General features: G+C 68.6%; 98 protein-coding genes, 1 tRNA gene and 1 pseudogene. 49 read left to right on the plus strand and 51 right to left on the minus strand.

The genetic code is table 11. The features are described 5' to 3' along the window. The first annotated feature begins 421 nt into the window (after positions 1 to 421). Positions 422 to 2509 (plus strand): M23 family metallopeptidase, encoded by a 2088-nt coding sequence (locus tag MFF24_RS19525; protein WP_238226588.1) that lies wholly within the window; start codon positions 422 to 424, stop codon positions 2507 to 2509. A gap of 167 nt (positions 2510 to 2676) precedes the next feature. Here MFF24_RS19525 and gluQRS read toward each other — a convergent pair whose 3' ends face one another. Continuing rightward, positions 2677 to 3555 (minus strand): tRNA glutamyl-Q(34) synthetase GluQRS, encoded by an 879-nt coding sequence (gluQRS, locus tag MFF24_RS19530; RefSeq protein WP_238226589.1) that lies wholly within the window; start codon positions 3553 to 3555, stop codon positions 2677 to 2679. Between the two features lie 42 nt (positions 3556 to 3597). After that, positions 3598 to 3891, minus strand: coding sequence for a hypothetical protein (locus tag MFF24_RS19535; RefSeq protein ID WP_238226591.1), 294 nt, complete (start codon positions 3889 to 3891; stop codon positions 3598 to 3600). A 258-nt stretch (positions 3892 to 4149) separates the two neighbouring features. On the opposite strand from MFF24_RS19535, the gene MFF24_RS19540 reads away from it, so the two are divergent. After that, positions 4150 to 4368, plus strand: a complete 219-nt coding sequence (locus MFF24_RS19540) for a hypothetical protein (RefSeq protein ID WP_017486666.1) — start codon at positions 4150 to 4152, stop codon at positions 4366 to 4368. A gap of 133 nt (positions 4369 to 4501) precedes the next feature. Here the strand turns inward: MFF24_RS19540 and htpG are convergent, their stop codons facing one another. Then, entirely contained in the window at positions 4502 to 6376 is a 1875-nt protein-coding gene (htpG, locus tag MFF24_RS19545) for a molecular chaperone HtpG (RefSeq protein ID WP_133091318.1), read from the minus strand. Positions 6377 to 6528: 152 nt separating this feature from the next. Beyond that, positions 6529 to 6960: a hypothetical protein gene (locus MFF24_RS19550; RefSeq protein WP_238226593.1), complete on the minus strand. Its 432-nt coding sequence runs from the start codon at positions 6958 to 6960 to the stop codon at positions 6529 to 6531. A 203-nt stretch (positions 6961 to 7163) separates the two neighbouring features. Between MFF24_RS19550 and MFF24_RS19555 the strand changes: the two genes are divergently transcribed. The 6 genes from MFF24_RS19555 to MFF24_RS19580 all read left to right on the plus strand — a co-directional run bounded on the left by MFF24_RS19555 (position 7164) and on the right by MFF24_RS19580 (position 14632). Next, complete coding sequence (locus MFF24_RS19555) at positions 7164 to 8759, plus strand: gamma-glutamyltransferase family protein (protein WP_238226595.1); 1596 nt, start codon at positions 7164 to 7166, stop codon at positions 8757 to 8759. An 87-nt stretch (positions 8760 to 8846) separates the two neighbouring features. Beyond that, positions 8847 to 10484, plus strand: a complete 1638-nt coding sequence (locus MFF24_RS19560; protein WP_238226709.1) for a dihydroxyacetone kinase subunit DhaK — start codon at positions 8847 to 8849, stop codon at positions 10482 to 10484. A 179-nt stretch (positions 10485 to 10663) separates the two neighbouring features. Continuing rightward, entirely contained in the window at positions 10664 to 11509 is an 846-nt protein-coding gene (locus MFF24_RS19565; RefSeq protein WP_238226597.1) for a class I SAM-dependent methyltransferase, read from the plus strand. Positions 11510 to 11563: 54 nt separating this feature from the next. After that, positions 11564 to 12853, plus strand: coding sequence for an oxalate/formate MFS antiporter (gene oxlT / locus MFF24_RS19570; RefSeq protein ID WP_238226600.1), 1290 nt, complete (start codon positions 11564 to 11566; stop codon positions 12851 to 12853). A 127-nt stretch (positions 12854 to 12980) separates the two neighbouring features. Further along, complete coding sequence (cbiE, locus tag MFF24_RS19575) at positions 12981 to 14216, plus strand: precorrin-6y C5,15-methyltransferase (decarboxylating) subunit CbiE (protein WP_238226602.1); 1236 nt, start codon at positions 12981 to 12983, stop codon at positions 14214 to 14216. Then, a complete protein-coding gene (locus MFF24_RS19580) occupies positions 14195 to 14632 on the plus strand; it encodes a cobalamin biosynthesis protein (protein ID WP_238226604.1) in 438 nt (145 codons plus the stop codon). The genes cbiE and MFF24_RS19580 overlap by 22 nt, the downstream gene beginning before the upstream one ends. Here the strand turns inward: MFF24_RS19580 and MFF24_RS19585 are convergent. Further along, on the minus strand, positions 14618 to 15517 hold the full coding sequence (locus tag MFF24_RS19585) for a LysR family transcriptional regulator (RefSeq protein WP_108938967.1): 900 nt from the start codon (positions 15515 to 15517) through the stop codon (positions 14618 to 14620). The genes MFF24_RS19580 and MFF24_RS19585 overlap by 15 nt on opposite strands. 96 nt (positions 15518 to 15613) lie before the next feature. On the opposite strand from MFF24_RS19585, the gene MFF24_RS19590 reads away from it, so the two are divergent. The 3 genes from MFF24_RS19590 to MFF24_RS19600 all read left to right on the plus strand — a co-directional run bounded on the left by MFF24_RS19590 (position 15614) and on the right by MFF24_RS19600 (position 18251). Further along, on the plus strand, positions 15614 to 16054 hold the full coding sequence (locus MFF24_RS19590; RefSeq protein WP_166058617.1) for a PACE efflux transporter: 441 nt from the start codon (positions 15614 to 15616) through the stop codon (positions 16052 to 16054). 65 nt (positions 16055 to 16119) lie between these two features. Beyond that, positions 16120 to 16929 (plus strand): precorrin-4 C(11)-methyltransferase, encoded by an 810-nt coding sequence (gene cobM / locus MFF24_RS19595; RefSeq protein WP_238226605.1) that lies wholly within the window; start codon positions 16120 to 16122, stop codon positions 16927 to 16929. Next, positions 16926 to 18251, plus strand: a complete 1326-nt coding sequence (locus MFF24_RS19600; RefSeq protein ID WP_238226607.1) for a cobyrinic acid a,c-diamide synthase CobB — start codon at positions 16926 to 16928, stop codon at positions 18249 to 18251. Before cobM ends, MFF24_RS19600 begins: the two co-directional genes overlap by 4 nt. Before the next feature lie 203 nt (positions 18252 to 18454). Here MFF24_RS19600 and MFF24_RS19605 read toward each other — a convergent pair whose 3' ends face one another. Beyond that, positions 18455 to 18862, minus strand: a complete 408-nt coding sequence (locus MFF24_RS19605) for a helix-turn-helix domain-containing protein (protein WP_108938971.1) — start codon at positions 18860 to 18862, stop codon at positions 18455 to 18457. 449 nt (positions 18863 to 19311) lie between these two features. Between MFF24_RS19605 and hmuQ the strand changes: the two genes are divergently transcribed. Next, the gene (gene hmuQ, locus MFF24_RS19610; protein WP_108938972.1) at positions 19312 to 19647 is read left to right on the plus strand and encodes a heme-degrading protein HmuQ; all 336 of its coding nucleotides are present in this window, start codon (positions 19312 to 19314) and stop codon (positions 19645 to 19647) included. 299 nt (positions 19648 to 19946) lie between these two features. On the opposite strand, the gene MFF24_RS19615 is transcribed toward hmuQ, so the two are convergent. Continuing rightward, positions 19947 to 20135 (minus strand): hypothetical protein, encoded by a 189-nt coding sequence (locus tag MFF24_RS19615; protein WP_238226609.1) that lies wholly within the window; start codon positions 20133 to 20135, stop codon positions 19947 to 19949. A 352-nt stretch (positions 20136 to 20487) separates the two neighbouring features. On the opposite strand from MFF24_RS19615, the gene MFF24_RS19620 reads away from it, so the two are divergent. Then, complete coding sequence (locus MFF24_RS19620) at positions 20488 to 21993, plus strand: sugar transferase (protein WP_238226611.1); 1506 nt, start codon at positions 20488 to 20490, stop codon at positions 21991 to 21993. Positions 21994 to 22078: 85 nt separating this feature from the next. Here MFF24_RS19620 and MFF24_RS19625 read toward each other — a convergent pair whose 3' ends face one another. Next, positions 22079 to 22534, minus strand: a complete 456-nt coding sequence (locus MFF24_RS19625) for a Fur family transcriptional regulator (protein ID WP_238226613.1) — start codon at positions 22532 to 22534, stop codon at positions 22079 to 22081. Further along, positions 22531 to 22653: a hypothetical protein gene (locus MFF24_RS28860; protein WP_283214522.1), complete on the minus strand. Its 123-nt coding sequence runs from the start codon at positions 22651 to 22653 to the stop codon at positions 22531 to 22533. The genes MFF24_RS19625 and MFF24_RS28860 overlap by 4 nt, the downstream gene beginning before the upstream one ends. Before the next feature lie 275 nt (positions 22654 to 22928). Here MFF24_RS28860 and MFF24_RS28865 point away from each other — a divergent pair, with 275 nt between their 5' ends. Genes MFF24_RS28865 through MFF24_RS19635 form a run of 3 tightly spaced genes read left to right on the plus strand, consistent with a single transcriptional unit; the run spans position 22929 to position 24834 of the window. Continuing rightward, positions 22929 to 23060 carry a hypothetical protein gene (locus tag MFF24_RS28865; RefSeq protein ID WP_283214523.1) on the plus strand — a complete coding sequence of 44 codons (132 nt, stop codon included), beginning with the start codon at positions 22929 to 22931 and terminating at the stop codon, positions 23058 to 23060. After that, positions 23057 to 23950, plus strand: a complete 894-nt coding sequence (gene aztA / locus MFF24_RS19630; protein ID WP_238226615.1) for a zinc ABC transporter ATP-binding protein AztA — start codon at positions 23057 to 23059, stop codon at positions 23948 to 23950. Before MFF24_RS28865 ends, aztA begins: the two co-directional genes overlap by 4 nt. After that, entirely contained in the window at positions 23947 to 24834 is an 888-nt protein-coding gene (locus tag MFF24_RS19635; protein ID WP_133091305.1) for a metal ABC transporter permease, read from the plus strand. The genes aztA and MFF24_RS19635 overlap by 4 nt, the downstream gene beginning before the upstream one ends. A gap of 240 nt (positions 24835 to 25074) precedes the next feature. Here MFF24_RS19635 and MFF24_RS19640 read toward each other — a convergent pair whose 3' ends face one another. Further along, positions 25075 to 25671 (minus strand): exopolysaccharide biosynthesis protein, encoded by a 597-nt coding sequence (locus tag MFF24_RS19640; RefSeq protein ID WP_108938978.1) that lies wholly within the window; start codon positions 25669 to 25671, stop codon positions 25075 to 25077. A gap of 287 nt (positions 25672 to 25958) precedes the next feature. On the opposite strand from MFF24_RS19640, the gene bcsS reads away from it, so the two are divergent. After that, positions 25959 to 26720 (plus strand): cellulose biosynthesis protein BcsS, encoded by a 762-nt coding sequence (gene bcsS, locus MFF24_RS19645; protein ID WP_238226617.1) that lies wholly within the window; start codon positions 25959 to 25961, stop codon positions 26718 to 26720. A 6-nt stretch (positions 26721 to 26726) separates the two neighbouring features. Here the strand turns inward: bcsS and MFF24_RS19650 are convergent, their stop codons facing one another. Beyond that, a complete protein-coding gene (locus MFF24_RS19650; protein WP_238226619.1) occupies positions 26727 to 27461 on the minus strand; it encodes an SDR family NAD(P)-dependent oxidoreductase in 735 nt (244 codons plus the stop codon). Positions 27462 to 27626: 165 nt separating this feature from the next. On the opposite strand from MFF24_RS19650, the gene MFF24_RS19655 reads away from it, so the two are divergent. Beyond that, on the plus strand, positions 27627 to 28493 hold the full coding sequence (locus MFF24_RS19655) for a methionyl-tRNA formyltransferase (protein WP_238226621.1): 867 nt from the start codon (positions 27627 to 27629) through the stop codon (positions 28491 to 28493). A gap of 103 nt (positions 28494 to 28596) precedes the next feature. Then, a complete protein-coding gene (locus MFF24_RS19660) occupies positions 28597 to 28758 on the plus strand; it encodes a DUF2256 domain-containing protein (protein ID WP_197711605.1) in 162 nt (53 codons plus the stop codon). Between the two features lie 6 nt (positions 28759 to 28764). On the opposite strand, the gene MFF24_RS19665 is transcribed toward MFF24_RS19660, so the two are convergent. The 4 genes from MFF24_RS19665 to MFF24_RS19680 form a co-directional block, all read right to left on the minus strand. Further along, entirely contained in the window at positions 28765 to 29358 is a 594-nt protein-coding gene (locus MFF24_RS19665; RefSeq protein WP_238226623.1) for a nucleotidyltransferase family protein, read from the minus strand. Further along, positions 29345 to 30355 carry a molybdopterin-binding protein gene (locus MFF24_RS19670; RefSeq protein ID WP_238226625.1) on the minus strand — a complete coding sequence of 337 codons (1011 nt, stop codon included), beginning with the start codon at positions 30353 to 30355 and terminating at the stop codon, positions 29345 to 29347. Before MFF24_RS19670 ends, MFF24_RS19665 begins: the two co-directional genes overlap by 14 nt. A gap of 4 nt (positions 30356 to 30359) precedes the next feature. Further along, positions 30360 to 31073 (minus strand): XdhC family protein, encoded by a 714-nt coding sequence (locus MFF24_RS19675; RefSeq protein ID WP_238226627.1) that lies wholly within the window; start codon positions 31071 to 31073, stop codon positions 30360 to 30362. A 64-nt stretch (positions 31074 to 31137) separates the two neighbouring features. Further along, entirely contained in the window at positions 31138 to 31461 is a 324-nt protein-coding gene (locus MFF24_RS19680) for an XdhC family protein (protein ID WP_108938985.1), read from the minus strand. Positions 31462 to 31630: 169 nt separating this feature from the next. Here MFF24_RS19680 and MFF24_RS19685 point away from each other — a divergent pair, with 169 nt between their 5' ends. Then, positions 31631 to 32743 (plus strand): branched-chain amino acid ABC transporter substrate-binding protein, encoded by a 1113-nt coding sequence (locus tag MFF24_RS19685; protein WP_308445608.1) that lies wholly within the window; start codon positions 31631 to 31633, stop codon positions 32741 to 32743. Between the two features lie 324 nt (positions 32744 to 33067). Then, positions 33068 to 33343 carry a translation initiation factor IF-1 gene (infA, locus tag MFF24_RS19690; RefSeq protein WP_003600463.1) on the plus strand — a complete coding sequence of 92 codons (276 nt, stop codon included), beginning with the start codon at positions 33068 to 33070 and terminating at the stop codon, positions 33341 to 33343. A gap of 77 nt (positions 33344 to 33420) precedes the next feature. Here infA and parC read toward each other — a convergent pair whose 3' ends face one another. Beyond that, complete coding sequence (gene parC, locus MFF24_RS19695) at positions 33421 to 35667, minus strand: DNA topoisomerase IV subunit A (RefSeq protein WP_238226631.1); 2247 nt, start codon at positions 35665 to 35667, stop codon at positions 33421 to 33423. A 117-nt stretch (positions 35668 to 35784) separates the two neighbouring features. Further along, positions 35785 to 36528, minus strand: coding sequence for a DNA repair protein RecO (recO, locus tag MFF24_RS19700; RefSeq protein ID WP_238226633.1), 744 nt, complete (start codon positions 36526 to 36528; stop codon positions 35785 to 35787). 127 nt (positions 36529 to 36655) lie between these two features. Between recO and MFF24_RS19705 the strand changes: the two genes are divergently transcribed. Beyond that, the gene (locus MFF24_RS19705) at positions 36656 to 37048 is read left to right on the plus strand and encodes a hypothetical protein (protein ID WP_238226635.1); all 393 of its coding nucleotides are present in this window, start codon (positions 36656 to 36658) and stop codon (positions 37046 to 37048) included. Between the two features lie 44 nt (positions 37049 to 37092). After that, on the plus strand, positions 37093 to 37788 hold the full coding sequence (locus MFF24_RS19710; RefSeq protein WP_238226636.1) for a gamma-glutamylcyclotransferase: 696 nt from the start codon (positions 37093 to 37095) through the stop codon (positions 37786 to 37788). A 106-nt stretch (positions 37789 to 37894) separates the two neighbouring features. Here the strand turns inward: MFF24_RS19710 and MFF24_RS19715 are convergent, their stop codons facing one another. The 23 genes from MFF24_RS19715 to MFF24_RS19825 all read right to left on the minus strand — a co-directional run bounded on the left by MFF24_RS19715 (position 37895) and on the right by MFF24_RS19825 (position 65928). Then, positions 37895 to 38680, minus strand: coding sequence for a lytic murein transglycosylase (locus tag MFF24_RS19715; protein ID WP_133091291.1), 786 nt, complete (start codon positions 38678 to 38680; stop codon positions 37895 to 37897). Positions 38681 to 38917: 237 nt separating this feature from the next. Further along, the gene (gene dnaE / locus MFF24_RS19720; protein WP_238226638.1) at positions 38918 to 42436 is read right to left on the minus strand and encodes a DNA polymerase III subunit alpha; all 3519 of its coding nucleotides are present in this window, start codon (positions 42434 to 42436) and stop codon (positions 38918 to 38920) included. 614 nt (positions 42437 to 43050) lie between these two features. After that, entirely contained in the window at positions 43051 to 43761 is a 711-nt protein-coding gene (locus tag MFF24_RS19725; protein WP_166058638.1) for an ABC transporter ATP-binding protein, read from the minus strand. Between the two features lie 14 nt (positions 43762 to 43775). Continuing rightward, on the minus strand, positions 43776 to 45095 hold the full coding sequence (locus MFF24_RS19730) for a lipoprotein-releasing ABC transporter permease subunit (protein ID WP_133091289.1): 1320 nt from the start codon (positions 45093 to 45095) through the stop codon (positions 43776 to 43778). Between the two features lie 12 nt (positions 45096 to 45107). Beyond that, on the minus strand, positions 45108 to 46433 hold the full coding sequence (proS, locus tag MFF24_RS19735) for a proline--tRNA ligase (RefSeq protein WP_238226711.1): 1326 nt from the start codon (positions 46431 to 46433) through the stop codon (positions 45108 to 45110). 474 nt (positions 46434 to 46907) lie between these two features. Then, entirely contained in the window at positions 46908 to 47246 is a 339-nt protein-coding gene (locus tag MFF24_RS19740; RefSeq protein WP_238226640.1) for a DUF1467 family protein, read from the minus strand. A 68-nt stretch (positions 47247 to 47314) separates the two neighbouring features. Further along, the gene (gene mce, locus MFF24_RS19745) at positions 47315 to 47719 is read right to left on the minus strand and encodes a methylmalonyl-CoA epimerase (protein WP_017486707.1); all 405 of its coding nucleotides are present in this window, start codon (positions 47717 to 47719) and stop codon (positions 47315 to 47317) included. Positions 47720 to 47855: 136 nt separating this feature from the next. Continuing rightward, positions 47856 to 49529 (minus strand): ribonuclease J, encoded by a 1674-nt coding sequence (locus tag MFF24_RS19750; protein WP_238226642.1) that lies wholly within the window; start codon positions 49527 to 49529, stop codon positions 47856 to 47858. Between the two features lie 19 nt (positions 49530 to 49548). Next, positions 49549 to 50442: a biotin--[acetyl-CoA-carboxylase] ligase gene (locus MFF24_RS19755; RefSeq protein ID WP_238226643.1), complete on the minus strand. Its 894-nt coding sequence runs from the start codon at positions 50440 to 50442 to the stop codon at positions 49549 to 49551. A gap of 5 nt (positions 50443 to 50447) precedes the next feature. Then, on the minus strand, positions 50448 to 51887 hold the full coding sequence (gene nuoN / locus MFF24_RS19760) for an NADH-quinone oxidoreductase subunit NuoN (protein ID WP_238226645.1): 1440 nt from the start codon (positions 51885 to 51887) through the stop codon (positions 50448 to 50450). After that, positions 51884 to 53467, minus strand: a complete 1584-nt coding sequence (locus MFF24_RS19765) for an NADH-quinone oxidoreductase subunit M (protein WP_238226647.1) — start codon at positions 53465 to 53467, stop codon at positions 51884 to 51886. Before MFF24_RS19765 ends, nuoN begins: the two co-directional genes overlap by 4 nt. Continuing rightward, complete coding sequence (gene nuoL / locus MFF24_RS19770; protein ID WP_108939000.1) at positions 53467 to 55572, minus strand: NADH-quinone oxidoreductase subunit L; 2106 nt, start codon at positions 55570 to 55572, stop codon at positions 53467 to 53469. Before nuoL ends, MFF24_RS19765 begins: the two co-directional genes overlap by 1 nt. 62 nt (positions 55573 to 55634) lie before the next feature. After that, positions 55635 to 55940, minus strand: a complete 306-nt coding sequence (nuoK, locus tag MFF24_RS19775) for an NADH-quinone oxidoreductase subunit NuoK (protein WP_003598182.1) — start codon at positions 55938 to 55940, stop codon at positions 55635 to 55637. A 5-nt stretch (positions 55941 to 55945) separates the two neighbouring features. Next, positions 55946 to 56566, minus strand: coding sequence for an NADH-quinone oxidoreductase subunit J (locus tag MFF24_RS19780; RefSeq protein ID WP_238226650.1), 621 nt, complete (start codon positions 56564 to 56566; stop codon positions 55946 to 55948). Positions 56567 to 56767: 201 nt separating this feature from the next. Further along, the gene (gene nuoI / locus MFF24_RS19785) at positions 56768 to 57256 is read right to left on the minus strand and encodes an NADH-quinone oxidoreductase subunit NuoI (protein ID WP_108939002.1); all 489 of its coding nucleotides are present in this window, start codon (positions 57254 to 57256) and stop codon (positions 56768 to 56770) included. 87 nt (positions 57257 to 57343) lie between these two features. Next, positions 57344 to 58366 carry an NADH-quinone oxidoreductase subunit NuoH gene (gene nuoH / locus MFF24_RS19790; protein WP_238226652.1) on the minus strand — a complete coding sequence of 341 codons (1023 nt, stop codon included), beginning with the start codon at positions 58364 to 58366 and terminating at the stop codon, positions 57344 to 57346. 12 nt (positions 58367 to 58378) lie between these two features. Beyond that, positions 58379 to 60445: an NADH-quinone oxidoreductase subunit NuoG gene (nuoG, locus tag MFF24_RS19795; RefSeq protein WP_238226655.1), complete on the minus strand. Its 2067-nt coding sequence runs from the start codon at positions 60443 to 60445 to the stop codon at positions 58379 to 58381. 34 nt (positions 60446 to 60479) lie between these two features. After that, positions 60480 to 61781: an NADH-quinone oxidoreductase subunit NuoF gene (gene nuoF / locus MFF24_RS19800; protein ID WP_238226656.1), complete on the minus strand. Its 1302-nt coding sequence runs from the start codon at positions 61779 to 61781 to the stop codon at positions 60480 to 60482. Positions 61782 to 61791: 10 nt separating this feature from the next. Next, positions 61792 to 63030, minus strand: coding sequence for an NADH-quinone oxidoreductase subunit NuoE (gene nuoE / locus MFF24_RS19805; protein WP_238226658.1), 1239 nt, complete (start codon positions 63028 to 63030; stop codon positions 61792 to 61794). A gap of 19 nt (positions 63031 to 63049) precedes the next feature. Beyond that, entirely contained in the window at positions 63050 to 64240 is a 1191-nt protein-coding gene (locus MFF24_RS19810; protein ID WP_108939007.1) for an NADH-quinone oxidoreductase subunit D, read from the minus strand. A gap of 11 nt (positions 64241 to 64251) precedes the next feature. Beyond that, positions 64252 to 64911 (minus strand): NADH-quinone oxidoreductase subunit C, encoded by a 660-nt coding sequence (locus MFF24_RS19815; RefSeq protein WP_133091323.1) that lies wholly within the window; start codon positions 64909 to 64911, stop codon positions 64252 to 64254. A gap of 11 nt (positions 64912 to 64922) precedes the next feature. After that, positions 64923 to 65510, minus strand: coding sequence for a NuoB/complex I 20 kDa subunit family protein (locus MFF24_RS19820; protein WP_108939009.1), 588 nt, complete (start codon positions 65508 to 65510; stop codon positions 64923 to 64925). A 52-nt stretch (positions 65511 to 65562) separates the two neighbouring features. Continuing rightward, positions 65563 to 65928, minus strand: a complete 366-nt coding sequence (locus tag MFF24_RS19825) for an NADH-quinone oxidoreductase subunit A (protein ID WP_108939010.1) — start codon at positions 65926 to 65928, stop codon at positions 65563 to 65565. 541 nt (positions 65929 to 66469) lie between these two features. Here MFF24_RS19825 and MFF24_RS19830 point away from each other — a divergent pair. Then, a tRNA-Asp gene (locus tag MFF24_RS19830) sits at positions 66470 to 66546 on the plus strand. Between the two features lie 213 nt (positions 66547 to 66759). Then, complete coding sequence (locus MFF24_RS19835; protein ID WP_133091322.1) at positions 66760 to 67248, plus strand: CAP domain-containing protein; 489 nt, start codon at positions 66760 to 66762, stop codon at positions 67246 to 67248. 39 nt (positions 67249 to 67287) lie between these two features. On the opposite strand, the gene MFF24_RS19840 is transcribed toward MFF24_RS19835, so the two are convergent. Then, positions 67288 to 67719 carry a pseudoazurin gene (locus MFF24_RS19840; RefSeq protein ID WP_231345766.1) on the minus strand — a complete coding sequence of 144 codons (432 nt, stop codon included), beginning with the start codon at positions 67717 to 67719 and terminating at the stop codon, positions 67288 to 67290. A gap of 298 nt (positions 67720 to 68017) precedes the next feature. On the opposite strand from MFF24_RS19840, the gene carB reads away from it, so the two are divergent. The 6 genes from carB (at position 68018) to MFF24_RS19870 (ending at position 76179) form a co-directional block, all read left to right on the plus strand. After that, positions 68018 to 71491 carry a carbamoyl-phosphate synthase large subunit gene (gene carB / locus MFF24_RS19845; RefSeq protein WP_238226661.1) on the plus strand — a complete coding sequence of 1158 codons (3474 nt, stop codon included), beginning with the start codon at positions 68018 to 68020 and terminating at the stop codon, positions 71489 to 71491. 136 nt (positions 71492 to 71627) lie between these two features. Then, positions 71628 to 72104 carry a transcription elongation factor GreA gene (gene greA, locus MFF24_RS19850; protein ID WP_197711636.1) on the plus strand — a complete coding sequence of 159 codons (477 nt, stop codon included), beginning with the start codon at positions 71628 to 71630 and terminating at the stop codon, positions 72102 to 72104. A 5-nt stretch (positions 72105 to 72109) separates the two neighbouring features. Next, positions 72110 to 72613, plus strand: a complete 504-nt coding sequence (locus MFF24_RS19855) for a hypothetical protein (protein WP_238226663.1) — start codon at positions 72110 to 72112, stop codon at positions 72611 to 72613. Between the two features lie 33 nt (positions 72614 to 72646). Beyond that, positions 72647 to 73720, plus strand: coding sequence for a mitochondrial fission ELM1 family protein (locus tag MFF24_RS19860; protein ID WP_238226664.1), 1074 nt, complete (start codon positions 72647 to 72649; stop codon positions 73718 to 73720). Between the two features lie 157 nt (positions 73721 to 73877). After that, the gene (gene trxB, locus MFF24_RS19865; RefSeq protein ID WP_238226667.1) at positions 73878 to 74852 is read left to right on the plus strand and encodes a thioredoxin-disulfide reductase; all 975 of its coding nucleotides are present in this window, start codon (positions 73878 to 73880) and stop codon (positions 74850 to 74852) included. Positions 74853 to 75288: 436 nt separating this feature from the next. Next, a complete protein-coding gene (locus MFF24_RS19870; RefSeq protein ID WP_060772152.1) occupies positions 75289 to 76179 on the plus strand; it encodes a LysR family transcriptional regulator in 891 nt (296 codons plus the stop codon). Between the two features lie 18 nt (positions 76180 to 76197). Here the strand turns inward: MFF24_RS19870 and MFF24_RS19875 are convergent, their stop codons facing one another. Continuing rightward, positions 76198 to 76647 (minus strand): hypothetical protein, encoded by a 450-nt coding sequence (locus MFF24_RS19875; protein ID WP_238226668.1) that lies wholly within the window; start codon positions 76645 to 76647, stop codon positions 76198 to 76200. A 186-nt stretch (positions 76648 to 76833) separates the two neighbouring features. Between MFF24_RS19875 and aroQ the strand changes: the two genes are divergently transcribed. The 4 genes from aroQ to aat all read left to right on the plus strand — a co-directional run bounded on the left by aroQ (position 76834) and on the right by aat (position 80032). After that, positions 76834 to 77289, plus strand: coding sequence for a type II 3-dehydroquinate dehydratase (gene aroQ, locus MFF24_RS19880; RefSeq protein WP_238226670.1), 456 nt, complete (start codon positions 76834 to 76836; stop codon positions 77287 to 77289). A 16-nt stretch (positions 77290 to 77305) separates the two neighbouring features. Continuing rightward, positions 77306 to 77779: an acetyl-CoA carboxylase biotin carboxyl carrier protein gene (gene accB, locus MFF24_RS19885; protein ID WP_108939016.1), complete on the plus strand. Its 474-nt coding sequence runs from the start codon at positions 77306 to 77308 to the stop codon at positions 77777 to 77779. Positions 77780 to 77789: 10 nt separating this feature from the next. Next, positions 77790 to 79157 carry an acetyl-CoA carboxylase biotin carboxylase subunit gene (gene accC / locus MFF24_RS19890; RefSeq protein ID WP_238226673.1) on the plus strand — a complete coding sequence of 456 codons (1368 nt, stop codon included), beginning with the start codon at positions 77790 to 77792 and terminating at the stop codon, positions 79155 to 79157. Positions 79158 to 79357: 200 nt separating this feature from the next. Further along, on the plus strand, positions 79358 to 80032 hold the full coding sequence (gene aat / locus MFF24_RS19895) for a leucyl/phenylalanyl-tRNA--protein transferase (RefSeq protein ID WP_108939018.1): 675 nt from the start codon (positions 79358 to 79360) through the stop codon (positions 80030 to 80032). Positions 80033 to 80157: 125 nt separating this feature from the next. On the opposite strand, the gene MFF24_RS19900 is transcribed toward aat, so the two are convergent. After that, on the minus strand, positions 80158 to 80778 hold the full coding sequence (locus MFF24_RS19900; RefSeq protein WP_373322723.1) for a TetR/AcrR family transcriptional regulator: 621 nt from the start codon (positions 80776 to 80778) through the stop codon (positions 80158 to 80160). 46 nt (positions 80779 to 80824) lie between these two features. On the opposite strand from MFF24_RS19900, the gene MFF24_RS19905 reads away from it, so the two are divergent. Continuing rightward, positions 80825 to 81304: a phenylacetaldoxime dehydratase family protein gene (locus MFF24_RS19905; RefSeq protein WP_238226677.1), complete on the plus strand. Its 480-nt coding sequence runs from the start codon at positions 80825 to 80827 to the stop codon at positions 81302 to 81304. A gap of 10 nt (positions 81305 to 81314) precedes the next feature. Here the strand turns inward: MFF24_RS19905 and MFF24_RS19910 are convergent, their stop codons facing one another. The 3 genes from MFF24_RS19910 to MFF24_RS19920 all read right to left on the minus strand — a co-directional run bounded on the left by MFF24_RS19910 (position 81315) and on the right by MFF24_RS19920 (position 83709). Continuing rightward, a complete protein-coding gene (locus MFF24_RS19910; RefSeq protein WP_108939020.1) occupies positions 81315 to 81974 on the minus strand; it encodes a DUF2155 domain-containing protein in 660 nt (219 codons plus the stop codon). 119 nt (positions 81975 to 82093) lie between these two features. Next, positions 82094 to 83191, minus strand: coding sequence for an SMP-30/gluconolactonase/LRE family protein (locus MFF24_RS19915; protein ID WP_238226679.1), 1098 nt, complete (start codon positions 83189 to 83191; stop codon positions 82094 to 82096). 101 nt (positions 83192 to 83292) lie between these two features. Then, positions 83293 to 83709: an NADH:ubiquinone oxidoreductase subunit NDUFA12 gene (locus tag MFF24_RS19920; protein ID WP_133091271.1), complete on the minus strand. Its 417-nt coding sequence runs from the start codon at positions 83707 to 83709 to the stop codon at positions 83293 to 83295. A gap of 518 nt (positions 83710 to 84227) precedes the next feature. On the opposite strand from MFF24_RS19920, the gene MFF24_RS19925 reads away from it, so the two are divergent. The 12 genes and pseudogenes from MFF24_RS19925 to cynS all read left to right on the plus strand — a co-directional run bounded on the left by MFF24_RS19925 (position 84228) and on the right by cynS (position 99332). Beyond that, positions 84228 to 87959, plus strand: a complete 3732-nt coding sequence (locus MFF24_RS19925; RefSeq protein ID WP_238226681.1) for a vitamin B12-dependent ribonucleotide reductase — start codon at positions 84228 to 84230, stop codon at positions 87957 to 87959. A 401-nt stretch (positions 87960 to 88360) separates the two neighbouring features. Further along, a complete protein-coding gene (locus tag MFF24_RS29070) occupies positions 88361 to 88822 on the plus strand; it encodes a DEAD/DEAH box helicase family protein (protein WP_373322724.1) in 462 nt (153 codons plus the stop codon). Beyond that, positions 88716 to 90329 carry a sigma 54-interacting transcriptional regulator gene (locus MFF24_RS19930; protein ID WP_238226683.1) on the plus strand — a complete coding sequence of 538 codons (1614 nt, stop codon included), beginning with the start codon at positions 88716 to 88718 and terminating at the stop codon, positions 90327 to 90329. The genes MFF24_RS29070 and MFF24_RS19930 overlap by 107 nt, the downstream gene beginning before the upstream one ends. Before the next feature lie 210 nt (positions 90330 to 90539). Beyond that, positions 90540 to 91091 carry an OsmC family protein gene (locus MFF24_RS19935; protein WP_238226685.1) on the plus strand — a complete coding sequence of 184 codons (552 nt, stop codon included), beginning with the start codon at positions 90540 to 90542 and terminating at the stop codon, positions 91089 to 91091. A gap of 59 nt (positions 91092 to 91150) precedes the next feature. Next, positions 91151 to 92341: an acyl-CoA dehydrogenase family protein gene (locus tag MFF24_RS19940; RefSeq protein ID WP_238226687.1), complete on the plus strand. Its 1191-nt coding sequence runs from the start codon at positions 91151 to 91153 to the stop codon at positions 92339 to 92341. Beyond that, positions 92338 to 93672: an FAD-dependent oxidoreductase gene (locus MFF24_RS19945; RefSeq protein WP_238226688.1), complete on the plus strand. Its 1335-nt coding sequence runs from the start codon at positions 92338 to 92340 to the stop codon at positions 93670 to 93672. The genes MFF24_RS19940 and MFF24_RS19945 overlap by 4 nt, the downstream gene beginning before the upstream one ends. Positions 93673 to 93682: 10 nt before the next feature. Continuing rightward, positions 93683 to 94630, plus strand: coding sequence for an MBL fold metallo-hydrolase (locus MFF24_RS19950; RefSeq protein WP_238226690.1), 948 nt, complete (start codon positions 93683 to 93685; stop codon positions 94628 to 94630). A 4-nt stretch (positions 94631 to 94634) separates the two neighbouring features. After that, complete coding sequence (locus tag MFF24_RS19955) at positions 94635 to 95396, plus strand: sulfite exporter TauE/SafE family protein (protein WP_238226692.1); 762 nt, start codon at positions 94635 to 94637, stop codon at positions 95394 to 95396. A 164-nt stretch (positions 95397 to 95560) separates the two neighbouring features. Beyond that, positions 95561 to 96923: pseudogene (locus MFF24_RS19960) on the plus strand (CmpA/NrtA family ABC transporter substrate-binding protein). A 4-nt stretch (positions 96924 to 96927) separates the two neighbouring features. Beyond that, a complete protein-coding gene (gene ntrB, locus MFF24_RS19965) occupies positions 96928 to 97767 on the plus strand; it encodes a nitrate ABC transporter permease (RefSeq protein ID WP_238226694.1) in 840 nt (279 codons plus the stop codon). Between the two features lie 8 nt (positions 97768 to 97775). Then, positions 97776 to 98756, plus strand: a complete 981-nt coding sequence (locus MFF24_RS19970; protein WP_238226696.1) for an ABC transporter ATP-binding protein — start codon at positions 97776 to 97778, stop codon at positions 98754 to 98756. An 87-nt stretch (positions 98757 to 98843) separates the two neighbouring features. Next, the gene (gene cynS / locus MFF24_RS19975; protein WP_238226698.1) at positions 98844 to 99332 is read left to right on the plus strand and encodes a cyanase; all 489 of its coding nucleotides are present in this window, start codon (positions 98844 to 98846) and stop codon (positions 99330 to 99332) included. 201 nt (positions 99333 to 99533) lie between these two features. Here the strand turns inward: cynS and MFF24_RS19980 are convergent, their stop codons facing one another. The 5 genes from MFF24_RS19980 to MFF24_RS20000 all read right to left on the minus strand — a co-directional run bounded on the left by MFF24_RS19980 (position 99534) and on the right by MFF24_RS20000 (position 103350). Continuing rightward, positions 99534 to 100163, minus strand: coding sequence for a tyrosine-type recombinase/integrase (locus MFF24_RS19980; RefSeq protein ID WP_238226700.1), 630 nt, complete (start codon positions 100161 to 100163; stop codon positions 99534 to 99536). 215 nt (positions 100164 to 100378) lie between these two features. Further along, positions 100379 to 100933, minus strand: a complete 555-nt coding sequence (locus MFF24_RS19985; protein ID WP_238226702.1) for a cytochrome b — start codon at positions 100931 to 100933, stop codon at positions 100379 to 100381. After that, positions 100930 to 102042, minus strand: a complete 1113-nt coding sequence (locus MFF24_RS19990) for a catalase family peroxidase (protein WP_238226703.1) — start codon at positions 102040 to 102042, stop codon at positions 100930 to 100932. Before MFF24_RS19990 ends, MFF24_RS19985 begins: the two co-directional genes overlap by 4 nt. A gap of 7 nt (positions 102043 to 102049) precedes the next feature. Further along, positions 102050 to 102817: an anti-sigma factor family protein gene (locus MFF24_RS19995; RefSeq protein ID WP_238226712.1), complete on the minus strand. Its 768-nt coding sequence runs from the start codon at positions 102815 to 102817 to the stop codon at positions 102050 to 102052. A gap of 2 nt (positions 102818 to 102819) precedes the next feature. Continuing rightward, positions 102820 to 103350 (minus strand): RNA polymerase sigma factor, encoded by a 531-nt coding sequence (locus MFF24_RS20000; protein ID WP_238226705.1) that lies wholly within the window; start codon positions 103348 to 103350, stop codon positions 102820 to 102822. Positions 103351 to 103616: 266 nt separating this feature from the next. Between MFF24_RS20000 and MFF24_RS20005 the strand changes: the two genes are divergently transcribed. Next, a complete protein-coding gene (locus tag MFF24_RS20005; protein WP_238226707.1) occupies positions 103617 to 103895 on the plus strand; it encodes a hypothetical protein in 279 nt (92 codons plus the stop codon). Positions 103896 to 104195 lie beyond the last annotated feature (300 nt).

Here is a 104195-nt window from a genome sequence, read left to right on the forward strand (position 1 = left end):
AACAGCGCCGGAGACGACCAACACCCCGGGACAACAAGGACAGCGATCGCCCGATCCAGTCACCCGGATCAGCTCCGCTCCACCAACAATCCCGAAGACCGCCAGAACCCCCGCCCCACCAACCGGTGGACCGCGGCGCCCCGTCGGTGAGGCAGCATTTATGGGGTCGCCGATCCGGCGTCAACGGCCAGATCGAAAAAAGTTCCGCAGCTCATCACGCCAACATCACGGCCGTGCGACAGGTCGGACGGGACCGTGTCAGCGACGGGTGCACGGTCGCCTCAATCTGGACATGCTGGACTCGGACATCCGTTCGGTCGGCCACCCTTCATGCCTCGAACTCCCCTGTCGCTCGCATGGCGCGAGTCTGGTAGGACGAAGCGGCATCATCCGGTCCGAAGCGCCGACGCAGAGGAAGTCCGTGACGCGCGAGCGACTGAAGATCGGGGGAACGGCCGGGACGGCGAAGCAGCGCCCGCCGACGCTGCCGCGCGGCGTCGAGCCGCCGCTCAACCTCCTGGGTGCGGACGCCCGGCAAATCGACCGCCGCGACGTCAACCTGCGCTGGCTCTGTGCCAGCGCGCTCACCGGCATCACCGGCGTGCTCCTGATGGGCGCGGCGATTCACGTCTCGCTCCAGGGCGAGGTATCGCTCGCCGCCGTGTCAGACCGGCCGAATCTCGGCCCCCGTCCGCAGACGCAGGCGCCCGCCATCGAGGAAGCCGGCATCGCCTCGGCGCAGAAGGGCGACCGGCTGGTGCGCAACCTGATGATCGCCTCGGCCAAGCAGAGTTTCCGCACGCCGGTGACGGTGCGGCTCGGCGACCGGGAGATCATCAAGGTCCGGCCGTTTGTCCGGATCTCGTCCAACCTGTCGATGTCGACGGGCGTGTTCGCCAGCGACATCCCCCGCTTCGATCCGATGAAGTTCGTCTCCGACGAGCCGCAGGAGCGCGCGCCCGATCCCGGCGCCGCGGACGCGCCGGGGGCCGAGGTCACTGTGGTTAAGCGCGACCTCGCCGAGATCGCGATCGATCCGGCGGCGCCGGCCCTCTCGGATGAGGACGTGACCGCCCAGATCGACGAAGAACGGCGCCTCGCGGCGGAAGCCGGACGCCGCACGGCCCTGCCGCTGGCGCCCCAGATCCTGCTCTCGCGCACCCTGCAGCAGGGCTCGGCCTTCGGTGGGTTTTCGGAAAGCAACGGAAAGGGCAAGCTCGGCGAGGACAACAGCCCGTTCAAGTCGATCGAGGTGCTCGTCGTCCCCGAGAACGTGACGAAGCTTGCCAAGGTGGAGCTCCGCTCAGGCGAGGCGCCGCTCGTGGAGGAGCGCGACCTCGCGCTCAAACGCGGCGAGACGCTCGACGGCGTTCTGAAAGCCACGGGGCACGCCTCCGATCCAGCGATTGCCGGTATCGTCACGGCGCTCGGCGGCCGGGCCAAGGTCGCGGGCCTGTCGGAAGGCCAGCAATTCCGCCTGCAGATCGCGCCCGGCCCGAAACCCGGCGACGGGCGGCAGGTGACCCGGGTGGTGCTGTTCGGCGAGAGCGGCGTCCAGGCGATCGCGGCGATCAACGATCACGGCGCCTTCGTGCCCGTGGCGCCGCCCGTAGACGAGTCGCGGGGACGCTCGCGAGAGCAGGCTCAAGCTGACACGCCGGACGACGAGGAAGAGGACGAGGGCAACGGCCCGCGGCTCTACCAGAGCCTCTACGAGACCGGGGCGCGCCACGAGGTGCCGCGCTCAACGGTCGAGGATATCGTCCGGATCTTCAGCTACGACATCGACTTCCAGCGCCGCATCTCGTCGGGCGACGGGATCGACCTGTTCTACACCTACGACGAGGAAGCCGGACCCGGCGCCTCCGAGCGGCCGGAACTGCTCTACGCGGCGCTCAATCTCGGGGGCGAGTCGCGCAAGGTCTATCGCTTCCAGTCACCGGACGACGGCTCGATCGATTATCTCGACGAGCAGGGCCGCTCGCTGAAGAAGTTCCTGATCCGCAAGCCCATCGCCGACGGCATCATGCGCTCGGGCTTCGGCTACCGGCGCCACCCGATCCTCGGCTACGCCAAGCTGCATACCGGCGTCGATTGGGCCAACCCGATCGGCACGCCGATCGTGGCCGCCGGCAACGGCACCGTGATCAAGGCGGAATGGGATTCAGGCTACGGCCGCCGGGTCGAGGTGCAGCACATCAACGGCTACGTCACGACCTACAACCACATGTCGCGCTTTGCCCGCGGCGTCAGCGCGGGCAGCCGTGTCCGACAGGGGCAGGTGATCGGCTATGTCGGCTCCACCGGTCTCTCCACCGGCGCCCACCTGCACTACGAGGTGATCATCAACGGCCACTTCGTCGATCCGATGAAGATCCGGGTGCCCCGCGGGCGCGAGCTCGACGGGCGCCTGCTCGCCGAGTTCAAGCGCCAGCGCGACCAGACCGAGGCGACGATGCAGAAGTCGAAGACCGCGACAGCCATGGCGCAGCGCGACGCGATGCGGTGACACGCAGAGGAAAGATCGGTGCGGCGGGCGCCCAGGCCGACACAATCAGGATCGCGCGAAACAATCGCATCGTGCCTGGCCCCCTGACGGCCGCCCGCCGCCCCTCACGGATTCCCGAAGGACCGATGTGGCACAAGCCCCGGTGAGACGCTGGATCAACCAAAGGTTCAAAACCCGAGCCCTGTCCGTACATCCTCGGCGGTGATGCCACGGGCGCGCAGGTCGGCGAGGGATTCGGAGCTCTTCGACTTGGCGAGCTTCTCGCCGTCCTCGTCTCGGATCAAGGCGTGGTGGTGATAGGCCGGCGACGGAAGGCCTAAGAGGCGCTGCAGCAAGGCGTGGAGATCGGTTGCCGCCTCCAGATCCTGCCCGCGCACCACATGGGTGATCCCCTGCAGAGCGTCGTCGCAGACGACCGCGAGATGGTAGCTCGTCGGCACGTCGCGCCGGACGATCACCGCGTCACCCCATCGGCTCGGCGCGGCGGCGACAGTCTCCAGAGCGCCGTCATCGGGTGAGAAGCGGCGGATGACGGGTGGTTCGGAAACGGAACGAAGCGCTGCCGGCATGTCGAGGCGCCAGGTATGCGGCTCCCCCCGCTCGCGGCACGCCGTCGCTTCGTCGTTCGACAGGTGGCGGCAGGTGCCTGGATACAGGGGGGCGCCGTCAGGATCGCGCGGCGCCCATTCGCCGCTTGCCGCGCGGGCCGCGACCTTCGCCGCAATCTGCCCCCGCGAGCAGAAGCAGGGATAGATCAGGCCGCGGGCTGCCAATGCATCGCGCGCGGCAGCGTAGTCCGGAAAATGCTCGGATTGGCGGCGGACGAGCGCCTCGAAGCGCAGCCCGAGCCAATCGAGGTCGGTGAGGATGCCGGCCACGAATTCCGGCCGGGACCGGCCGAGATCAATATCCTCGATGCGCAGCAACAGACGGCCGCCGAGCCGCTCGGCGATGTGCGCGTTCAGAAGCGCGGAATAGGCGTGGCCGAGATGCAGGCGGCCGTTCGGGCTCGGCGCGAAGCGCAAGACCGGCTCGTTTGCCCGCATCCTCCCGTCAGACAGCCAGCCCTCCTCCTCCACGGCTCCGGGTCACGGCTCTCCGGCGCTGCCCAGGCAGGTCATGGGACCGGGCGTGCAGGCGATGCCCGGCAACGAACAGGCGACCTCCTCCCCGATACGGCGGCAGACCTTGCAGCCGTCGCCCCACTCGGCGCAGCTCGGATTCTGTGCCGGATCCGAGAGCGGGGCCGGGGCGGCGTGATGGGCGGGGCGCGGCCCCAGGGCTCCAATCAGAACGGTCGCGGCGACGAGGGCGATCACGGCCCAGGTCACCCGGCGGTCGAGGCGGGCGGTCTGCGGATCGGGTGAGAGGTCGGCGGCCATGGCAGCGGTGTTCGCGCGGATACCGGAGGACTGTCAACGTTGCCGGCCCGGCAGGCCATGGCGGAGGCCGGGCAGGTTCTTCGGCCGTCGCTCACGAAATTGTGGGCGTTGCACGCAAGCGTCACAGGCAATCTGTGCATGCGAGGCGGGAACCTCCGGCACGCTCGTTGCGATGACGCAAACCGGACGATCAAGACGCACACTCAGCAAGAAGCGCCCTCGGGAGGAGAGACCCACGCCACCACGGAGCCTCCACGCATGCTCTACGGCCTCTACTTCCTGACCTGCATGGTCGCGAACCCCACTCACTGCGTCATGCGGGTTCACCGCTTCAACGAAGATATCGTCACTCCGCAGCAATGCCTCTCGGTGGCCCAGCCGCAGATGGCGGCGTGGCAGAACGCGCACGGCGACCGCTGGCGGGTCGCCCGCTTCCGCTGCGGTGCGCCGCCGCGGGATGACGGGACACGGATCTAGAGCATCGTCCCGGAAGGTGGCCACCGGCTTTCGGAAAAAGACGATGCGGACATAAGAGGATAGAGCATCGTGCTGGATCTGATGTCCAGCACGATGCTCTAAACCTTCCGCATCCCGCCCCTTCCCCGAGCCCTTACGACGCCGGCTTGGCGGGGGTGCCCGCCAGCGCCGCCGCGACGGCACGGGCGAAGGCCACCGGATCGCGCGGCGTGTCGCCATCCTGAACGCGGGCGAGGTCGAGCAGCGTGCCGGCCTCGGCCTTCAGATCCTCGCCGGCCTCGGCCCGGTCGTTGAGCGACCGGATCAGGGGATGGCGCGGGTTGATCTCCAGGATCGGCGCGGAGCCGCCGAAGCCGCGGCCGGCCCGGCGCAGCAGGCGCTGCATCTGCAGGTCGGGGCCCATGCCGGAGGCGGCGAGCACCACGGCACTGTCGACAAGGCGGTCCGTGGTCCGCACGTCGGAGACGTCGGGCTCCAGCGCGAGCTTGAGGGCGGCCACCAATTTGTCGGCCGGGGGCGCCTCCTCAGCCGCCTCGCCCTCGGGCTTGAGCTTGGCGAGGTCGGCCGAGCCTTGCGTGACCGAGCGCAGAGGCTTGTCCTCGAACTTGCCCAACTGCTCCGGCCAGAACGCATCGACGTGGTCGGACAGCAGCAGCACCTCGACCCCGCGGGCACGGAATCCTTCGAGCTGGGCGGAGTTCTTGAGCGCCTCCACGTCGTCGGCGACGAGGTAGTAGATCGCCTCCTGCTCCGGCTTCATCCGCGCGACGTAGTCGGGCAGCGAGGTCCAGCCCTCTTGCGTGGACGAGCGGAAGCGCAGCAGCGGTGCGATCTCGGCGCGGCGCTCGAAATCCTCGTAGATGCCTTCCTTCAGCACCGAGCCGAAATTCTCGAAGAACTTCTGGTATTCCTCGGCCTTCTCCGCGTTCTTCGAGCGGCTCGACAGCTCGTTGATGACGCGGGTGGTCACGGCGCGGCGGATCTTCTGCAAGGTCGGCGTCGATTGCAGCATCTCGCGGGAGACGTTGAGCGGCAGATCGTCGGTATCGACCACGCCGTGGACGAAACGCAGCCAGTTCGGCAGCAACTCGGCCTCGTCGGTGATGAACATGCGCCGCACGTGCAGCCGCACCTTGGAGCGCCGGTCATCCTCCATCGCCATGAACGGCTTCATGCTTGGCACGAACAGGAGGCCGGTGAATTCGAGTGCGCCCTCGGCCCGCCAGTGCAGCGTCGCCCAGGGCTCGTCGAAGCCGTGGCTGACGGTGCGGTAGAACTCCTTGTACTGCTCCTCGGTGATCTCGGATTTCGGCTTGCGCCAGAGGGCGGTGCCGCGGTTGGCCGCCTCCTCCTTGCCCTCCGCGTCGCGGATCGCGATCGGCACAGCGATGTTGTCGGCCCATTTGCGCACGACGTGGTCGAGCCGGTAGCTCTCCAGATACTCGTCGGCGTCCTCTTTGAGGTGCAGTACGATGTCGGTGCCGGCCTGCTCGCGGCTGGCCGGCTCCAGGGTGTAGCTGCCCTTGCCGTCGGAGGCCCAGGTCCAGGCCTCGTCCGCGCCCGCCCGGCGCGAGGTGACGGTGACGCGGTCGGCCACCATGAAGGCGGAGTAGAAGCCGACGCCGAACTGGCCGATCAGGCTCGGGCGCAGATCCTCGCCCTCGCCGCCCTTGGTCTCGCCGAGCGCCTGGGAGAAGGCGCGGGTGCCGGAGCGGGCGATGGTGCCGAGGTTCTGGGCCAGATCCTCCTTGCTCATGCCGATGCCGGAATCGGAGATGGTGAGCGTGCGCGCCGCCTTGTCGGGGGCGATCAGCACCCGGGCGTCGGAGGGGAGCGCCAGGGCCTCGTTGGTCAGCGCCTCGAAGCGGCGCCGGTCGGTCGCGTCGGCAGCATTGGCCACCAGTTCGCGCAAAAAGATCTCGCGGTCGGAATAGAGCGCGTGGACGACGAGATCCAACAGGCGCCCGACCTCGGCACCGAATTCGTGCCGCTCTACCGTCTCGCTCAAAAGCTTACTCCCCGTCTGGCGTGCCGCACCGGAACGCCTGCGCGGACGCGGCGGGTGTTCGGCCGAACACGCGAAAAGCGGGGGCGATATGCCCATGGCAAGACGGCAATTCAATCGCCGTGGGCGTGAGCCGGCAGCGAAATCGTCGCGTTTCAGGCTGCCAGGGCTGTCGGTGCCGCGGGGTTCACGGCCGGCGCCGCCTCGATCCGCCTGTGCACCGTGTCGAACGCGGTGCGGATGGCCGCCACCGCATCCTCGACCGCGACCAGGGCGGCGAGTTGCACGTTGCCGGGAATCTCGCAGACGCGGCGCGTCGCCAGCACAATGGAATGCTCGAGCCGCAACAGTTCTTCCTCGGCACGCGCACCGGAAAGATCGGCCAACCGCTGAAGTGCGGCTTCGAGAGCATGGCGCAAGACAAGTGTTCTCACGCGATCCTGTAGGATCGCCCGGTCGTTTGGCTTCATGTGTGGAGATACCTGCCGAATCGCGAGGACGATCATGTCATCCTGCCCGCAGCCGTGCAGTTTCTTTTCTGCAACATTCGTAAAAAGGCACAAGCACGACCGGAACCATTTCAGCATTCCGGGAATCCGATCGCCTCGAGCAACCCTCAATCGCAGACATCAGGAAGCCTCGGCCGCAGGGAAGCCGGTTGCGCGGCCGGCGAATGCCCGGGCTGCGCGGACACCGAAAGCGTGGCGGTTGCCCTGCGCGTCTGCGCGTGGTCCTGATCCTGCTTCTCGGCCGCGTCCCGGCCGACCTCAGGTTTCGTCAGAGTCCGATCATGCCCGATACGCCCGTCTTCGCCCATGCGGCCGTCGCCGCCCCCCACGCGCTCGCGGCTACGGCCGGGCAGAACGTGTTGGCGCAGGGGGGCAATGCCATCGAGGCGATGGTCGCCATGGCCGCGGCGATCGCGGTGGTCTACCCGCACATGAACGGCATCGGCGGCGACGGCTTCTGGCTGATCCGGGAAAAGAATGGCCGGGTGCGCGGCATCGAGGCCTGCGGCCCGGCCGGCCGGCTCGCCACCCGCGCCCGCTACCGGGAGAAGGGCCTCGAGGCGATCCCCTCCCGCGGCCCCGATGCGGCGGTGACGGTGGCCGGCACGGTCGGCGGCTGGCGCCTTGCCCTCGACATGGCCCGTGCCTTCGGCGGCCGCCTGCCCCTTGACGCGATCCTCGCCGACGCGATCCGCCACGCCCGCGCCGGCTGCCCGGTCTCGGCCTCGGAGGCGCGCTACGTGCCGAAGGAACTCGACACGCTCCACGACGCCCCGAATTTTGCAGCGACCTATCTCGATGACGGCAAGCCCTACGCGGCGGGCGCGGTCCGGGCGCAGCCGCAGCTCGCCGACACCCTGACCCAACTCGTCCATGCCGGGCTCGACGACTTCTACCGCGGCGATATCGGCCGCGAGATCGCTGCCGATCTGGAGCGCCTCGGCGCGCCGGTGACCCGCGCCGACCTCGAAGCCTATTCGGCCAAGGAGCGGGCGCCCCTGATGCTGCGTCGGCGCGACGCCACGCTCTACAACTTCCCGCCGCCGACCCAGGGTCTCGCGGCGCTGATCATCCTCGGGATCTTCGACCGGCTGAACATCGCCGAGCCGGAGAGCACCGCGCATTATCACGGGCTGATCGAGGCGACGAAGCGCGCCTTCGCCATCCGGGACCGTTTCGTCACCGATTTCGACCGCCTCAAAGGCGACCCGGCCGCCTTCCTCGATGCCAAGCGCCTCGACCGCGAGGCGGCGCTGATCGACATGGCGCGCGCGGCGAGCATCCCCGTGCGCTCGGGCGAGGGCGACACCGTCTGGATGGGCGCCATCGACAACGAGGGCATGGCGGTGTCCTTCATCCAGTCGGTCTACTGGGAATACGGCTCCGGCACGGTGCTGCCTGCGACGGGCATCTGCTGGCAGAACCGCGGCATGTCGTTCTCGCTCGATCCGAACGCGGTGAACCCGCTGGAGCCGGGCCGGCGCCCGTTCCACACCCTGATCCCGGCGCTGGCCGCCTTCGACGACGGCCGGGTGATGTCCTACGGCTCCATGGGCGGCGACGGGCAGCCGCAATTCCAAGCCCAGATTTTCTCGCGCTACGCCGATTACAAAATGTCGGTGGCCGACGCCGTCGACGCGCCGCGCCTGCTCTACGGCCGCACCTGGGGCGCAGAGTCGCTCAGCGTGAAGGTCGAGGACCGCTTCGATCCGGGCTGCATCGCAGCGCTCCGGCGCCTCGGCCACGACATCGAAGAGCTGGGCGGTGCCTATATCGACTCGCTCGGGCATGCCGGCATGCTGGTGCGCCACATCAAGGACGGACGGATCGAAGCAACGCACGATCCGCGCTCAGACGGCGGCGCGGCGGGACTCTGAGGCGGGCCAGGGTTACACCACCCGAGGCACGCGATACCTTCCGCGCAAACGCCCGCCCGACAAGCGGGCATGATGGGAGGCACCGCCTTGTCCCACTTCATCAACGACCGCGCCGGCCTCGTCACCGACGCTATCGACGGGCTCGTCGCGGGCAGCGGCGGAGCGCTGGCGCGGCTCGACGGCTACCCCGAGATCCGCGTCGTGCTGCGGGCCGAGCCGGAACCCGGCAAAGTCGCCGTCGTCTCCGGCGGCGGCTCGGGGCACGAGCCGGCCCATGCCGGCTTCGTCGGGCCCGGCCTGCTTGCGGCGGCGGTGTGCGGCGACGTGTTCGCCTCGCCCTCCGTCGAAGCCGTGCTCGCCGGCATCCTGGCGGTGACGGGCGAGGCCGGCTGCGTCCTCATCGTGAAGAACTATGCCGGCGACCGGCTGAATTTCGGCCTCGCTGCCGAGCGGGCCCGAGCGCTCGGCCGCCGGGTCGAGACGGTGCTGGTCGCCGACGACATCGCCCTGCCGGACGCCGCCCGGCCGCGGGGGCTCGCCGGCACGCTCCTCGTCCACAAAGCCGCGGGCCACGCCGCCGCCTCGGGCGCTTCCCTGGAGGAGGTGGCGGCGCTGGCCCGGCGCACGGCCGGCGCGGTACGCACCCTCGGCATCGCCGTCTCCACCGCGACGATGCCCGGCACGACACCGGAACCGCGCCTGGCCGAGGGGCAGGCGGAACTCGGTCTCGGCATCCATGGCGAACCCGGCATCGAGCGCATCGACCTGCCCCGCGCCGATGCGCTCGCCGTGCGCATGACCGCGCGCTTTCCTGCTCCCATCGCGGGGGCCGAGCGGCTCGCGCTCCTCGTCAACAATCTCGGCTCGACCACGGCCCTGGAGATGGCGGTTCTGACGAAGGCGGTGCTCGCGACCGAACTTGGGCGGCGCGTGCGGGTGCTGCTCGGCCCCGCCCCGGTCATGACCGCGCTCGACATGCATGGCGCCTCCCTCACCTTCCTGGTGCTGGACGAGACCATCGAGGCGGCGCTTCTCGCAGAGACGCCGGTCGCCGCCTGGCCGCGGGCGCGGGCCTTGCGCGAGCCGGTCGTCCGGCCGCTGCCGGAGGGCGTCTCCGGTGAGCCGGTGCTGACGCCCTCGCGGGATCCGGGCGTCGCCACGCGGATCGAGGCGGTGTGCTGGGCCCTGATCGCGGCGGAGGCCTCGCTCAACGCCCTCGACGCGCGGGTGGGTGACGGCGATACAGGCTCCACCTTCGCCGAGGGCGCACGCGCCGTCCTGGCCGATCTCGTCCGTCTGCCCCAGGCCGAGCCCGCCGCGCTCTGTCGGGCGCTGGGCGATCGCCTCGGGCGCGCCACCGGTGGATCGAGCGGGGTGCTGCTCTCGATCTTCTTCACTGCCGCCGGCGCGGCTCTCGCAGCGGGTGCCGATTGGGCGACAGCCTGCGCCGCTGGCGTGGAGCGGGTGCGCGAGGTCGGCGGTGCCGGCCCGGGCGACCGCACGATGCTCGACGCGGCGATTCCGGCAATCGAGGCGCTGGCCGCCTCCGGGATCGGCGCGGCGGCGCAGGCTGCCCGCGCGGGCGCGGAGGCGACCGCCGGGATGGAGCGGGCGGGCACCGGCCGCTCCAGCTATCTCGCCGGCAGCGACCTGAAGGGCCATCCCGATCCCGGCGCCATCGCGGTGGCGACCGCCTTCGAGGCCCTGGCCGCGGAATCGAAGTAGAACGGCATCCGCGCGCGGGCTTCGGCATCGCGGTCCGTCATGGCGAGCGGAGCGAAAGCATCCCGGGCGCGACCCTTCCGGACAGGTCGCGTGCCCTGGATCGCGTCGGCTTCGCCTCGCGATGAGGGATGGGGTGAGACCCGAGACGACGGCCTGGAAACGGAGTGAGACGACAGAGGATGAGCACCCTGAACAAGGACCAGAGCGAGTACTGGAACGGCGAGGTCGGACAGCGCTGGGCCGCCTACCACCAGGCGCTCGATACCGCCTTCGCGCCCTTCACCGAGGCGCTGTTCGCCAGGGCCGCGCTCAAGCGCGGCCAGCGCGTGCTCGATATCGGCTGCGGGGCGGGCGACACCGCACTCATCGCCGCGCGGCAGGTCGGAAGCGGCGGCCACGTCACCGGTGCGGACCTATCGGAACCGCTGCTGGCGGTCGGCCGCGATCGGGCGGCGCGGGAGGCGCCGAGCGCCGCCCCGATCGCGTGGCTTCGCGCCGATGCCCAGGATCACGCCTTCGACGGGCGCTTCGATCACGCCCTCTCCCGCTTCGGTGTGATGTTCTTCGAGGATTCCGCTGCCGCCTTCGCCAATATCCGCCGCTCCCTTGCCGACGGCGGACGGTTGAGCTTCCTCTGCTGGCGCAGCCTGGCGGAGAATGCCTGGGTCACGGTTCCCCGCGACGCCGTGCTGCCGCTCCTGCCCGAGGTCGAGCCGCCGCAGCCTGGCGCACCCGGCCCGTTCCGCTTCGCCGCGCCGGACACGCTTCTGCCTATTCTTGAGGCAGCCGGTTTCCACGGCATTGAATGCGAGCCGGTCGATCGGGTGATGCGGGTCGGAGAGACGATCGAGGCCGCAGCCGACTTCGTCGCGACGCGGGGACCGGTTGCCCGCCTGCTGCGCGAGCGCGAGCCGGCTTTGCAGGAGACTGCCTTGAAAATCATCAGGCAACTCTTCGTCGAACGGTTCGGCGACGGGCCGGTCGATCTCGGAGCCGCCTGCTGGCTCGTCACCGCGCGAACCTGAGGTTCGCCTCTGGCACGCCCCTTGCGGAGCCCCGGCGCCGCAAGGGAGTGAATGATGCATACAGTTTCCGATCGGACGCGGTGGATCCAGCTTGGCCTGGGTCTCCTCGTCATGATGACGATCTCCAGCCCGCAATATGTCTGGACGCTGTTCGTGAAGCCGTTCCAGGCGACCACCGGCGCGAGTCTCGCCGCCGTGCAGGTCGCCTTCACATTGCTAATCGTGCTCCAGACCTTCTTCTCGCCGGTGCAGGGCTGGCTGATCGAGCGCTTCAGCGCCAAGGCGATGATCGCGCTCGGCGCCGGTCTGTCCGGGCTCGGCTGGGTCGCGGCCTCCTACACCGACACGCTGTGGGGGCTTTACGCAACCTACGGTCTACTTTGCGGCCTGGGCACCGGCATCGTCTATGTCGGCGTCGTCGGGCTGATGGTGCGCTGGTTTCCCGAGCGGCGCGGCTTCGCCGCCGGCGTCGTGGCAGCGGGTTACGGCATGGGCGCCATCGCCACCACCTTCCCCATCACCGACATGATCGCCGCCTCGGGCTACCGCCACACGCTGTTCGTGTTCGGTGCGATCATGGCCGTGATCGGCGTCGCCGCGGCGCTCGGCCTGCGTACGCCGAAGGCCGGCGAGACGCCCGCTATCCCCGCCGACAAGGTAGCGAGCGCCGCCCGCGACGTGGCCCCAGCCGAGATGCTGAGAAGCCGGCTGTTCTGGCTGATGTTCGCCATGATGGCGATGATGTCGACCGGTGGCCTGATGGTGGTCGCGCAGTTCGCCGCCTTCGCGCGTGAGTTCGGCGTGGCCGACGCGATGGTGTTCGGCTTCGCGGCGCTCCCCTTCGCGCTCACCTTCGACCGCATCACCAATGGCCTGACGCGGCCCTTCTTCGGCTGGGTCTCGGACCATGTCGGCCGCGAGAACACCATGGCAGTCGCCTTCGCGCTCGAAGCGGTGGCCATCGGCATGCTATTGATGTTCCGCGAGAACGCCTACGCCTTCGCCCTGCTCTCGGGGCTCGTGTTCTTCGCGTGGGGCGAGATCTTCTCGCTCTTTCCCTCCACCCTCACGGACACGTTCGGCACCAAGCACGCCACGACGAACTACGGCTTCCTCTACATGGCCCAGGGTGTCGGCTCGCTGCTCGGCGGCCCCGTCGCTGCGCTGATCCACGACGCGGTCGGAAGCTGGGTGCCGGTCTTCGGCATCGCCATCGTCCTCGACCTCGTCGTCGCGGCGCTCGCCTGGTTCGTGCTCAAGCCCGCCCGCCGCGCCTATCTCGGCGTGCCCGGACCGGCGGTGCCGGAGGCGGGCGCGCCTCTGGCCGTGCGTCCGGCGGTCTGAGGCGAGTTCGGCCAGCGCCGGCCCTGGTAGAACCGGGCCGGCGCGCGTAACGGATGGCTTTCCGCGAGATCGACCGTCTCGCGCCAGAGACATCCGCCATGCTCAACACTCCCCAGCGGCGCGGACCATGACCGCGCCGCTTTCTCCCGAGCCGGGCTCCCCCTGGCTCGCCATCGTCGGCATCGGTGAGGACGGGCGGGCGGGGCTCTCGCCCGCCGCCGCCGCCGCCCTCGACGCGGCGCAGGTGGTCTATGGCGGGCGCCGTCACCTCGCGCTGGCGGGCCCTCTGCCCGCCGAGACCCGGCCCTGGCCGAGCCCGATCACGGACGCCTATCCCGGCATCCTGGCGCGGCGGGGCCATCCCACCTGCATCCTCGCCACCGGCGACCCGTTCCACTACGGCATCGGCGCCGAGATCGCCCGGCTGGTGCCGGCCGCCGAAATCCGTGCCTTCCCGCAGCCCTCCGCCTTCAGTCTCGCCGCCGCCCGGCTCGGCTGGTCGCTGCCCGACACCGCCTGCCTGACCCTTCACGGGCGCGACCTCTTCGGCATCGTGCCCCATCTCCAGCCCGGCGCCCGCCTCCTCGCCCTGTCCTGGGACGGCGCGACCCCCGCCGCGCTCGCCACACTGCTCGTCAAGCGCGGCCTCGGTTCCTCACGGCTCACCGTGCTCGAAGCGATGGGCGGCCCGAACGAGCGGGTCCGCGCCGCTCGTGCGGAGGGCTTCGACCTCACCGAGATCGCCGCCCTCAACACGATCGCGGTGGAGGTCGAGGCCGGACCCGGCGCCCGGATCGTCCCGCTGAGCCCCGGTCTCGCAGACACGTGGTTCGAGAACGACGGCCAGCTCACCAAGGCGGAGATCCGCGCGGTGACGCTCGCGGCGCTCCGCCCGCGGGCCGGCGAGACCCTGTGGGATCTCGGCGCCGGCGCCGGCTCGGTCTCGATCGAATGGTGCCTGCGCCACCCCGCCAACCGCGCGATCGCCGTCGAGCGCCGCCCCGATCGGGCCGAGCGGATCGCCCGCAACGCGAAAACCCTCGGTGTCGGCGCGCGGGTGCAGGTCGTCGTCGGGGCCTCGCTCGCGGCCCTGTCCGGCCTCCCCTCCCCTCGCGCGGTCTTCGTCGGCGGCGGCGTCGCCGAGCCCGGCCTGCTCGCCGCCTGCCGGGAAGCACTTCCTCCGGACGGACGATGCGTGGCCAACGCCGTCACCCTGGAGGGCGAGGCGGCCCTGCTCGCCGCCTTCAGTGAGGCCGGCGGCGCTCTGCGCCGGCTCTCGTTCGCCCAGGCCGTGCCGGTCGGCGGCCTCACCGGCTGGCGGCCGGCCATGCCGATCACGCAATGGGTCTGGACGAAGTCGTGACCCTGCCCCGCCTCGTCGCCGGCCTTGGCTTCCGCCGGGCGACGCCGCCCGCGGAGATCGTCGCGCTCCTGCGCCGCGCCCTCCGTGAGGCCGGGCTCGCGCCCGAGCGGCTCGCCGCCATCGCCACCGCCGCGGACCGGGCCGGCGAACCGGCGATCCGCGAGGCCGCCGCCGCCTTCGGCTTCATCCCGACCGGGGTCGATGCGGCGGTCCTGATGGCGGTGGATGCGCGGGTCGTCACCCGCTCGAGCCGGATCGAGGCGAGCCGCGGCGTCGGCTCGGTGGCGGAGGCGGCAGCCCTCGCCTGCGCCGGCCCGGCGGCACGCCTCCTCCTGCCGCGCATCACCAGCGCGGGCGCCACCTGCGCCCTCGCCATGTTCGAGGACCGCCCTTCGGTCGACTCAATCGCCTCCTGACAGGCCGCCGATCCGCTCCGCGGCGAAGCGCGCGCGCAGCCATGACGCGGCCGGGCCGCAGGGCCGCTGCTTGTGCCAGACCAGTTCCAGGGCGATCGGCCAGTCGCCCTGGTCGAATTGCAGGTCCGGCGTGACGAGGAACGGTGCGGTCTGGGAGGCGGCGATGACGTGGTCGGTGACGAAGGCCCAGCCGATGCCGTGCTTCACCATCTCCAGAATGACCCAGTGGCTCTCCACCCACCACACCTCGGCGGCCACCCGCAGGCGCCGCTTCTCCGGCCCGTCGCTGCGCGCGGCCACGAGGATCTGGCGGTGGCGCTTCAACTCCTCCCACTCCACCCGCGCCTTGGCGAGCGGGTGGTCGCGCCCGCAGACGAGCTTGAGCGGCACCCAGCCGATGGTCTGGAAGCCGAGTTCGGTCGGCAGAACCTCCTGTCGCCACATCACGCCGAGATCGGCGGCGCCCGACTGCACCATGCGGCTGACATCCTCCATCAGCGGGAAGAGCAGTTCCAGCTCGACGAAGGGGAAGGCCTGAGCGAACTCGGCGAAGAGGGCGCCCAGCGCGTGCTCGGGGTAGAGCTCGTCGATGGCGACGACCAGCCGGTTCTCGACCCGCCGCTCCAGGCTGCTCGCCACGCCGATCAGATGCTCGCGCCGGTCGAGCACCACCCGCGCCTCCAGGAGCAGGCGCTCGCCGGCCGGGGTCAGCACCGGGTTCCGGCCCGTCCGGTCGAACAGCGCCAGCCCGAGATCGGTCTCGAGATTCGCCACCTGGGTGCTGACGGCCGATTGCGCCTTCCGCAGCACGCGCGCGGCCCCCGAGAAGGATCCGGCCTCGGCCGCGGCCACGAAGGCCTGAAGCTGATCGAGTGAGACGGCCATCTATCTGTATTCCAGATACGTTCCAACTTGGCATCCGGGGTATCACAGATAGAAGACAGCGGACCAACCCAGGCATCCAGCTTTTCCGGCAAGTCCATGCGCACCACACGCGACCGTATCCGCCACGCGATCCTGTTCGAACTGTTCGGCCTCGCACTCATCATCCCGCTCGGCACCGTGCTGTTCGGCCTGCACACCGCCGACATGGGTGTGATCGGTGTGGGCAGCGCGCTCGCAGCGACGGCGTGGAACTACGTCTACAATCTCGGCTTCGATCGCGCGATGCAGCGGCTGGTCGGGCATACCCGCAAGAGCCTGCCCCTGCGGGTGGGACACGCCGTGCTGTTCGAGGCGGGCCTGCTCGTGATCCTGCTGCCGCCGATCGCCTGGTATCTCGGCATCGGCCTCGCCCAGGCCTTCGTGATGGATCTCGCGATTGCGGCCTTCTACGTGGCCTATGCCTTCGTCTTCAACCTGGCCTACGACCGGGCTTTCCCGCTTCCGAGCTGGGGCGAGGCTGCGGTGGCGTCCCGCTGAGCCGGTCCGCCATCCGCGATCATCGTCTCTCCCCAACGACCGGCCCGATGCTGTAAGCGGACGCCATGACCGTCCACTTCATCGGCGCCGGGCCGGGCGCCGCCGACCTCATCACCGTGCGCGGCCGCGATCTCATCGCCGCTTGTCCGGTCTGCCTCTATGCCGGCTCGCTGGTGGCACCCGAGATCCTGTCGTGGTGCCCGCCCGATGCGCGCATCGTTGACACCGCGCCCCTCGACCTCGACGCGATCATGGAGGAGATCGGGCGAGCGCACGCGGCGGGCCGGGACGTGGCGCGACTGCATTCGGGCGACCTCTCGGTCTGGAGCGCGCTGGCCGAGCAGACCCGCCGGCTCGACGCACTCGGCATCCCCTACACCGTGACGCCGGGCGTCCCCTCGTTCTCCGCCGCCGCCGCCCTGCTGCGGCGCGAATTGACGGTGCCGGGGCTGACGCAATCGGTCGTGCTCACCCGCACCTCCGGCCGGGCGAGCCCGATGCCGGAACGGGAAACCCTCTCCGCTTTCGCGGCCACCGGGGCGACGCTGGCGCTGCACCTCTCGATCCACGTCGTCGAGCAGGCTTGCGGCCAGTTGATCCCGTTCTACGGGCCGGACTGCCCGGCCGCGGTGGTGTTCCGCGCAACCTGGCCCGACGAGCAGGTGCTGACGGGGACGCTGGCCACCCTGCCCGAGCGGGTGCGCGCGGAAAAGATCGAGCGCACGGCGCTGATCCTGGTGGGACCGGCGCTCGACCCGTCGGATTTCCGCGAGAGCGCGCTTTACGCTCCCGATTACGACCGCCGCTTCCGCCCCCGCGGCGCCGTCGGCGCAGTCGGTGCCCTTGGCGCGACATCGGACGAGGCCGCCTCGTGAGCTCCGCCCCCGGCCTCCTCGTCGCCGCGCCGCGCTCCGGCTCCGGCAAGACCACGGTGACGCTCGCGCTGATGCGCGCGCTACGCCGGCGCGGCGTGGCCTTGCGCGGCGCCAAATGCGGGCCGGACTACATCGACCCCGCCTTCCACGAGGCGGCAACGGACGCCCCCAGCCTGAACCTCGACAGCTTCGCCATGCCCGACGCGCTGCTCGACGCCTGCGCCGGCCTGAGCGCGCGCGATGCGGATCTGGTCATCGCCGAAGGCTCGATGGGTCTGCACGACGGCATCGTCGCCGGCGAGGGCCGCACGGGGGCGAATGCCGATATCGCCGCGCGCTACGGCTGGCCGGTGCTCCTCGTGCTCGACGTCTCGGGGGCGGCGCAGTCTGCAGCGGCGGTGGCGCTCGGCTGCGCGGCCTACGATTCGCGCATCCGGATCGCGGGCGTGATCCTCAACAAGGTCGCGAGCCCACGCCACCGCCGCCTCGTCGAGGCAGGGCTGTCGCGGGTCGGGCTGCCGGTGCTCGGCGCCTTCCCGCGGGAGGCGAGCCTCGTCCTGCCCGAGCGCCATCTCGGCCTCGTCCAGGCCGGCGAGACCGCCGACCTCTACAGCCGCCTCGACCGGCTCGCCGACCTCGCGGAAGCCTCCCTTGACCTCGACGCGATCGTTTCCGTCGCCGGCGGGCACGCTCCCGAAGGCAGCAACGGCCTGCCGAAGCCGCCGGCGCAGCGGATCGCGGTGGCGCGGGACGCCGCCTTCTCCTTCCTCTACCCGCATATGCTGGCGGGCTGGCGCGCGGCCGGCGCCGAGATCGTCCCGTTCTCGCCGCTGGCCGACGAGGCACCGGGCGCCGATTGCGACGCCTGCTGGCTGCCCGGCGGCTACCCCGAACTGCATGCCGGCCGGCTCGCGGCGGCGCACCGCTTCCGCGACGGGCTGCGGTGCTTCGCGCAGACGCGGCCGGTCCACGGCGAGTGCGGCGGCTACATGGTTCTGGGCGAGAGCCTGGAGGATGCGGATGGGGTGACCCATCCGATGTGCGGCCTGCTGCCGGTCGCGACCTCGTACCGGAGGCGCAAGCTCCATCTCGGCTACCGTGTCGCGCATCTCCTCGCCGACGGCTTGCTGGGTGCGGCCGGCACGCGCCTCGTCGGGCACGAGTTCCACTATGCGAGCGAGTTGACGCCGAACCCGGAGGACACGCTCGCGCTCGCGCAAGTGACGGATGCGGAGGGCGTGCCGCTCGGCCTCGCCGGCCACCGCCAGGGCCGCGTCACGGGCAGCTTCTTCCACCTGATCTCAGGGACGGCCGGCGGGTAGCCCAGGGCCGAAACACCCGCAGCGCCGCCCGACCGGGCCGGGATCGAGAGGGATGAGATCTCGCGCGGGAATGGCTTCACGCGGAAAGCGCGGGCCGCGTTCCTCTGCCTGAACGGGCCGCTTCCGTCCGGCCGAGAGCCGCAGCCGAGCTCATCGGCTGCGGCTCTCGAATCCGAATCTGCCTCCGCTTCGACGAAGAGCGGTCAGGCGTCGAGGACTTCCGGTTCCTTCTTGCGGCCGAGGCGGGCGGCGCTGCGCACGATCGCCAGGACCTCGCGCCGCAACTGGTCGTCCTCGATCGTCGCGAAGGCGCGCAGCAGATCGACGGCCCCGTGGGCGCGCAGGAAGCCGAACACCTCGGTCTGCTCCTGGGCGGCGGCACCGTCGCCCTCCTCGAAGAAGGCCGAGACCGGAACTTCGAGCAGTCGGGCAATCTCGCGCAGGCGCCCGGCGCCGACGCGGTTCTGGCCCTTCTCGTATTTCTGGACCTGCTGGAACGTCACGCCCACGGCAGTCCCGAGCGCGGTCTGGCTCAAGCCGCGTGCTTTGCGCAGCGCGGTGATCCGGAGCCCGACGAGGCGGTCGACATCGGTTGTCTGTTTCGGCATCATCTTACGGCACGGTCCCTGTTCGACGTCGCAGACCAACCCAAGGACCTCAGGTCGGCGGCGCTTGAGCACTTGCCAGCGTTTTCGGGCATCGCGAAACGCTTCTACTGCCGAGGCAGGTCAGACAGATGCGCTGCGAGGCTACCGTATCGCTGTGGTTTAGCCTGACTGCAGCATCACCATGAAGTGCATACGCAATGCAAGTACCTACCTGTTGCCGGATCGGTGTTTTCAGTTTGCTGCTTGGTTTCTGTTCTCTGAACGTTCCTGCGGCGAAATCGGCAAGCCTCGCTTGAGTTTGGCGGCATTTCTCGCGAATTCGCTGTGGCAGGGGACTCACGCTGTAGGCGGTGGTGCTGGCCCGGCTTCAGCTTACGAGCGAGACTACGTAGAGTCATAAAATTCGGGCGGCCGTTGGGTGGCCGGCTCGATCAGATCGGGAGCGTACGGGCATGTTCATCGCGATGAACCGGTTCAAGGTCGTCAAGGAATCGGCGCAGGACTTCGAGCAGGTCTGGCTCGGACGCGACAGCCACCTGGGCGAGATGGAAGGCTTCGTGGAGTTCCACCTGCTGAAGGGGCCGGAAGCCGAGGATCACATCCTCTACGCCTCGCACACGATCTGGCGCTCGCGGGCCGATTTCGAGGCCTGGACCCGTTCGGAACAGTTCCGCAAAGCCCATGGGCGGGTGCCGGGGACCAAGCCGCTCTATCTCGGCCACCCGCAATTCGAAGGCTTCGAGACGATCCAGACCGTCGCCCGGCCGGAGAACGAACAGGCGGCCTGATCCTGTTTTCCGAGGCCTCACACCGGCATGCGGTCTCGGCGCAGATGCCGCAGGAACACCGCCGTCAAGCTGAGGGCGGGACGGCGCAGAGGTCGTCGACCCGCCCGATGCCGGTCGGCTCGTCCCTCTCTTCGAGCAGGGCGACGCCGAGCGCCAAGCCGGCGATGAGACCGATCCGCTCCGGCCACAATCCTGTGCATAGACCGGAATCGGCCTGACCGGCGTCGAATGGACGACCGTTCAGGGCAGATTCCTGTGCCGTCGCTTGGGCGGAAGGACGGCACGCCGAGAATCGGGCCTCAGATCACGCGCTCGTGTCCGAAACAGTCACCGATCAGCTCCGGCAGGATCGCTTTCGCCGCCGCGACCCGCGCGGCTCCGCCGGCCGGATGCGGCGTCCCGCCGCGAGCCTGCGCGGGCCACGGTCCGCACGAGGGGCCCACCGAGGCCGCGCGCATGCCGCCCCCGGCCGGACGGCTCTCCGTCATTGGATTGTTCGGGAAATCGGCGCGGCCTCCGCACCGCCTCGCGCCGCGAAGCCCCTGATCCCTTCCTCAACATCACGTCATTCGCCTCACGTCGGCGCCGGACCGGAGCCGGCCGGATCGATCAGGGCCGGATTCGCGTTCGGCTCGCGCGGTCGGGACGGACCAAGGCCTTTCGAGAGAGCGAACAGGCCTTCGTCCATCGGACGCATGTCAGCCCGCTGGCGCCCCGACACCTGCCCGGACGGAGACCCGGTGCGCGGCTTGCGCAGGGAACCGCACCACCGAGGGCGGCGACCGGAAGCGTCCCGCTTCGGGACAGATCATCGCCTCAGGGCAGCACAACGCGGGACACATGTTTCACGAGCGCCCACCCCAGCAGTACCAGCGCCTGCCCGGCGACCGGGTGCGCCGTTCAGTATGGGCCGCGCTTCTGCCGCAGCGGCGACGCACGGCCCTGCGCGTCGGCATCTCGGCCGCGCTGCTCACCGCCGATCTCATGGCGATCCTCGCGGTCGGCTTCGCGGTGGATGCGGCCTACCACGCCTATCTCGGCGACGGGGTGCTGATCTCGCTGACGCAGAGCATGAACCTTCAGACCGCCGGCTTCCTCGCCCTGATCGTGGTGGTGACCAACCTTGTCCGCGGCGAGTACAGTATCGAGCGCTGCCTGTCGCAGACGCCGCACGGACAGCGCCGGGCGACGCTCTGGCTGATGGCCTGGGCGGTCGCCCTGCTGGCCGGCTTCGCGACGAAGACGACACAAGATTTCTCCCGCGTCGCCTCGGTCGCCTTCTTCCTCACCGGCCTGCCGGTCACGATCCTCGTGCGTGCGGCGGCGGTGGCGCTGGTTCGCCGCAGCAGCACCTCGGCCTCTCCGTCGGTCAGCCGCGTCCACCTCGTCGGCTACGAGGAGGACGTGACGAATTTCTACGCCAACAACGACGTCGAGGCGCTGGGATTCCGCGTCGTCGGCACGAGCTACCTGCGCCGCTTCGATCCCGCCTCCGGCTCGGCCAGCGCGGAAACCCTGCTTGCCGAAGATCTCGACCTTGCGGTCTCGGTGGTGCGCTTCCTGCGGCCGGATGACGTGTTCGTGCTGGTGCCCTGGTCGGAGCCCGCCGACATCGAGCGCTGCATCGACGCGTTCCTGCGGGTGCCCGCCGCCCTGCATCTGCGGCCCGGCACGATGATGGACCGCTTTCCCGACCTTCAGGTCGCCCGGGTCGGGCGGCTGTCGGGCATCAATATCGGTCGTCATCCGCTCTCCGTCGGCGAGGTCCTGCTCAAGCGCGCCTTCGACGTGACGCTGGCCGGCATCGGGCTCCTGCTGCTCGCTCCCCTGTTCGTGGCGCTTGCCGTGCTGATCAAGCTCGACAGCCCCGGACCGGTCTTCTTCCGGCAGCGGCGCTACGGCTTCAATCAGGAAGCCTTCGGCGTCTTCAAGTTCCGTAGCATGAAGGCCGCCCCCGACGCGCCCTTCCGGCAGGCCTCGCGCAACGACGACCGCATCACCCGCATCGGTGCGCTGCTGCGCAAGACCAACCTCGACGAGTTGCCCCAGCTCATCAACGTCATCCGGGGCGACATGTCGCTCGTCGGCCCCCGGCCGCACGCGCTCGCCCACGACCGCAGCTTCGAGGGCCGCATCGCCCTCTACGCCCGCCGTCACAACGTGAAGCCCGGCATCACCGGCTGGGCGCAGGTCAACGGCTTCCGCGGCGAGACCTTGACCGACGAAGCGATGGAGGCCCGCGTCCAGGCCGACCTGCACTACATCGATAACTGGTCGCTCTGGCTCGACATCACCATCCTCGTCCGCACGATCGCCTCGCCGCGGGCCTACCGCAACGCGTTCTGACCACGACCTTCCGACCTCAGATGTTTCGAACCCGAAGAGGCTCGAGCATCGTGCCGAAGAGCGGCCTCCGGCTTCCGGAAGAAGATCAGGCGCGATCGGGCTCGTTCGGCTCGTCGGCGCGTCCGCGGCAGGCGCCGCATTCGCCCTCGACCTCCAGGATTCGGCTGGTCGGGCTGAAGCCGGTTCCCGCCAGCGTCTGGTCGAGGGCACTCTCGACCGCCGGCGCCGTCATCTCGTCGATACCGCCGCAGGTGCGGCAGATCAGGAAGACGAGGCCCGCCCCCGCCCCGTGCTCGTGTCCGCAGGAGACGAAGGCGTTACGGCTGGAGATGCGGTGGACGAATCCCTGCTCGGTGAGGAAGTCGAGCGCGCGATAGACCGACACCGCCGCGACCCGTCGTCCGGGCGCGCTCATCCGCTCGGCGATGTCGTAGGCGCCGAGCGGCCGGTGCTCCGCCGCCACCGCCGCAAGCACGTCCCGCCGCAGCCGCGTGAATTGCAGGCCGCGGGTCTGGCACAGGCGCTCCGCCCGCTCGATCACGTCTCCGGCCTCGTGCCCACCGCCGCAGCCGGCCCCACCATGACCGTGAGGGTGATGCGCGTGACCGTGCGCGGCGTGGCCGTCACGGTCGCCGCTTCCGTCGCCTTGGCCGTGCTCATGCGGCGCGTGACCGCGCATCCCGACCTCCCCGATATCGGCGCTCGAGACCGCCGTCGTGCCACTCGTATCGCCGCTTGGCCCCGGCCGATCCGGCAGGGGCTGAACTCGACACGGGTCGATTGAACTCGATCCGTGTTACAGTGTATCAGCCCCACCAAGATAGGCGTCCGGCCGCAATCGGGCAACGAGGTGGAGAACGGCGCGGCTCGCGATCATCTCCGGTCTCCGCGACAGCGCCCGCTCCAGCCATCCTCGGAGATCCCAGGAGATCCCATTGACCCGTGCCGGCGGGACCGTCCGCCTCCCGCGCCGCTCGCTGTTCCGCAGCGGGGTCGGCCTGCGACTGGCGGCGGCCCTCATTCTGTCGATCCTGCTCTGGGCGGTGATCCTGTGGGCGCAATCGTGAGTGCCGGGCCGGCCCGAGCCGGCGCCATCCGCTTCCGGAGCCTGACGCTCGGCTACGACCGGCATCCGGCGGTCCATCATCTCGACGGCACCATCGCGGCCGGCGACCTGCTCGCCGTGGTGGGACCGAACGGCGCGGGCAAATCGACTCTCCTGAAGGGCATCGTCGGCGAGATCCGCCCCCTCGACGGGGCGGTCGAGGCGGAAACGCGGCCCGGCGCCATCGCCTACCTGCCTCAGGCCGCCGAGATCGACCGCAGCTTCCCCTTGAGCGTCCTCGACCTCGTGGCGATGGGCCTGTGGCGCCCGCTCGGTGCGTGGCGCAGCCTCACCCGCCAGCGCCCGCACCTGATCGACGCGCTCGCGGCGGTCGGGCTCACCGGCTTCGAGGACCGGCCGATCGGCACCCTCTCCGGCGGGCAGTTCCAGCGGGCGCTGTTCGCCCGGCTGATCCTGCAGGACGCGCGGATCATCCTGCTCGATGAGCCCTTCACCGGCATCGACGAGCGCACCACCGCCGACCTGCTCGCATTGATCCGCGGCTGGCACCGCGAGGGCCGCACGGTGGTCGCGGCCCTGCACGACCTCTCCCAGGTACGCGCGCATTTCCCCTCGACGCTCGTCATCGCCCGCCGTCCCATTGCCTGGGGCTCGACCCACGAGGTGCTGACGCCGCCGGTGCTGGCCCGCGCCCTGCGCCTCTCGGAGGCCTGGGACGAGGCCGCCGCGATCTGCCGCCATGAAGCACCGCCGCCCACGGACGGGTCCCCCGCGGCCGAGACGCACGATCACGGTCATGGACACGCGCATCACGGCCACGATCATGGGCACGCCCCCCACGATCATCATGACCACCACCACGCCCATACGCATCACCGGGCCGTGTCATGACGCTCGCCGACCTTACGGATCTGCTGGTCGGCCCCTTCGTCGAGTTCGGCTTCATGCGCCGGGCGCTGGCCGGCTGCCTCGCGCTGTCCCTCTCGGCACCGCCGCTCGGCGTGTTCCTGATGCTGCGCCGGATGAGCCTGATGAGCGAGGCGATGAGCCACGCCATCCTGCCCGGCGCCGCGGCCGGCTTTCTCGTTGCCGGGCTGTCGCTGCCGGCGATGACGCTGGGCGGGCTGGTGGCCGGGCTCGCGGTGGCGCTCGCCGCCGGGCTCGTCACGCGCTCGACCGTGCTGAAGGAGGATGCGAGCCTAGCCGCCTTCTACCTGATCTCGCTTGCCGGCGGGGTGTTCCTCGTCTCGCTGCGCGGCTCGCAGGTCGATCTGCTGCACATCCTGTTCGGCACCGTGCTGGCGCTCGACGACGACGCGCTCACCCTGCTCGGGGGCATCAGCAGCCTGACGCTGGTCGCGCTCGCTCTGCTCTACCGCCCGCTGGTGATCGAGTGCGTCGATCCGCTGTTTCTGCGCACGGTGAGCCGCGCCGGTGGCCCGGTCCACTCCGCCTTCCTGGCGCTGGTGGTGGTCAACCTCGTCGGCGGCTTCCAGGCGCTCGGCACGCTGCTCGCGGTCGGCCTGATGCTGTTGCCGGCGATCACCGCCCGGTTCTGGGCCGCCGACCTGTCGGGCCTGATTCCGGTGGCGATGTTGGTCTCGATGCTCTCCAGCGTGACCGGCCTGCTGGTCTCGTACCATGCCGGCATCCGCCTGCCGACGGGACCGGCGATCGTGCTGGCGGCGGGCGCGCTCTACCTCGTCTCGATGCTGGTCGGCCCCCGCGGCGGCCTGATCCACCGTCTCGTGCGGCGGCGCCACCTCGAGGCGTGATCCGCGCCCGGTTGTCACGCAGCGGGGCCGGGCTTCTCAGGAAAGGGCTCGCGCGAAGGCGCGGAAGGGATCAAACGGCATCCGCCTGCCAGTTCGTTGCCACTTGGCGTTATTGCGAGGCGAAGCCGTGGCAATCCAGGGCTTCGTTCCATCCGGCGATGATCGCGCCGCCGGATCGCTGACGCCGAGCCTCGCGATGACGGCGGATGGCGAGAGCGAAGCGATGGACCGGAAGCCGCCTTACAGCCCGAGTCCGGGGATCGCCTGCGACAGCCAGGCGAAGGCGCCCATGAGGCTGGCAAACAGCGTGTAGACGAAGCCGATCGAGATCCCGACGCCGACACCGCCGATCAGGAGGCCGATCAGGACCACGAACCCATCACGCTCAACCAGCCCGAGGCCGATCAGCGAGACGGCGAGGCCGAGCGGGATCTGGCCGAAGAAGGGCGGCGCCACGATGAGCGCCAGCGCGAGCGCCAGGATCAGCACCCCCATGCCGCGCATGCCCACCGCGCCGTCGAATACGCTCAGGCGCGGGCGCGACCAGCGCTCCAGCCGACGCAGGAGCGGCACCGCCCGGTTCACCGCCTTCTCCACCGTCGCGCGGGCGATCGATTGGTTGAGCAGCCGCCGCGGCAGCCACGGGGCCGACATCCCGGCGACGATCTGGATGGCGATGACGAGCAGGACCAACCCGCAGACCAGCGGGATCGGCGGCGGCATCGGCAGGCAGTTGGGCAAACCGAGCAGCACCACGAGCAGCGCAAAGGCGCGGTCCCGCAGCACGGCGACGATGTCGCCGACGGTCAGCCGCTCGCTCTCCTGGCTCGCAAGCATCGTGAGAACGTCGGAAGTGCGGGCAGCGGAGGACAAACCGGCTCGGCCGTTGATGGTTCGGTGAGCGCGGCTCTAGCCCAAGCCGGACCATCCGCCAAGCGCCATCGCCCCCGCACGCGTGCCTTGCCACACCGCAGGAATCCGCGTCCAAGTTGTTGAGCGAGACGGAAGTGGTATTTCAAGTAACTACACACCGCCAACTTATCTTAAGTTGTTAATTTTCGCTTAACTGCCGTCGCAAATCGTGACAACCATTGGTTGCTCCGCCGTATTCCGCGCGACCAATCATGTCGAAACGCGCCTCTCGCATACCTGTCGACGATGCCGATGCCTCTTCGTCAACGGCCCGCGCGGATCCCTGGCTCGCCCTCCTCGCTCTCTCCGCCAGCCTCCTCTACGCTCCGGCCAGAGCCGACGACGCGCCTCTGCGGGCCGTCCTGTTCGGCAGCACGGAGGCTGGCGCCTCGGCCTTCTCCGCGAGTGGCGCGAAGCTTGTCTTCGACCGCTTCGACCGGGATGGCCCCGTCGCACTGGTGACGGCGGGCGGAGGCGCCCGGCTGGAGGGCGGCGGCCAGGCGCCGACGATGGTGCGTTTCACCGCGCTCGGCGCGGCACTCGCCGGCTATCAGTTCATCCGGGAATGGGGAGCGGTGACGGTGTTCGCCGGCCCGGAGGCGTCCTGGGAAACGTTGTCCGGCTCCGGCCTGGTGCAGGTGCTCCCCCTGCGGGCGGGTCTGCGCCTGCACGGCGAAGTCTGGGCCCGGCCGACCGAGACGACGCTGCTGACCGCAACCGCCATCCTCGGCTCGGCCCGCGGCGACGCCTATGCCCGGCTGTCCTGGGGCACGGCGCTGTTCGGCGCCTATCTCGGTCCGGAGGCCAGCGTCTACGGCGACCAGACCGATTACCGGAAATGGAGCGTCGGGCTGCACGTCACCGACTACGCGATGGGCGGCTACCGCTTCCGCCTGTCGCCCGGCGGTCAGCTTGAGACGCCGCTCAACCAGTGGAGCCCCTACGTTTCCCTCGCGATCTGGAGCACGTTGTGAGACGGCTCAGCCCTTGGTGCGCAGCGAGGAGCGCCCGCCATCGACGCCGATGACCTGCCCGGTGACGTAGGCCGCCTCCGGGCCGACGAGGAACGCGGCGAGCGCGGCGACGTCCTCGGGCTCGCCGAGGCGCTGGAGCGCGTGCATCGAGGCGATGCCGGAGGCCAAAGTCGCGTTGCGGGTGATGGATTCGGCAAGCGGCGTGCGGGTCAGCGAGGGGGCGACCACGTTGATCCGGATCGCGGGCGCGAGTTCGGCGGCGAGCGAGAGGGCGAGCCCCTCGACCGCTCCCTTGGCCATGGCGACCGAAGCGTGGTGCGAGAATCCTTGCGCGGCGGCCACGGTGGAGAACAGCACGACGCCCGCACTCCCCTCCCCCGCACCGGCCTTGAGCGCGGGGGCCGCCGCCTGCACCGCCAGGAAGGCGCCGAGGGCGTTGATGCGGAAATCCGCCTCGATGCGGGCTGGATCGAGCTTGGCGAGCGGCGCGAGCTGGATCGTGCCGACCGCGTAGATGAGGCCGCCGAGACGCGCGCCCGCCTCGTTCGCGACGCGCGGGAACAGGGTCGGATCGGTGACGTCGCCGGCCGTGAAGCCGGTCTCGCCGAGGTCGGACGCCGCCCGCTCCAATCGCTCGGCATCGCGCCCGACGAGGTGGAGCGCCACGCCCCGGGCGCGGAGGGCCCGTGCCGTGGCAAGGCCGATGCCGCCGGTCCCCCCGTAGATCACGACCCGTTCCATGAAGCCCCCTGCCGAGGGGACTTCACGCGAAGATGCCGCGCATAGATGTCGTCCCCGCCCGAAATCCACTAGCTAAGGCGGAGCGGGTCGGCGTGGAGCCGGCCTCCGCCGCCGCAGACCCGCGCCGAACGTCGCAGGGCGGCCAGCCACGGGACCGAACCACCCATGAAATTCGCCTTCGCCGGCATCGACTTCCTGGGCGGCGTGTTCGACGGGCTGATCGAGGCCGGGTGGACGCCGGTGAAGCTGTTCACCCGGCCCTGCGACGGCATCTACGATTTCAATGACGTCGTGGTGGCGCAGGCCCGGCACCACCGCATTCCGATCCAGCTCTCACGGCTTCTGCCCGAAGACATCGAGCGGCTCGCCCACGAGCACGGCCGCGACGTGGTCCTCGTCGTGGCCGGCTATCCCTGGCTCGTGCGGGGCTGGCACGGGCGTGTGCGCTACGCGCTGAACGTCCACCCCTCGCCGCTGCCAACGGGGCGGGGGCCCTACCCGCTCTTCAAGGCGGTGCTCGACCGCTACGAGAGCTGGGGCGTCACTGCCCACGTGCTCGCCGAGCAAGGCTTCGACACCGGCGACATCCTGGCCCAGGACATCTTCGCCATGGACAGTCACGAGACCCACGAAACGCTGCTCACCAAATGCCAGATGGCGGCTCGCCGCCTCGTCCACGGCCCGATCGGGAAGGATTTGGCCGAGCGCTGGCGCAAGGCGGAGCCGCAGGGGGACGGCTCCTACTGGCCGCGGGTGAACGACGCCGACCGGACCCTCGACTTCCGCAAGGACGTCGCCGAGGTGCTGCGGCGCGTGCGCGCCTTCGGCGCGATCGAGACCATCGCCCGGCTCGGCCAATCGCGCGTCTTCGTGGCCGCCGCCGATGGCTGGCAGGAGGCCCACCGCCACCCCCCCGGCACGATCGTCCATCGCTACCGCCGCCACGTCGTGGTGGCCGCCCGCGACGGCTACGTGCAGCTCACCCGCTGGAGCCCGGTGCCGCTCAACGAGGCCGGGCAGATCGGGCGCTAGCGCATCGTGTTGGACATCGGATCCAGTACGATGCGCTCTCCTCTTGTTTCTGCATCGTCTTTTTCCGAAAGCCGGTAGCCACCTTTCGGGACGATGCACCACGATGCCGCCGATGCGCCGCAAGGGCGACCTGCCCCAGAAGATCTGCGCCCAGTGCGCCCGTCCGTTCGCGTGGCGCAAGAAGTGGGAACGGGTCTGGGACGAGGTGCGCTACTGCTCCGACCGCTGCCGGGCGGAGGCGAAGCGCGCGGCGCGCAAGACCTGACCGGCCTCAGCCCCCCAGCCCCTCCGGCGTGTCGACATCGAAGATCACCGCCGGATCGGCCGGCACCTCCAGCACGTCGCCGCGCCGCCTCAGGAGCGGCCCGGCGCCGCGGTCGCCGGTCAGCGCGGCGAGGTCGGCAGCGAGGCGGGTGAGGTCGAGCAGAACCGGGTTGCCCCGGCGCCCAACGCTCACCGGCACCACCGCCGAGGGGCGCGGTTCGGCCGCCGCGTAGGCCGCAATCAGCGAATCAATATGGGCCGCCTCGATCCGCGGCATGTCGCCGAGCAGCACGACCGCCGCCTCGGTCTCCGGCGGCAGGGCAGCGAGCCCAACGCGCAGCGAGGCCGAGAGGCCGGCGGCGGGGTCGAGGTTCTCGACCAGCGTCAGGTCCAGGCCGGCCAGCGCATCCCGCACGGCCCCGGCATGGGCGCCGAGGACCGCCACGACAGGCCGCGCTGCCGAGGCTAGGGCGGCTTCGGCGGCGCGGCGCACCATCGGCCGGCCGGCATAGGGCGCGAGCATCTTCGGCGCTGACCCGAACCGGGAGCCGAGGCCGGCGGCGAGGATCACCGCGCTGATGCACGGCTCAGACACCGTCACCGCCCGATCGCGGCTGGCCGCGCAGCGGAATCTCGGTGAGCAGGCCGCCGACGCCGAGGCGCACGATGTCGGCCCGCGTCACGGCAAGGCCGGCGAGCAGGCGGTGCAGGACGAAGTCGAAGCCGTTCTCCTTCGGCGAGCGGGCGCAGCCCGGCGCGCCGATCACCGGCACGTCCCCGAGGGCACCGAGCAGCAGCAGGTTGCCGGGATCGACCGGCATGCCGAACTGCTCGACCCGCCCGCCCGCCGCCTCCAGCCCGGTGGGGATCACGTCGCGCCGGTCGGCGATGGCCGAGGCGCCGAATACCACGACGAGTTCCGCCCCCTCCGCCACCGCAGCGGCCATGGCACCCGCGACCGCGCCGGCCTCGTGCCGCACGCGGGATTCGATGGCGATCTGCGCGCCCGTCGACGCCAAGCGCTCGGCCAGCACGCGCAGGGTCTTGGCGACGGTGGCCGCCTTCAGGCCGGGCAGCAGCGTCGAGACCACGCCGACCCGCGCCACACGGTAGGGCGCCAGCCGCATCGGCGGCTCGATGGCCGCCGCGAGCGCCCGCTCCAGCGGCGCGGCGGCGACCGCGTAGGGGATGATCTTGACGGTGGCCACCATCTCGCCCGCCGCCACCGGCCGGAAGGCCGGAAGGGTCGCGACCGTGATCGCCTCATCCACAGCGTTGACGGCGTCGATGCAGGCGGGCTCGACCACGAACACGCCCGCGGCCTCGGCGAACAGGTTGCAGCGCCCCGTGAACGGCGCCTCCGCGCGCAGGCCCGGCCCGGCCAGATGGCCGGCAAGGCGGGCGGCGGCCGCGTCCTCGCCGACATCGCCGGGATCGAGCCGTACCGCCAGGATCTCGGGGATGCCGGATTCGGCGAGACGCTGCGCCTCCTCGGCAGGAATCGGCCGGCCCTTCCTCAGGCTCGCGCCCTCGGCGCGCACGGTATGGGCGGCGATCAGCCCCGCGCTGTCGCGGGTCGCGACGGGTCCGAACTGCATGGTCTCAGCGCCCCGCCGCGTTGCGGTCGTCGATGCGGCCCTTGCGCAGGGTCGTGACAAGCTGGGCGAGGATCGACAGCGCGATCTCGGCCGGCGAGACCGCGCCGATATCGAGCCCGATCGGCGCATGAATCTGGCCGATCGCCGCCTCGTCGAACCCCGCCTCCCTGAGGCGCTCCACGCGCCGCGCGTGGGTCTTTCGCGATCCCAGCGCTCCGATATAGGCGCAGTCCGCCCGCAGCGCCGCCATGAGCGCGGTGTCGTCGATCTTGGGATCGTGCGTCAGCGCGGCCAGTGCCGTGTAGGCGTCGAGCGGGCCGATCTCGCGAAGGGCCTCGTCCGGCCAGGCGACGATCAGGCGCACGCCTGGAAAGCGCTCCGGGCTGGCGAAGGCGGTGCGCGGATCGATCACTGTGAGGTCGAGGCCGAGCTGGCTCACGAGCGGCACCAGCGCCTGGGAGATGTGCACCGCGCCGACCACGACGAAGCGCACCGGCGGCGCGTGGACGGCGACGAAGACGGAGCGCCCGTCCGGCCCCTCGCCGAGGCCGCTCCTGCCGATGCGCAGGCGCTCGCGCAGCAGGGGTCCCAGCGGGTCGGCATCGATCTCGGCGGCGCGTACGAGGCGCTGTCCGCCATCCTCTGGATCAGTGACGATCAGGGCCGGGCGGCGCGCCGCGCGCTCCGCATTGAGGGCCGACAGGGTGTCGAGGCGCATGGGGTCTATCGCTCGATGCGAAATGGGCCGTCGCTCACGATGGGAGCAGGGGCCTTTGAAAAAATCAGTCGATGCGTTCGACAAAGACGCGGATGCGGCCGCCGCAGGAGAGGCCGGCCCGCCACGCGGTCTCGTCGGCGACGCCGAACTCCAGGGTGCGGGGACGCCCGTTCTCGATCACGTCGAGCGCCTCGGTGATGACCTCGCCCTCGACGCAGCCGCCGGAGACCGAGCCGAGAAAGCGGCTATCACCGTCGATGACGAGGTGGCTGCCGACCGGGCGGGGCGCCGAGCCCCAGGTCTCGATCACGGTGGCGAGCGCGACCGCGCGCCCCTCGCGCCGCCAGCCCTCGGCGGCGCGCAGGATATCGTCCTCGGTGGAGAGCATGGGCTTCCCGTCCTGAATAGCGCGGTTCCGCCGCCCCCGACCGTCCCGTCAAGGGAGAGGTAGGCGTGCCGACCGGTTTCGCAATGCGGCCAACGGCGGTGCTTGCCAGGTCCGCGGGCGGACCGCATCAAGGTCCGGAGATTTTATGGCAGCCGGATGGGGGCGTGGTGTGATGAAGCGGAGCGCGTGGGCAATCCTTCTCACCGTCGCGCTCGCGGGCCCCCTCGCGGCCGCCGAACCGCTGAAGATTGGGCTCGCTGCCCCCTTGAGTGGCCCCGATGCCGGGTTCGGCCAGGGCGCGCGGCTCGGCGCCGAGCAGGCGGTGGCCGAGATCAACCGCGCGGGCGGGGTGTTGGGCCGCAAGCTTCAGCTCGTGGTGCAGGACGATGCCGCCGACCCGAAACAGGCGGCGGCGGTCGCCCGCCGGTTTGCGGCAAGCGGCGTGCGCTTCGTCATCGGCCCGCTGACCTCGGGCGCCAGCGCCGCGGCGAGCACGGTCTTCGAGGAGGCCGGCATCGTCTCGGTCACACCGGGGGCGACCTGGGCGCCGCTGACCCGCCGCGGCGCTGGCTTGCTGTTCCGGCTCTCCGGCAGCGACGCGCAGCAGGGGGCGCTCGGCGGCACGCTGCTCGCCGAGCGGTTCCGCGGCAAGTCGGTCGCCATCGTCCACGACAAGACCAGCTTCGGCCGCGGTCTCGCCGACGAGGCCGCGCGCGCCCTCAAAGCCCGCGGTGGGGGGGAACGCCTGTTCGAGGGCGTCTCCCGCGACGACCGCGAGACCTCGGCACTCGTCGCCAAGCTGCGGGCGCTCGGAATCGAGGCGATCTATTTCGGCGGCCTCTCAGTGCCGGCCGCAAGCCTGATCCGGACGATGCGCGAGGCTGGCCTGACGACGGTGGTGATCGGCAGCGACGGTCTGCTCGACAAGGAGTTTTCGCAAGTCCCCGGCGCCGAGGGCACGCTGATGACGGTCCCGGCCGCCCCGCCCCGCCTGCCCGAGCCGAAGGGCACGAGAACGCCGCGGGGCCCGGAGGCCGATCTGTTCGCCGGCCCGGCCTACGCGGCGGTGGAGGTGGTGCGGCAGGGGATCGAAGCGGCACGCTCGGCCGAGCCGGCGCGGGTCGCGGCCGCCCTGCATGGCGGTGCGCCTCTCCGGACGGTGCTCGGCGAGGTGGCGTTCGACGCCGGCGGCGATCTCGTAAAACCGCCCTTCACCGTGTTCGCGTGGCGCCGGCTCCCCGACGGCCGGCTCGACTTTGCCGGCAACGAAGTCTCGCCTTGAGGCCGTTCAAGGCCAGCGGGATCGCGAAACCCACCGGAGGTTGAGGCTAAGCGGCCCTTTCGCGGCAGATATTCTTGCACAAACTGCCTCAGACGCTTAAGTCGCAGGCTTGGTGCCCTTCGCGAAACGCCCGTCGTGCCGCTTGCTCGGCCGAAGGGGGGACTCCCCGATCCGGGAGTTTCGCGAAAGGCGCCCGACGCCCGGCATCGCTGACGCCTCTCGTCCCGAGCGGATCGGACCCGCAGCGCCGCGCGTTTCGCACAATAGACCGATTTTGGATTTGCCGGAGCGCCCCGTGCAGGCAGCCCGGCCGGAGACAGGTGCATGGCGAAAGAGGAATTGATGCAGTTCGACGGCTTGGTCGTCGAGATCCTGCCGGACGCGCGCTACCGGGTGCAGCTCGACCAAGGCCACGAGATCGTCGCCTACACGGCCGGCAAGATGAAGAAGAACCGCATCAAGACCCTGGCCGGCGACCGCGTCACCGTCGAGATGTCCCCCTACGACCTCGAAAAGGGCCGCCTCGTGTTCCGTCACAAGGACGAGCGCTCCGGTCCGCGTCCGCCCCAGCGCGGCGGCCAGCAGTTCCGCCGGCGCTAAGAGCGGCGAACAGTCCTTCGTTCGATTAAGCCTGTTGAGCGGCGCCCCATAGGGCACCGCCCAAAAGTCCCAGAAAACTACTTCCCGAACCGCTCGAACTTTGGGAAGCTGCGGGTCATCAGCGTGCCGGCATCGGAGCGGTGGCCCATCCACTTCTCCAGCATCGCGCTTTGAGCGAGCCGCGCCTGGCCCGAGCCATCGCGCCAGGGCAGGCCCTCGGCCAGGGTGAAGACGCAGGCATCCGCGAGTTGGCTCTGGCGGCAGCGCTGCAGGCGCACGCCCTTGCCGCGACCGAGCTCCGTCACCTCGGAGGCCGGGAAGACCAGCATCAGCTTGTCGGAGGAACAGACGGCGATGTGATCGCCCTCGGCCGGCACCAGCAGCACCGCGCTCGCCCCCTCGTCGAGGCCGAGGATCGCCTTGCCCTTGCGGGTGTTGGCGACCAGCGCGTCGGACGGCGCGATGAAGCCGCGCCCGTCCGAGCCGGCGATCAGCAGCTTGCTCTCCGGCTTGTAGGGCAGAGCCGCCACGATCTCGGTGCCGTCGTCCAGATCGACCATCAGCCGTACCGGATCCCCGAATCCGCGCCCGCCGGGCAGCTTCGAGGCTTCGAGGGTGAAGACCTTGCCGTTCGAGGCGAGCAGCAGGATTTTTGCCGTCGTCTCGCTGAGGAAGGAGACCTTCAGGGTGTCGTCGCCCTTGAAGGCCACACCCGACAGTTCGGTCACGTGCCCCTTGAGCGCGCGGATCCAGCCCTTCTCGGACAGGATCACGGTGATCGGTTCGCGCTCGACCATGGCGGCGGTGAAGTCGATGCCGGCGGTGTCCGGCGGGTTTTCCAGGGTGGTGCGACGCTTTCCGAGTTTCGTCTCCGGCCCGAACGTCTTCTTCACCGCGCGGATCTGCTTGGTGATCTCCGTCCACTGGAGCTTCTCGGAGCCGAGCAGCGCCTCGATCCCCTCCTTCTCCTTGGTGAGCTCTTCGAACTCGCGCTTCAGCTCCATCTCTTCGAGCTTCCGGAGCGAGCGCAGGCGGGTGTCGAGAATGGCGTTGGCCTGAAGCTCGGTGAGTTCGAACCGGGCCATCAGGGCGGCCTTCGGCTCGTCCTCCTCGCGGATGATGCGGATCACCTCGTCGAGATCGAGATAGACGATGAGCAGGCCGCCGAGGATTTCGAGGCGCCGCTCGATCTGGCCGAGGCGGTAGCTCGAGCGGCGCTGCAGCACGACGCGGCGGTGATCGACCCACTCGCGCAGGCATTCGGCCAGCCCGATGACGCGGGGCACGACGCCGCCGACCAGCACGTTGAGATTGAGCGGGACCCGCGCCTCCAGCTCCGAGAGCCGGAACAGCGACTCCATCAGCATCACCGGATCGACCGAGCGCGAGCGCGGCTCCAGCACCACCCGCACGTCCTCGGCCGACTCGTCGCGCACGTCGGCGAGCAACGGCAGTTTCTTCTCCTGGAGAAGGTCGGCAAGCTTCTCGATGAGGCGGGCCTTCGGCACGCCGTAGGGAATCTCGGTGACGACGATGTTCCAGGTGCCGCGCCCCTGCTCCTCCTTGGCCCAGCGTGCGCGCACGCGGAAACCGCCGCGGCCGGTGCGGTAGGCCTCGCGGATGGTCTCAGGGCTATCGATCAGGATGCCGCCGGTCGGAAAGTCCGGCCCCTGCACAAAGGTGCAGAGCTGCTCGGAGGTCGCCTCGCGGTTCTGGATCAGGTAGAGCGCCGCGTCGCAGAGCTCGGCGGCGTTGTGCGGCGGAATCGAGGTCGCCATGCCGACCGCAATGCCTTGGCTGCCGTTGGCCAGAAGGTTCGGGAAGGCCGCAGGCAGGACGACGGGCTCCTCCTTCTCGCCGTTGTAGGAGGCGCGGAAATCGACCGTGTCCTCATCAATCCCGTCGAGCAGCAGCCGGGCGACCTCGGTGAGCCGCGCCTCGGTGTAGCGGTAGGCGGCCGGACCGTCGCCGTCGATATTGCCGAAATTGCCTTGACCATCGACCAGCGGGTAGCGCTGGGCGAAGTCCTGGCTGAGGCGCACGAGCGCGTCGTAGATCGCCTGATCGCCGTGGGGGTGGAAGTCACCCATCACGTCGCCGACGATCTTCGCGCATTTCTTGAATGCCGAGGTCGGGTCGAGCCGCAGCAGGCGCATGCCGTAGAGGATGCGCCGGTGCACGGGCTTGAGACCGTCACGGGCATCGGGCAGCGCGCGCTGCATGATCGTGGAGAGCGCGTAGGCGTAGTAGCGCTCCTCCAGCGCTGTCTTCAGCTCGACGCTCTCGATGCCGTCGCCCGGCGGCGGCAGGACGGGCTGGCCCATCACTCACTCCACATCGTCAATTTTCGTCCGAGGGCCGACCTTGCGCCGCCCCCGCCCCGCGAACCATCAAAATGAGTCGCGGCACCTCTCGACTTAGTTTGGAACATAACACGAACATCAGCGATCCTGGCCAGTGCCGAGTGCGACGAATCGTGCCCGCTCCTCCGGCGTGTCCTGCGCCCGCGGGCGCCAGACATGCTGATCGAGGAAATAGCCCGTCAAGGTAAACCCCTCCCGAACGTCGCCGGCGTCGGGCGTGCGCCAGCCGCTGCCGGGCTGGTCGCGATTGCGCAGGAAGGGCGGCAAAGCGAGCAGGCGATCGCGAAACGGCTCGCCGGCCGAGGCGCTGACCGCGCGCCCGCTCTTCGGGGACACGTAGACCAGGGCGTCGTTGGCGCCTGTGGCCGCGCAGTGGGACAGGTCGAGACCGAAGCCGAGCCCCGCGAGCAGGGCGAGCTCGAACCGCACCATCAGCGCGGGCGCGATCTCGGGATCGTCGAGATGGCCGATCAGCACCTGCGCCGCCGCGTAGAGGTCCGGATGTGGATCGCGCTCAGGGAGAAGCCGCAGCAGCGCGGAGAGATGCGCGACACCGTAGAGCGCCAGCCCCGAATCCATCAGCCGCGAGGCGTTCATGTTCAGCGGCTCGACGGCGTAGGAGCCGAGCGCCCCGTCGAGCCGCGCCCGCCACGTGGCGCGCAGGGTGTTGCCGGGCTGGAGCATCGGCTGCATCCGCCGCGAGCGCCCGCCATGGACGAGCCCGAGATGGCGCCCGTGCTCCGGCGTCATCAATTCGAGCACGATTCCGGTCTCGCCATGCTTGCGCAGGCCGATCACGAGGCCTTCGTCGGTCCATTGCATGGGGGAGAGATAAGCATTTTTCTGCTCGGCGCGAGCGCAGCGGCGAGGGCCGGCCTCCAACGATGGGTGGCCCGTTTCGCGCTCTGCGCGAAACCGCTACGCTTTTCCCGCAACGGGAGATTCGGCGATGATCGGGCGGCGCAGCGGGGTGGTGCTGGCGATAATCTTCGCGGTCGGCGGCTGCACCGCGACCACCGCCTCGCCCCTACCTTCTGGCGCAACCGGCACGCTGCGTGAGCGGATCGCCGGGCTCGCCCGCCAGCAGATCGCCTTCGGCTCGGTCTCGCTGATCCCGGTGCGGTTCTCGCATAGCCGGATCGCCGGCCCGTTCGAGGATGGCGGTCGCCAACTCACCTGCGTCTCGACCCGGATGAGCGGCCGCACCTTCGGCAAGCCGGAGCGACCGAAGCTCGTGGTGCGGGAGGAGGCCGGCGGCCTCACCGTCCTGCGCGACGAGGAAGAGGTGTGCGAGGGACACCGCAGCGAACCGTTTCCGGAGCTGGACACGCCGGGGGGCTGAAGGGGGTTGCACGCGCGCCCCCCAAAATGGTCCCTTCCGGCGCGATGGCTCCCCGTCCCCTGTCTCTCTCCCTCGACCTGATCGCCCGTGCCCATCCCGACACCGTTCCCGACGACCCGAATGCGCTGACGCTGCTCCCGGACGAAGATCTTTCGCCCGAACTCGACGCGATGCTGGCGCGCCGCGCCTCGTCCGAGAGCGGCCTCTGGGTGTTCGCCTACGGCTCGCTGCTGTGGAGCCCGGAATTCGGCTTCACCGAGCAGCGCCTCGGCCGCCTGCGGGGCTGGCACCGCCGGTTCTGCCTGCTGCAGCGGCGGTTTCGCGGCACGCCGGAGAAGCCGGGCTTCGTGCTCGGGCTCGACCGGGGCGGGACCTGCCGCGGCGTCGCCTTCCGCCTAGACGAGACCGACCCGCACGCGACCCTGATGCCGGTCTGGCGGCGGGAGATGAAGGGCAAGGGCTACGAGGGGCGCTGGGTCAGGGTAGAGACCGCGGCCGGGCCGGTCACGGCGCTGACCTTCATGGTGAACCGGCAGAGCGACCGCTACGCCGGCCGCCTCTCCGATGAAGAGATCGCGGACAAGATCGCGTCGGCCTGCGGGCATCTGGGCCCGAGCGCCGAATATCTGTTCCGCACCGTGGAGGCCTGCGCCCGGCTCGGCATCCACGACCGGCACCTGTGGTCGCTCCAGGCGCTCGTGGCCGAGCGCCTGCGGGACGGGCGCGCCGCCTGCGGGTAGCCCTCCGTCATCGCGAGGCGGAGCCGAAGCCGTCCAGGGCGCCGCCCGATCCGGAACGGTCTCGTCCTCGACGGCTTCGCGCCGCTCGCCGTGACGGCGAGACGGACTACTGCCCGTCGATCCGGGCGCCGAGGAGCGCGATGGCGCGCTGGTAGACGCCGGCCGCGTTCCAGCCCTGGATCGCAGCGAAGTTCGGCTCGCCGGGCTGGTAGCCCGCGCCGCGCTGCCAGCCATGTCCCTTGAGGAAGTTCGCCGTGGAGTTCAGCGCGACCGGGGCGCTGTCGAGGCTGCCGCCGACGCCGTAGGTCAGGACGTTCTTCGGCAGGAACTGAGTGTGACCGACCTCGCCATGGGCCGCGCCGCGGGTGGCGGAGGTCAGCACGCCGCTGTCGACGAGCTTGAGCGCGGCGTAGAGCTGGTCGGTGAAGAAGGCCGAGCGGCGGCAATCATAGGCCAGGGTCGCGACCGCCGAGAGCGTGTTGACGTTGCCCTTCACGGCGCCGAACCCGGTCTCCATGCCCCAGATCGCCAGAAGCGGGCCCGGCGGCACGCCGTAGCGCTGCTCGATCGAGGCGAACAGCGCCGCGTTCTGCGCCTTCAGGGCGCGCCCGCGCGAGACGATGGTGTTGCCGCCGCGCTTGGCCAGGAACTGATCGAGCGAGAGCTTGAAGCTCTTCTGGCCGCGATCGGCCGAGATGGTGGCGGTAGAGTAGGAGGTGTTGGCGAGTGCTGCCAGCGCCGCCGGGCTCGCCCGGCCCTTGGCCTCGGCGATGAACTCGTCCTTCCAGGCCTCGAAGCCGGCAGCATTGTTGCCGCACTGCGCCGCCTGCGCCGTGCCGGCGAGCCCCATCAGGGCGGCCACCGCCACCATTCTCAAACCGTGTCCGGTCATCCCACACTCCATCAGGCAGCGGCCTGCTCGGCGCCGCGGCAATCGTAGGGCTTCAGCCGCTCCGCAGAGCCGAGCGCGTTCCACTCATGGGAACGCACGCCCGATCTCCGACTTGGCCGAACCATACCTTGGCAGAATCACCGAGCTGTGGCGGTGGTGAGGCACGAAGGGAACTGTCACACCCCTATTTCGCGGACGTGATCGGTTTGGTTACCGGAGGGTTTGGCCGGCCGGGCCTCAGTTCACCTCGACCTGCACCACGCCCGGCACGGCGCGCAGCGCGCCCGCGACCTGCGGGGTGGCCTGATAGCGGTCCTTCAGGCGGACCTCGACTTCACGCTCGCCGCCGTCGAGGATCAGGATCAGCGAGACCTCGCCCTCGCCGCGCAGGGTCAGGCGCTGCTGGACCGAACTCAAGGCGCGGTCGTCGCGCAGGAAGATGCGCATGCCCTTCTGGTGGCGGGCCGCGGCCTGATCGAGGGGCTCGGCGGTGGTGATGCGGGCGCGCACATCCTCGCCCTCGAGGTTCGCCTGAATCGTCAGCACCAGCGGCCGGCCGGGTTCGAGGATGTCGCGGTACTGGTTCAGCCCCTCTGAGAAGATGATCGCCTCGAAGTGGCCGGTCTGGTCCGAGAGGATGACGATGCCGAGTTTGTTGCCGCTCTTGGTGCGCCGCTCGGAGCGGTCGAGCACCGAGGCGGCGATCCGCCCGACACTGGCCGTGCCCGCCCGCACCGCCCGGCAGAAATCCGCCCAGGACTGAACCCGCAGCTTCTGCAGGATCGGCCCATACTCATCGAGCGGATGGCCCGAGAGGAAGAAGCCGATGGCGTCGCACTCGCGCTTGAGCTTGTCGGTATGAGTCCAGAACTCGTGCGGCGGGATGCGAAGCGCCACGTCGGCGGAGGCGACGCCGCCGAACATGTCGGTGATGCCGGAGGTCTCGGCCTCAGCCGCGCCTTGGGCCATCTTCATCATCGGCTCGACCGCGGCCCAGGCCCGCGCCCGGTCGGGCTCGATGCAGTCGAGGGCACCCGCCGCGATCAGGTTCTCCAGTGTGCGCTTGTTGACGTGGCGCGGGTTGAGGCGCCGAGCGAAGCAGGCGAGATCCTTGAACGGCTTGTCGCCGCGAGCTTGGACGATCGACTCCACCGCCGAGCGGCCGACGCCCTTGATCGCGGCGAGCGCGTAGAGGATGCGCCCCTCCTTGACGTCGAAGACGACGCCCGAGGTGTTCACGGAAGGGGGCTCGACGGTGATCTTGAGGCGCTGCGCGTCCTGGCGGAATTCGGCGAGCTTGTCGGTATTGTCGATGTCGAGCGTCATGGCCGCGGCCAGGAACTCGACCGGATGGTTCGCCTTCAGATAGGCGGTCTGGTAGGTCACGAGCGCGTAGGCCGCCGCGTGGGACTTGTTGAAGCCGTAATCGGCGAACTTGGCCAAAAGATCGAAGATCTCGTTGGCCTTCGCCTGAGGGATTCCACTCTCCAGGCAGCCCTTCACGAAGCGGTCGCGCTGGGCGTCCATCTCCGCCTTGATCTTCTTGCCCATGGCGCGGCGGAGCATGTCGGCCTCGCCCAGCGTGTAGCCGGCCAGAACCTTCGCGACCTCCATCACCTGCTCTTGGTAGACGATGATGCCGAAGGTCTCCCGCAGGATCGGCTCCAGCATCGGGTGCGGATACCAGCTCGCCTCGTTGCCGGCGTCGCGCCCGAGCTTGCGCTCGCAATAGACCGGGATGTTGGCCATCGGGCCCGGCCGGTAGAGTGCCACCAGCGCGATGATGTCCTCCAAGCGGTCGGCCTGCATCTCGCACAGCGCCTTGCGCATGCCGGCGGATTCCACCTGGAACACCGCCACCGTCTCGCCGCGCCCCATCGGCTCGTAGGTTTTCGGGTCGTCGAGCGGGATTTGGGCGAGATCGACCTCGATGCCGCGCTGCTTCAGCAAGTCGGTGCAGCACCGCAGCATGGTGAGGGTCTTGAGCCCCAGGAAGTCGAATTTGACGAGGCCGGCCTGCTCGACCCACTTCATGTTGAACTGGGTCACCCGCATGCCCGTCTTCGGGTCTCGGTAGAGCGGCACCAGTTCTTCGAGGGGGCGGTCGCCGATCACCACGCCGGCGGCGTGGGTCGAGGCGTGGCGGTGCAGGCCCTCCAGCTTCTTCGAGATCTCGATGAGGCGGGCGACGATCGGCTCCTCCTCGATCGCCTGCTGCAGCTTGGGCTCACCCTCGATGGCTTGCGCCAGCGTCACGGGGTTGGCCGGGTTCTGCGGCACGAGCTTGGTCAGCTTGTCGACCTGCCCGTAGGGCATCTCCAGCACGCGGCCGACGTCACGCAGCACGCCGCGGGCGAGCAGGGTGCCGAAGGTGATGATCTGCCCGACCTGCCGCTCGCCGTAGCGCTGCTGCACGTAGCGGATCACGCGCTCGCGGCCCTCGACGCAGAAATCGATGTCGAAGTCCGGCATCGAGACGCGCTCGGGGTTGAGGAAGCGCTCGAACAGCAGGCCGAAGCGAAGGGGATCAAGGTCGGTGATGAGGAGCGACCACGCCACCAGCGAGCCCGCGCCGGAGCCGCGGCCAGGACCGACGGGAATGTCGTGGTCCTTGGCCCACTTGATGAAGTCGGAGACGATCAGAAAGTAGCCCGGGAACTTCATCTTGACGATGACGTCGAGCTCGAACTTCAGCCGTGCGCGATAATCTTCTTCCGTGAAACCCGGCGCGGTGCCGTGCTGCTTCAGGCGCAACTCCAGCCCGGCCTCGGCTTGGCGGCACAGCTCCGTCGGCTCGTCGGCGGCCACCGCCTGGACCGGAGCGTCGGCCGCTTCGGCCAGCACCTCGGCCATGGGCGGGGCCTCGCCCGCGGCGACGCTGGCGAAATTCGGCAGGATGGGTTTGCGGGTGCGCGCCCGAACGGCGCAGCGCATGGCGATCTCGACGGAGGCCGCGAGCGCGTCCGGAAGATCGCGGAACAGCTCCATCATCGCGGCGCGCGTGGTGAAGGCGTGGCGCGGCGTCAGCCGGCGGCGGCGCTCGTCGGAGACGAGTCGGCCGTCCGCAATGGCGAGCAGGGCGTCGTGGGCGTCGTAATCGCCGGGCTTGGCGAAGAATGGCTCATTGGTGGCGACGATGCCGAGGCCGTTGCCGTCGGCGAGCCGCAGCAGCTCGCGCTCGACGGCCGGGCCGTCGTCGAGGCCGTGGCGCTGGATCTCGACGTAGAGGCGCTCCTCGCCGAACGCCTCCTTCAGCACCTCCAAGCGCCGTGCCGCCTGATCGACGCGGCCGGCGCGCAGGCTGGTGTCGAGCGGCCCCGTGAGGCCGCCGGTCAGCCCGATCAGCCCATCGACATTCCCCTCGAGCGCCGAGACGGCGAGATTGGGGGCGGCGCCGAGCGGGCCGTCGAAATGGGCCCGGCTGCCGAGCCGCAGCAGGTTGCCGTAGCCGGTCTCGTCCTGGGCGAGCAGCACGATGTTCGCGCAACCGGCCTGCGGCATGCGCGCCATCGGGTCGGGCGCTTCGAAACAGACCGTGAGCTGAAGGCCCGCGATCGGCTGGATGCCGGTGCCCGCGGCCTTCTCCGAGAATTCCAGCGCGCCGAACAGGTTGTTGGTGTCGGTGAGCGCCAGCGCGGGCTGCCGGTCGGCGGCGGCCGCCTTCACGAGGTCGGCGACCTTCACGCCGCCTTCGAGCAGCGAGTAGGACGAATGAACGTGGAGGTGGACGAAACCGACTTCTTTGAGCGTGGCCATAAGGGACCCTGTCTGGAGCCCCCTTAAGATCGCCGCTCAAGCCCTTCCGAGTCTGTCACCGACGCGCCGCACCGGGGCCGATATCCACCGTTCTTCGAGCCCGACACCCTTCGCCTGTTTGGCGGGAGGCGGAATCGGACCGCCTGACGCCGTTTCCTGTGAGCAACGTCTCAGGGAGAGGAACAAAACACGCTCAGACGCGAGACATTAATGGATCGGCGCCAAGGCTACCGCCCAGAGCGCAACGGCTCCGAAGAGCAGGCCGAAGGCGGTGAACTCGACAACGCTGGTAAGGAACACGCGCTTGGTCATGGCTTCCACTCCGTGTTGATGGAGTGATTTTTGTTCCTGTTTTGTTCTGTGTAAAGCCTGGGGATGCGCCAACGCGGCGGAATGGTGAACGATGTGTTGCCGGCGCCACGGCGAGGCTGCAGGCAAGCGCGTCCGACCATCACCCGCCGAATGACTCGGTTCGATTCCTGCCGCGTCGCCTGCCGAGTGCGAGGCGGAGCCGAAGCAATCGAGGGGCTGACCTCTTCGAAGACGCCGCGTGCCCGGACCGCCTCAGGGGCGCTCGTGATGAGGGCCGAGGAGCGAGCCCGAAGCGCTCGCCGCTAACCCAACTGCTCGATCATCCCGTCGCGGATGGTCACCCGCCGGTCCATGCGCGCAGCGAGTTCCATGTTGTGGGTCGCGATCAGCGCCGCGAGGCCAGAGGCGCGCACGAGCTGGAGCAGGATGCTGAAGACGCGGCCCGAGGTCTGCGGGTCAAGATTGCCGGTCGGCTCGTCGGCCAGCAGCAGGCGGGGGCCATTGGCGACGGCGCGGGCGATGGCAACGCGCTGCTGCTCTCCCCCTGAGAGTTCGGCCGGGCGGTGCGGCAGGCGGTCCTTGAGGCCGAGGAAGCTCAGGAGTTCGGCGGCGCGCGCCTCCGCTTCCTTGCGGGCGAGCCCGCGGATGAGCTGGGGCAGCACCACGTTCTCCAGCGCCGAGAACTCCGGCAGCAGGTGGTGGAACTGGTAGACGAAGCCCATCTCCTCGCGCCGCAGGCGGGTGCGCTCGCCATCCGACATGCCCGCCGTCGGCTGGCCGCCGATATAGACCTCGCCACCATCCGGCCGCTCCAAGAGGCCGGCGATGTGGAGCAGGGTCGATTTGCCAGCCCCCGAGGGGGCCACCAGGGCGACCAGCTCGCCGGGCCAGATCGCGAGATCGGTGCCGCGCAGGATTTCGAGCGCGCCCTCGCCCTGCCGGTAGCGGCGCTGGACGCCCGCGAAAAACAGGGCCGGCACGGGCTGAGCGCCGCCGGCATTCGTCTGAGCCATATCGGGGCGTTCCGTCAGCCGTAGCGCAGGGCCTGCACCGGATCGAGCCGGGCGGCGCGCCAGGAGGGATAGAGGGTCGCCGCCAGGGACAGCAGCACCGAGGTGACCACGATGATGACGACCTCGTTCGTGTTCATCTCGGCCGGGATCTCGGCGAGGAAGCGCACGGTCGGGTCCCAGGCGGTGGGAAACAGGGTGCGCTGGATCGGCTTGATGTTGAGGGTGAACAGCACCCCGCCAATGAGGCCGATCGCCGTGCCGACGAGGCCGATCAGCGCCCCGTTGATGAGGAAGACCCGCATGATCGTGCCCGGCGTCGCCCCCATCGTGCGCAGGATCGCGATGTCCGAGGACTTGTCGCGCACGAGCAGGATGAGCCCCGAGATGATGTTGAGGGTCGCCACGATGACGATGAGGTTGAGGATCAGGAACATCACGTTCCGCTCCACCTCCAGGGCACCGAAGAAGGTGCGGTTGGTCTGGCGCCAGTCGGTCAGAAGGATCGGGCGCTCGGCCGCCATCTCCAGGGGCTCGCGCATCTCGCCGACCGCATCGGCATTGTCGATGTAGATCTCGATGACGCTGACGTCACCGTCGCGGTTGAAGAAGGCCTGTGCCTCGGCGAGCGGCATGAAGGCCATGGTGGTATCGAAATCCGTCACCCCGATCTCGAAGATCGCCTTGACGGTGTAGGCCTTGGTGCGCGGCGCGGTGCCGAAGGGCGTGCTCGCCCCCTTCGGCGTCGAGAGGGTGACCTGATCGCCCGCCTGAAGGCCGAGGGAATCGGCGAGCCTTTTGCCGAGCGCGATCCCCTCGCCGCTGTCGAAGCCCTCCAGCGTGCCGCTCTTGATCGCGCCGGAGACCGCCGGGATCTTCGGCAGGTCGGACTCTCGCACGCCGCGCACGAGCACGCCGGAGCCGCCATAGGGGGAGGAGGCGAAGGCCTGCCCCTGCACCATCGGCACCACGGCGCGCACGCCCGCGACCTTCTCCAGCCGGTCGGAGAGATCGACGTAGTCGGTGAAGAGGCGGTCGATCGGCGCGGCGAAGACGTGGCCGTTCAGCCCGATGATCTTGGAGCGCAGTTCCGAGCGGAAGCCGTTCATCACCGAGAGCACGATGATGAGGGTGGCGACCCCGACCGCGATACCGAGCACCGAGAACAGGGCGACCACCGAGACGCCGCCGCCCCGGCGGCGCGCCCGCAGGTAGCGGCCGGCGATGATCCACTCGAACCCGGCGAAGGGCGGCGTGGACGCGCTCGCGCGGGCGTTCTTCAGCCTTGTCAGGACGCCCTTCAAGGAGACGCCAGCCTTACCCAACGCGAGCGCCATCGCGGCCGGTCCTCAGACGCGACGGATGCGAGCGGGAAGATCGACGGGGTCGACGGTCTCGCGCTCCCCGCTGGCGCGGCGCTTCAGCTCGATCTTGCCCTCGGCCAGCCCCTTCGGGCCGACGATCACCTGCCAGGGCAGGCCGATGAGATCCGCGGTGGCGAACTTGGCGCCCGGCCGCTCGTCGCGGTCGTCGTAGAGCACGGAAAGGCCGGTCGTCTCCAGCGCCGCCTGGATCTCGGCGCAGGCGCCGTCGCAGGCGGCATCGCCAACCTTGAGGTTGATCAGCGCCACGTCGAAGGGGGCGATGGCGTCCGGCCAGATGATGCCGGCCTCGTCGTGGCTCGCCTCGATGGTGGCCGCAACGAGCCGGCTCGGACCGATGCCGTAGGAGCCCATATGGACCGGCCGCTCCTGGCCGTCGGGGCCGGTGACGACCGCCTTCATCGGCGTCGAGTACTTGGTGCCGAAATAGAAGATGTGGCCGACCTCGATGCCGCGGGCGGAGAGGCGCGCGGTCTCCGGCACCTCGGCGAAGACCGCCTCGTCGTGCATCTCGTCAGTGGCGGCGTAGTGCGAGGTCCAGGCATCGACCACGCCCTGCAAGCCCGCCACGTCGTCGAAATCGACGGACGGCGGCGGCACCGGCATGTCGAGATAGGCGCGGTCGCAGAAGACCTCGCTCTCACCGGTCTTGGCCAGGATGATGAACTCGTGGCTGAGATCACCGCCGATGGGACCCGTGTCGGCGCGCATCGGAATGGCTCGAAGGCCGAGCCTCTCGAAGGTGCGGAGATAGGAGACGAAGACCTTGTTGTAGGAGTGGCGCGCGGCGGCCTGATCGAGGTCGAAGGAGTAGCCGTCCTTCATCAGGAACTCGCGCGAGCGCATGGTGCCGAAGCGCGGGCGCACCTCGTCGCGGAACTTCCACGAGATCTGATAGAGGTTCTTGGGCAGATCCTTGTAGGAGCGCGCGCTGGCGCGAAAGATCTCGGTGACGACCTCCTCAGCCGTCGGCCCGTAGAGCAACTCGCGCTCGTGGCGATCCTTCAGCCGCAGCATCTCCTTGCCGTAGGCCTCGTAGCGGCCGGATTCGCGCCAGAGATCGGCCGCCTGGATCGTCGGCATCAGGATCTCGATGGCGCCCGCACGGTCCTGCTCGGCGCGGATCACGTCGCAGACCTTGTTGAGGACGCGCAGGCCCAGCGGCAGCCACGCGTAGATGCCGGCGGCCTCCTGGCGGATCATGCCGGCGCGCAGCATCAGGCGGTGAGAGATGATCTCCGCTTCCTTGGGCGTCTCGCGCAGGATCGGCAGGAAGTAGCGAGAGAGACGCATCATTCGACCTTGGAAGCGGGCAGGCGCAGCCGGAGAGGAGCTAGGCCAGCGTGCGAGGGCACACAACACATTGCCCCCGCAAAACACAAGCGCGCTGCGAACACAGGATCGGATGGCAATGAGGCGGAAGGAAGCCGGCGAAGCGCCGTTGGGCCGCCGCGTCGGTCGGCTGAAGAGGCGGTTTGCCGCGCTCCTTGCAAAAAAGCGCTGCGAACCGTCTCTCCCCTGATGACACCGGGAAATCTTCTTCCTATAAGCAGCGCCGTGATGGTCGCAGCCCACGAGGCAGCGCACGGTCCGGGTCTTGGGAGGAACAATCAGCCAACGCGCCGCAAGCAATGCGCGATATAATCTAGGCTGAAAAATACTTTGGTTTTAAAAGCAAGGCCTTGTGCCTTGCTTTTTGTTTTTGAACTGCGGCTCTTCTCGTGCCCGGCGAGATCTTCGGCTCGGGGCGTCCGTGGCCTTTCGCGACTACAGGCGGGCGAGCGGGAAGATCAACAAAGCTGTGAAGAAGGCGAGAGCGGCCAGGACGGTCGTCAGCAGCGCCTTCTCGCGCAGGCGCGGGCTCGCGGGCGCCCCCGGATCCTGGCCCGGCACCAGCCGCTGCGGATCGGCCTCGGCGGCATTGCCCAGGGGCAGGATCGCGAACAGGAAGGTCCACCACAGGACGAAGTAGAGCGCCAGCGCGCCGAACACCGTCAGCTCGAACCCCTTCACGGCCACGGTGGCGAACAGCGCGACCAGCACCGCAACCGTCAGGAGGGTCAGCGGCGTCGAGGCGGTGAGGGTACGAAGAGGCGAATGGGTCATCGTTTTCGAACAATCATGCAGCGGCCGGGCCGGGGCCCGACCGAAGGAGGCGGACCGGAGGCGGTCGCTCAGACCTGCTCCAGTTCCACCAGCGTGCCCAGGAAATCCTTGGGGTGGAGGAAGATCACCGGCTTGCCGTGGGCGCCGATCTTCGGCTCGCCGGTGCCGAGCACGCGGGCGCCGGCTGCTTTCATCTGGTCGCGGGCAGCGATGATGTCCTCGACCTCGTAGCAGACGTGGTGGATGCCGCCGGCCGGGTTCTTGTCGACGAAGCCCTGGATGGTCGAGTTCTCGCCGAGCGGCGACATCAGCTCGACCTTGCTGTTGGGCAGTTCCACGAACACCACCGTCACGCCGTGCTCCGGCTGCGGAAGCGGCTCGGTCACCTTGGCGCCGAGCGTGTCGCGGTAGACCGCGGTCGCCGCGTCGAGATCCTTCACCGCGATGGCGACGTGATTGAGCCGTCCGATCATGTCTTCTGCCTCCCTACGCTGATCCCGTCATTGCGAGCGGCAGCGAAGCAATCCAGCGGCGCGCCATCTCCAAATGATGCGGAGCGCTGGATTGCTTCGGCTTTGCCTCGCAATGACCGGACGTGTCTTTAGTTTATCACACCTCCACCACCTGCACGTGGCAGGCGGGCTTCTTGCCCCAGGCCTCGTTGACGGCGGAGCGCACAGCGCGGTCGACCGCAATCTCCACGGCCTCCGAGTCCTTCATCTTGCCGCGCGACAGGCCGTTGATGGTCCGATTGACCGTATCGACCACGGTGTCGAGCAACGGCTCGCCGCTCCGGCCGCGATTGGGCAGGCCCATGATGTCCACCGCCGGATCGCCGGCCATCTCGCCGCGCTCGTCGATGGCGAGCGCCACCGAGACGATGCCGGCCTGCGAGAGCTTACGCCGCTCGGGGATCGCCCGGTCCTTGGAGTCGATCAGGACATTGCCGTCCTTGTAGAGGCGTCCGGCGCGGACATGCTCGACCACCTCCGGCGTGCCCGGCGCGAGGCGGACCACCGCGCCGTTGCGGGCCTTGATCACCGACTCAACGCCCTGCGAACGGGCGAAACGCGCGTGCTCGTCGAGATGCAGCGCCTCGCCGTGAACCGGCACGACCGCCTTCGGCCGGGTCCAGGAATACATCGCCACCATCTCCTCGCGGCGGGGATGCCCGGAGACGTGGACGAGTTCGGTGCGGTCGGTGATGACCTCGATGCCATCCTCGATCAGGTCGTTGATGATGGCCCCGACATCGCGCTCGTTGCCGGGGATGGCGCGCGAGGAGAAGATCACCCGGTCGCCCGCCGTCAGCGAGATCGCCGGATGGTCGTGGCGCGACACCCGCGACATGGCCGCCCGCGGCTCGCCCTGCGAGCCGGTGAGCAGGCAGACCACCTTGTCGCGCGGGATGTGTGAGAAGGAATCCGCTGAGAGGAAGTCCGGCAATCCGTCGAGGTAGCCGCATTCGCGGGCGACATCGATGACCCGATCCATGGCGCGCCCGACGGCGATCACCTGACGGCCGCAAGCCTGGGCGGCTTCGGCCACGGCACGGATGCGCGCGACGTTGGAGGCGAAGGTCGTTACCGCCACGCGATGCGGCGCGTTCTCGATCAGCTTGCGCAGCGTCGCGGAGACCTCGGACTCGCTCGGCGAGCGGCCCTCGCGCAGGACGTTGGTGGAATCGCAGACCATCGCCAGGATGCCCTCGTCGCCCAGAGCCGTGAAGGCTTCCGGCGAGGTCGTATCGCCGGCCACAGGCGTGTCGTCGAGCTTCCAGTCACCGGTATGCAGCACGAGGCCGTGCTCGGTGCGGATCGCCACCGCGTTCGACTCGGGAATCGAGTGGGCCACCGGCACGAATTCGATCTCGAACGGACCGACGGTGACACGCCGACCCGGCTTGATCTCGCGCAGATCCACCTTCGGCGCGCCGGGCTCGGAGAGACGACGTGTCTCCAGAAGCTGCTTGGCGAAGCGCGTGGCGTAGACCGGCGCCTTGATGCGCGGCCACAGCTCAGAGATTGCGCCGATATGGTCCTCGTGCGCGTGGGTGATGAAGATGCCGAGGAGGTCCTTCTTGCGCTCCTCGATGAAGGTGAGGTCCGGGAACATCAGGTCGACGCCCGGCAGCCCTTCCTCGCCGGCGAAGCCCATCCCGCAATCGACCATGATCCATTTGCGCTGCCGCTCGGGTCCGATCCCGTAGAGGCCTGCATTCATGCCGATCTCGCCCACGCCGCCGAGCGGCACGAAGACGAGTTCGTCTTGCCGTGTCGTCATCTTGTCCGTCTATCCAGTCTCAGGCCGCCGTCGCGGCACTTCCGAAATGCACCTCGCCCGCCGTCACGGTTCGTCGGGTTCCATCCGGGGCGAGGATCACGAGCCGCCCCCCCTCGTCGATCGTTTCAAACATGCCCGTCAGCGTGGCCTCGGCCATGCGAACCGACACGGGGGCCCCTACCCCCGCCGCGCGCTCAAGCCACCGCCGCCGGATATTCGAGAATCCGCGCCCCTTGTTCCAGATCCGGACGGCTTCGACAAATCGTTCCGACAGGAATTCGAGCAGCATCGGCGCATCCGCCGCGGAAAACGCCGAGAGCGCAGCCGCCGGATAGGGCAAACCCTCGGGTGTTGCCGCGATATTCACACCGAAGCCGACCACGACTGCCCGTCGCCCACCCGGCAGCGTCTCGGCCTCCAGCAGGATGCCGGCGAGCTTTTGGCCGTCAGCGAGGACGTCGTTCGGCCATTTCAGATGGATGGCGGCGTGTGAGGGAGCAATGCCCTGCGGCGCCAGCGCATCCCCTCTCTCCGCATGCGGGGAGAGGGCTTCGACGACGACGAGGTCGTCACGACCCTCTCCCTGCCTACGGGGAGAGGGGGCTGAACGGCAGGCGTCGCGCAAAGCGTCTACGAGTGCGCAACCGGCGACGAACCCCAGGGTTGCCACCACCTCCGGCGCAACACCCGCCACCGGCAGCAACAGGCTCGCGGCGAGGTTGCCGTCCGGTGAGGTCCAGGCATTGCCGCGGCGGCCGCGGCCGGCTTCCTGGCGTTGGGCCGTGACCCAGAGCGGCCCCGCTTCGCCGCCATGGGCGAGGCGCATCGCCTCACTGTTGGTCGAATCGAGCCGGTCGTGGCTGTGAAGCCGGTATCCCTCGGACCGGGCTGCCTGACTTAAGCGGAACTGCATCCGCCTCAGAACAGCGCCTTCGCCGCGTCACCCGCCGCGGCGACCAGCGGGGCCGGGACGAGGAAGAACAGCACGACGACGGCGCTCGACACGCCGAGCACGATGGCCGAGCCCGGCGGGATCCGCTCGTAGGGCGCCTTGGCCTCGTCGAAGTACATCACCTTGACGAGACGCAGGTAGTAGAAGGCACCGACCACCGAGGTCACCACGCCGACGACGGCGAGCGTCACCAGCCCTTCCTTAATCGCGGCGGCGAAGACGTAGAACTTCGCGAAGAACCCGGCGAGCGGCGGGATGCCGGCCAGCGAGAACATCATCGCGGCGAGGCAGAAGGCCAGCCACGGATGCGTGCGCGAGAGGCCCGAGAGATCGTCGACTGTCTCGAACATCTTGTCCTTGCGGCGCAGCGACAGCAGCACCGCGAAGGCGCCGAGCGTCATGGCGAGGTAGATCACCATGTAGATGATCACGCCGCGGATGCCCTCCTCCGAGCCGGCCGCCAAGCCGATCAGCGCGTAGCCGACATTGCCGATCGAGGAATAGGCCATCAGGCGCTTGATGTTGCGCTGGCCGATGGCGGCGAAGGATCCGAGCGCCATCGAGGCGATCGAGACGAACACGATGATCTGCTGCCAGACGGCCGTCACGTCGGGGAAGGCGCCGATGAAGACGCGCACCGTCATCGCCATGGCGGCGATCTTCGGGGCGGAGCCGAAGAAGGCGGTGACCGGCGTCGGCGAGCCCTCGTAGACGTCCGGCGTCCACATGTGGAACGGCACCGCCGCCAGTTTGAAGGCGACGCCGGCGGCCACGAACACGATGCCGAGCACGATGCCGAAGCTCGTCGCGCCGTTGAGCGCCGTGACGATGCCGGGGAACGAAACGGTGCCGGTGAAGCCGTAGACCAGCGAGGCGCCGTAGAGCAGCATGCCGGAGGAGAGCGCGCCGAGCACGAAGTACTTCAGGCCGGCTTCCGTGGACTTCACGTCGTCGCGGTGGAAGGCGGCGATGACGTAGGCGGCGAGCGATTGCAGTTCCAGCCCGAGATAGAGCGAGATCAAGTCGTTGGCCGAGGCCATCACCATCATGCCGATGGTGCAGAGCACGATCAGGATCGGATACTCGAACCGGTCGATGCGCTCGCGCTGGAAGTAGTCGCGCGAGAGCAGGATCGTCGCCGCCGAGCCGATCAGGATCAGCGCCTTCATCACCCGCGCGAACGGGTCGGCGATGAAGGCGCCATTCAGCGTCGTCACGTTGCCCGTCTGCGAGACGACGAGGAAGAAGGTGAAGATCAGGAGGATCAGCGCGCCGACATTGACGCCCTCGGACGAGCGCTCGCCGCGCCACGCCCCGTAGAGCACGAGCAGCAAAGCGCCGACGCTCAGGACGATCTCCGGCAGGACCGGTGTGATCGCCGGCAGGACGGACTGGATCGGGGTCATCGCGCGGCGGCCTCGACGGTTTTCTGGGACTCAGGTCCAGCCATGTTCTCGGCCGCCGCGAGCTTCGCCGCTCTGGCGGCGGCCTCGGCGGTCTGCGTGTTGGCGAGTGCGCCGCGCATGTTCTGCACCAGCGCCTCGGTGGAGGGCGCGAAGGTGTCGAGCACGGGGGCCGGATGCACGCCGTACCAGATCGTCAGCGCGACGAGCGGCGCGATGATGATTTTCTCGCGCGTGTCGAGATCGAGGATGCCCTGGAGGTTGGGCTTGTCGAGCTTCCCGTAAATCACCCGGGCATAGAGCCACAGCGCGTAGCCCGCCGAGAGGATGATGCCGAAGACCGAGAAGAAGGCGACCGTCGGGTTGGCCTTGAAGGCACCCATCATCGCCAGGAACTCGCCGACGAAGCCGGACGTGCCGGGCAGGCCGACATTGGCCATGGTGAACACCATCATCGCGGCGGCGTAGAGCGGCATCCGCTTCACGAGGCCGCCGTAGGCCGCGATTTCGCGGGTGTGCATCCGGTCGTAGACGACGCCGACGCAGAGGAAGAGCGCGCCCGAGACGATGCCGTGCGAGATCATCAGGAACAGCGCGCCCTGGATGCCCTGCTCGTTCAGGGTGAACAGGCCGAGCGTCACGAAGCCCATATGCGCCACCGACGAGTAGGCGATCAGCTTCTTGATGTCGGTCTGCATCATCGCGGTGAGCGAAGTGAAGATGATCGCGATCACCGAGAGCGCGAAGACCAGAGGCGCGAACGCGGCCGATGCGTCCGGCAGCATCGGCAGCGAGATCCGAATGAAGCCGTAGCCGCCCATCTTCAGCAGGATGCCAGCCAGGATCACCGAGCCCGCGGTCGGCGCCTCGACGTGGGCGTCGGGGAGCCAGGTATGGACCGGCCACATCGGCATCTTCACCGCGAACGAGGCGAAGAAGGCGAGCCACAGCCACCACTGCATCCCGACGGGGAAGCGGTGCTGGAGGAGCGTCGGGATGTCGGTGGTGCCGGCCTCCCAGTACATCGCCATGATGGCGAGCAGCATCAGCACGGAGCCGAGCAGGGTGTAGAGGAAGAACTTGAAGCTCGCGTAGATGCGCCGCTTGCCGCCCCAGATGCCGATGATGAGGAACATCGGGATCAGACCTGCCTCGAAGAACAGGTAGAACAGCACGAGGTCGAGGGCGCAGAACACGCCGATCATCGTCGTTTCCAGCACCAGGAAGGCGACGAAGTACTCCTTGACCCGGTTCTCGACCGACAACCACGAGGCCCCAATGCAGAACGGCATCAGGAAGGTGGTCAGCAGGATCAACGGCATCGAGAAGCCGTCGACGCCGAGCTTGAACCGGATCGTCTCGGCAAGCCACGCATGGCTCTCGACGAGCTGGAAGCTCGGCGACGCGATGTCGTAGCGGGCCCAGGCGGCCAGCGAGAGCAGGAAGGTGACGATCGTGGTGATCAGCGCGGCCCAGCGGGCGTTGCGCTTCACCGCCGCCGTCTCCTCACCCAGGGTCAGGATGAAGGCGGCGCCCGCGAGCGGAACGATCAGAAGCCCGGAGAGAATACCGAGGCCGAGCATCAGTGGGTCCCCCCAGGCACGCCGGAGACGAGGTACCACGTGATCAGGCCGGCGACCCCGACGAGCATCACGAAGGCGTAGTGGTAGACGTAGCCGGTCTGGAGGCGGACCACGCCGCGGGTGATGTCCACGACCCGGGCCGAGATGCCGTTCGGGCCCAGCCCGTCGATGATGCGGCCGTCACCCTCCTTCCAGAGGAACAGGCCGAAGTTCTTGGCCGGACGGACGAAGATCCGGTCGTAGATCTCGTCGAAGTACCACTTGTTGAGCAGGAAGCGGTACAGGATCGGCTGCGATTCCGCGAGGCGGTGCGGCAGATCAGGCCGGCGCAGATACATCCAGAAGGCCAGGAGGAAGCCGAGCACCAGCATCACGAAGGGCGAGGCGGCGACCCAACCCGGCGCATCGTGGATCTTGTGCATGATGTCGTTGCCGGACCCGTGCGGGAGCGCATTGCCCCAGAACTTGTCCATGTCGTGCCCGATGAAGCGCTCCTTGAAGATCAGGCCGGCGAACAGGGCGCCGAAAGCCAGGATCGCGAGCGGGATCGTCATCACGAGCGGGCTCTCGTGCGGCGTATGGGCATGATCGTCGTGATGCTCGATCGCGCTGTGCGAAGCGGGCTCGATGTCGTGACCCTTGTCATCGTGGGCGACGCCCTCGTGATGCCCCGGCGCACCGTCGGCTTGGTGGGCGGAGGCCGCGTGCGCATGATCATGCGCGGCGTGATCGTCGTGACCGTGGGCGCCGTGCGTCACCCAGCGCTGCGGTCCCTCGAAGGTGAGGAAGAACAGGCGCCAGGAGTAGAACGAGGTCATCAGCGCGGCGATCACGGTGGCGAGGAACGCCAGCACGTGGCCGGGGCGGTCCGACATGTAGGCCGCCTCGATGATCGCGTCCTTGGAGTAGTAGCCGGAGGTGAAGGGGAAGCCGATCAGCGCAATCGTGCCGATCGTCATCATCGCCGTGGTGAAGGGGATGTAGCGGCGCAAGCCGCCCATGTTCCGCATGTCCTGCTCGTGGTGCATCGCGTGGATGACCGAGCCGGCGCCGAGGAACAGCAGCGCCTTGAAGAAGGCGTGGGTGAAGAGGTGGAACACGCCGGTGGCGTAGGCGCCGACGCCGAGGCCGACGAACATGTAGCCGAGCTGCGAGCAGGTCGAGTAGGCGATGACCCGCTTGATGTCGTTCTGCACGAGGCCGACGGTGGCTGCGAAGAAGGCGGTGATGCCGCCGATGACGGTGACGACGGTGAGCGCGGTCGGGGCCAGCTCGAACAGCGGCGACAGGCGCGCGACCATGAACACACCGGCGGTGACCATGGTGGCGGCGTGGATCAGCGCGGAGACCGGGGTCGGCCCCTCCATCGCGTCGGGGAGCCAAGTGTGCAGCAGGAACTGCGCCGACTTGCCCATCGCGCCCATGAACAGCAGCAGGCAGGCCAGCGTCAGAGCGTGCCAGTCATGGCCGAGGAAGTGGAAGGTCGCGTCCTTCAGCTCCGGGGCTTTCGCGAAGATCGCGTCGAAGCCGACGGAGCCCGTCAGGACGAACACCAGGAAGATGCCGAGCGAGAAGCCGAAATCGCCGACGCGGTTGACGATGAAGGCCTTCATCGCCGCCGCATTCGCCGAGGGTTTCTCGTACCAGAAGCCGATCAGCAGGTAGGAGGCGAGGCCGACGCCCTCCCAGCCGAAGAACATCTGCACGAGGTTGTCGGCCGTCACCAGCATCAGCATGGCGAAGGTGAACAGCGACAGGTAGGCGAAGAAGCGCGGGCGGTGCGGATCCTCGTGCATGTAGCCGATGGAGTAGAGGTGCACGAGGGTCGAGACCGAGGTCACGACCACCAGCATCACTGCAGTCAGCGTGTCGACTTTGAAGGCCCAATCGACCACGAGGTCGCCGGCGCTGAACCATTGCGCAACCGGCACGGTCTCGGCGCGGCCATCGCCGGTGACGAGGAAGAAGGCGCCCCAGGAGAGCAGCGCCGCGAAGGCGAGGCAGCCCGTCGTCACGAGCTCGCTCATCCGCGCGCCGATGTACCGGCCGAACAGGCCGGCGATCAGGGCGCCGATGAGCGGGAAGAAGACGATCGCGTGATACATGGGTCGGTCGTGCCTCGCAGCAGGCGGACGAAGGGGACGGGGCTCTCTTTGGGTAAGGAGCGTCAGCCCTTCATCATGCTCACGTCCTCGACGGCGATGGAGCCGCGGTTGCGGAAGAACACCACCAGGATCGCCAGACCGATCGCGGCCTCGGCCGCGGCCACCGTCAGCACGAACAGGGCGAAGACCTGTCCGGTGATGTCGTTGAGGTGGGTCGAGAAGGCGACGAGGTTGATGTTCACGGCGAGCAGGATCAGCTCGACCGACATCAGGATGACGATGACGTTCTTGCGGTTGATGAAGATGCCGAGCACGCCGAGCGTGAACAGGATCGCGGCAACCGTCAGGTAGTGGCTCAATCCGATCATCGGCCTCAGACCTCCACGCCCCGCCGCGAGGGCACCTTGATGGTATCGACCGCCATCGCCTGCGTGCGGGCGTTCTGCACGGCGATGTCCTGGCGCTTCACGCCGGTGCGCTCGCGCAGGGTCAGCACGATGGCGCCGATCATCGCCACCAGCAGGATCAGGCCGGCGATCTGGAAGGCGTAGACGTAGTCCGTGTAGAGCACGCGCCCGAGCGCCTCGGTGTTGGTGGCGGTCTCGCCATGGGCGGCCCGTCCCAGCGGCGCCTGCACGAGGCCCGGATCGATGGTCCAGGTGCCGACGACGAGGAGCAGCTCGATCAGGAAGATCGCGCCGATCAAACCGCCGATCGGCAGGTAGCGCTGGAAGCCCTGGCGGAGCGCGGCGAAGTCCACGTCGAGCATCATCACGACGAAGAGGAACAAGACCGCGACGGCGCCGACATAGACGACGACGAGGATCATCGCCAGGAACTCGGCGCCCATCAGCACGAACAGCCCGGCGGCGTTCACGAAGGCGAGGATCAGGAACAGCACCGAGGTGACGGGGTTCCTGGCAGCGATCACCATGAAGCCCGAGGCTACGGCGAAGCCTGCGAAGAGATAGAAGAAGGCGGCGGCTGCGGTCATGCGATTTTCAGCATCGGCCGCCCCAGCGAGCGGCTCCCTTCTGCCTCGGTGGACCCTCGGCCGCAGACGGCGGCCCGTCTAGCGCGTCCAGGATGACGCGCTAGGCTCCTGTTTCCGCATCGTCTTTTTCGAAAGCCGGAAGCCGCCTTTCGGGACGATGCTCTATAGAACTGGGCTGTGCGACGCACAACCGGCGGCGGACTAGCGGTAGGGCGCGTCCATCGCGATATTGCGGGCGATCTCGCGCTCCCAGCGGTCGCCGTTCTCGAGAAGCTTCTGCTTGTCGTAGAGCAGCTCCTCGCGGGTCTCGACCGAGAATTCGAAGTTCGGCCCCTCAACGATGGCATCCACCGGGCAGGCCTCCTGGCACATGCCGCAATAGATGCACTTCACCATGTCGATGTCGTAGCGCGTGGTGCGCCGCGTGCCGTCGTTGCGGCGCGGGCCGGCCTCGATGGTGATGGCCTGGGCCGGGCAGATCGCCTCGCAAAGCTTGCAGGCGATGCAGCGCTCCTCGCCGTTGGGATAGCGGCGTAGCGCGTGCTCGCCGCGGAAGCGCGGTCCGCGATGGCCCATCTCGAAGGGATAGTTGATCGTAGCCTTCGGCTTGAAGAAGTATTTCATGGCGAGGAAGAACCCCGACACGAACTCCTTCAGGAGGAGGCTTCTGGCGACCTGATCGAGCTTCACGGCGCGATCTCCGATTCTCTGGAAGCATTCCCGAGCGAGGTGGTTACCGGCTCGCGCGCAGGAAATGCGACATCAGAAGGGTTGCGATCAGGCTCCCGGCGCAAGGCCGGTGAGCTTGAGGACGAAGGCGACGACGATGACCGAGATCAGCGAGAGCGGAAGGAACACCTTCCAGCCGAGCCGCATGAGCTGGTCGTAGCGGTAGCGGGGCACCATGGCCTTCACCATGGCGATCATGAAGAACAGGAAGCTGGCCTTCAGCGTGAACCAGATCACGCCGGGCACCCAGGTGAAGGGTGCGAACGGGATCGGCGAGAGCCAGCCGCCGAGGAAAAGGACCGTGCCGAGCGCGCACATGGTCATGATCGCCACGTACTCGCCGAGCATGAACAGCAGGTATGGCGTCGAGGAATACTCGACCATGTAGCCCGCCACGAGTTCCGACTCGGCCTCCGGCAGATCGAAGGGCGGGCGGTTGGTCTCAGCGAGCGCCGAGACGAAGAACACGCCGAACATCGGGAACAGCCAGAGCCAGTACCAGCCGAACAGGCCGAGCGCGGTGTCCTGCGCCATGACGATGCGCGAGAGGTTGAGCGAGCCGGCACACAGCAGCACGCAGATGATGACGAAGCCGAGCGAGACTTCGTAGGAGATCATCTGCGCCGCCGAGCGGAGCGCGCCGAGGAACGCGTATTTCGAGTTCGAGGCCCAGCCGCCCATGATGACGCCGTAGACGCCGAGCGAGGAGATCGCGAAGATGTAGGTGATGCCGACATTGATGTCGGCGATCGCCCAGCCGTCGGCCAGCGGGATCACCGCCCAGGACGCCAGCGCCAGCATCGCGAAGACCAGCGGCGCCAGCAGGAAGATCGCCTTGTTGGCGCCCGCCGGGATCACCGGCTCCTTCAGCACGAACTTGAGCAAGTCGGCAAAGGACTGGAACAGGCCCCAGGGCCCGACCACGTTCGGGCCGCGGCGCAACTGCACCGCCGCCCAGATCTTGCGGTCGGCCAGCAGCGCGTAGGCGATGAAGACGAGAAGTGCTGCCAGCAGCACGAAGCTCTTCAGCGCGATCAGGAGGACGGTGCCGAGCACTTCCCAGAGGGTCATCGCGGGCGTCCCTTATTCCGCCGCTTCGAGGGCGCGGCCCCGGGCGAGGCCGGAGCACTCGGCGAGCACCCGCGAGGCGCGGGCGATCGGGTTGGTCAGGTAGAAGTCGGCGATCGGCGAGGAGAAGGCCGCCTTCTCCGTCGTGCCCGGAAGGGCGGCGAGCCGATCGAGGGTGGCCGCCGCGTCGGAGGCTCCGATCTGCCCGACCGCTGCGAGATGCGGATGCGCCGCATACATCGCCTTGCGAAGCGCGGCGAGTGAATCGTAGGGCAGGCGGTTGCCGAGCACGTCGGAGAGCGCGCGCAGGATCGCCCAGTCCTCGCGGGCATCGCCCGGCGGGAAGCCGGCGCGGTTGGCCATCTGCACCCGGCCCTCGAGGTTGACGTAGGTCGCGCTCTTCTCGGTGTAGGCAGCGCCCGGCAGGATCACGTCGGCGCGGCTCGCGCCGGCATCGCCGTGGGTGCCCTGGTAGATCACGAAGGCGCCCGGCCCGATCACCCGCTCGTCGGCGCCGAGATTGAACACCACGTCGAGCGCGCCCGGCTCCAGCATCTGCGTGAAGGTCAGGCCGCCCTCCCCCGGCACGAAACCGAGATCGAAGGCGCCGACACGGGCGGCCGCCGTATTGAGCACGCCGAAGCCGTTCCAGCCCTCGGTCACCGCGCCGACATCCTTGACCAGCGCCGCAGCGGCGGCGAGCGACCCGAGCCCGCCTTCGCCGACGATGATGAGCGGACGCTCGGCCTTCCTCAGCACGTCGAGGAAGCTGTGCTCGCCCTTGGCGATGGAGCCGAGCGTGTCGGTGCCGGCGCCGAGATAGGTGTAGGGGTAGGTCAGGTCCGGCTGCTCATCGAGGATCAGGCCGATGGAGACCGGGGCCATGCGCCAGCGCTTGCGGATGCGGACGTTGAGCAGCGAGGCTTCCGTGCGCGGGTTGGCGCCGACGATCAGGATCGCATCCGCCTGCTCGATGCCGGGGATGGTCGCGCCCAGCGTGTAGGCGGCCCGACCCCAGGCCGGATCAATCGCCTCGCCGGTCTGGCGCGCGTCGAGGTTAGTGACGCCGAGCGAGCCCATCAGCGCCTTGAGGGCGAAGATCTCTTCCGCACCGGCAAGGTCGCCGACGAGGGCGCCGACGCGCTTGGGATCGGCGCCCTTCACCTTGGCGGCAATCGCCGAGAAGGCCTCCCCCCAGGAAGCGGGGCGCAGGCGGCCGTTCTCGCGCAGGAACGGGCGATCGAGGCGCTGGAGGCGCAAGCCGTCGACGACGTGGCGCGTCTTGTCGGAGATCCACTCCTCGTTGATCTCCTCGCTGATGCGCGGCTCGATCTGCATCACCTCGCGGCCGCGGGCATCGATGCGGATCGCCGAGCCCACCGCGTCCATCACGTCGACGGATTCGGTCTTGTGCAGCTCCCACGGGCGCACGTTGTAGCTCTGCGGCAGGTGGACGAGAGCGCCGACCGGGCAGAGATCGGCGACGTTGCCCTGAAGCTCCGAGCCCATCGCCTGTTCGAGGTAGCTCGTGATTTCCATGTCCTCGCCGCGGCCGATGGCGCCGAGATCCGGCACGCCGGCCACTTCCGCCAGGAAGCGGACGCAGCGGGTGCAGTGGATGCAGCGGTTCATCGCCGTGCGCACCAGCGGGCCGATATACTTTTCCTCGACCGCCCGCTTGTTCTCGCTGTAGCGGGTCGAGTCGACGCCGTAGGCCATCGCCTGATCCTGCAGGTCGCAATGGCCACCCTGGTCGCAGATCGGGCAATCGAGCGGGTGGTTGATGAGGAGGAACTCCATCACCCCCTCGCGCGCCTTCTTCGTCGTGCCGGAGCGCGTCAGCACCTCCGGCGGCTCGCCGTTCGGGCCGGGCCGGCAATCCTTCACCGCGTAGGCGCAGGACGCCACGGGCTTCGGCGCGCCCTTCAGCTCGACGAGGCACATGCGGCAATTGCCGGCGATCGACAGCCGCTCGTGGAAGCAGAAGCGCGGGATCTCCGCGCCCGCGATCTCGCAGGCCTGCAGTAAGGTGTAGTCGGCCGGAACATCGACCTCGGTGCCGTCGATGAGGATTTTGGTCATCGGGTCATCTCGAAGGTGAGCATCGGGGCGGCGCTCACTCCGCCGCCATCGGCACCGCATCCATGTGCGGGTTCGCGCTGTACTGGTCGATCCGCTTCTCGATCTCGGGCCGGAAGTGCCGGATCAGGCCCTGGATCGGCCAGGCCGCGGCGTCGCCGAGCGCGCAGATCGTGTGGCCTTCGACCTGCTTGGTGACTTCCAGCAGCATGTCGATCTCGCGCTTCTGCGCCCGGCCCGCGGCCATGCGCGTCAGCACGCGCCACATCCAGCCGGTGCCCTCGCGACAGGGCGTGCACTGGCCGCAGCTCTCGTGCTTGTAGAAGTACGAGATGCGGGCAATCGCGCCGACGATGTCGGTCGATTTGTCGAGCACGATCACCGCCGCGGTGCCGAGGCCCGAGCCGAGGTTGCGCAACGTGTCGAAGTCCATCTTGGCGTCGATGATCTGCTCGGCCGGCACCAACGGCACCGAGGAGCCGCCGGGAATCGAACACAGAAGGTTGTCCCAGCCGCCGCGCATGCCGCCGCAATGCTTGTCGATCAGCTCGCGGAAGGTGATGCCGAGTTCTTCCTCGACGTTGCACGGCTTGTTGACGTGGCCCGACACGCAGAACAGCTTGGTACCGGTGTTGTTCTTGCCGCCCAACCCCGCGAACCACGCGCCGCCGCGGCGCAGGATCGTGCCGGCCACCGCGATCGACTCCACGTTGTTCACCGTCGTGGGACAGCCGTAGAGGCCCATATTGGCCGGGAACGGCGGCTTGAGCCGCGGCATCCCCTTCTTGCCCTCGAGGCTCTCGATCAGCGCCGTCTCTTCGCCGCAGATATACGCGCCGGCGCCGTGGTGGACGTAGATGTCGAAGGGATAGTCGTGGATGTTGGACTTGCCGACGAGGCGGGCTTCGTAGGCCTCGTCTACCGCGCGCTGGAGGGCGAACTTCTCCGCCACGTACTCGCCGCGGATGTAGATGTAGCAGGCATGCGCGCCCATGGCGAAGGACGCCAGCATGCAGCCCTCGATCAGGAGATGCGGGTCATGCCGCATGATCTCCCGGTCCTTGCAGGTGCCGGGCTCCGACTCGTCGGCGTTGACGACGAGGTAGTGCGGGCGCCCGTCGGACTTCTTGGGCATGAACGACCATTTGAGGCCGGTGGGGAAGCCGGCGCCGCCGCGACCGCGCAGGCCGGAGCCCTTCATCTCGTCGATGATCCAGTCCCGACCCATGTCGAGCAGGAACTTGGTGCCGTCCCACGCGCCGCGCTTCTTCGCGGCGTTGAGCCCCGGCGAGTGCTGGCCGTAGAGATTGGTGAAGATGCGATCCTGATCGGAGAGCATGATCCGCTCCTCAACCCTTGCTGCCGCTAAGGTCGGACGCCTGTCCGACCCAGTTCTCCCGGTCGATCCGGCCGGGGAAGGCGAGGTAGGCGCCAACCCAGGCGACTTCCTGCGGGGACCATGCCGCGACTTGATCGTAGTGCCAGACGCCGAGGTCGTTGAGGCGGCGCTGGTTGATCGGGCCGATGCCCTTGATCTTGGTCAGGTCGTCGGGGCGGTCGTCGCGGGGCGCGTCGAGTCCCTTCGGACGGGTTCCGGCCGCGTCGGCGCGGGCCTCCGGGCTTTCGCCCTCGGGCACGTCGTCCCCGGCGCCGACCGTCGCCGGATGATGCGGAGGCTCGGTGCGCAGCACCTTGTCTTCCTCGACGGCCGGGTTCTGGGCGGACGGCGCCGCGGCGTCACGCGCCTGCGCCCGATCCTCCGGCTTCACCGGCGCCTCCCCGGCACTCGCCCGCTCGGCGGGGGCATCGACGGCGTTCGACTCGTTGGCGCGCCCGGCCTGCGGACGAGCCGGCTTGGTCTCGTCCTTGACGCGGGCCTCGGTCGATGCGGCTTCGTCCTTCTTGACGTCCTCCTCGCACCCACTGGCACCGTCGGTCTGCTCGAAGCGCTTGCGCCACGCGCCGACACGGGAACCGTCGAACAGGCTCTCGTCGGTCAGGGTGTTGACCGCGTCCTTGGGCTCGGAGGAGATCCGGCCGATCTGCGAACCGACCTTCACGGGACGGCCGGCGGCGAGATCGTCCATGAGCTTGTTCAGGCTCTCAGGGGTGAGATCCTCGTAATAGTCCTGATTGATCTGCACCATCGGCGCGTTGCAGCAGGCACCGAGGCACTCAACTTCGAGCCAGGAGAAATTGCCGTCCGCCGAGACGTGACCGGAGGGGCCGAGGCGGTCGTGGAGCGCAGCCTTCAGCTCCTTCGCCCCGCAGCAATCGCAGGGCACGGTGCCGCAAACCTGAATCCAGAATCGGCCGACCGGCTCCAGGGCAAACATCGTGTAGAAGGTCGCCACCTCCAGCACGCGGATATGCGGCATGCCGAGCTGGTCGGCGACCGCCTCGATCGCCTTTTGCGGCAGCCAGCCGCCATTCTGCTCCTGCGCCTTCCACAGGAGCGGAATCACGGCCGAAGCCTGCCGGCCTTCCGGATACTTTTCGATTTGGCCGCGGGCCCAGTCGGCGTTCTCCGGAGTGAACGCGAAGTCTTGGGGCTGCTCGGCGGCGGGGGCTAGCCTGCGGTTCGCCATGGCGTTTCGACCCGTCTCCTCAGCGGTCCACTTCGCCGAACACGATGTCGAGCGTGCCGAGCACGCAGGACACGTCGGCGAGCAGGTGGCCGCGGCACATCCAATCCATCGCCTGAAGATGGGCGAAGCCCGGAGCGCGGATCTTGCAGCGGTAGGGTTTGTTGGTGCCGTCGGAGACGAGGTAGACGCCGAACTCGCCCTTGGGCGCTTCGACAGCCGCATACACCTCGCCCTCGGGCACGTGGAAACCCTCGGTATAGAGCTTGAAGTGGTGGATGAGCGCTTCCATCGAGCGCTTCATCTCCCGGCGCGGTGGCGGCGCGAACTTGCCGTCGAGGGAGGCGATCGGTCCCTGCCCGGCGGGCTCGCGCAGCTTGGCGCAGCACTGCTTCATGATCTTCACGGATTCCCGCATCTCTTCCATGCGGATCACCTGGCGATCGTAGGTGTCGCCGTTCTTCCCCACGGGGATGTCGAACTCCATCTCCTCGTAGAGTTCGTAGGGCTGCGACTTGCGCAGGTCCCACGGGATGCCGGAGCCGCGCACCATCACGCCGGAGAAGCCCCAGGCCATCGCCTCGTCCACCGAGACGATGCCGATGTCGACGTTGCGCTGCTTGAAGATGCGGTTGGCCATGACGAGGTTGTCGAGGTCGTCGACCACCTGCAGGAACGGATCGCAGAACGCCTCGATGTCGTCGATCAGCGCGGGCGGCAGGTCCTGATGCACGCCGCCAGGGCGGAAGTAGTTGGCGTGAAGACGAGCGCCGGAGGCGCGCTCGTAGAAGATCATCAGCTTCTCACGCTCCTCGAAGCCCCACAGGGGCGGCGTCAGCGCGCCGACGTCCATCGCCTGCGTGGTGACGTTGAGGAGGTGGGAGAGCAGCCGCCCGATCTCGCAGAACAGGGTGCGGATGAGCTGCGCTCGGCGCGGGACCTCGATGCCGGCGAGCTTCTCGATCGCGAGGCAGAAGGCGTGCTCCTGATTCATCGGCGACACGTAGTCGAGCCGGTCGAAATAGGGTGTCGCCTGGAGATAGGTCTTGTGCTCGATCAGCTTCTCGGTGCCGCGATGAAGCAGGCCGATATGCGGATCGACCCGCTCGACCACTTCGCCGTCGAGCTCCAGCACGAGGCGCAGCACGCCGTGCGCCGCCGGGTGCTGCGGCCCGAAATTGATCGAGAAGTTGCGGATGTTGTGCTCAGACATGACCGCAGCCCTCAGCTCGACTTCTTCTCGTCGCCCGGCAGCACGTAGTCCGTGCCCTCCCACGGCGACAGGAAGTCGAAGTTGCGGAATTCCTGGGTGAGCTTGACCGGCTCGTAGACGACCCGCGCCTCATCCTGGTCGTAGCGGACCTCGACGAACCCGGTGAGCGGGAAGTCCTTGCGCAGCGGGTGGCCCTCGAAGCCGTAATCGGTCAGCAGCCGGCGCAGATCGGGATGGCCCGAGAACAGGATGCCGTAGAGATCGTAGGTTTCGCGCTCGAACCAGTTCGCCGCCGGGAAGACCGGAATGGCCGAGGGTACCGGCGTCGCGGCGTCGGTCTGCACCTTCACACGCACCCGCATGTTATGGCGCAGGGACAGCAGGTGATAGACGACGTCGAAGCGGCGCGCCCGCTGCGGGTAATCGGCGCCGCAGATGTCGATGAAGCAGCGGAAGGCGCAATTCGGATCGTCGCGCAGGTAGGTCAGCGCGTAGACGATGTCGCTGCCCTGGACGATCAGCGTCAGCTCGCCGAAGGCGATACTCCAGTCCGTGACCGCAGGGCCGAGCGCCCCGGCGATGCGCTCGCCCATGGCGCGGAGCGCATCCTCGCCCTGAGCCGCCGCGACGGTGCGGCGGAGCGTGATGCCGTTGGTGGTGATGGCCTCCATCGTGCCCTCCCTCACCGCTCGATCGTGCCGGTGCGGCGGATCTTCCGCTGCAGCAGCAGCACGCCGTAGAGCAGCGCCTCGGCGCTCGGCGGGCAGCCCGGCACGTAGATGTCCACCGGCACCACACGGTCGCACCCACGCACCACCGAGTAGGAATAGTGATAGTAGCCGCCGCCATTGGCGCAGGAGCCCATGGAGATGACGTAGCGCGGCTCCGGCATCTGGTCGTAGACCTTGCGCAAAGCCGGAGCCATCTTGTTGGTCAGCGTGCCGGCGACGATCATCACGTCGGACTGACGCGGCGAGCCGCGGGGCGCGAAGCCGAAGCGCTCGCAATCGTAGCGCGGCATCGACATCTGCATCATCTCGACCGCGCAGCAGGCGAGACCGAACGTCATCCACATTAGCGAGCCGGTGCGGGCCCAGTTGATGAGCTCGTCGGCGGAGGTCACGAGGAAGCCGCGGTCGGCCAACTCGTTGTTGATCGACAGGAAGGTCGGATCGTTCGCGCCGATCGGGCGGCCGGTCGCGGGATCGAGGATCCCTTTGGGTGCCGGCGCGATGTCGGGCGCGCGGGAGAAGGTCGGAGTCAGGGCCATCTCTGCCTCTGAGCGAGAGCGGAAGGGAAACGACGCAGGGCGAGCCGCGCCGCTAGTCCCATTCGAGGGCGCCCTTGCGCCACTCGTAGACGAAGCCGACGGTGAGGACACCGAGGAAGACCATCATCGACCAGAAGCCGAACCAGCCGAGTTCCCCGAAGGTGATCGCCCAGGGAAACAGGAAGGCGACCTCAAGGTCGAAGATGATGAACAGGATCGCCACGAGGTAGAAGCGCACGTCGAACTTCATGCGCGCGTCATCGAACGCGTTGAAACCACACTCGTAGGCGGAGAGCTTCTCGGGATCGGGGCTTGAATAGGCCACGACAAACGGCGCGATCAGCAGCGCCACCGCGATGAACAGCGACACGCCGAGGAAGATGATGAGCGGCAGGTAGTCTGCCAGCAGGCCGGTCATGCCGCACCTCTCATATGGTTGCGCGTGAGGATCATGAGCGACGGCCCTCGCGACGGTTTCCGGCCTGCGGAATCCCTCGGATGGAATTCCTCCAATGCCAGACTGAGCGCGGGCGAGGCTTAGACGACCCCCCCCGGCGAAACAAGGGCATTGCGCGTCGCACAATCACCTCTTTGGCTGACAGATGGGGGTATCCGTGCATCGGACGACGGGACCGATCGGCGCATGCCCTGCCACGCTTGAGCCTTGCCGTTTCATCCCTGCCGCTCCGTCGGCTTTCATTCCTCGTATTGAGCTTGGCATTTGGCATACCAGGCGGGGTCGCCACAAGAGCGCCCGGCGCGACTCAGCATCCTCACGATCTGCCCGCTGCCTTCGCTTCAACGACGCGCAGGTTCTTACGCGGCGTTCCGAACTGGCTCATCCACCATCCGTCGCCGAACCGTCGCATTCCGCGATTCTGCGGCTTGACAGCCCAGGGCGCCCCACCTAAACCCCGCCTCGTCGCCGACACGAGCCCAGCCGGCCGGCGACGCAGAACGCGGGCGTAGCTCAGTCGGTTAGAGTGCCGGCCTGTCACGCCGGAGGTCGCGGGTTCGAGCCCCGTCGCCCGCGCCATGTTCCCAGCTTCGAGCCGGAACATCTCCTCCCAGAACATCGCCCGATGATCGCCTTGCACCAACGCTTGTTGGTAGGCGCCGTCACTCCTCGTTCGAGCGTGTCCGCGATGTCACAGAGACCCGCCTCGTCAGACACCGGCAGCAGGCCGCCGCGGTTTCGCCGCACCGTCCGCGGAAGCGGGCGCTCCCCGTGGCAATTCCATTCACCTCGATGCCGAACCTGCGCCTTTCCGTCGTCGCGACGCTGATCACCCTCACGCTCGCCGGCTGCGGCGGCTCTCCTGTGCTCGATGCCGGGATGCCGACATTGCCGGTGATCCTCGACGAGCAGGCGGCCGCCGCCGCGATTTCCCGCTACCGGGCGCAGCACGGTCTCGGTCCGGTCACCCTCGACCGCAGCCTGATCACCGCAGCCTCGTTCCAGGCGAGAGCCAACGCGAGCGCCGGGCGGCTCAGCCACGAGATCGCCGGCAGCTTCGACAGCCGCATGGCGAGCGCCGGGTTCGGCAAACGCTACGCCTCGGAGAACCTGAGCGCGGGCTCGGAGACCTTCGACCAGGTGCTCGCCCGCTGGAAGGCCTCGCCCGAGCACAACCGCAACATGCTGATGCCGCAGTTGCGTCGAGTCGGCATCGCCCGGGTCGATGCTCCGGCGACGCGCTATAAGCGGTTCTGGGCGCTCGTGATGGCGGGCGAGTGAGGCGAACGGCCCGAGCCCGAAGGGACCGGGCCGCCGACATCACTGAACCTGGGCGAGCAGCGGCTCCATGCGCTTCTGCGTCAGCTTGTTGTGCTGCACGCTCTTGGCCGCTTCGAGGTTGTCGCGCTTGTCGCCGACCACGACCAAGGCGACCATGCCCATCATGTAATGCGGCGAGCATTTGAAGCCGTAGACGCCTTCCTTGTCGAACTTGACCACGGCCTCCTGCCCCACGGCCGACTTCACGTACTCCGCGCCCTCCGGCGCCATGCCCTTGATGGTCTCGACGTTGTGCCCCTTGTCGGTGGGCACGAACTTGATGCTGTCGCCGGGCTTCAACCGGACGAAGGCGGGATCGAACACCATCATTCCGCCCGGCCCACTGTTCAGCATCTTGACCGAAACCTCGTCGGCCATCGCCGGCAAGGTCACGGCGAGAGCGGCGGCGGCCACCAAAGCCCTGAAGATCATTGTCTGTTTCCTCATAATAATTCTTACTATCATCGACAAATTCGCCGATATACACGAAATATAGAATCCATATTGATCCATCAAATCGATATTTTATTGCGAAATTGAATAATTATACTTCGATATACGCCGCTGCGGCGGCCCTGCGCGGCATAGGCCGGGCGGCCCTTTCAAACCCGCGCGGCTGCGTGTAAACGCGGGGCTTGACGATCATCCCAGCGCCTGCGCCCCCTTGGCGCCGCCTTCGAAACGGCGGTGCGCGAGGGCGAGCGCGCGCGAACTCGATTCAAGGCGCTCAATGCCGAAACGCACCGACATCTCCTCCATTCTCATCATCGGTGCGGGCCCCATCATCATCGGGCAGGCCTGCGAATTCGATTATTCCGGCACCCAGGCCTGCAAGGCGCTGCGGGAAGAGGGCTACCGGATCGTCCTGGTCAATTCGAATCCGGCGACGATCATGACCGATCCGGACATGGCCGACGCCACCTATGTCGAGCCGATCACGCCGGAGATCGTCGCCAAGATCATCGAGAAGGAGCGGCCCGACGCGCTGCTGCCGACCATGGGCGGCCAGACCGCGCTCAATTGCGCGCTGTCCTTGAAGCGCATGGGCGTGCTGGAAAAATTCGGCGTGCAGATGATCGGCGCCACGGCCGAGGCCATCGACAAGGCGGAGGACCGCAACCTCTTCCGCGACGCGATGACCAAGATCGGCCTGGAGACGCCGAAATCGGCGCTCGCCAACGCCTCCGCCGCCAAGAAGGCCGACCGCGACCGCTACCTCGCCGAGAAGGCGCGCATCGAGGCGGCGCAGTCGGATCCGGCGGCCCGCGAGGCGGCGCTCGCCGAGTTCGAGCGGCAGTGGAGCGGCGGCGAGGGCGATCGGCGGCGGCGCTACATCGAGCACGCGCTCGGTCAGGCGCTGATCGCGCTCGCCGAGGTCGGCCTGCCGGCGATCATCCGCCCGTCCTTCACCATGGGCGGCACCGGCGGCGGCATCGCCTACAATCGCGAGGAATTCCTCGAAATCGTCGAGCGCGGCATCGACGCCTCGCCGACCAACGAGGTGCTGATCGAGGAGAGCGTGCTCGGCTGGAAGGAGTACGAGATGGAGGTCGTCCGCGACAAGGCGGACAACTGCATCATCGTCTGCTCGATCGAGAACGTCGATCCGATGGGCGTCCACACCGGCGACTCCATCACCGTGGCCCCGGCGCTCACGCTCACCGACAAAGAATATCAGGTGATGCGCGACGCCTCGCTCGCCGTGCTGCGCGAGATCGGCGTCGAGACCGGCGGCTCGAACGTGCAGTTCGCGATCGACCCGAAGACGGGCCGGATGATCGTGATCGAGATGAACCCGCGCGTCTCGCGCTCCTCTGCGCTCGCCTCGAAGGCCACCGGCTTTCCGATCGCCAAGGTCGCGGCCAAGCTCGCGGTCGGCTACACGCTCGACGAGATCGCCAACGACATCACCGGCGGCGCGACCCCGGCCTCGTTCGAGCCGACGATCGACTACGTCGTCACCAAGATCCCGCGCTTCGCCTTCGAGAAATTCCCCGGCGCCGAGCCGACCCTGACCACCGCGATGAAGTCGGTGGGTGAGGCGATGGCGATCGGCCGCTGCTTCGCGGAATCGCTGCAGAAGGCCCTGCGCTCGCTGGAGACGGGGCTGACCGGCCTCGACGAGATCGAGATCGAAGGGCTGGGCAAGGGCGACGACCACAACGCGATCAAGGCGGCGCTGGGCACGCCGACGCCGGACCGCCTGCTCAAGGTCGCCCAGGCGATGCGCCTCGGGATCAGCCACGAGGAGATCTACGCCTCCTGCGCGATCGATCCGTGGTTCCTCGAACAGCTTCAGGCCATCGTCGATCTGGAGAACCGGGTGAAGGCGCACGGCCTGCCGGGGACTCCGGGCGCCTTCCGCCAGCTCAAGGCCGCCGGCTTCTCCGACGCGCGGCTCGCCGTGCTGACCGACACCGACGAGGATGCGGTGCGCGCCGCCCGCCGGGCGCTCGGCGTGCGCCCGGTCTTCAAGCGGATCGACACCTGCGCCGCCGAGTTCAAGGCGCCGACCGCCTACATGTACTCGACCTACGTCGCCCCCTTCGCCGGCCAGACCGCCGACGAGGCGTACCCGTCCGACAAGAAGAAGGTCATCATCCTCGGCGGCGGCCCGAACCGGATCGGCCAGGGCATCGAGTTCGATTATTGCTGCTGCCACGCCTGCTTCGCGCTGACGGAGGCCGGCTACGAGACCATCATGGTCAACTGCAACCCGGAGACGGTCTCGACCGACTACGACACCTCCGACCGGCTCTACTTCGAGCCGCTGACGGCGGAGGACGTGCTCGAGATCATCGAGACCGAGCGGCAGGCGGGCCAGCTCCACGGCGTGATCGTGCAGTTCGGCGGGCAGACCCCGCTCAAGCTCGCCCGCGCCCTGGAAGGCGCCGGCGTGCCGATCCTCGGCACTTCGCCCGACGCGATCGACCTCGCCGAGGACCGCGACCAGTTCAAGCGCCTGCTGGACAAGCTCGGTCTCAAGCAGCCCAAGAACGGCATCGCCTACTCGGTGGAGCAGAGCCGGCTGGTGGCGGCCGAACTCGGCCTGCCCTTCGTCGTGCGCCCGAGCTACGTGCTCGGCGGGCGCGCCATGGCGATCATCCGCGACGAGACGCAGTTCGCCGAGTACCTGCTCGGGACGCTCCCGAGCCTGATCCCGTCCGACATCAAGGCGCGCTACCCCAACGACAAGACGGGGCAGATCAACACGGTGCTGGGCAAGAACCCGCTCCTGTTCGACCGCTACCTCTCGGACGCGACCGAGGTCGATGTCGATGCGGTCTGCGACGGCGAGAGCGTGTTCATCGCCGGTATCATGGAGCACATCGAGGAGGCGGGCATCCATTCGGGCGATTCCGCCTGCTCGCTGCCGCCGCGTACCCTGTCGCCCGAGATCATCGCGGAACTGGAGCGCCAGACGAAGGCAATGGCGCTGGCCCTCAAGGTCGGCGGCCTGATGAATGTGCAGTACGCGATCAAGGACGGCGCGATCTACGTGCTGGAGGTCAACCCGCGCGCCTCGCGCACGGTCCCCTTCGTCGCCAAGGTGATCGGCGAGCCGATCGCCAAGATCGCCGCGCGGATCATGGCCGGCGAGCGCCTCGACAGCTTCGGCCTCAAGCCCAAGCAGCTCGACCACATCGCGGTGAAGGAGGCGGTGTTCCCCTTCGCCCGCTTCCCCGGCGTCGACGTGCTGCTCGGGCCGGAGATGCGCTCCACCGGCGAGGTAATCGGGCTCGACGCCGGCTTCGGCGTGGCGTTCGCCAAGAGCCAGCTCGGCTCCGGCACGGCGGTGCCGCGCACCGGCACGGTGTTCGTCTCCGTGCGCGACGACGACAAGCCCCGCGTGCTGCCGACGATCCGGTTGTTGTCGGATCTCGGCTTCACCATCCTCGCCACCGGCGGCACCCAGCGCTACCTGGCGGACGAGGGCATCCCGACCCAGCGCATCAACAAGGTGCTGGAGGGCCGCCCCCACATCGTCGATTCGATCAAGAACGGCGACATCGCGCTCGTGATCAACACGACGGAGGGGGCCGGTGCGCTCTCCGACTCGCGCTCGCTCCGCCGGGCGGCCCTCTTGCATAAAGTGCCGTACTACACCACTCTCGCCGGCGCGATGGCGGCGGCCGAGGGGATCAAGGCCTATCTTGAAGGCGATCTCCAGGTGCGTGCCTTGCAGGAATACTTCGCGGCCTAAATAGACGTTCGTGTGCCGGGTGGCCCGCCGCGCGGAGGCGGGCGACCCGGGACCATACATCGAGAGCCGTTATCCCGGCCCGGAAGGAGTGTCACACTCCGGCCGGGCCTCTTCATTGTGGCGCGAGACCATGAGCATCGACAAGCTTCCCATCACGGCACGCGGCTACGCAGCCCTCGAGGAAGAGCTGAAGCAGCGCCAGCAGGTGGAACGTCCCCGGATCATCCAGGCGATCTCCGAGGCCCGCGCGCTCGGCGACCTTTCCGAGAACGCCGAGTACCACGCCGCCAAGGAGGCCCAGTCGCACAACGAGGGCCGGGTGCTCGAACTTGAGAGCATGATCGCGCGTGCCGAGATCATCGACACGTCGAAGCTCTCGGGTTCGAAGATCAAGTTCGGCGCCCGCGTGAAGCTCGTGGACGAGGACACCGAGGAGGAGAAGACCTACCAGCTCGTCGGCGAGCCGGAGGCGGATGTACGCGAGGGTCGCGTCTCGATCTCCTCGCCCATCGCCCGCGCCCTGATCGGCAAGACGGTCGGCGACACGGTGGAGGTCACGACGCCGGGCGGGGGCAAGTCCTACGAGGTCGTCGCCGTCGAGTGGGGAGCCTGAGCCCCGTGCGCGTCCCCGGTCTCGCGGCCGCGTTCGGCCTTTTGGCCGGGGCCGTGCTTACCGTACCGGCCGCGGCGCAGAATTTCGGCCGCATCGGCGGCGTCGCCGTCGATGCGCGGCCGTTGCAGGCCTATGCCAGGGGTCCGCAGACCGAAGCGCTGCGGGCGGACCTGACGGAGGCCCTGCGGCGCAGCTTCAGTGACCGCATCGTGCGCGGCGGCCCGACACTGGTGGTGCGCGTGAGCGGCCTCTCGCTCACTCCCTATGCCGGCGGAGAAGGCTTCGGTCGCGGCGGCAGCCTCGGCGGCGGCGGCGCGACCGACTACCTCGACGGCGAGGCTCTGTTGGTCGGGCGCGGGGGCGAGATCCTCGCGCGCCACCCGCAGCTCTCGGCTCTGCCCGCGAGTTCCGGCGGCGCTTGGTATGATCCGGCCTCCGAACGGCGGCGGGTCGCAGCGCTCGCCGAGCACTACGCGCAATGGCTGCGGCGGAGACTCCCGGCGCAGTAGGCTGGGTTTTGTGGGACCAGGGGTTTGCGTCGCGTGAACGAACAAGGGCCGGCAAAGGCCGACGGCAACGGACCGCCGGAACTCGCGCGGGCCCGCACCTGGATTCTCACCGACGGTAAGGCCGGCGACGAGAACCAGTGCCTCGGCATCGCCGAGGCGCTCGGCCTCACTTACGAGACGCGGCGGATTCCGGACGGACGCCCCCTGACCTGGATGGCCCCCTGGGGGCCGATCGATCCGCGGGACGCGCCGGGTCGGGCCGGGGGCCTGCTGCAAGGCCCGCTTCCCGACGTGCTGATCGCCTCGGGGCGGCGCGCCGTGCCCTATCTGCGCGCCCTGCGCCGGGCCTCCGGCGGCAAGACCTTCACGGCCTTCCTCAAGGATCCGCGCACCGGCCATGATACGGCGGACTTCATCTGGGTTCCCGACTACGACGACCTGCGCGGGCCCAACGTCTTCACCACGCTCACCGCGCCGCACCCCGTCTCCCGCGCCCGGCTCGACGCCGCCCGCACGACGCCCGACCCGCGGCTCGCGCGCCTGCCTTGGCCGCGGATCGCCGTGCTGATCGGCGGCGACAGCCGGCACCTGCGCTACCGCAAGGCCGACATGCAGCGGCTCGTGCGCGATCTCACAAAGCTCGCCGAGGGCGGCTGCTCGCTGATGCTGACGGTCTCGCGGCGCACGCCGCCGGAGTTGCGCACCGCGCTCGAAAACCTGGTGAGGGACAAGGGCGGCTTTTTCTGGGACGGCAGCGGCGAGAACCCTTACGTCGGCATGCTGGCGATCGCCGACCACATCGTCGTCACCTCCGATTCCGCCAACATGGTCGGCGAGGCCGCGAGCACCGGCGTGCCGCTCCTGCTGTTCGACCTGCCGCGCACCTATATCCGGCACAGGCGGATGTTCGCGGGCCTTGCCATGGCCGGCGCGCTGAAACCCTTCATCGGCCGCCTGGAGGCCCTGCGCTACGCCCCGATCGACGCGACGCCGGAGATCGCCGCGGCCCTGGCCGCGGCGTATGGGCAGCATCGGCGGCGCTTCGCGCCGGAGCGACCGGGGGACGATCGTACCCCACTCGCTTCGTCTGCGCGCGGATCGCTCTGAGGTCGTGGCCGGACAAGACGGGACGTTTCCACGCGTCCCGATCTTCGGAAGGAAATGTTTGCGCGTGCCGTGCAGGATCGGGCGGGACGCAACACAGGACGAGTGGACGGCCGGCCTTTCAGAAGACCGTGCCCGCCCCTGACAGGAGACGGCACAGATGGCGCACACCCATGCGAGGCTCGTGATCATCGGCTCGGGGCCGGCCGGTTACACCGCCGCGATCTACGCCGCCCGCGCCATGGTCGAGCCCCTGCTGATCTCGGGTTTCCAGCCCGGCGGGCAGTTGATGATCACCACCGATGTGGAGAACTATCCGGGCTTCGCCGAGGCGATCCAGGGCCCCTGGCTGATGGAGCAGATGCGCCTCCAGGCCGAGCATGTCGGCACCAAGATCGTCTCGGAATACATCACGAGCGTCGATCTCAACGTCCGCCCGTTCCGGCTTGAGGCTGATTCCGGCGAGACCTACACCTGCGACGCGCTGATCATCGCCACCGGCGCCCAGGCGAAGTGGCTCGGCCTCCCCTCGGAGGCGAAGTTCCAGGGCTTCGGCGTCTCGGCCTGCGCCACCTGCGACGGCTTCTTCTTCCGCGGCAAGGACGTCACCGTGGTCGGCGGCGGCAACACCGCGGTCGAGGAAGCGCTCTATCTGGCCAACCTTGCCAAGTCGGTCACCGTGATCCACCGCCGCGGCGAGTTCCGGGCCGAGCGCATCCTGCAGGAGCGCCTGTTCAAGCACGCCAACGTCACGGTGAAATGGCACCACGCGGTGGAGGAGATCTGCGGCTCCGACGCGCCGCCCTCCGTCACGCATCTGCGCCTCAAGGACCTGCGGTCCGGAGAGATCGTCGAGCAGCCCACCGACGGCCTGTTCGTCGCCATCGGCCACCAGCCGGCCACCGCGATCTTCGAGGGCCAGTTGCCGATGCGGCACGGCGGCTACATCAACGTGACGCCGGGCACCACCGAGACGGAGATTCCGGGCGTGTTCGCCGCGGGCGACGTGACCGACGACGTCTACCGCCAGGCGATCACCGCGGCCGGCATGGGCTGCATGGCGGCACTGGAGGCGGAGAAGTTTCTCGCCAATCTCGAGGTCGGGGAGAGTCCGGCTAAGGCCGCGGCCGAGTAAGGAGGCCTCACGAGACGCCCGATCACCGGCCGTCGTCGCTCCGGCGGCGACGGCCGGGCGGGCGTTTTGCGAGGACACTGAACCGCCGGGCCGGCGGCCCGCGCGCGTCGGGTCTTTTGTGGGCGTTTCAAGTACTGCTCAAAAGACTGCCCGCCTCACCGTCGTGTCGGACGCGCAGACCGAGCGGGAAGCGAGGCTGTCGAAGCATTCAAGACGTTGTTCGATCCGCATTTCCCTGTTGATGGCGAAAAAGACGCAACGAAATCGCAAGCTTGCCGCCCTAACCTGAAGGCTGCGGGAGCCGGCAGGTTTCGCAAAGGAGCCTTCCGCCGGGCACGGCGGGGTAGCAGACTGGCGTCGTGCAACGCCCGAAGGTCGTGGTCCCCGTGACGGGCTGACCGCGACGGGCCGACCTCGACGGGCGGGAGTGACGGCCTTGGATTGGGACAAGATCCGGATTTTCCTCAACGTCGCGGAGGCCGGGAGCTTCACGCGCGCGGGCGACGACATCGGCCTGAGCCAGTCGGCGGTGAGCCGGCAGATCAGCGCGCTCGAGCGCGAGTTGAAGGCCCCCCTGTTCCACCGGCACGCCCGCGGCCTGATCCTGACCGAGCAGGGCGACCTGCTGTTCCGTGCCGCCCGCGACATGAAGCTCCGGCTGGAGAACACCCGCGCCCGCCTCGTCGAGACCAGTGAGCGCCCCTCCGGCGACTTGCGGGTGACGACGACGGTGGGCTTAGGCACCTCCTGGCTGTCGCAGCGCGTCTCCGAATTCCTCGATCTCTATCCGGACGTGCGGATCGAGTTGGTGCTCACCAACGAGGAACTCGACCTCGCCATGCGCGAGGCCGACATCGCCATCCGCATGCGACGTCCGGCCCAGCCCGACCTGATCCAGAGGCGGCTGTTCACGGTGCACTACCACGCCTTCGCGAGCCCCGATTACGTCAAGCGCTTCGGCGAACCCAAAACCATCGCCGATCTCGACGAGCACCGCCTCGTCTCCTTCGGCGGCAACGAGCCGTCCTACCTGCTCGCGACCCACTACCTCGCCAGCATCGGCCGCGAGGGGGACGAGCGCCGTCCGGTCCATTTCACGGTCAACAACATCACCGCCCTCCACAAGGCGATGGAGGCCGGCGTCGGTGTCGGCATCCTGCCGGACTACGCCGTCGACGGGAACGAGAGCCTCGTCCAGGTGCTGCGCGAGAGCGAGATGCCGACGATGGAGAGCTACCTCGTCTACGCCGAGGAGATGCGCTCGGTGGCCCGCGTCCAGGCTTTTCGCGATTTCCTCGTCAACAAGGCGCAGCGCTGGACCTACTGACCCCTCCCTCGGACGGTCTCAGGTTCCGCCCAGCACTTGAACGAACCGCCCGTCCGCCGTCTCGATCGCGGGGGCAAAATCCGGCTCCTGAAGCGACCCGAAGATGAGCAGGACCGCGATGCGGCCGTCCCGGTAGTAGTCTTCATTCGACAGCTCGACCTGTTCGGGCTCGAGAGTATCCCAGATCCGTTCCAGATCGGCACCGAGACCGCCCGGCACGAGACCGGATTCGCGGTGGACCTCGATCATCGGTGCGCTCGCCTCGCGCCGGATCCGGGCGCTGTCCGAAGCCAGCCGCGCCATGGCCGCGACCTGCTTTTCCGACGGGCCGTCCGGGCCGGCGCGGACGATGAGCTGGAACGGCGTCTCGAAACCGTCCAGGCGGACATGCCCCTCCCAGTAGCGGCTGACATAAGTGATCCTGCCCAGGAGCGGATGCTCCAGACTCGGCTTCCGGTCTCCGATCATCCCAAGGCCCCTCGTCCGCAGCGCGTCTCCCATGCCCCCGTCCGCCCGCGCGGAGCCCTGGGAGCCTTAAGGAAAGGGCAACCTAATCATGCCCGCGCACCCTTGTCGCGCACCGACGCACTCGTCTAAGACCGCCCTTCCTGCCGGGCGGTTCGCGAAGCCGCCGGCCGACGCTAGCCGGACGGCATGATCGCGATTCACTGCCTCAACGGGCCGAACCTCAACCTGCTGGGCCAGCGCGAGCCGGGCATCTACGGCGGCGCCACGCTTGCCGATATCGAGCGGAGCCTGCGGGATCACGCGGTTCGCCTCGATATCGCCCTGACCTTCCGTCAGACGAATCACGAGGGCGAACTCGTGACGTTCGTGCAGGAGGCCGGCGCCGCCGGGGCCGGCGTTCTCATCAACGCCGCCGCCTACACGCACACATCGATCGCCCTGCGCGACGCGATCAAGGGCGCGGGAGTGACGGCGGTGGAGGTCCACCTCTCGAACGTCCATGCCCGCGAGGAATTCCGGCACGTGTCGCGGATCGCCCCGGTCTGTGCCGGCGTGATTTCGGGCTTCGGTCCCCACAGTTACGTTGTCGGGCTCGATGCCCTCGCCCATCTCCTGCGCGGACAGCTCCTGTCCGCCTCCTGACGTGAACCAAGAGCCGATGGCCAAGAACGAACCCTTCGATCCCGAACTGGTGCGCGAGCTCGCCCGGATGGTCGCCGAGACCGACCTGAGCGAGATCGAGGTCGAGAAGGGTGACTTGCGCATCCGCGTCGCCCGCAAGATCGAGGCGGTCTCGGTTCAGGTCGCGCCCCCCGCCCCGGCCCTGGTCGCGGCGGCCCCGGCTGCGGCGCCTCCCGCCGCCCTGGCGCCAGCGCCCGCCAAATCTGGCGCGGGTCATCCCGGCGCCGTGCCCTCGCCGATGGTCGGCACCGCCTATCTGCGCCCCTCGCCGGACGCCAAGCCGTTCATCGAGATCGGCACGAAGGTCCAGGCCGGCGACAAGCTCCTGCTGGTCGAGGCGATGAAGACCTTCAACGAAATCGTCGCGCCCCGCGCCGGTACGGTGACCGCGATCTTCGTCGAGGACGGGATGCCGGTCGAGTACGGCGAAGCCCTCCTCGTTCTCGAGTAGCCTCCCCGCGATGTTCGATAAGATCCTGATCGCCAACCGCGGCGAGATCGCGCTCCGCATCCTGCGGGCGGCGAAGGAGCTCGGTATCGCCACCGTGGCGGTCCACTCGACGGCGGATGCCGACGCCATGCATGTGCGGCTGGCCGACGAGAGCGTCTGCATCGGCCCGCCCGCCGCCCGCGACAGCTACCTCAACATCCCCTCGATCATCGCCGCCTGCGAGATCACCGGGGCGGATGCCGTGCATCCCGGCTATGGCTTCCTCTCGGAGAACGCCAGGTTCGCCGAGGTTCTGGCCCACCACAATATCGGTTTCATCGGCCCCAAGGCCGAGCATATCCGGGTGATGGGCGACAAAATCGAGGCCAAGCGCACCGCCAAGCGCCTCGGCATCCCCTGCGTGCCGGGTTCCGAGGGCGGCGTCACCGACCCGGACGAGGCCAAGCGGGTCGCCGCCGAGATTGGCTATCCCGTGCTGGTCAAGGCGGCCTCCGGCGGCGGCGGACGTGGCATGAAGGTCGCCCGCTCCGAGGGCGAGTTGGAGCAGGCTCTCGACATGGCCCGCACCGAGGCCAAGGCCGCCTTCGGCGATGACGCGGTCTACCTCGAAAAGTACCTGACCAAGCCGCGCCACATCGAAGTGCAGATCCTCGGCGACGGGCGCGGCGGGGCCGTGCATCTGGCCGAGCGCGATTGCTCGCTCCAGCGCCGCCACCAGAAGGTCTGGGAGGAAGGCGGCTCGCCGGCCCTCAATGCCGAGATGCGCGCCGAGATCGGCGGCATCTGCGCCAACGCCATGCGCGAGCTCGGCTATATCGGTGCCGGCACCATCGAGTTCCTCTACGAGGACGGGCGGTTCTACTTCATCGAGATGAACACCCGGATTCAGGTGGAGCACCCCGTCACGGAGATGATCACCGGGATCGACCTCGTGAACGAGCAGATCCGGGTCGCGGCCGGCGGCGGCCTGTCGGTGGCCCAGGAAGACATCAAGGTCGAGGGCCACGCCATCGAGTGCCGAATCAACGCCGAGCATCCGGCGACCTTCCGCCCCTCGCCGGGGCTGATCACCTACTTCCACCCGCCGGGCGGCCTCGGCGTAAGGGTCGATTCGGCCGCCTTCCAGGGCTACCGCATCCCACCGCACTACGACTCGCTGATCGGCAAGCTGATCGTTCACGGGCGCACCCGCAACGAGTGCCTGATGCGTCTGCGCCGGGCGCTGGACGAGTTCGTGGTCGACGGCATCGATACAACGCTGCCCCTGTTCCGGACGCTGGTGCGCAACGCCGACGTCCAGAACGGCCAGTACGACATCCACTGGCTCGAGAGCTTCCTCGCCCGCGAGGCCGCCGCCGGCGTCGAGCTGCGACGCTAGGGCATCGTCCCGAAAGGTGGCCGCCGGCTTTCGGGAAAGGACGATGCGGAAACAAGAGGATCGAGCATCGTCCTGGATCCGAGATCCAGGACGATGCTCTAAGCGGGCAGGGCTTCGCGCCCTGTCACCTTCGCTTCCTCGTCACGCCTGCGCCCCCGTGCCGGCTGGCGCTCGGGCCGGGAGCGCGCGACAACGCTCCGATGCACGACAGGCATCCCGTGGACATCACGCCTGACATCCTGCTCAAGGCCTATGCCGCCGGGATCTTCCCGATGGCCGAGGATGCCGACGATCCGACGATCTACTGGGTCGAGCCCCGGGCCCGCGGCGTGCTGCCCCTCGACCGCTTCCACGTGCCGAAGCGGCTCGCTCGCACCGTGCGGTCCGACCTGTTCGAGGTCGTCAGCGACCGGGACTTCGACGCGGTGATCGATGGCTGCGCCGCCCCGCGGCGGGACACGGCCCGGACCTGGATCAACGCCCGCATCCGCGATCTCTACGGTGCCCTGTTCGATCTCGGCCATTGCCACACGATCGAGGTCTACCACGAGGGGCGCCTTGCAGGCGGCCTCTACGGCGTCTCGCTCGGCGCCGCCTTCTTCGGCGAGAGCATGTTCCACGAGGTGCGCGACGCTTCGAAGGTCGCCTTGGTCCACCTCGTCGCCCGGCTACGGGCGGGCGGCTACCGGCTCGCCGATACGCAGTTCCTCACCGAGCACCTGAGCCAGTTCGGCGTCGAGGAGGTGCCGCGCCACATCTACAAGCGCCAACTCGCCGCCGCGATCACCGAGCGCGCCGAGTGGGGACCGCCCGACCGGAATTTCTGCGGAAGCGAGGCCCTGGCCGCCCTCGGAATCGGCAGCGCCCCCGCATAGTCGGGGTTTCGAAAGGACGAGTCCTTGTCATAGGGTCCAGGGCAGAGCCCTGGTTGAAGGGAAGCCGGGGTTCCACCCCGGCGCCCAGCCAAAGGGATGATCCCTTTGGGAACCCGGGCATTTTCCTATCCGAGGATGGGTTCGAGCCGCAGGAGCCGGCCGGCCAGGGCTGTTGCCGCCTTCGAGTCGATGCGCACGACGTCCCCGACCATGCCGTCGATGATGAGCGACGCGATCCCGTGGACCAGGGCCCAGGATCGCAGGGCTTCCTCGGCCGCGACCGTGGGCGGCACCAAGGCGGCGACGCGGTCGGACAACACCGCATAGGCGGCGGCCGAGGCCTCGCACAGCGCTTGAGGGCGCGCGCCCCCGGATCGGGCCGCAAACATCAGGCGGAACAGGCCGGGCTGGGCGCAGGCGAAGGCGACATAGGCCTCTCCTTGAGCGTAAAGCGCCTCCCTCGCCTCCTTACCCTCCCCTCCCCTGTCGGCCCGTTCCAGCGCCCCACGCAGCCGCTCGAACCCGACCGTCGCCACCGCCGCGAGCAGAGCCTCCTTGTCGGGGAAATGCCGATAGGGCGCCATGGCCGAGACTCCAGCCCTCCGCGCCGCCTCGCGCAACCCGAGATCGGATGGATCACCCCCCTCCTCCAGGATCGACAGGCCAGCCACGATCAGGGCCTCGCGCAATTCGCCGTGATGGTAGCCGCCCCTGCCCGAACCCGATTCTCCCTTCGATGTTGACACTGTAAGCGATAGACCTATGATGACACCGTAAACATCGAGGGATGCCATGCAGGCGGCGGACGAGCAAGCGGGTGCGAGCGGTCGGCCCCGGCGAGACTCGGTCGATCTCTCGGCCTATCCCGGCCTCGTCGTGGTCTATCTCGGATTTCGGGTCGGCCGGTTGCGGGGCCTGAAGGCGCTGCTCGGCATCGGACGCGGCCTCGCGCAGGTGCAGCGGAGGATGCCGGACGGGCTGCTCGCGCACGAGAACCTCGTCTACGGCCTCAACCATATCGGCATGCGGCAATATTGGCGCGATCTGGAGAGCCTGGAGGCCTTCACCCGCTCGGACCCGCACAAGACGTGGTGGCGGGATTTCAGTCGCGATGCGTCCGGCAACGGCTTCTGGCACGAGGCCTATCGCCTCTCCGGCGGGATGGAGGCGAACTATGTCGGCATGCCCCACCCGGTCGGGCTCGGCACCTTCGCCGCCACCCGCCAGCCGCAGGGTCCGTTCATGACCTCGCGGCAGCGGCTGGCTTCGTAGGGACGACGCTCTACCGGAACAGCGCGTCGAAGAGCGATTGCGGCTCGCGCGGGGGCGGCGGGGCCGGGGCCGGGCCCTCGTTGTTCGGGAAGAACTTTCGTGACGGCTTCTGCTTGGGCTGCACCGGCACGCCGCGCGGGCCCTCGACATCGACCTGACCGTTCTGGTTGACCTGTTGAGCCGTCTTGGTCGGGTCCGCGCCCTTCTTCTTCGGCTTCTCCTGGCGGGAGGCGAGCGCGGGCACGTCCTCCTGCTCCTTCGCCTCGGCAATCACGTCGGTGCCGCCCTTACAATCGGTCAGCCACACGTCGTAGATCGGGTGCTCGATGGCGTGGAGCCCTGGGCTCGACGCGAACATCCAGCCCGTGAAGATGCGCCGGTACTTGCTGTCGAGCGTCACCTCGTCGACTTCGAGGAAGGCTGTCGTCTTCGGCGTCTCGGTGGGCGGGCGCGAGTAGCAGACCCGCGGCGTCATCTGCAGCGCGCCGAACTGCACCGTCTCGTCGATGGCGACCTCGAAGGTCACGATCCGGCCGGTGATCTTGTCGAGGCCGGAGAACACCGCGGTCGGGTTCTTGATCTTGTCGGCGGAGGCCGGCAGCGCGGACAGGATCAGCGCCAGCGTGCCGAGCGCGGACCGGCGCAGAACAGTTGCGGGGATGCGGCTCAAGGCGCCCTCTTGAGTCTGGCTCCGGCCGCTACGGCCGGCAAACGATCCGGCCGTTCCAACACCGCAAGGGTGGTCGAAAAAGGGCGAGTGGGCGAAAAAGGGCGGCCGGACCGTGTTCCCTAGTTCCGCACCGGCTTGGCGCCGATCGACATGCGGAAGATCGTGGTCGGGAAGACGATCTTCGATGTGCCGCCGTTCATGCCCCTGCTGCGGTTCATCTGCGCGGCCGGAATCCACAGGCCGCCCTCCTCGTCGATCCACATCGCATCGCCCCAGACCAGCCGCGGGTCCTGCACCAGCGTGCTCTGGCTGCCGTCGGGCGCGAACTTGAGGATACGCAGATTGTCGGTGTCGGAGGCGTAGATGTTGCCGTCCGCATCGATGGCCGTGCCGCCGGTCGAGACGGTGGCGGCGAACAGCTCCACATGCTTGGCCCGCTCCGCATCGCTGAGCCCTGCATCGTCGAGCCATCGGGTCTCGATCCGGTAGAGCGGGCCGGTGCAGGCCTGGAAGTAGAACCACTTGCCGTCCGGCGAGACTTCGAGCTGGTCGGCGTGGATCGCGATCGGCTTGTCCTTGGCGTCGAGCAGCACCTTGTTCTCGCCGGTGAGCGGACGCTGCGCCACGGTCGAGGGATGCCCGTCGAGCACGCGCCGCAGCGCGCCGTCGTCGAGGTCGAGGACGATGATGCCCGGCTGGCCGGCATCGGTCAGGTAGACCTTGCGGCCATGGAAGCGGAAATCGTCGATGAAGCTCTTGTCCGTGGTGCCCTTCTCCAGGGGGAAGACCTTGCGGACCGTGTTCGTCGCGAGGTCGATCTGCACGAGCTTCGGCCCGCCGGGCAGCGGCGCTCCGCCGAGTTCGGCCGCGCCCTTGTCGACCACCCACAGGTCACCGTTCGGGCCGATGCGGATCGCGTTGGCGCCGACGAAGGCTTTTGAGGCATCCTCGCCGGTCTTCCAGCCGTTCCAGGCGGCGTCCGGATAGGGCACGGGCTTGCCGTCGATCCACTCGCCGAGCTGGAGGCCTTTGTCCTTCTGCTGGCGCTGGAACGGCGAGAACAGCCGCCCGTCCTTCGAGCGGGTGATGCCGTTGAAGACGAGGTTTTCCGATTTCAGGACCGGCGTCAGCTCGGCCTGGGCCCCGGCATCGGCCTCCTGCGCCTGCACCGCGCTCGCGCCGAGGCACAGCAACAGGGCCAAAGTCGTCGCTCGCATCGATCGTCCCGCTCCATCTTCCGATGGAGGGACAAGGCCCGACGCGCCGATCCGTTCACCGGCAAGCCGGCGAAGCAATCAACGAGCGAGAAAAAAACCGGCTATTCGCCCGGCGTCCACGGCACGTAGTCGCCGGTGGCAGCGGGGCGCTGGCCCCAGGAGAGCTGCGAGCCCTTCGGCCGGTAGGCGGCCGCCGTGCCGGTGAGGTTCTCCTCGTGGGGCTTCTGCCACTCGCGCGGGCGGTAGTCTTCCTCGCTCGGAGCCGTGTCGCCGTTGTGGCACAGCCACGCGCGCCAGCCCGGCGGCACGCGGGAGGCGTCGGCGTAGCCGTTATAAACCACCCAGCGCCGCTCCGAGCCGACCGAACGGTCGATCAGCGGGCCTTGCGCCTTGTAGTACTTATTGCCGAGTTCGTCCGAACCGACGAACGTGCCGCTGCGCGCGGTGTAGAGCGCGAGCGACATGGTCTGCCCGTTCCACCACGTGAAGATGCGCAGCAGCGTGTCCTTGAGGGCCATGGTTCCTCCGGCAGGCAACGGGTCGGCGGGCGCCGTCGCCGCGCCGTTATGGTCGTCACGCGCGCGCGAGTCCAGCACCCCGCGGCGCTGTCGCATTTTCGGCACGCCCACCCCGCCTCGTGTGGTCGTTAACCTTATCAAATCGGCTGGTTGCGGCGCGGCTTACGGCGATGCCTGTGAATCGAAAAAATTTCCCGCGTGATTCATTCAGGCCGAAAGGCCACTTAGCGCCAGACGCCGGATATCCACAGATTTATGGCGCAGAACACAACATCTAGCGCGGAACACGGGTAGCCGGCACTAGTTATTGACGCAGATGGCCACCCGGACGTAATGTCCAGGCATCGCTTCGAACGGCTCGGCGGGGTTTCTCCAAAACCCCGTTTCCGCATGACGGACAGGCCCGCACCTCATCTGACGCGGGTCGACGAACCGGCCGAAGCCACTCCGGCTTTTCATCCATGAACCGCGGCCCGCGCCGCGGCACGGGGTCGCTTGACTCCGAGGGAGAGGGATTCATGCGGTTCGAGCGGCGCTACACCACGGCAGGCCAGTCTCCCTACGCGTCCATCGCCTTCCGCAAGGCGGTGAGTGAAATCCGCAACCCGGACGGCTCGATCGTCTTCCGGCTCGACGGCATCTCCGTGCCGGAGAGCTGGAGCCAGGTCGCCGCCGACGTTCTAGCCCAGAAGTATTTCCGCAAGGCCGGCGTCCCCGCCCGCCTGAAGAAGGTCGAGGAGAACAGCGTTCCCTCCTTCCTGTGGCGCTCGGTGCCGGACGAGGCCGCGCTCGCCGCGCTGCCCGAGGAGGAGCGCTTCGTCTCCGAGATCTCCTCGACCCAGGTGTTCGACCGGCTCGCCGGCTGTTGGACCTACTGGGGCTGGAAAGGCGGCTACTTCTCGTCGGAAGAAGACGCCTCGGCCTTCATGGACGAGCTGCGCTTCATGCTCGCCCGCCAGATGGTGGCGCCGAACTCGCCGCAATGGTTCAACACCGGCCTGCACTGGGCCTACGGCATCGACGGACCGAGCCAGGGCCATTTCTACTGCGACCCGAAGACCGGTGAGCTGACGAAGTCGGCCACGGCTTACGAGCATCCGCAGCCGCATGCCTGCTTCATCCAGTCGGTCCAGGACGACCTCGTCAACGAGGGCGGAATCATGGACCTGTGGGTGCGGGAGGCCCGCCTGTTCAAGTACGGCTCCGGCACCGGCTCGAACTTCTCGATGCTGCGCGCGGAGAACGAGAAGCTCGGCGGCGGCGGCAAGTCGTCGGGCCTGATGTCCTTCCTCAAGATCGGCGACCGGGCCGCGGGCGCGATCAAGTCCGGCGGCACGACCCGGCGCGCCGCCAAGATGGTCATCGTCGATATCGATCACCCCGACATCGAGGCCTTCATCGACTGGAAGGTGAAGGAGGAGCAGAAGGTCGCGGCCCTCGTGACGGGCTCGAAGGTCGTCTCGAAGCACCTCACCCTGGTGATGAAGGCCTGCACCCAGTGCGAGGCGGAAGGGGACGCTTGCTTTGATCCGGAGCGCAACCCGGCCCTGAAGCGCGAGATCAAGGCCGCCCGCAAGGCGATGGTGCCCGACGCCTACATCAAGCGCGTGGTGCAGTTCGCCCGCCAAGGCTTCACCAAGATCGAGTTCCCCGTCTACGACACCGACTGGGATTCCGAGGCCTACCTCACGGTGGCCGGCCAGAACTCCAACAACTCGGTCTCGCTGACCGACACGTTCCTGCGCGCCGTCGAGGCCGACGACGACTGGAGCCTCACCTCGCGCACCACCGGCAAGGTCACCAAGACCGTGAAGGCGCGCGAGCTGTGGGAGAAGATCGGTGAGGCCGCCTGGGCCTCGGCCGATCCGGGCCTGCACTTCAACACCACGATGAACGACTGGCACACCTGCCCGACCGGCGGGCGGATCCGGGCCTCGAACCCGTGCTCCGAGTACATGTTCCTCGACGACACCGCCTGTAACCTCGCCAGCGCCAACCTGCTGACGATGTACGACCGGCAGTCGAAGCACTTCGACGTGGAGGCATTCGAGCACCTCAACCGGCTCTGGACGGTGGTGCTCGAAATCTCGGTGATGATGGCGCAGTTTCCGTCGAAGGAGATCGCCGAGCTTTCCTACAAGTACCGCACCCTCGGCCTCGGCTACGCCAATATCGGCGGCCTGCTGATGACCATGGGCCTGCCCTACGACTCCGACGAGGGCCGGGCGCTCGCCGGTGCGCTCACCGCGATCATGACGGGCGTGGCCTACGCCACCTCCGCCGAGATGGCGGCCGAGCTCGGCACCTTCGAGGCCTATCCCCACAACGCCGAGCACATGCTGCGGGTGATCCGCAACCACCGGCGCGCGGCGCACGGTGAGGCCGCCGGCTACGAGGGCCTCAACGTCGCCCCCGTGCCGCTCGACCACGCCAATATCCCGCAGGCCGATATCGGCGCCCACGCGATCGCGGCCTGGGACCGCGCGCTGTCGCTCGGCGAACAGCACGGCTACCGCAACGCGCAGGCCACCGTGATCGCGCCGACCGGCACGATCGGCCTCGTGATGGATTGCGACACCACCGGCATCGAGCCCGACTTCGCCCTGGTGAAGTTCAAGAAGCTTGCCGGCGGCGGCTACTTCAAGATCATCAACCAGGCGGCGCCCGACGCCCTGCGGGCGCTGGGCTACCGCGAGGCCGAGATCGCCGAGATCGAAGCCTACGCCGTCGGCCACGGCTCGATGGGTCAGGCGCCCGCGATCAACCCCGGCTCGCTCCGCGCCAAGGGGTTCACCGACGACAAGATCGCGGCGGTGGAAGCGGGCCTGAAATCGGCCTTCGACATCAAGTTCGTGTTCAACCGTTGGACGCTCGGCGACGACTTTTTGAAGGACACCCTCAAGGTGCCCGCCGAGAAGCTGGTCGACCCGACCTTCGAGCTGCTGCCCTTCCTCGGCTTCTCGAAGAAAGACATCGAGGCCGCCAACACCCATGTCTGCGGGGCGATGACGCTGGAGGGCGCACCGTTCCTCAAGCGCGAGCACTACGCGGTGTTCGACTGCGCCAATCCCTGCGGACGCACCGGCAAGCGCTACCTCTCGGTCGAGAGCCACATCCGCATGATGGCCGCGGCGCAGCCCTTCATCTCGGGGGCGATCTCCAAGACCATCAACATGCCCAACGATGCGACGGTGGAGGATTGCAAGGCGGCCTACCTGCTGTCCTGGCGCCTCGCGCTGAAGGCCAACGCCCTCTACCGCGACGGGTCCAAGCTGTCGCAGCCCCTCAACGCCGCCCTGATCTCAGACGACGAAGATGAGGCGGAGGACGCGCTCGAGGCAATCATCCAGGCGCCGGCCGCAGCCAAGGCGGCGGCGGCGGCGGAGAAGATCGTCGAGCGGGTGATCGAGCGGGTCGAGCGCATCCGCTCGCGGGAGAAGATGCCGGACCGCCGCAAGGGCTACACCCAGAAGGCGGTCGTCGGCGGGCACAAGGTCTACCTGCGCACCGGCGAGTACGACGACGGGCGGCTGGGCGAGATCTTCATCGACATGCACAAGGAAGGCGCGACCTTCCGAAGCTTGATGAACAACTTCGCCATCGCGATCTCGCTCGGCCTCCAATACGGCGTGCCGCTGGAGGAATACGTCGAAGCCTTCACCTTCACCCGCTTCGAGCCGGCGGGCTTCGTGCAGGGCAACGACGCGATCAAGAACGCGACCTCGCTGCTCGACTACGTGTTCCGTGAGCTGGCGGTCTCGTATCTCGGCCGCACCGATCTCGCCCACGTCAACCCGGCCGAGATCGGCGGCACGGTGCTCGGCGGCGGCGAGGGCGACACCACCCGCGAGTCGGCCAAGCCCGCTCCGGCCGCCTCGGCCATCGTCTCCCGCGGCCTGCTGCGCGGCTCGGCCGACCGGCTCACCCTGATCCAGGGCGGCCCGGCGGGTGCCACGACGGGCGTCGCCGCGGCGGCCACGGGCCAGTCGGCGCCGGCCGGCGGCACGGTCCACGCGGTTCACGGCGCGACCGCCCTCAAGGCGGAGCCGCAGAGCCTCGGCAGCGTCGAGACGCTGCCCTTCGCCAAGCCGGAGCCCAAGCCTGAGCGCAGCGTCGCCGACCGGCGGGCCGAGGCGAAGATGAAGGGCTATGTCGGCGAGGCCTGCCCGGAATGCGCGAACTTCACGCTGGTCCGCAACGGCACCTGCCTGAAGTGCGACACCTGCGGTTCGACGACGGGCTGCTCCTGAACCGCGAGCCGGCTGTAGCGTGCTGTAGCCTGAGGCAAAAGATGAGCACTGTGGGGGAATAGATGGTTTTCAAGTGCCCCCTCCTGCGGATCCACAACAGGGTGCTCTTGATTATGCCGTGTTGGCCGCTTGTGCCGACGCAGGAAGTTTGCCGGTAGGCTAGGCGGGTGTGTCGTGCTGGGCGACCCAAAGTTCCGCACTCGCGAAACCTAGAGTAAATAGATGAACTGGGCGGCCGTGTCACGGCCGCCCAAATCAAGAAGAGAACAAAAGGGGCACAAAGATTTCCATCCCATCGCGGACGGGTCTGCAGGCACAGCCGTAGGCTGCCGATGCCATCGAATTCCAGCCCGTGTGGCGAGCTTTCGGGCGGCATCATTCCAAAGGAGGAACGATTACCCATGGCTGATGCCCAGGCATCCGCGGCGAGCTACTTCGTCCGGAACTATCCGGTGCTCGCGATCCCGGTCGCGACCGACGACTCATCCGGCTTCCGGGAGGCGCAACGAGCCGCCCTGTACTCGCTCGGGGCCCACTTCGCCCAGCGCAACGACTCAGCGATCGTCACGATGCCAACCGGCTCCGGCAAGACCGCTGTGCTTCAGGCATCTGCCTTTCTCCTCCGCGCACTCCGTGTCCTCGTCGTCACGCCGAGCCGGCATCCTGTTCGGCAGCGAGGGCTAGAGCTGCTTCCGATTTGCACGAGGCTTGCAGATCGGTCGGGTGCCGATCAGCGAGCCGGGGGCCTGCCGAGGAATGGATGGAACTGTCCGCAAGGCCGCGTCGAGCACGCACTGGCGCACGCAGGAGATGTTCCTCATCCAGGAGGTCATGAACCTGATCGGCAAGGGCCTGCGCCTTGATCAGGTCGCCCGCGAGATGCTGCATCTCCTGTCCGAGATCGTCGGCCTGAACCGCGGACGCATAGTCCTGAAGGACCCCGACGGCGAAGGTCACCGCATCGCCTATTCCTACGGACTGACCCGCGAGGAGGCGGCGCGCGGCCGCTACGCGCCGGGCGAGGGCATCACCGGACGCGTCATCAAGGACGGCCACCTCATCATCGTGCAGGACATCGACAAAGACCCGACCTTCCTCGGGCGCGCCGTGGCGCGGGCGCAGTTGCCCCGCGGCGCCGTCTCGTTCCTGGCGCTGCCGATCCGGGTCGATCACCGCACCGTCGGCGCCATCGCCTGCCATCGCATCCGGCACCGGGAGCGGGCGCTCTCGGACGACCTCACCATCCTGAGCATCATCGCCACCATGGTCAGCCAGTTGCTGACCCTGAACGAGCGGGTGGAGCAGAAGACGCGGGCGTTGGAGGAACACAACGACATGCTGGCGCGGGAGCTGCGCATCAAGCGCGCCCGCTACGGCATCATCGGCACCTCGCCCGCTCTGCTGCGTGCGCTGGCGCAGGTGGAGAAAGTCGCGGGCGCAACCGCGAGCGTGCTTCTGCTCGGCGAGTCCGGGACCGGCAAGGAACTCTTCGCCAGGGCGCTGCACCTCGCGAGCCCGCGGCGAGACCAACCGTTCATCAAGGTCAATTGCGCGGCGATCCCCGACAGCCTGTTCGAATCCGAGCTGTTCGGGCACGAGCGCGGCGCCTTCACCGGCGCGGTCGAGGCGCGGGCCGGCTGGTTCGAGCAGGCGAGCGGCGGCACGATCTTCCTCGACGAGATCGGTGAGATGCCGGCGATCCTCCAGACCAAGCTGCTGCGCACCCTGCAGGAGGGCACCGTCGTGCGGCTCGGCGGCAAGCGCGAGATCCGCGTGGACATGCGCCTCGTCGCCGCGACGAACCGGGACCTCGCCACGGAGGTCGCCCACGGGCGCTTCCGGGAGGATCTGTACTACCGCCTCAACGTCGTGCCGATCACCCTGCCGCCGCTGGCGGAGCGGCGCAGCGACATCCCCGATCTGGTGCTGCACTTCCTCACGCAGGCGAACCAGAGCAACCAGCGCAACGTCAACCTGACGCAAGCGGCGGTCGCCCATCTCGCCCGCCAGCCCTGGCGTGGCAACATCCGCCAGCTCGCCAATTTCATCGAACGGCTGGTGCTGCTGGCGAGCGAGGGCGTCCTCGACGTCGACGACGTGCGGCCGATGCTCGAAGGTGCTCTCGCCGCAACGCCGACCGCACTCGCGGCAGTCCCGTATCCGGCTTCGCTCGCGACGCCGGAGCGCGCTGCGGCGCTGCAGGCGTTCGGCGCCGTGCGGCCCTACCTGCCCGCCGACTCGCACGGGCACGCGGAGCTGCACATGGCCCTGACCCAGGCCGGCGGCAACAAGACCCGCGCGGCGCAGCGGCTCGGGCTGACCGAGCGCCAGTTTTCTTATCGTTGGCGCAAGCTCCAACCCACGGCGTGACGGGGCCGACCAAACCCGACAATGTCGACAAAGTATCGACATTTGCCAACGTAATGTCACGAGAACGCGAGCGAGGTTTCCGCTCAAATCATTGATATTACTTGTATTTGCAAAATAACCCTGTCCTCGCCCGGTTTGGCACCCACCTTGCGCAACTGCCTCCGAGCCGGCCTCGATCCATCGGGGGCCTGAGCCGAACAGGAGTTGCCGATGAGCGCGAGCGCCGCCCCCACCACCGTCACCGCCTACCTGCGCCCGATCGATCGGGACGGCCTGATGCAGTTCGCCGAGAAGGGCCGCTGCAATCCCGGCTCGCGCGGCACCAACAAGGTGCACACCGTCGTCGAGGGGCAGTACCGCACCCTCAGCTATGTCGGCGACCATCAGCCGGTCGTGGTCGACGAGCCGCTCCACCTCTTCGGCGAGAACACGGCCCCGGCGCCGGGCGAGATCGTGCTCTCGGCGCTCGGCGGCTGCCTCGCCGTCGGCATCACCGCCGTCGCCACGTGGAAGCAGGTGCGCCTGTCGCGCCTCGAACTGCATCTGGAGGGCGATATCGGCAACCCGGCCGCCTGGGGGGCCGGCGGCGCCGAGAAGCTCCCCGCCGACATGGGCTTTCAGGAGATCCGGGTCGCCGTGACCATTGAGGGCGATGCGAGTCGCGAGGAGCTCGACGCCATCGTGCAGCACGCCAACGTCTTCTCGCCGGTGGCTAACTCCATGCGCAACCCGATCCCCTTCAAGATCGGCCTCGCCGCCTGACACCCACGGCGGGACCGAGCGTGTCCCGCCGCCCTTCCCACCTTCGCGGAGATTGCACGATGCCGAGCGCCCTCGCTCTCCGGCCGGCGGACGATCATGCCCCGGCTGCGCCGCCTGCCGCGCGGAACCGTCCCAACTGGACCGACGCCGCCGTCCTCGCTGCCACCAGGGCCATCGCCGAAGGCCCCTTGAGCGCGGCGGCGGCGGAGATCGACCGCGGCGCCTATCCGCTCGACATCCTGGGCCGGCTCGGAGCGACCGGCGCGCTCGGCGTCCATCTCGACCGGCACGGCGCCCGCCTCGGCCTGTCGATCGCCGCCATGCAGGCCGCGAGCCGGGCCTGCGGTGCCACCGGCTTCCTGATGTGGTGCCACGACGTCTGCGGCCTCTACCTGGAGCAGTCAGGCAACCCGGCGCTCTCCGGCGCGGTGCTCGATGCCCACGCGGCGGGCCGCACCTTCGGCGGCACCGCACTCTCCAACCCCATGAAAGCGTTCGCCGGGATCGAGCCGATCCTGCTGCGCGCCCGCCGCGTCCCCGGCGGCTACCGGGTGACCGGCATGCTGCCCTGGGTCAGCCATATCGGGCCGGGCCAGTATTGCGGCGCTATCGCGGGCGTGATCGGAGCCGGCGACACGATCAGCCACGAAATCATGTTCCTGCTGGCCTGCGACCGCGCCGAGCTGCGGCCCTGTCCGCATTTCTCCGGCATGGAGGGCACCAGCACCTGGGGCGTGCGGGTGGACGACCTCTTCGTCGGGCAGGATGAGGTCATCGCCGATCCAGCCCGCCCCTTCATCGGCCGCATCCGCGGCGCCTTCATCCTGCTCCAGTGCGGCATAGGCCTCGGCGTCGCCGAGGGCAGCCTCGATGCCATGCTGGCGGTCGAGGAGACTCTGGGCCACGTCAACCAGTTCCTCGACGACCGCCCGGACACCATCGCGGCCGAACTCGCCGACTTGCGCGCCCGCGTGATGCGGCTCGCCGAGACGCCCTATGACGGCGCAACCGACTACCTGATCGACGTTCTCGACGCTCGCGCGCAAGTGTCCGAACTGGCGCTTCGCGCCTCGCAATCGGCGCTGTTGCATCAGGGCGCGCGGGGCTACCTGATGTCGGCTGCACCCCAACGCCGCATCCGCGAGGCGCATTTCGTCGCCATCGTCACGCCCGCGATCAAGCATCTGCGCTGGGAGATGGCGCGGCTTTCGCGGGAGACGCTTCCCACCGCCGAGGGAGGCCGGGCATGACCGCGCCGGAGCCGGCCGACGGCCTCGGCCCCTGGCAGCAATTCCTCTGCCGGGCCTGCGGCCTGATCTACGACGAAGGCGAGGGCGATCCCGATAGCGGCCTGCGCCCCGGCACGCGCTTCGCCGACATCCCGGAGGATTGGGCCTGCCCGATCTGCGGCGTCACCAAAGCGGATTTCGAGCCGTATGTCAGGCGCGCGCAAGCCGCGCCGACGCCGGTCTCCGTCGCGCCGCAGCGGCGGCCCGGTGTGGTGATCGTCGGCGGCGGCGTCAGCGGGTGGAGCGTCGCCGAGGCGATCCGGGCCGAGGATGCGTGCGTGCCGATCACCCTGGTGACGGCCTGCGACGGCGGCCTCTACAACAAGCCCGAACTGTCGGTCGCCCTCGGGCGCGGCCTGAGCCCGGAGGTTCTTCGACGCGAGGCCGGCGCCGCGGCGGCGGCGCGCCTGGGCCTGCGCCTGATGGCCGAGACGGTCGCGGTCGGCCTCTCGCCGGACCGCTATTCCCTGCGCACCACCCGCGGAACCCTTCCCTACACCCATCTCGTCCTCGCCCACGGCGCCCGCCCGGCACTGCCGGCGAGCCTCGACCCGACCCTGTGTTGGCGGGTGAACGACCTCGCCGCGTGGTCTTCGCTCCACGCCGAACTGGCGCGCGGGCCGCGCACCGTCGCGGTAGTCGGCGCCGGGATGGTTGGCTGCGAGTTGGCCGAGGATCTGGCACGGGCCGGCCACGCGGTCACCTTGGTCGGCGCCGAGGCGCTGCCGCTGCCCGAACTCCTGCCCGACCAGGCCGGACGGCGCCTGCTGGCGGGCCTCGAAGGGCTCGGCGTCCGTTACCGGGGCAACAGCCTCGTCGACGGCCTGAATCGTGGGCCCGACGGTACGATCGCGCTGGCGCTGACCGATGGCACACGCCTCGCAGCCGCGACCGTGATCGCCGCGACCGGCCTCGCCACGCCCTCCCGCCTCGTGCGGAGCGCAGGCCTCGCCTTCGAGCGCGGCATCGTCGTCGATCCGTCCACCTTGCGCACCAGCGGACCGGACATCTTCGCCCTCGGCGACTGCATCAGCATCGGCGGGCAGCCCTGCCGCTTCATCGAGCCGGTCGCCCGCCAAGCCGCGACCATCGCGGGCACGATCCTGGGCCGGGAACCGCCGGGCTACGCGCACACCGCCCCGGTCATCCGCCTGAAGACCCGCTCGGCCCCAATCGTCCTGCACGGCACGCCCGTCGTCGGGGCGCCCTGGCACGTCGTCGAGGACAGCGAGCACCGGCTCGCAATGGAGCAGCGGCAGGGCGACGCCGTCACCGCCTGGCTCGCGGCCTGAGGAGACGACGATGACCCCTCCGACCCTCGCCGACGCCGCGCTGGACCGGGCGCGGACACACATCACCGCGAGCCTCTCGGGGCAAGCCCCGCGCCCGATCGTCCACGGCTTCTTCGACGAGCCGACCCATACCGCGACCTTCGTGGTCCATGATCCCGAAAGCCGCGAGGCGGCGGTGATCGACTCCGTGCTCGGTTTCGATCCAGCGGCGGGCACCCTGTTCTACGCGGCGGCCGACCGGGTCATCGACTATGTCCGCTCCGAAAACCTGACGGTGGCGTGGATCCTGGAGACCCATGTTCACGCCGACCACCTCTCGGCCGCGCCCTACCTTCAGGGCAAGCTCGGCGGGCGCCTCGCGATCGGCAGCGGCATCGTCGAGGTCCAGAAGACCTTCGGCAAGCTCTTCAACGCGGGCACCGAATTCGCCCGCGCCGGCACCGAGTTCGACTGCCTGTTCGAGGACGGCAACCGCTTCACCTTGGGCGGGATCGAGGCCGTCGTCCTCCACGTGCCGGGCCATACCCCGGCCGACCTCGCCTACGTCATTGGCGACGCTGCCTTCGTCGGCGACACCCTGTTCATGCCGGATTACGGCACGGCGCGGGCCGACTTCCCCGGCGGCGACGCCCGCCTTCTGTTCCGCTCGATCCGGCGCCTGCTGTCGCTGCCCGACCCGACGCGGCTCTTCCTCTGCCACGACTACAAGGCACCCGGCCGCGACAGCTTCGCCTACGAGACCACGGTCGCGGCCCAGCGCAGGGGCAACGTCCACGTCCGCGACGGAACCGCCGAGGATCAGTTCGTGGCGATGCGCGAGGCCCGCGACCGGACCCTCACGGCGCCGCGGCTGATCATGCCGTCGATCCAGGTGAACATTCGCGGCGGCCGCCTGCCGGAGCCGGAGGAGAACGGCACGCGCTACCTGAAAATCCCGCTGACGACGGGCCGGAGCTGAGCCGATGCTCGACCCCGTCCAATACGCGCTCGGGGCAACCTCGGGTTCGGTCGTCGGGCTGATCCTGGGGCTCGCCGGCGGTGGCGGCTCGATCCTCGCGATCCCGATGCTGATCCACGTCGTCGGGCTCAGGAACGTCCACGTCGCAGTCGGGACCGGCGCCTTCGCAGTCGCAGCCTGCTCGCTGGTCAACCTCGTTGGCCACCTGCGGGCGGCACGGGTGCCGTGGCGCGCCGCCGGATGGTTCGGCCTCGCCGGCATCCTCACGGCCCTTCTCGGCGCCGGTCTCGGCAAGCAGTTCGACGGGCCCCGGCTGCAGGCCTTGTTCGCACTGGTCATGCTCGCGGCGGCGGCCATGATGGTCCGGCGGCGGTTCCGGCCCGCCGCGGAGCCCGACGCGGCCCGGGAGAGCGTGCCGAAGCTCGTCGGCTTCGGCGGGGCCGCGGGGCTGATGTCCGGCTTCTTCGGCATCGGCGGCGGTTTCCTCGTCGTGCCGGGACTCGTCGCCGCGACCGGGATGCCGCTCGTCAGCGCGATCGGCTGTTCGCTCGTGGTGATCACAGCCTTCGGTCTCACCACCGGCCTCAGCTACGCCCTATCACAGCTCGTGGATTGGCCCCTCGTCCTCGCCTTCGTGGTCGGGGGAACGGGGGGCGGCCTTGCCGGCCTGCGGCTGCGCTCCGCCTGCGCCGCCCGCAAGGGCCTGCTCGACACCGTGCTGGCGACGCTCATCGCCGGCGCCGGCCTCATCATGCTGGTGCGCTGAGCCAGGCGACAATGTCGACAATCGGTCGACATTGTCGAAGGCACGCGATCCGGCCGCCCAACCCTGAACGCGGTAACCCTCTGATTGAGCAGCTGAAATAAAAAAACCCCGACGCTTGGCGCGAGTGTTGCTGACGAAGTTCACCTGCCCTGCCGGAGAACGAGATGGCCCCCTTCGAAAATCCCTTTGACGCCAAACGCCGCTTCTCCCGCGGCGGCTGCTCCTGCGGGGCGCATGACAGCCAGGCCGCGCACGAGGCGGCGCTGCCGACGGGAGACGCCGCGATCGAGCAGACCGTCGAGATCACGATGATGCGGGCCCTTGTTTCCGCATCAGGCAGAGCGCCGCGCCTTCCTGCGCAGCGTCGGCCTCGCGACGGCGGCGGCGGCTGTGAGCCAGTTCCTGCCGACGAAATTCGTGGCAGAGGCCTTCGCCGAAGCGGGCAAGCCGGAGAAGACCGACCTCAGGATCGGCTTCATCCCGATCACCTGCGCCACGCCGATCATCATGGCCAAGCCCATGGGCTTCTATGAAAAGCAGGGCCTCAACGTCGATGTCGTGAAGACCGCCGGATGGGCGGTCGTGCGCGACAAGACCCTGAACAAGGAATACGACGCCGCCCACATGCTGGCACCGATGCCGCTCGCCATCACGATGGGGCTCGGATCGAACCCCGTTCCGTTCGCCGTGCCGGCGATCGAGAACGTCAATGGGCAGGCAATCTGCCTCGCGAATAAGCACAAAGACAATCGCGATCCGAAGAATTGGAAAGGCTTCAAGCTCGCGATTCCGTTCGATTACTCAAACCACAACTACTTGTTGTGCTACTACCTCGCTGAGCACGGTATCGACCCCGATACCGACGTGCAGCTCCGCTCGGTGCCGCCGCCCGAGATGGTCGCGAACCTGCGTGCCGACAACATCGACGGCTTCCTTGCGCCCGACAACGTTGTCCAACGCGCGGTCTACGACGGCGTTGGCTTCATCCACATCCTGTCGAAGGAGATCTGGGACGGGCATCCCTGCTGCTCCTTCTCGGTGGCGCAGGACACGATCCGTGAAATGCCGAACGCGACGGCCGCGATGCTGCGCGCCATCCTCCAGGCGACCGCCTACGCCTCGAAGGCGGAGAACCGCAAGGAGATCGCCGCCGCCATTGCGCCCGCGAACTACCTCAACCAGCCGCTCACCGTGGTGGAGCAGGTCCTCACTGGCACCTATGCCGATGGGCTCGGCAGCGTGAAGAAGGATCCGAAGAGGGTCGCCTTCGACCCCTTCCCCTACGAGAGCTTCGCGATCTGGACGCTGACTCAGATGAAGCGCTGGGGCCAGATCAAGGGCGATGTCGACTACGCGGCGGTGGCAAAACAGGTCTACCGCGCCACCGACGCCGCCAAGCTGATGCAGCAGGACGGACTGACCCCGCCGGAGGCCACCACCAAGACCTTCGTGGTCATGGGCAAGACCTTCGATCCGGCCAAGCCCGAGGAATACCTCGACTCCTTCAAGATCAAGCGTGCGAGCTAAAGCCATGCAACGCACTCTCTCGCTGCGCGCCGGCGTCCTCTCCCTCTCGCTTCTCGCGCTGATCCTGCTCGGCTGGCAGATCGCGGTCAGCGGCACCGCCAGTACCGAGGCCATGGACCCGGAATACGCTGCCCTGATGGGCCAGGCGGCCACCACGGGCAAGTCGGCCATGCCCGGCCCGCTGGATGTTGGGGCGACGATCTGGAAGCACCTGAAAGATCCGTTCTACGACCGCGGCCCCAACGACAAGGGCATCGGGATCCAGCTTGCCTATTCGATCGGCCGCGTGGCGCTCGGCTACGGCCTCGCGGTGCTGGTGGCGATCCCGGTCGGCTTCCTCATCGGCATGTCGCCGCTGATGAGCCGGGCGCTCGACCCGTTTATCCAAATCCTGAAGCCCGTCTCACCCCTCGCCTGGATGCCGCTCGCCCTCTACACGATCAAGGATTCGAGCCTTTCTGCGATCTTCGTGATCTTCATCTGCTCGATCTGGCCGATGCTGATCAACACAGTCTTTGGCGTCGCGGGCACGCGCAAGGAATGGCTCAACGTCGCCAGAACCCTGGAGGTGAGCCCGATCCGGCGCGCCTTCACGGTGATCCTGCCGGCAGCGGCCCCGACGATCCTCACCGGCATGCGCATCTCGATCGGCATCGCGTGGCTTGTGATCGTGGCGGCCGAGATGCTCGTGGGGGGCACCGGCATCGGCTACTTCGTCTGGAACGAGTGGAACAACCTCTCGATCACTAATGTGATCACCTCGATCCTGGTGATCGGCCTCGTCGGCATGGTCCTCGACCAGCTCCTGGCGCGTGCGCAGCGCCTCGTCACCTTCCCGGAGTGAAGCGACCCATGAGCACTCTTCTTCCGTTCGCGCGGCGCGCCCGCCGCTCCGCTTCCGAAACGGTTGATGCCGGGACCAGCCGCATGTCGACATCTGAAAAATTCATCTCCATTGAGGGGATCGCCCGGCGCTACCCGGCGTCGGGCGGCAAGACCACCACGATCTTCGAGAACCTGTGGCTGCCGATGCGCCGCGGCGAGTTCGTGTGCATGATCGGCCATTCCGGCTGCGGCAAGACCACGGTGCTCAACATCCTCGCCGGGCTCGATGCGCCGAGCGAGGGCGTCGTCATCGTCGACGGGCAGGGCATCACCGGCACGAGCCTCGACCGCGCCGTCATCTTCCAGGGCCACGCCCTGCTGCCCTGGCGCAGCGTGCTCGGCAACGTCGCCTACGCAGTGTCTTCGCGCTGGCGGAAGGCGAAGCGCGCCGAGATCGAGGCGCGCGCCCGCAAGGCAATCGCCACGGTGGGACTGGCCGGCTCGGAGCACAAGCGTCCGTCGGAATTGTCGGGCGGCATGAAGCAGCGTGTCGGCATCGCCCGGGCGCTGGCCATCGAGCCGAAAATCCTGCTGATGGACGAGCCGTTCTCGGCGCTCGACGCACTAACCCGCGGCACGCTGCAGGACGAGGTGCGCCGGATCTGCGTCGAGACCGGGCAGACGGTCTTCATGATCACCCACGACGTCGACGAGGCGATCTATCTCGCCGACCGGATCGTGCTGATGACCAACGGGCCGGAGGCGAAGGTCGCCGAGATCGTCGAGAACCCGCTGCCCAAGGACCGCGACCGCACGCAGCTCCACCACGCGCCGGGCTACTACGCCCTGCGCAACCACCTGATCGACTTCCTCGTGACCCGCTCCCGTACCCTGCGGGACGCGATGCCCGACGGCTACGACCCCCGCCATCCGCCGGTGGTGCGCCCCTCCCTCAGCGAGGCGGACGCCGCCGCCATCGCCATCGATCCCCCGGCCCGCCGGGCCTGAGCCCGCCGCCTCCAGATCACCGCCTCAACCTCGATTCCGCTCGGTAGCGGGCAAGTTCCCGATGCCCACATCCAAGGAGACGCCCCGATGAAGCGCGAAGACCTCACCGAGAAGCTTCTCGACATCAAGCGCGAGAAGGGCTGGACTTGGAAGTACATCCAGGACGAGATCGGCGGCATCTCGCCGATCCTCATCACCGCGGCCTGCATGGGCCAGATGAAGCTACCCAAGGCTCAAGCGGCAAAGGCCGCCGAACTATTTGGGCTGTCCGAGGCCGAGGAGCGGATGCTCAACGAGGCGCCCTATCGCGGCTCGATCCCGCAAATGCCCCCGACCGACCCGCTGATCTACCGCTTCTACGAGTTGGTGATGGTCTACGGCACGACGTGGAAGGAGCTGATCCAGGAGGAGTTCGGCGACGGCATCATGTCGGCGATCGATTTCAACATGACCATGGAGCGCGAGCCCAACAACAAGGGCGACCGGGTGAAGCTCGCCATGTCGGGCAAGTTCCTGCCCTACAAGTACTACGGCAACGACGAGGGCGTGCCGGATTACGGCTTCAAGGAGGCCTAAGCCTCGACGAACGCCCGGTCCTCGACGCGGAGAGCCGAACGCGGCCGAACTGCCTCCGGCTCTACCCTGCGGTATACGCTGCTGCCGTCAATGGGATGGTCTGGAAGCGGACACGCTGACGGTCTGCTTTGGGTCATTCGGCAACCCGGGGGGCGACCATCCTGCTGGCACGCCGCGGCCCTTTCGACCGCGGCGTCCGGTTTAGATCTCGGTCTGCTCCGAGAGGATCAGCGCGTCGTCAACCTCAATGCCGAGGTAGCGTACCGTGCTCTCCAGCTTGGTATGGCCAAGGAGCAGCTGGCAGGCTCGGATATTGCCGGTTCGCTTGTACACCAGCGCGACCTTCGTTCGGCGCAGGCTGTGCGTGCCGAACGCTGAAGGGTCCAGGCCGATCAGGGCAACCCAGCGGTCCACCAGCCGACTGTAGTGACGCGTAGTGAGATGCTCTCCGAGTCGACTCCGGCTCGGAAACAGCCAGTCGCCGGCTTTCAACCTGCGCGCAGTCAACCAAGCCGCGAGAGCCTCGCGCGTTGGTTCGGTGATCTCGAACGGAACTGGCCTGTCGGTCTTGCGCTGGCAGACGGTCGCTCGAAAGCGCACGGCGTCGCCCAAGTGGATGTCGCTCACGCGCAGGCCGACGAGATCACACCCGCGCAGCTTGCTGTCGACAGCAAGGTTGAACAGGGCAAGATCTCGTGTGCGGTCGGCGAGCTGGAGGCGCGTGCGAAGGGCCCAGATGTGCTTCGGCCTCAGCGGCGGTTTAGGGCCGACGATACGGCCGCGGTTCCAGGGAACACGTGTGCTGGTGGGAACGGTAATGACTTCGGCCATGACAGGCTCCTGGGTTGAGGAGCGCGTCATGAGGAACCCGATGCTGCCGCTGAGCCCAATGTCGAATGACGGCTCTCAGCAACACAAGCCGGCATTGGCACCAGCGGGCCTTGATCGCTGCTCCCGGACCCGATCCGGACTTTCGGTGGCAGCACCTCGAATGCTCGCTCGTTGCACAACAGCCGAAGGAATGGGGGCCTCTCAGAGGCCGCCGCTCATAAATTCTCAGCCGAGCGCTGCGACCGCCAAGACGCCATGCTGCTGAAGACACTATCCTGGCGGATTAGCCCATGCAGCAGGGCCGCCCCGAGATGCGCCAGGATCAGGCCGAACAGCCCGTAGGCCAGGACGGTGTGGAGTTCGCGCAGCCGCGCATAGAGCATCGGGTCCTGCGGCAGGATCGACGGCAGCACCAGCGGCCCAATTACCGCGACGGGGATGCGCGCCGCCGACAGCATCGCCCAGCCGACGAGCGGCATGGCCAGCATCAGCCCGTAGAGGGCGACGTGCAAGGCCTGCGCGGCCCGCCGCTGCCACGGGGGCAGGTCAACCGGCAGGGGCGGCGGGGGGCGACGCCAGCGGTTGGCGAGCCGCAGGATCGCCAGAAGCAGGATCGCGAGGCCGAGCGGGCGATGCAGTGCGACCAGCGTACCGTAGTCGGCCAGCGAGCCCACCATCGCGACGCCGATGAACAGCATGGCCAGGATCAGCACCGCCATGCTCCAGTGCAGCAGGCGGGCCGGAAGGTTGAAGCGGGTGGGGTGCGTCACCGGGCGTCTCCTCGGTCGGCCGTTGCGGCCACGGCGCTGGGGCGCGTCGCCTCGCCCGCCCGGCGGGCGAAGGAGCGGGCATAGGCGGCCGAGCGGGCGCTCAGCAGCGGGTCGTCGGACGGGGCGATGCCGTCCGGCAGGACGAGCGGGTCGAAGTTGACGTCCCGGCAATTGCCGGCCTCCTCGGGCGTCGCGCCGGTGAGGGTCAGAGTGCCCACGTCCAGGCTCTCGCGGTCGGCAGGCCAAGGCAGGGTCGCATCGGCGGTAGCATCCCCCGACTGCCCGATCGTGACGACGAGATGCCAGCTCCGCGGCTCCTGGCGAAGCTGGGCGATGAGGTCGTCGAACAGATAGTTCTTGTCCGTCCGCGCGGCTTGGCTCGCGCTCTCCTGCATCGCCGGCCGCTCGGGGATAAGGGCCCAGCGGACCGGTGTGGCGCGGCCGTCGGCGGCCACGAACCGGAAGGCGTTCAGGCTGCGGAAGGTGCTGTCGGCGAAGCCCGCGGTGATCGTGCGGGCCTTGATCAGGCCTGCGGCCTTCGCACTCTCCGGATATGCTGCGAAGAAGGCCTTCATGCGATCCGGGTCGGGCTTGCCGGTGGCCGGGTCGGGCTTGCCCGCAAGCAGCTGCTCGTAGAACGCCTCGGGCGTGCGCACGGGGAAGACCGGGAGGGCGTTCATGCCCGTGCGCCACTCCTCCCGGTTCGGCAGCCGGAACCGCAGAGCGAGGCTGCGCACGGTCGTCGCGGCATCCGCCGCGTAGGGTTGCCCGCCCGCGAGCGCGACCCGTCCCTCGACCGGCGTCGTACGGCCCGCTGCGAACACGCCCGCCTTCGAGAGGGCGGCGCCCGCGCCGTTGCCGGCGAATTCACCCGCGACGCACAGGCCCTTTGCGTGGTTGCGCCGGAAGCCCGGATGCGGGCCGTTCACCCGCTCGAAGCGATCGACGATGCGGGCCGGGGTCAGCGCGGCCGGCGACAGCCAGCCGCCCGCGGCGGCGAAGGCGCCGGCCGTGCCGGCGAGCAGTGCCCCGATGGCGGAGCATCGCAGCATCAAGGCGCGCGGGGGCATTCCGGGAGGAGCCCCGGTCAGGCGGTGCAGCAGGGTCATGGAGGCCTCAGGTGTTCGTCGCGGTCGTGCGGCGGACCTCGTTGGCGAGCGGGTGCAGGATTGCGGGATCGCTCGCGCCGACGAGGCTGTAGCCGAGCCCGTCCTGGGCCCAGGCGTAGCCGGTGGCCGACCCCGTCCGGTGCTCGCGCATCGGTGCGTCGCCCGACTGAGCCATGGGCCGCATCAGCATGACAAGCCGTGTGCCGCGCGGGTCGTCGTACATCAGCAGGCCCGCCGGGCCGTGCGGCGTGGCGACGAGGCGCCCGCCCATCAGCCGGTAGCCGGAGGTGCTCAGATCCGGTACCCCGACGCGGCGGTCGAGCCGGGCGGAGAACCAGCGGGCGAGTTCGTCACTGTTGCTCGCCGCGAGTTCGACCGGGCGCAGGCGGTCGGGGGCGTAGACGGCGTAGTTCGCGCTCGCCTCCTGGGCCAGGGCATCGACGCCGGTCATCGGCGCCGACAGCGTGCCGCGAAGGCCCCAGCCACCGATCCCGCCGAGCGCCAGCAGCACGGCCGCGGCCGCCGCCTGCCAAGCCGGCAGACGCGGGCGCCGTCGCGCCTCGACGAGGTGGGCGAGGGTGAGCCGGGCCGGGACCGGCTCGGCGGCCACCGGCGCGAAGGCGTCGCGCAAGGCGTCGCCGAGCCCGCGCATGCGCTCGACGCGCCGGCCGAGATGGGGATGGCGGACGAGGTAGGCCTCGACCTCAACCCGGCGCGCCGCCTCCAGGCGGTCGTCGATGAGGGCCTGGATGTCGTCCTCGGTGATCGGGCGCACGGTCACTTCACCCTCCTGAGCAGCGGACGCCCGGCGGGGGCGGATGCGCGCTCCCCGTCCACGAGCTGGATCATGCGGTCGCGGGCCCGCGCCAGACGCGACATCACCGTCCCGATCGGGATGGCGAGCACCTGGGCCGCCTCGGCGTAGGACAGCCCCTCGACGCTCACGAGCAGCAGCACCCCGCGCTGCTCCTCGGGCAGTGTATCGAGCGCCGCCGTCAGGTCGCGCTGGAGCAGACCCTCGTGCTGGTTCGGTGCGACCGCGAGGATCGCCTCTGGCGCATCCTCGACGGGCAGGGACGCGCCGCGGCGGGCGCGCTGGCGCATCTGGCTCACGGCGAGATTGTGGAGGATGGCGTAGAGCCACGTGCGCACGTCGCCGTCCGCCCGGCGCTGAGGCCAACGGCCGATGGCGCGCTCCAGGCAGTCCTGCACGAGGTCGTCGGCATCGCTCGGGTTGCGCAGGAGCGCGCGGGCATAGCGACGAAGGGCCGGGATGAGCGGCTCGATGAGGCGGACCATATCGCTCACGGCCAGTCTCCCGACATGCGCGGACTTTTCCTGTGCCGAGTCGCCCGCGGCAGGAGCGCCCGACGACGGCATGGGAGCAGAGACGCCGTTTCCCGACGTTTATTCCAAGCCCTTCCCGATTTTTCTTCGTCGCACCGCATGCCCGGCGCGGAACGATGAAGCCGCAATTTTTCGAACTGCATCCGGAATAACTCGCGAAAATTGACGTCTGTCAGGTCGTCGCCGGGCCGAGCGAAGTGTTCGGCAGGCAATTCGAGGAGCCTGACATGTCCAGCATCAAGCACAACGCGCTCGTCCTGTTCGCCGCCCTCGGTGTCCTGGCCAGCGCCGGCGCCGAGGCGAAGGCCGTCGCGCCGGAACGGGCCTGTTCGGGCCTCTGCATCTCCGCGCTCGCCTCCGCCTGGACGGCCGGCGCGGTGCCGCGCAACGACTTCTTCGAGACCGACGCCGACTCGGCCAACGCCAACAACCCGGCCCTGCCGCCCTACGCCCGCGGCCGGGGACAGGAGACAGGCGGGCCCGCCCGGGAACTGATCCCAAATTAAGAGAAGCGCGCTCGCCTGCGTCGACCCGTCAAACTCGCTGCTCACCTCGGCGGTGGAACGACTGCTGGGGGTGTTAGCTTCTGACGCCGGAAAGACAGCGTCAGGAACCGAATATCTGCCCTTGGCCGTCGATCCGAATCTGGCGTTAGGCAAGAAGCCGTCGTTCAGCGGGCAGATACTGAACGACGGCTTCCCACCGAGACTGTGTGAGAACGCGTTTTGGTCGATCGGTGCGGGGCGGAGATGGTGCGCGAGGTGCGGCGTGCTCTCACGCCCGGAGGGTCGTGAGGAGCGGTTCAA

Origin of the sequence: Methylorubrum aminovorans (assembly GCF_022179725.1) — a bacterium.
Classification (GTDB): Bacteria; Pseudomonadota; Alphaproteobacteria; order Rhizobiales; family Beijerinckiaceae; genus Methylobacterium; species Methylobacterium aminovorans.

What these genes read in the sequence shown, in the direction of transcription:
- MFF24_RS19915 (WP_238226679.1), bottom strand. Translation starts at nt 83,191, where the DNA reads ATGCGAGCGACGACTTTGGCCCTGTTGCTGTGCCTCGGCGCGAGCGCG.
- MFF24_RS19815 (WP_133091323.1), bottom strand. Translation starts at nt 64,911, where the DNA reads ATGGAGGCCATCACCACCAACGGCATCACGCTCCGCCGCACCGTCGCG.
- MFF24_RS19970 (WP_238226696.1), top strand. Translation starts at nt 97,776, where the DNA reads ATGAGCACTCTTCTTCCGTTCGCGCGGCGCGCCCGCCGCTCCGCTTCC.
- infA (WP_003600463.1), top strand. Translation starts at nt 33,068, where the DNA reads ATGGCGAAAGAGGAATTGATGCAGTTCGACGGCTTGGTCGTCGAGATC.
- MFF24_RS19615 (WP_238226609.1), bottom strand. Translation starts at nt 20,135, where the DNA reads ATGACGGAGAGCCGTCCGGCCGGGGGCGGCATGCGCGCGGCCTCGGTG.
- mce (WP_017486707.1), bottom strand. Translation starts at nt 47,719, where the DNA reads ATGATCGGACGGCTCAATCACGTCGCCATCGCGGTGAAGGATCTCGAC.
- MFF24_RS19940 (WP_238226687.1), top strand. Translation starts at nt 91,151, where the DNA reads ATGCCGAGCGCCCTCGCTCTCCGGCCGGCGGACGATCATGCCCCGGCT.
- proS (WP_238226711.1), bottom strand. Translation starts at nt 46,433, where the DNA reads ATGCGTCTCTCTCGCTACTTCCTGCCGATCCTGCGCGAGACGCCCAAG.
- trxB (WP_238226667.1), top strand. Translation starts at nt 73,878, where the DNA reads ATGGCGCACACCCATGCGAGGCTCGTGATCATCGGCTCGGGGCCGGCC.
- MFF24_RS19905 (WP_238226677.1), top strand. Translation starts at nt 80,825, where the DNA reads ATGCAGGCGGCGGACGAGCAAGCGGGTGCGAGCGGTCGGCCCCGGCGA.
- accB (WP_108939016.1), top strand. Translation starts at nt 77,306, where the DNA reads ATGGCCAAGAACGAACCCTTCGATCCCGAACTGGTGCGCGAGCTCGCC.
- MFF24_RS19825 (WP_108939010.1), bottom strand. Translation starts at nt 65,928, where the DNA reads ATGACCGGCCTGCTGGCAGACTACCTGCCGCTCATCATCTTCCTCGGC.
- MFF24_RS19535 (WP_238226591.1), bottom strand. Translation starts at nt 3,891, where the DNA reads ATGGCCGCCGACCTCTCACCCGATCCGCAGACCGCCCGCCTCGACCGC.
- MFF24_RS19635 (WP_133091305.1), top strand. Translation starts at nt 23,947, where the DNA reads ATGACGCTCGCCGACCTTACGGATCTGCTGGTCGGCCCCTTCGTCGAG.
- MFF24_RS19565 (WP_238226597.1), top strand. Translation starts at nt 10,664, where the DNA reads ATGAGCACCCTGAACAAGGACCAGAGCGAGTACTGGAACGGCGAGGTC.
- MFF24_RS19925 (WP_238226681.1), top strand. Translation starts at nt 84,228, where the DNA reads ATGCGGTTCGAGCGGCGCTACACCACGGCAGGCCAGTCTCCCTACGCG.
- gluQRS (WP_238226589.1), bottom strand. Translation starts at nt 3,555, where the DNA reads ATGCGGGCAAACGAGCCGGTCTTGCGCTTCGCGCCGAGCCCGAACGGC.
- MFF24_RS29070 (WP_373322724.1), top strand. Translation starts at nt 88,361, where the DNA reads ATGGCTGATGCCCAGGCATCCGCGGCGAGCTACTTCGTCCGGAACTAT.
- MFF24_RS19920 (WP_133091271.1), bottom strand. Translation starts at nt 83,709, where the DNA reads ATGGCCCTCAAGGACACGCTGCTGCGCATCTTCACGTGGTGGAACGGG.
- MFF24_RS19820 (WP_108939009.1), bottom strand. Translation starts at nt 65,510, where the DNA reads ATGGCCCTGACTCCGACCTTCTCCCGCGCGCCCGACATCGCGCCGGCA.
- MFF24_RS19605 (WP_108938971.1), bottom strand. Translation starts at nt 18,862, where the DNA reads ATGATGCCGAAACAGACAACCGATGTCGACCGCCTCGTCGGGCTCCGG.
- MFF24_RS19955 (WP_238226692.1), top strand. Translation starts at nt 94,635, where the DNA reads ATGCTCGACCCCGTCCAATACGCGCTCGGGGCAACCTCGGGTTCGGTC.
- nuoF (WP_238226656.1), bottom strand. Translation starts at nt 61,781, where the DNA reads ATGCTCTCCGATCAGGATCGCATCTTCACCAATCTCTACGGCCAGCAC.
- MFF24_RS19730 (WP_133091289.1), bottom strand. Translation starts at nt 45,095, where the DNA reads ATGGCGCTCGCGTTGGGTAAGGCTGGCGTCTCCTTGAAGGGCGTCCTG.
- cynS (WP_238226698.1), top strand. Translation starts at nt 98,844, where the DNA reads ATGAAGCGCGAAGACCTCACCGAGAAGCTTCTCGACATCAAGCGCGAG.
- MFF24_RS19990 (WP_238226703.1), bottom strand. Translation starts at nt 102,042, where the DNA reads ATGACCCTGCTGCACCGCCTGACCGGGGCTCCTCCCGGAATGCCCCCG.
- aroQ (WP_238226670.1), top strand. Translation starts at nt 76,834, where the DNA reads ATGATCGCGATTCACTGCCTCAACGGGCCGAACCTCAACCTGCTGGGC.
- MFF24_RS19810 (WP_108939007.1), bottom strand. Translation starts at nt 64,240, where the DNA reads ATGTCTGAGCACAACATCCGCAACTTCTCGATCAATTTCGGGCCGCAG.
- MFF24_RS19555 (WP_238226595.1), top strand. Translation starts at nt 7,164, where the DNA reads ATGCCCGATACGCCCGTCTTCGCCCATGCGGCCGTCGCCGCCCCCCAC.
- MFF24_RS19655 (WP_238226621.1), top strand. Translation starts at nt 27,627, where the DNA reads ATGAAATTCGCCTTCGCCGGCATCGACTTCCTGGGCGGCGTGTTCGAC.
- MFF24_RS19540 (WP_017486666.1), top strand. Translation starts at nt 4,150, where the DNA reads ATGCTCTACGGCCTCTACTTCCTGACCTGCATGGTCGCGAACCCCACT.
- nuoK (WP_003598182.1), bottom strand. Translation starts at nt 55,940, where the DNA reads ATGATCGGATTGAGCCACTACCTGACGGTTGCCGCGATCCTGTTCACG.
- oxlT (WP_238226600.1), top strand. Translation starts at nt 11,564, where the DNA reads ATGCATACAGTTTCCGATCGGACGCGGTGGATCCAGCTTGGCCTGGGT.
- MFF24_RS19680 (WP_108938985.1), bottom strand. Translation starts at nt 31,461, where the DNA reads ATGCTCTCCACCGAGGACGATATCCTGCGCGCCGCCGAGGGCTGGCGG.
- aat (WP_108939018.1), top strand. Translation starts at nt 79,358, where the DNA reads ATGCACGACAGGCATCCCGTGGACATCACGCCTGACATCCTGCTCAAG.
- MFF24_RS19660 (WP_197711605.1), top strand. Translation starts at nt 28,597, where the DNA reads ATGCCGCCGATGCGCCGCAAGGGCGACCTGCCCCAGAAGATCTGCGCC.
- accC (WP_238226673.1), top strand. Translation starts at nt 77,790, where the DNA reads ATGTTCGATAAGATCCTGATCGCCAACCGCGGCGAGATCGCGCTCCGC.
- MFF24_RS19725 (WP_166058638.1), bottom strand. Translation starts at nt 43,761, where the DNA reads ATGGCTCAGACGAATGCCGGCGGCGCTCAGCCCGTGCCGGCCCTGTTT.
- MFF24_RS19835 (WP_133091322.1), top strand. Translation starts at nt 66,760, where the DNA reads ATGCCGAACCTGCGCCTTTCCGTCGTCGCGACGCTGATCACCCTCACG.
- MFF24_RS19755 (WP_238226643.1), bottom strand. Translation starts at nt 50,442, where the DNA reads ATGCAGTTCCGCTTAAGTCAGGCAGCCCGGTCCGAGGGATACCGGCTT.
- hmuQ (WP_108938972.1), top strand. Translation starts at nt 19,312, where the DNA reads ATGTTCATCGCGATGAACCGGTTCAAGGTCGTCAAGGAATCGGCGCAG.
- MFF24_RS19930 (WP_238226683.1), top strand. Translation starts at nt 88,716, where the DNA reads ATGGATGGAACTGTCCGCAAGGCCGCGTCGAGCACGCACTGGCGCACG.
- MFF24_RS19740 (WP_238226640.1), bottom strand. Translation starts at nt 47,246, where the DNA reads ATGACCCATTCGCCTCTTCGTACCCTCACCGCCTCGACGCCGCTGACC.
- nuoH (WP_238226652.1), bottom strand. Translation starts at nt 58,366, where the DNA reads ATGACCCTCTGGGAAGTGCTCGGCACCGTCCTCCTGATCGCGCTGAAG.
- nuoL (WP_108939000.1), bottom strand. Translation starts at nt 55,572, where the DNA reads ATGTATCACGCGATCGTCTTCTTCCCGCTCATCGGCGCCCTGATCGCC.
- MFF24_RS19580 (WP_238226604.1), top strand. Translation starts at nt 14,195, where the DNA reads ATGGGTCTGGACGAAGTCGTGACCCTGCCCCGCCTCGTCGCCGGCCTT.
- nuoE (WP_238226658.1), bottom strand. Translation starts at nt 63,030, where the DNA reads ATGGCGAACCGCAGGCTAGCCCCCGCCGCCGAGCAGCCCCAAGACTTC.
- MFF24_RS19590 (WP_166058617.1), top strand. Translation starts at nt 15,614, where the DNA reads ATGCGCACCACACGCGACCGTATCCGCCACGCGATCCTGTTCGAACTG.
- MFF24_RS19705 (WP_238226635.1), top strand. Translation starts at nt 36,656, where the DNA reads ATGATCGGGCGGCGCAGCGGGGTGGTGCTGGCGATAATCTTCGCGGTC.
- bcsS (WP_238226617.1), top strand. Translation starts at nt 25,959, where the DNA reads ATGTCGAAACGCGCCTCTCGCATACCTGTCGACGATGCCGATGCCTCT.
- MFF24_RS19550 (WP_238226593.1), bottom strand. Translation starts at nt 6,960, where the DNA reads ATGCTGAAATGGTTCCGGTCGTGCTTGTGCCTTTTTACGAATGTTGCA.
- MFF24_RS19935 (WP_238226685.1), top strand. Translation starts at nt 90,540, where the DNA reads ATGAGCGCGAGCGCCGCCCCCACCACCGTCACCGCCTACCTGCGCCCG.
- MFF24_RS19620 (WP_238226611.1), top strand. Translation starts at nt 20,488, where the DNA reads ATGTTTCACGAGCGCCCACCCCAGCAGTACCAGCGCCTGCCCGGCGAC.
- MFF24_RS19840 (WP_231345766.1), bottom strand. Translation starts at nt 67,719, where the DNA reads ATGATCTTCAGGGCTTTGGTGGCCGCCGCCGCTCTCGCCGTGACCTTG.
- MFF24_RS19670 (WP_238226625.1), bottom strand. Translation starts at nt 30,355, where the DNA reads ATGCAGTTCGGACCCGTCGCGACCCGCGACAGCGCGGGGCTGATCGCC.
- MFF24_RS19765 (WP_238226647.1), bottom strand. Translation starts at nt 53,467, where the DNA reads ATGCTCGGCCTCGGTATTCTCTCCGGGCTTCTGATCGTTCCGCTCGCG.
- dnaE (WP_238226638.1), bottom strand. Translation starts at nt 42,436, where the DNA reads ATGGCCACGCTCAAAGAAGTCGGTTTCGTCCACCTCCACGTTCATTCG.
- nuoG (WP_238226655.1), bottom strand. Translation starts at nt 60,445, where the DNA reads ATGACCAAAATCCTCATCGACGGCACCGAGGTCGATGTTCCGGCCGAC.
- MFF24_RS19650 (WP_238226619.1), bottom strand. Translation starts at nt 27,461, where the DNA reads ATGGAACGGGTCGTGATCTACGGGGGGACCGGCGGCATCGGCCTTGCC.
- ntrB (WP_238226694.1), top strand. Translation starts at nt 96,928, where the DNA reads ATGCAACGCACTCTCTCGCTGCGCGCCGGCGTCCTCTCCCTCTCGCTT.
- MFF24_RS19710 (WP_238226636.1), top strand. Translation starts at nt 37,093, where the DNA reads ATGGCTCCCCGTCCCCTGTCTCTCTCCCTCGACCTGATCGCCCGTGCC.
- parC (WP_238226631.1), bottom strand. Translation starts at nt 35,667, where the DNA reads ATGGGCCAGCCCGTCCTGCCGCCGCCGGGCGACGGCATCGAGAGCGTC.
- nuoN (WP_238226645.1), bottom strand. Translation starts at nt 51,887, where the DNA reads ATGACCCCGATCCAGTCCGTCCTGCCGGCGATCACACCGGTCCTGCCG.
- MFF24_RS19640 (WP_108938978.1), bottom strand. Translation starts at nt 25,671, where the DNA reads ATGCTTGCGAGCCAGGAGAGCGAGCGGCTGACCGTCGGCGACATCGTC.
- cbiE (WP_238226602.1), top strand. Translation starts at nt 12,981, where the DNA reads ATGACCGCGCCGCTTTCTCCCGAGCCGGGCTCCCCCTGGCTCGCCATC.
- MFF24_RS19715 (WP_133091291.1), bottom strand. Translation starts at nt 38,680, where the DNA reads ATGACCGGACACGGTTTGAGAATGGTGGCGGTGGCCGCCCTGATGGGG.
- cobM (WP_238226605.1), top strand. Translation starts at nt 16,120, where the DNA reads ATGACCGTCCACTTCATCGGCGCCGGGCCGGGCGCCGCCGACCTCATC.
- MFF24_RS19980 (WP_238226700.1), bottom strand. Translation starts at nt 100,163, where the DNA reads ATGGCCGAAGTCATTACCGTTCCCACCAGCACACGTGTTCCCTGGAAC.
- MFF24_RS19945 (WP_238226688.1), top strand. Translation starts at nt 92,338, where the DNA reads ATGACCGCGCCGGAGCCGGCCGACGGCCTCGGCCCCTGGCAGCAATTC.
- MFF24_RS19950 (WP_238226690.1), top strand. Translation starts at nt 93,683, where the DNA reads ATGACCCCTCCGACCCTCGCCGACGCCGCGCTGGACCGGGCGCGGACA.
- MFF24_RS19875 (WP_238226668.1), bottom strand. Translation starts at nt 76,647, where the DNA reads ATGATCGGAGACCGGAAGCCGAGTCTGGAGCATCCGCTCCTGGGCAGG.
- MFF24_RS19675 (WP_238226627.1), bottom strand. Translation starts at nt 31,073, where the DNA reads ATGCGCCTCGACACCCTGTCGGCCCTCAATGCGGAGCGCGCGGCGCGC.
- MFF24_RS19780 (WP_238226650.1), bottom strand. Translation starts at nt 56,566, where the DNA reads ATGACCGCAGCCGCCGCCTTCTTCTATCTCTTCGCAGGCTTCGCCGTA.
- MFF24_RS19585 (WP_108938967.1), bottom strand. Translation starts at nt 15,517, where the DNA reads ATGGCCGTCTCACTCGATCAGCTTCAGGCCTTCGTGGCCGCGGCCGAG.
- recO (WP_238226633.1), bottom strand. Translation starts at nt 36,528, where the DNA reads ATGCAATGGACCGACGAAGGCCTCGTGATCGGCCTGCGCAAGCATGGC.
- MFF24_RS28860 (WP_283214522.1), bottom strand. Translation starts at nt 22,653, where the DNA reads ATGAGCACGGCCAAGGCGACGGAAGCGGCGACCGTGACGGCCACGCCG.
- MFF24_RS19750 (WP_238226642.1), bottom strand. Translation starts at nt 49,529, where the DNA reads ATGACGACACGGCAAGACGAACTCGTCTTCGTGCCGCTCGGCGGCGTG.
- carB (WP_238226661.1), top strand. Translation starts at nt 68,018, where the DNA reads ATGCCGAAACGCACCGACATCTCCTCCATTCTCATCATCGGTGCGGGC.
- MFF24_RS20005 (WP_238226707.1), top strand. Translation starts at nt 103,617, where the DNA reads ATGTCCAGCATCAAGCACAACGCGCTCGTCCTGTTCGCCGCCCTCGGT.